General features: G+C 41.1%; 74 protein-coding genes and 1 pseudogene (1 of these 75 running past the window's edge). 66 read left to right on the top strand and 9 right to left on the bottom strand.

Going from position 1 to position 115,343, the window contains the following annotated elements; translation table 11 throughout:
* Positions 1-143 precede the first annotated feature (143 nt).
* Positions 144-1,115, bottom strand: a complete 972-nt coding sequence (locus BMW53_RS04295) for a type IX secretion system membrane protein PorP/SprF (protein ID WP_038560310.1) — start codon at positions 1,113-1,115, stop codon at positions 144-146.
* Between the two features lie 12 nt (positions 1,116-1,127).
* Complete coding sequence (locus BMW53_RS04300) at positions 1,128-1,634, bottom strand: hypothetical protein (protein ID WP_038560313.1); 507 nt, start codon at positions 1,632-1,634, stop codon at positions 1,128-1,130.
* 97 nt (positions 1,635-1,731) lie between these two features.
* Here BMW53_RS04300 and BMW53_RS04305 point away from each other — a divergent pair, with 97 nt between their 5' ends.
* Positions 1,732-3,096 (top strand): MATE family efflux transporter, encoded by a 1,365-nt coding sequence (locus BMW53_RS04305; RefSeq protein ID WP_038560316.1) that lies wholly within the window; start codon positions 1,732-1,734, stop codon positions 3,094-3,096.
* Between the two features lie 512 nt (positions 3,097-3,608).
* Entirely contained in the window at positions 3,609-4,055 is a 447-nt protein-coding gene (locus tag BMW53_RS04315) for an OsmC family protein (RefSeq protein WP_038560322.1), read from the top strand.
* Between the two features lie 48 nt (positions 4,056-4,103).
* Here the strand turns inward: BMW53_RS04315 and uvrA are convergent, their stop codons facing one another.
* A complete protein-coding gene (gene uvrA, locus BMW53_RS04320; protein WP_038560325.1) occupies positions 4,104-6,902 on the bottom strand; it encodes an excinuclease ABC subunit UvrA in 2,799 nt (932 codons plus the stop codon).
* Between the two features lie 161 nt (positions 6,903-7,063).
* Here uvrA and BMW53_RS04325 point away from each other — a divergent pair, with 161 nt between their 5' ends.
* Both BMW53_RS04325 and BMW53_RS04330 read left to right on the top strand, forming a co-directional pair.
* Complete coding sequence (locus tag BMW53_RS04325) at positions 7,064-7,657, top strand: RNA polymerase sigma factor (RefSeq protein WP_038560327.1); 594 nt, start codon at positions 7,064-7,066, stop codon at positions 7,655-7,657.
* A 54-nt stretch (positions 7,658-7,711) separates the two neighbouring features.
* Positions 7,712-7,900: a hypothetical protein gene (locus tag BMW53_RS04330; protein WP_139178020.1), complete on the top strand. Its 189-nt coding sequence runs from the start codon at positions 7,712-7,714 to the stop codon at positions 7,898-7,900.
* Between the two features lie 40 nt (positions 7,901-7,940).
* Here the strand turns inward: BMW53_RS04330 and nhaA are convergent, their stop codons facing one another.
* Positions 7,941-9,254, bottom strand: a complete 1,314-nt coding sequence (gene nhaA, locus BMW53_RS04335; RefSeq protein WP_038560333.1) for a Na+/H+ antiporter NhaA — start codon at positions 9,252-9,254, stop codon at positions 7,941-7,943.
* Positions 9,255-9,705: 451 nt separating this feature from the next.
* On the opposite strand from nhaA, the gene BMW53_RS04340 reads away from it, so the two are divergent.
* The 9 genes from BMW53_RS04340 (at position 9,706) to BMW53_RS04375 (ending at position 15,338) form a co-directional block, all read left to right on the top strand.
* Positions 9,706-10,554 carry an SPFH domain-containing protein gene (locus BMW53_RS04340; protein ID WP_038560336.1) on the top strand — a complete coding sequence of 283 codons (849 nt, stop codon included), beginning with the start codon at positions 9,706-9,708 and terminating at the stop codon, positions 10,552-10,554.
* Positions 10,555-10,559: 5 nt separating this feature from the next.
* Entirely contained in the window at positions 10,560-11,084 is a 525-nt protein-coding gene (locus BMW53_RS04345; protein ID WP_038560340.1) for a hypothetical protein, read from the top strand.
* A 1-nt stretch (position 11,085) separates the two neighbouring features.
* On the top strand, positions 11,086-11,259 hold the full coding sequence (locus tag BMW53_RS04350) for a type II toxin-antitoxin system antitoxin (protein ID WP_074780240.1): 174 nt from the start codon (positions 11,086-11,088) through the stop codon (positions 11,257-11,259).
* Positions 11,246-11,389: a hypothetical protein gene (locus BMW53_RS20890; protein WP_157470827.1), complete on the top strand. Its 144-nt coding sequence runs from the start codon at positions 11,246-11,248 to the stop codon at positions 11,387-11,389. The genes BMW53_RS04350 and BMW53_RS20890 overlap by 14 nt, the downstream gene beginning before the upstream one ends.
* A 210-nt stretch (positions 11,390-11,599) precedes the next feature.
* A complete protein-coding gene (locus BMW53_RS04355; protein WP_045030855.1) occupies positions 11,600-11,812 on the top strand; it encodes a zinc ribbon domain-containing protein in 213 nt (70 codons plus the stop codon).
* Positions 11,813-12,030: 218 nt separating this feature from the next.
* Positions 12,031-12,423 (top strand): L-rhamnose mutarotase, encoded by a 393-nt coding sequence (locus BMW53_RS04360; RefSeq protein WP_051567917.1) that lies wholly within the window; start codon positions 12,031-12,033, stop codon positions 12,421-12,423.
* A gap of 9 nt (positions 12,424-12,432) precedes the next feature.
* Positions 12,433-13,467, top strand: coding sequence for an aldo/keto reductase (locus BMW53_RS04365; RefSeq protein WP_038564990.1), 1,035 nt, complete (start codon positions 12,433-12,435; stop codon positions 13,465-13,467).
* 11 nt (positions 13,468-13,478) lie between these two features.
* On the top strand, positions 13,479-14,306 hold the full coding sequence (locus BMW53_RS04370) for an amidohydrolase family protein (protein ID WP_038560343.1): 828 nt from the start codon (positions 13,479-13,481) through the stop codon (positions 14,304-14,306).
* A 15-nt stretch (positions 14,307-14,321) separates the two neighbouring features.
* Positions 14,322-15,338, top strand: coding sequence for a zinc-binding alcohol dehydrogenase family protein (locus BMW53_RS04375; RefSeq protein ID WP_038560346.1), 1,017 nt, complete (start codon positions 14,322-14,324; stop codon positions 15,336-15,338).
* A 19-nt stretch (positions 15,339-15,357) separates the two neighbouring features.
* On the opposite strand, the gene BMW53_RS21465 is transcribed toward BMW53_RS04375, so the two are convergent.
* Positions 15,358-15,528 carry a helix-turn-helix domain-containing protein gene (locus BMW53_RS21465; RefSeq protein WP_394331162.1) on the bottom strand — a complete coding sequence of 57 codons (171 nt, stop codon included), beginning with the start codon at positions 15,526-15,528 and terminating at the stop codon, positions 15,358-15,360.
* A 152-nt stretch (positions 15,529-15,680) separates the two neighbouring features.
* On the opposite strand from BMW53_RS21465, the gene BMW53_RS21085 reads away from it, so the two are divergent.
* From BMW53_RS21085 to BMW53_RS04420, 9 genes are all read left to right on the top strand, one after another.
* The gene (locus tag BMW53_RS21085) at positions 15,681-15,869 is read left to right on the top strand and encodes a fatty acid desaturase (RefSeq protein ID WP_051567919.1); all 189 of its coding nucleotides are present in this window, start codon (positions 15,681-15,683) and stop codon (positions 15,867-15,869) included.
* 112 nt (positions 15,870-15,981) lie between these two features.
* On the top strand, positions 15,982-16,344 hold the full coding sequence (locus tag BMW53_RS21090) for a hypothetical protein (protein WP_051567920.1): 363 nt from the start codon (positions 15,982-15,984) through the stop codon (positions 16,342-16,344).
* Positions 16,345-16,404: 60 nt separating this feature from the next.
* Positions 16,405-16,653 (top strand): fatty acid desaturase, encoded by a 249-nt coding sequence (locus BMW53_RS21470; RefSeq protein WP_051567921.1) that lies wholly within the window; start codon positions 16,405-16,407, stop codon positions 16,651-16,653.
* A 143-nt stretch (positions 16,654-16,796) separates the two neighbouring features.
* The gene (locus BMW53_RS04400; RefSeq protein ID WP_217642884.1) at positions 16,797-17,336 is read left to right on the top strand and encodes a helix-turn-helix domain-containing protein; all 540 of its coding nucleotides are present in this window, start codon (positions 16,797-16,799) and stop codon (positions 17,334-17,336) included.
* Between the two features lie 58 nt (positions 17,337-17,394).
* Positions 17,395-17,802, top strand: a complete 408-nt coding sequence (locus BMW53_RS04405) for a hypothetical protein (RefSeq protein ID WP_074780246.1) — start codon at positions 17,395-17,397, stop codon at positions 17,800-17,802.
* Between the two features lie 250 nt (positions 17,803-18,052).
* Positions 18,053-18,403: a cupin domain-containing protein gene (locus tag BMW53_RS04410; RefSeq protein ID WP_038560357.1), complete on the top strand. Its 351-nt coding sequence runs from the start codon at positions 18,053-18,055 to the stop codon at positions 18,401-18,403.
* 21 nt (positions 18,404-18,424) lie between these two features.
* On the top strand, positions 18,425-18,550 hold the full coding sequence (locus BMW53_RS21360) for a hypothetical protein (RefSeq protein WP_262485628.1): 126 nt from the start codon (positions 18,425-18,427) through the stop codon (positions 18,548-18,550).
* 58 nt (positions 18,551-18,608) lie between these two features.
* Positions 18,609-18,797, top strand: a complete 189-nt coding sequence (locus tag BMW53_RS04415) for a hypothetical protein (RefSeq protein WP_038560360.1) — start codon at positions 18,609-18,611, stop codon at positions 18,795-18,797.
* Positions 18,798-21,044, top strand: a complete 2,247-nt coding sequence (locus tag BMW53_RS04420) for a glycosyltransferase family 4 protein (protein WP_038560363.1) — start codon at positions 18,798-18,800, stop codon at positions 21,042-21,044.
* A gap of 51 nt (positions 21,045-21,095) precedes the next feature.
* On the opposite strand, the gene BMW53_RS04425 is transcribed toward BMW53_RS04420, so the two are convergent.
* From BMW53_RS04425 to BMW53_RS04435, 3 genes are all read right to left on the bottom strand, one after another.
* Positions 21,096-21,287 carry a cold-shock protein gene (locus BMW53_RS04425; protein ID WP_038560366.1) on the bottom strand — a complete coding sequence of 64 codons (192 nt, stop codon included), beginning with the start codon at positions 21,285-21,287 and terminating at the stop codon, positions 21,096-21,098.
* A 70-nt stretch (positions 21,288-21,357) separates the two neighbouring features.
* Complete coding sequence (locus tag BMW53_RS04430; RefSeq protein ID WP_038560369.1) at positions 21,358-21,543, bottom strand: hypothetical protein; 186 nt, start codon at positions 21,541-21,543, stop codon at positions 21,358-21,360.
* Between the two features lie 331 nt (positions 21,544-21,874).
* On the bottom strand, positions 21,875-23,359 hold the full coding sequence (locus BMW53_RS04435; protein WP_038560373.1) for a glycoside hydrolase family 130 protein: 1,485 nt from the start codon (positions 23,357-23,359) through the stop codon (positions 21,875-21,877).
* Between the two features lie 948 nt (positions 23,360-24,307).
* On the opposite strand from BMW53_RS04435, the gene BMW53_RS04440 reads away from it, so the two are divergent.
* From BMW53_RS04440 to BMW53_RS04610, 33 genes and pseudogenes are all read left to right on the top strand, one after another.
* On the top strand, positions 24,308-27,433 hold the full coding sequence (locus BMW53_RS04440) for a SusC/RagA family TonB-linked outer membrane protein (RefSeq protein WP_217642885.1): 3,126 nt from the start codon (positions 24,308-24,310) through the stop codon (positions 27,431-27,433).
* A 13-nt stretch (positions 27,434-27,446) separates the two neighbouring features.
* Positions 27,447-29,381, top strand: a complete 1,935-nt coding sequence (locus tag BMW53_RS04445) for a RagB/SusD family nutrient uptake outer membrane protein (protein WP_038560376.1) — start codon at positions 27,447-27,449, stop codon at positions 29,379-29,381.
* A gap of 24 nt (positions 29,382-29,405) precedes the next feature.
* Positions 29,406-30,698, top strand: coding sequence for a DUF5013 domain-containing protein (locus BMW53_RS20895; protein WP_074780252.1), 1,293 nt, complete (start codon positions 29,406-29,408; stop codon positions 30,696-30,698).
* A gap of 286 nt (positions 30,699-30,984) precedes the next feature.
* On the top strand, positions 30,985-34,539 hold the full coding sequence (locus BMW53_RS04455; protein WP_051568179.1) for a glycosyl hydrolase family 28-related protein: 3,555 nt from the start codon (positions 30,985-30,987) through the stop codon (positions 34,537-34,539).
* A 15-nt stretch (positions 34,540-34,554) separates the two neighbouring features.
* A complete protein-coding gene (locus tag BMW53_RS04460) occupies positions 34,555-36,252 on the top strand; it encodes a family 43 glycosylhydrolase (protein WP_168136426.1) in 1,698 nt (565 codons plus the stop codon).
* A 90-nt stretch (positions 36,253-36,342) separates the two neighbouring features.
* Positions 36,343-37,287 (top strand): family 43 glycosylhydrolase, encoded by a 945-nt coding sequence (locus BMW53_RS04475; RefSeq protein ID WP_217642886.1) that lies wholly within the window; start codon positions 36,343-36,345, stop codon positions 37,285-37,287.
* Between the two features lie 227 nt (positions 37,288-37,514).
* Positions 37,515-38,840, top strand: a complete 1,326-nt coding sequence (locus BMW53_RS04480) for a hypothetical protein (protein ID WP_174416375.1) — start codon at positions 37,515-37,517, stop codon at positions 38,838-38,840.
* Between the two features lie 22 nt (positions 38,841-38,862).
* On the top strand, positions 38,863-40,581 hold the full coding sequence (locus tag BMW53_RS04485) for a family 43 glycosylhydrolase (RefSeq protein ID WP_038560379.1): 1,719 nt from the start codon (positions 38,863-38,865) through the stop codon (positions 40,579-40,581).
* A 93-nt stretch (positions 40,582-40,674) separates the two neighbouring features.
* On the top strand, positions 40,675-41,922 hold the full coding sequence (locus tag BMW53_RS04490; RefSeq protein WP_038560382.1) for a hypothetical protein: 1,248 nt from the start codon (positions 40,675-40,677) through the stop codon (positions 41,920-41,922).
* A 290-nt stretch (positions 41,923-42,212) separates the two neighbouring features.
* The gene (locus BMW53_RS04495) at positions 42,213-44,768 is read left to right on the top strand and encodes a tRNA wybutosine-synthesizing protein 4 beta-propeller domain-containing protein (RefSeq protein WP_168136427.1); all 2,556 of its coding nucleotides are present in this window, start codon (positions 42,213-42,215) and stop codon (positions 44,766-44,768) included.
* Between the two features lie 291 nt (positions 44,769-45,059).
* A complete protein-coding gene (locus BMW53_RS04500; protein WP_081804864.1) occupies positions 45,060-46,028 on the top strand; it encodes a family 43 glycosylhydrolase in 969 nt (322 codons plus the stop codon).
* Positions 46,029-46,086: 58 nt separating this feature from the next.
* The gene (locus tag BMW53_RS04505; protein WP_038565013.1) at positions 46,087-48,330 is read left to right on the top strand and encodes a GH92 family glycosyl hydrolase; all 2,244 of its coding nucleotides are present in this window, start codon (positions 46,087-46,089) and stop codon (positions 48,328-48,330) included.
* A gap of 26 nt (positions 48,331-48,356) precedes the next feature.
* Positions 48,357-49,475 (top strand): Gfo/Idh/MocA family protein, encoded by a 1,119-nt coding sequence (locus BMW53_RS04510; protein ID WP_038560388.1) that lies wholly within the window; start codon positions 48,357-48,359, stop codon positions 49,473-49,475.
* A 36-nt stretch (positions 49,476-49,511) separates the two neighbouring features.
* The gene (locus BMW53_RS04515; RefSeq protein ID WP_081804865.1) at positions 49,512-51,764 is read left to right on the top strand and encodes a glycoside hydrolase family 3 N-terminal domain-containing protein; all 2,253 of its coding nucleotides are present in this window, start codon (positions 49,512-49,514) and stop codon (positions 51,762-51,764) included.
* A 15-nt stretch (positions 51,765-51,779) separates the two neighbouring features.
* Positions 51,780-53,228 carry a GDSL-type esterase/lipase family protein gene (locus BMW53_RS04520; RefSeq protein ID WP_038560390.1) on the top strand — a complete coding sequence of 483 codons (1,449 nt, stop codon included), beginning with the start codon at positions 51,780-51,782 and terminating at the stop codon, positions 53,226-53,228.
* A gap of 24 nt (positions 53,229-53,252) precedes the next feature.
* A complete protein-coding gene (locus tag BMW53_RS04525; protein ID WP_038560405.1) occupies positions 53,253-54,515 on the top strand; it encodes a glycoside hydrolase family 99 protein in 1,263 nt (420 codons plus the stop codon).
* A 111-nt stretch (positions 54,516-54,626) separates the two neighbouring features.
* Positions 54,627-57,440, top strand: coding sequence for a glycosyl hydrolase family 28-related protein (locus tag BMW53_RS04530; protein ID WP_081804866.1), 2,814 nt, complete (start codon positions 54,627-54,629; stop codon positions 57,438-57,440).
* 170 nt (positions 57,441-57,610) lie between these two features.
* Complete coding sequence (locus BMW53_RS04535; RefSeq protein ID WP_038560411.1) at positions 57,611-60,202, top strand: glycoside hydrolase family 3 C-terminal domain-containing protein; 2,592 nt, start codon at positions 57,611-57,613, stop codon at positions 60,200-60,202.
* Between the two features lie 92 nt (positions 60,203-60,294).
* Positions 60,295-66,096, top strand: a complete 5,802-nt coding sequence (locus tag BMW53_RS04540; protein WP_051567924.1) for a glycosyl hydrolase family 95 catalytic domain-containing protein — start codon at positions 60,295-60,297, stop codon at positions 66,094-66,096.
* 7 nt (positions 66,097-66,103) lie between these two features.
* On the top strand, positions 66,104-69,370 hold the full coding sequence (locus BMW53_RS04545; RefSeq protein ID WP_081804867.1) for a glycoside hydrolase family 2 protein: 3,267 nt from the start codon (positions 66,104-66,106) through the stop codon (positions 69,368-69,370).
* A 59-nt stretch (positions 69,371-69,429) separates the two neighbouring features.
* Complete coding sequence (locus BMW53_RS04550) at positions 69,430-71,691, top strand: glycoside hydrolase family 3 C-terminal domain-containing protein (protein ID WP_081804868.1); 2,262 nt, start codon at positions 69,430-69,432, stop codon at positions 71,689-71,691.
* A gap of 166 nt (positions 71,692-71,857) precedes the next feature.
* Positions 71,858-74,749 carry a glycoside hydrolase family 3 C-terminal domain-containing protein gene (locus tag BMW53_RS04555; protein WP_081804959.1) on the top strand — a complete coding sequence of 964 codons (2,892 nt, stop codon included), beginning with the start codon at positions 71,858-71,860 and terminating at the stop codon, positions 74,747-74,749.
* Between the two features lie 23 nt (positions 74,750-74,772).
* A complete protein-coding gene (locus BMW53_RS04560) occupies positions 74,773-77,241 on the top strand; it encodes a glycoside hydrolase family 95 protein (RefSeq protein WP_051567926.1) in 2,469 nt (822 codons plus the stop codon).
* A 1-nt stretch (position 77,242) separates the two neighbouring features.
* Entirely contained in the window at positions 77,243-79,483 is a 2,241-nt protein-coding gene (locus tag BMW53_RS04565; protein ID WP_038565036.1) for a GH92 family glycosyl hydrolase, read from the top strand.
* 171 nt (positions 79,484-79,654) lie between these two features.
* A pseudogene (locus BMW53_RS04570) lies at positions 79,655-79,893 on the top strand (transposase); the annotation flags it as partial.
* A 522-nt stretch (positions 79,894-80,415) separates the two neighbouring features.
* Positions 80,416-82,845: a glycoside hydrolase family 2 TIM barrel-domain containing protein gene (locus tag BMW53_RS04575; protein ID WP_038560422.1), complete on the top strand. Its 2,430-nt coding sequence runs from the start codon at positions 80,416-80,418 to the stop codon at positions 82,843-82,845.
* Positions 82,846-82,868: 23 nt separating this feature from the next.
* Positions 82,869-84,071 carry a glycoside hydrolase family 88 protein gene (locus BMW53_RS04580; RefSeq protein ID WP_038560425.1) on the top strand — a complete coding sequence of 401 codons (1,203 nt, stop codon included), beginning with the start codon at positions 82,869-82,871 and terminating at the stop codon, positions 84,069-84,071.
* 27 nt (positions 84,072-84,098) lie between these two features.
* Positions 84,099-87,200 carry a SusC/RagA family TonB-linked outer membrane protein gene (locus BMW53_RS04585; RefSeq protein WP_038560429.1) on the top strand — a complete coding sequence of 1,034 codons (3,102 nt, stop codon included), beginning with the start codon at positions 84,099-84,101 and terminating at the stop codon, positions 87,198-87,200.
* A 12-nt stretch (positions 87,201-87,212) separates the two neighbouring features.
* Positions 87,213-88,865, top strand: a complete 1,653-nt coding sequence (locus tag BMW53_RS04590) for a RagB/SusD family nutrient uptake outer membrane protein (protein WP_038560432.1) — start codon at positions 87,213-87,215, stop codon at positions 88,863-88,865.
* 19 nt (positions 88,866-88,884) lie between these two features.
* Complete coding sequence (locus tag BMW53_RS04595) at positions 88,885-89,427, top strand: hypothetical protein (protein WP_038560435.1); 543 nt, start codon at positions 88,885-88,887, stop codon at positions 89,425-89,427.
* An 86-nt stretch (positions 89,428-89,513) separates the two neighbouring features.
* Positions 89,514-92,126, top strand: coding sequence for a glycoside hydrolase family 2 (locus tag BMW53_RS04600; protein ID WP_038560438.1), 2,613 nt, complete (start codon positions 89,514-89,516; stop codon positions 92,124-92,126).
* A gap of 63 nt (positions 92,127-92,189) precedes the next feature.
* Positions 92,190-93,956, top strand: coding sequence for a T9SS type A sorting domain-containing protein (locus BMW53_RS04605; protein WP_081804869.1), 1,767 nt, complete (start codon positions 92,190-92,192; stop codon positions 93,954-93,956).
* Between the two features lie 69 nt (positions 93,957-94,025).
* Positions 94,026-95,207 (top strand): alginate lyase family protein, encoded by a 1,182-nt coding sequence (locus tag BMW53_RS04610; RefSeq protein ID WP_081804870.1) that lies wholly within the window; start codon positions 94,026-94,028, stop codon positions 95,205-95,207.
* A 5-nt stretch (positions 95,208-95,212) separates the two neighbouring features.
* Here the strand turns inward: BMW53_RS04610 and BMW53_RS04615 are convergent, their stop codons facing one another.
* Entirely contained in the window at positions 95,213-99,235 is a 4,023-nt protein-coding gene (locus BMW53_RS04615) for a hybrid sensor histidine kinase/response regulator transcription factor (protein WP_038560445.1), read from the bottom strand.
* Between the two features lie 552 nt (positions 99,236-99,787).
* Between BMW53_RS04615 and BMW53_RS04625 the strand changes: the two genes are divergently transcribed.
* The 11 genes from BMW53_RS04625 to BMW53_RS04675 all read left to right on the top strand — a co-directional run.
* Positions 99,788-100,366, top strand: coding sequence for an RNA polymerase sigma-70 factor (locus tag BMW53_RS04625; protein ID WP_038560451.1), 579 nt, complete (start codon positions 99,788-99,790; stop codon positions 100,364-100,366).
* A gap of 89 nt (positions 100,367-100,455) precedes the next feature.
* The gene (locus tag BMW53_RS04630) at positions 100,456-101,448 is read left to right on the top strand and encodes a FecR family protein (RefSeq protein ID WP_038560454.1); all 993 of its coding nucleotides are present in this window, start codon (positions 100,456-100,458) and stop codon (positions 101,446-101,448) included.
* Positions 101,449-101,670: 222 nt separating this feature from the next.
* Positions 101,671-105,069, top strand: a complete 3,399-nt coding sequence (locus BMW53_RS04635; RefSeq protein WP_168136428.1) for a TonB-dependent receptor — start codon at positions 101,671-101,673, stop codon at positions 105,067-105,069.
* Between the two features lie 62 nt (positions 105,070-105,131).
* Positions 105,132-106,685: a RagB/SusD family nutrient uptake outer membrane protein gene (locus BMW53_RS04640; protein WP_038560457.1), complete on the top strand. Its 1,554-nt coding sequence runs from the start codon at positions 105,132-105,134 to the stop codon at positions 106,683-106,685.
* Between the two features lie 112 nt (positions 106,686-106,797).
* On the top strand, positions 106,798-107,748 hold the full coding sequence (locus BMW53_RS04645) for an ROK family protein (protein WP_038560460.1): 951 nt from the start codon (positions 106,798-106,800) through the stop codon (positions 107,746-107,748).
* A gap of 33 nt (positions 107,749-107,781) precedes the next feature.
* Positions 107,782-108,525: a 6-phosphogluconolactonase gene (locus BMW53_RS04650; protein WP_038560463.1), complete on the top strand. Its 744-nt coding sequence runs from the start codon at positions 107,782-107,784 to the stop codon at positions 108,523-108,525.
* Positions 108,526-108,561: 36 nt separating this feature from the next.
* Positions 108,562-109,875, top strand: a complete 1,314-nt coding sequence (locus BMW53_RS04655) for an MFS transporter (protein ID WP_038560466.1) — start codon at positions 108,562-108,564, stop codon at positions 109,873-109,875.
* 44 nt (positions 109,876-109,919) lie between these two features.
* Positions 109,920-111,296, top strand: a complete 1,377-nt coding sequence (locus BMW53_RS04660; protein WP_217642888.1) for a glycoside hydrolase family 18 protein — start codon at positions 109,920-109,922, stop codon at positions 111,294-111,296.
* Positions 111,297-111,434: 138 nt separating this feature from the next.
* Positions 111,435-112,373, top strand: a complete 939-nt coding sequence (locus BMW53_RS04665) for a ThuA domain-containing protein (protein WP_074780273.1) — start codon at positions 111,435-111,437, stop codon at positions 112,371-112,373.
* Between the two features lie 9 nt (positions 112,374-112,382).
* On the top strand, positions 112,383-114,842 hold the full coding sequence (locus tag BMW53_RS04670; protein ID WP_038560472.1) for a glycoside hydrolase family 9 protein: 2,460 nt from the start codon (positions 112,383-112,385) through the stop codon (positions 114,840-114,842).
* A gap of 26 nt (positions 114,843-114,868) precedes the next feature.
* A protein-coding gene (locus tag BMW53_RS04675; RefSeq protein ID WP_038560475.1) for a ThuA domain-containing protein crosses the window boundary here: on the top strand, positions 114,869-115,343 show its 5' portion. The gene runs 287 nt beyond the window's last position; 475 of the gene's 762 nt are visible here — the first part of the coding sequence; the start codon lies at positions 114,869-114,871; the stop codon falls past the right edge of the window.

Below are 115,343 nucleotides of genomic sequence, written 5' to 3' on the forward strand. Positions count from 1 at the left end.
AAATTGTATTTTTACCCATGTCTAACTTTTTGGTGTGGTAACTCAAAAGTAGACATACCGGGTGGTTCTTTAAAATGTACTGCCCGGTAAATTTTTACCGGACACTAATGATATTTTATGTGAAAGAGTTGCGATGTTGTGCTTTAGTTTTTTGCAGGCGCCCACGGATTATATTTTGAGTGACTAAATGGCGGAACAATAATAGTTAGCGATAACTCGCACATCCAGGCATTATAATCCGAAATGCCCGGTATGGCCATTCCTGCATTCAGGTTAAAGCGCACAAAATTATGCCGGTAACCAATTGTCCCTCCAAGGGTGGTAATGTGGTTGGTAAAGTTGTTATGAACGAAAACACCCCATGTTTTATCAGTGTATTCCGCCAATAAGCGCAAGCGGGCAATGGTAGCTTCTTCGTGGTAGAAAACAACCAATTCAGGCGACAATTCAAAAGGCCTGGAGTAAAGGTCGCGCACTCGGTTGTCCATCTTTTTCGAAATATACAGGGTATAGCCCAATATTGTTGTTGGTTCTATCAAACTAATCGCAACATTTCGGGTATGCACTACGGTTGACGTTACCCCAATTTGTAAGGCGTTGTTCGTCCAAAGAAATGCAAACTTTGGTTTAAAGATATAATAGCGAAAAAAAGATTCTCCCTGCTGAATAGGTGGAATATTCTCGTGGGGGATTGAATTGTTGAGCGATGCAACTGCCCAGTGTTTGGTTGCAGCAAGCACATCCGTTCCGGCACTCAAAAGTATTTTGCTGTTGTTTATTTTAATGGGGAAGCCCGAATAGTAAAAGCCAACCGATGTGGTGGTAATGTTTTGTTTGCTAAGCATTCCCTGGCTGAAATTCAGGGCCACGCCTCCTTTTAAACGGTTGGAGTACGCATCCCACGAAGCATAAAAGAGGTTGTAGGTTTGTTCCTTGTTTAGATAGGAATACTGGTTGCCGGTGTGATACGAACTGTTCTTGTTTAATCCGGCCAGCGCAGGATTTATTTCAATCGGGTTATTAGAAGGCAGAAGGTAGGTTTCGTTTTGCGCATGGCCTGTCCAGCCTGAAAATAACAGGATGCAAAAGACTAATATTTTGGGTGAAATGCGCAAGGTCGTTTAAGGTCAGGTGGATAATTTTAATAACTCTTCCAACATGTAGGCCCGCCGTTCGTCAGCAACTTTTAAGGCGCGGGCGATTTTTAATTTTATTGGTTTCATCACTTCTGCCGAAGGAAAATGTTCCATATTATCGATTACCGTAAAAGCCTCAAAAGCGGTTTCCCAGTTGTCGTTGATTACTAAATCGACAAACACTTCAATGTCATCCGAAAAATCGAGCCCGTTTTGCCAGCAACTGGTAGCAATATTTTTACGAATCGGTTTAAAATGTTCTTCTTGCAGGGCATTGATAAATACCGGAATGGTTTCTTTATCCTTTACGGTTCCCAGCAATTTCTGAATTTGCTTTTCAACTTCCGTTTCGCAGCCGGCCACCATTAATTCAAATAAAATGGGCAGATAATCTTTATTGCCACTTTCTTTTAGTTTGTTAAGTGCAGTCAGTACCTGGTCTTTATCGGCCGAAAAAAGCTGAGTTTTTATCGCCTGGTTAATTTTTGTCTTGTTCATATTAAATCCTTCAGAGCATGCAAATTTAAGGTATTAAATACGCCAAAACAAAGCAGTAGTGCAAATGTTTTGCATATTAGTTACCTTTGTCCCCCTCATGAAGAACATTGACGAATTACGCGAAGCCCATGTAGGGCGTTTGATGTTAAAATATTTTATCCCTGCATTTATTGGAGTTTTTGTAAATGCATTGTACAATATTGTTGATCGGATTTTTATCGGGCAGGGAGTTGGAGCCGAAGCATTATCAGGTATCTCGGTAATATTTCCCGTAATGCTTATAATGATGGGCTTTGGTATGCTCATTGGTATTGGTTCCGGGGTTTATGTTTCCATAAATCTGGGGAAAAAGAACATGGAAAGAGCCGAACAAACATTGGGAACCAGTTTTATTCTGATGATTGTGGCTTCGGTGTTGATTATGGTTGTTGTTTATTTGCTGAAAGAGCCAATTTTACGATCGTTCGGATCAACCGAAGAAACCTTTCAGTATGCTAACGATTACCTCGATATTATTCTTGGCGGAGTCGCTTTTATGACCATCGGTTTTTCCTTAAACAACATTATTCGCTCTGAAGGAAATGCACGGGTGGCGATGACTTCAATGTTGCTGAGTTCGTTAACCAATATTATTCTCGATCCCATTTTTATTTTTGGCCTGGATATGGGCGTAAAAGGTGCGGCCTATGCAACAGTAATATCGATGTTTGTTTTAATGGTGTGGGTGTTGTTCCATTTTATTAAAAGTAAACGGGCAGTTGTTCGGATGCGGGTAAAGTATTTAAAAATTAACTGGGGAATTACGCTGGAAATTCTGGCTATTGGTATGGCGCCTTTTTCGATGCAAATTGCCGGAAGTTTTGTACAGGGCTTGTTAAATAAAAAGCTGATTGATTTTGGGGGCGACCTGGCTGTTGGTGCAATGGGAATTATCAACTCGGTACTTACGCTGGTAATTATGGCTATTGTTGCACTGAATATGGCCTCGCAGCCTATTATTGGTTTTAATTACGGGGCAAAATCGGTTCAGCGAATAAAAGATACTTTAAAGGTTACCCTTATTGCAGCTACGCTTATTGCTATTGTTTCGTATGCCTTTATCGAGGCTTTTCCCGGTTATATAATTATGGTTTTTAATAACGATAGCGAAGTGTTGTATAGTATTGCAACCCGAGGATTACGCCTGGTTATTCTGGCCTTGCCGCTTGTTGGATTTCAGGTGGTGGCTTCCAACTTTTTTCAGGCAATTGGTAAAGCCGGCCTCTCGATGTTTGCCACCGTTTTTCGGCAGATAATCATGTTAATTCCGCTCATATACATATTACCGGGTTTCTTCGATATCGATGGAATCTGGATCAGTTATCCTGTTGCCGATACCATGTCGGCACTGGTAGTAGGATTTATATTGTACCGCGAGTGGAAACGTTTACCGTTAATTGTTCAGAACAGCGATGAAGAATAAAGCTAGATTAATCCTGTTGTTAAGCATTTTGGGGATTACTTTCTATTGCCTTTTTGTTCAGCCTGAGCTATTGGGTGTTCGTATTTCAAAATCACTGAATTTTCCTTTGGGGAGCTTAATTTCCTGGTTGGGTATCGTTGCCTATACTCTTCTTCTTCATTTGTTTATAAAACTTCCTACAAAATCGATATTATTAAAAGTTGATAAAGTACTCAGGTATTTTCATATAGGCATGGCACTGTTTTGGTTGCCCATGTCGTACTTTATTTCCGGTAATCTTGCCTTTGCTTTTCAGAACAAACCAATTGCCTTTATAATCTGGATTGGCTATACCTTAGTTATTCTTTTTTTTCCGTTAATTTTACTTGTACTCAAACTTTTCAATAGGGCTGAAAAGTAAATATCCAAGAATAATTTTTTGTGAAATTATGTGCCTAACGATGACATTAATCAATAGAATAGGTGTAAAATATAATTACATTTGTTCATAATAACTCAAAAAACTACTTATCATGGCAATTTCAACGATAAAGGTAAGCGGAGAAATGGGCCGCAGCTTTGCAACTAAAATTAATTGTTCGCATCCGTTTGTAATCGACCAGCCTAAAATGGCCGGTGGAAACGATGAAGGACCCAATCCGCTGGAAGTGTTTTTGTGCTCGTTACCGGCTTGTATTTGTGCAGTCGGACGAATAATTGCGCAGCAACAACGGATTAAACTCAACGGTATTAGCGTAACTGCCGAGGGAGATATTGATAAAGACTTCCTGCTTGGAAAAACAACCGAAGGCCGTGCCGGGTTTACCGAGATCAGAAGCTACGTAAAAATCGATGCGGATATGACTACCGAAGAAAAGCAAGGTTTTTTAAACGAAATCGCAGAGCGTTGTCCGATAGCTGATAATATTGCAAAAAGTTCAGTGATTAAACCGGTTGTAGTAGAAGACGCAACTGTTTAAATAGTGAGATTTTAATGGTAAAAAGCCGCCTGTTGAGGCGGCTTTTTTTTATAGTTTTTCTTTTAAAGCTTCTCCGGTAAACGAATTCTTCTCCTTGATCAAATCTTCGGGAGTACCTTCAAAAACAAGATTTCCACCTTTATCTCCACCTTCCGGACCAAGATCAATAATCCAGTCGGCGCATTTTATAACATCCATGTTGTGCTCGATAATCAGTATGGAGTGGCCACGCGAAATCAGCGCATTAAACGAATCAAGCAATTTGCGGATATCGTGAAAATGTAGCCCGGTTGTTGGCTCATCGAAAATAAACAGCGTTGGCGAATCTTTTTCCTTTGCCAGAAACGAGGCCAGTTTTACACGCTGGCTTTCTCCGCCCGATAAGGTACTTGAAGCCTGCCCCAGTTTTATGTAGCCCAAACCTACATCCTGCAACGGTTGCAGACGTTTGGTAATTTTCTTCTCGGTTGAACTTTTACCTTGTTTAAACAGCTCGATAGCTGCGTTTACCGTCAGGTTCAGAATGTCGTCAACATTCAGGTCTTTGTATTTTACATCTAAAATATCTTCCTTAAAACGTTTTCCGCCACAACTTTCGCAAAGCAGGTAAACATCGGCCAAAAACTGCATCTCCACTTTAATGGTTCCTTCGCCCTGGCATTCGTCGCAACGGCCCCCGTCAACATTAAACGAGAAGTGTGATGGTTTTAAACCCTGTATTTTTGCCGCCTGCTGCTCCGACAGTAATTTTCGTATTTCGTCGTAAGCTTTCAGGTAAGTTACCGGGTTGGAGCGCGATGATTTTCCAATCGGATTTTGATCGATGAATTCAATCGCATTAATCATTTTATAATCTCCCAGCACCGCATCATGATGGCCGGTTTTTTCACCATATCCGCCCAAAATTTTAGTAAGGGCAGGTGTGAGGATCTTTGAAATAAGCGATGACTTTCCTGATCCGCTGACTCCGGTAATTACCGTTAAAGTGTTAAGCGGAAACTTGACCGTTACATTTTTAAGGTTATTCTCGCGTGCGCCAACAACTTGAATAGCATTGGTCCATTTTCTGCGTCGTGTAGGAACCGGAATATTTTCAACGCCGGTAAGGTATTTTGTGGTAAGACTTTGCGGATTCTTAACCAGCTCGTTGTGTGTTCCCTGGAAAACAACTTCACCACCGTGTTGACCCGCCATAGGGCCAATATCGATTACCTCGTCAGCTGCACGAATTATTTCTTCGTCGTGCTCAACAACCAGTACTGTGTTTCCAATTTTTTGCAGGCGCCGTAGTACTTTAATCAGTTTTTCGGTATCGCGCGAATGCAGGCCGATACTTGGTTCATCCAGAATATACAGCGAACCCACCAGACTACTTCCGAGCGAGGTGGCCAGGTTAATCCGCTGCGATTCGCCGCCCGATAAGGTTGACGACAAGCGGTTAAGAGTAAGATAGCCTAAACCCACATCGTCTAAAAATTCCAGACGGTTATTTATCTCGATAAGGATACGTTTGGCCACTTGTTTTTCATGATCGCTCAAATCCATATTCAGGAAAAACTTCTTCAGTTCGGAAACAGGCATTAAAACCAGTTCCTGAAGCGATTTGCCGGCGACTTTAACATAGCCGGCTTCTTTTTTCAAACGGCTTCCTTTACACTCGGGGCATACTGTTTTTCCGCGGTAACGCGATAACATCACCCGGTATTGTATTTTGTAACTGCCTTCTTCAAGGTGTTTGAAGAACTGATTTAAGCCATCGAAATATTGATTCCCGGTCCAAATCAGGAACTTTTGTTCTTCGCTTAGCTCATAAAATGGCTTGTGAATCGGGAAATTAAATTTCTCAGCTGAATAGATCAATTCGTTTTTCCATTGGCTCATTTTTTCGCCTTTCCAGCAGGCAATGGCATCCTGGTATATCGATAGCGACTTATTCGGAATTACAAGGTCCTCGTCGATGCCAATTACCTTTCCGTAGCCTTCGCAAGTAGGGCAGGCGCCAACCGGATTATTAAAACTGAACATATGAACCGTTGGCTCTTCAAATTCAATTCCATCGGCTTCAAAGTGGTTCGAAAAGCTTTTTGATTCCGTTCCTTCTTTTTTATAAATTTTCACCAAACATTCGCCATGTCCTTCGTAAAATGCCGTTTGAACCGAATCGGCCAATCGGCTTTGTGTATCTTCGTCGTGTTTAACGGCGGCACGGTCGATAACCAGGTTGCAGCTTCCATCGCAAAAATCATCACTTTCCGCTTTTACCAGCTCGGCAATACGTTTTATTTCGTCGTTCGTCTCAATACGCGAAAATCCCTGTTGCATCAGCAGTTCCACTTCCTGCAGAATAGTCCGTCCATTTTTAGCTTTCAACGGTGCAACAATAATCAGGCGGGTTCCTTCGTCAAAACTGTTAATGTAATCCACCACATCGGTTACACTGTTGCGCGAAACGACCTGCCCCGATACCGGAGAAATGGTTTTTCCGATGCGCGCGTAAAGCAATTTCAGGTAATCGTAAATTTCGGTTGATGTACCTACTGTGGAGCGCGGATTTCGCGTGTTTACTTTTTGTTCGATGGCAATGGCCGGCGGAATTCCGTTTATAAAGTCAACTTCGGGTTTGTTTATTCGCCCCAAAAACTGACGCGCATACGACGACAAACTTTCTACATAGCGGCGTTGGCCTTCGGCAAAAAGCGTATCGAAAGCCAGCGATGACTTCCCGGAACCCGAAACCCCGGTTACCACAATAAATTTATTTCGGGGAATTTTTAAGCTTATATTTTTTAGATTATGAACCCTCGCGTTCTGAATCTCAATGTATTTAGCGTTTTTGCTATTTGACATATTATTTTTGTAAAATTCGATAAAATGTTAGAAAAACTTGCTATTGTCGGTAAAATGTTTCATTTTTGAACGATACAAAATTAGAATAATAGTTTTACTACACTAAAAATTGAACGCCTATAGATAAACTTTACTTTTTGTTTACACATAAATAGAAGGTAATGTTCAGACTCGACAAACTGAACGATAATGAACTCGTTCAACGATTTATTCAAGGCGATCATGAATCACTTGAGGTTTTAATAGTTCGACATAAAAGCAGGGTATATTCGTATATTCTGTTGATTGTCAAGAATCAGGATCTTGCAGAAGATATCTTTCAGGATACTTTTATCAAAGTCATACGCTCGCTAAAACGAGGTAAGTATGTCGAAAACGGTAAATTTGTTTCCTGGGTGCTTCGGATAGCGCATAATCTGATTATCGACCATTTCAGGAAGGAAAAACTGCAGGGGACGGTTTCCAACGACAGCTCGGATGTTGACATCTTCAACTCACAAAAGTTTTCGGAACAAACCATTGAGGACCAAATGGTTTATTCGCAAATTCTGCATGAAGTAAAGCACCTGGTAAAAGAGTTGCCCGAAGATCAGCAGCAGGTAATTTATATGCGGCACTATATGGGGCTTAGTTTTAAGGAAATAGCCGAACAAACCGAGGTAAGCATTAATACTGCCTTGGGGCGGATGCGTTATGCATTAATCAACCTGCGAAAACTGGTGGATGAAAAGAAATTGAACCTCTCTGCTTTTTAACTATTGTTAACACAATATAAGGTAGCTACCGGCGTTTTAACAGAAATGATAAAAATGCCTATGATAAATTATTCTACCTTATTTTTTTGTGTAAACAACATTCAGCGTAAAGCTGAAAAACAATCAGCAGAGATGGACTATGAGCCATCAGAACGGTCGGTGCAGAATATCCTCGATTTCGCCCGTTGCTACGAAACAGTAGAGACAGAAGAGGCAGGATATGTAGAAATGATTTTAAATTAGATCAGGAAAAAGTATTCGGTTGTGAAAAAAAATCCTTCGGCTAATTAGCCGAAGGATTTTTTTTGCCTGCTGAAAATCGCAGCAGCAAATAGCCTAATAATCCCGCCACAAATGATCCGATTAAAATTCCGATTTTAGCTGAATCGATAAGAGTATCATCGGTAAATGCCAGGTTATTAATAAATAACGACATGGTAAAACCGAGTCCACCCAAAAAGGATACGCCGGCCAAACTCTTGAAATTTACATTTTTAGGTAGTTCAGAAAGTTTGAATTTTATGGCCAGGAACGAAACTAAAAATATTCCCACAAATTTTCCAATTATCAGGCTTAGCCCAATGTTTGTTGCCAAAGTGGTGTTGGTATCGCCCGAAAAGCTAAAAACTACTCCGGCATTTGCAAAAGCAAATAATGGAAGTATTATAAAAGCTACCCATCCGTGCAAATGGTGTTCAAGAAATTGAAGTGGAGAAGCTGTTTTTTCGGTAAGCTCTTCCATTTCGTCAATAGCATCTAACTGCTTGTGGCTCAGAATGGTTTTGTCCTTATTGTCCTTTTGGCATTCTTCCAAGAATCCGTCAAGGATTTCTTTTCCTTTGTCGTAAAAAGTAGTGGTTTTAATATTTCGCTGAATTGGAATGGTAAGCGCCAGTAAAACTCCGGCAATTGTTGCATGAATACCCGATTTCAGGAACAGAACCCAAACTACAATACCGGCAATAAAGAAGAAATATTTGGAATAAAGTTTAAAACGTGATAGAATCGCAAGAAGGGCAACGATGGCTAACCCAATTAAAATGTTATACCAGATTAATTGCGAGCTATAAAAGAAGGCAATCACTAATACGGCGCCCAAATCGTCGATAATTGCAAAAGCCATTAAAAAAACTTTTAAGCCCACCGGAACGCGCTTGCCCAGCAAGGTTAAAATACCCAACGAAAATGCAATATCGGTAGCCATGGGAATTCCCCATCCTTCCATTCCTGGCTTTCCTTGATTTAAGGCTACAAAAAGCATTGCCGGGAAAACCATCCCTCCAATGGCCGCAACAATAGGCAGCGAAGCTTTTTTCAGATCGCTTAATTCTCCTATTAAAACTTCGCGTTTTATTTCCAAACCAATAAGAAAAAAGAAAATGGCCATTAAACCATCATTTATCCATTTTAATACGGGTTTTGAAAGCTCAAATCCGGGCAGGCTAATAGTTATATAATTTTTCCAGAAGCCCAAAAATGGTTCACTTAAGCCTGAGTTTGCAAGAATTAAAGCCGCAATAGAAGCCGAAAATAAAACGATACTGCTTGAGGTCTCAAGCCTAATAAAACGGTTTATAGGATCTTTTATGAAATTCATTCTTATAATTTTTTAGTGGAACGTAAAACCCATTTGTTTGTTTAGTGCCTATTGATAAATTTAACTATTAAATTTTAAGATGGCGGCAAAATAAGAAAAAGTCATGTTTCCATTGTTTTTTAGCCTGAACTATTCATAAATTATTAATAATCCAAACCGGGGGCAATTTCCCACCAACGTTATAGCTTGTCCGGCACCGAAAGGTATGTTGAATAGCTGTAATAACAGCTGAATTTTAATAACTGCCTGAAATGGGAATAATTCAAAAAATATTCGGGCTGTTGAGATTAATTTCCTGGCTTTACAAATAATGACATCATTTCATATTATGAGCAACATTAAACTTTTTCAATAATATGATTTAAAACACAAATATATGCTTGACAGTTAAAATTAATTGTAATACTTTAGTGATATCAAAATAATATCAAAATACTAAATAGTTAATATTATGGAAAAACAACATTCAGCTTTATCAGGCTACATGTTCCTGGTTCTGGAACTTATTTTACTGGGAGTTATTATTTTTGGTATTATGCGCGGAATGATCGTTCCGGCAATTCTGCTAATTCCGGTATTTATTCTTGTTGCCATTGGTTTTACCGTGGTCGATCCCAACCAAAGCTGCGTTATGGTTTTGTTTGGTGCGTACAAAGGCACGATTAAAACCAACGGATTTTATTGGGTGAATCCTTTTTATGTTCGCAAGAAGATTTCGCTTCGTGCCCGAAATTTCGACAGCGAACCGATTAAAGTGAACGATAAACTGGGTAACCCGATAATGATTGGTTTGGTACTGGTTTGGAAGGTAGAGGAAACCTACCGGGCCGCCTTTGGAGTAGATGAGTTTGAACATTTTGTTGTGGTACAAAGCGAGGCAGCCCTGCGAAAACTGGCTGGTATGTATCCGTACGATAACATCGAGGATGAAAATGCAAAAGTAACGCTGCGCGACGGTACCGAGGAAGTGAACGAAAGACTCGAAGCGGAAATTATTGAGCGCTTGGAAATCGCTGGTATTCATGTTATTGAGGCACGAATCAACCACATTGCCTATGCGCAGGAAATTGCCCAGGCCATGTTGAAGCGTCAGCAGGCTACCGCTATTGTGGCAGCCCGTTACAAAATTGTTGAAGGTGCGGTTAGCATGGTGGAAATGGCTCTTGACCAGCTTAGCGAAAAAAGTATTGTTGAGCTTGACGAAGATAAAAAAGCAACAATGGTAAGTAACTTAATGGTTGTATTGTGTGGCGATAAAGATGCAACGCCTGTGGTGAATACCGGATCACTTTATCAGTAAACACCATGAAAAAGCTTCTTTTTAAAGAAGAGCAGGAGTTTGACAAAAGATGGCTGTGGCTGTTGATGCTGGTTGCCGTTTTCGCTGTCGCTATTCCATTCTTCCGGGGAATTTATTTCCTGACGGCTGAAAATCCGCCCGGCGATAATCTGATGACTACGGGAGGACTGATAGTAACAGGAGTAACGGTTTTGGTATTGGTAGTTATTTTTGCCCTTATGTTTCGGGCAAAACTTAAAACAAAAATTACTGAGGATAAGCTATACATTTGCTTTCCTCCACTGGTTTGGAAATTGAAAGCGTTCGATCCGTCGGAAATTGAAAAGTATGAGATACGGCGATACCACCCCAATAGAGAATATGGAGGCCGCGGCATAAAACGTCGTTTACGAAAAGGCACTGCATGGACCGTTACGGGGCGAATCGGGTTGCAGCTGTATATGAAGAATGGAAAACGGTTCCTGATTGGAACACAAAAACAACAAGCCCTGGAGCATGCCATGCACAAATTGATGGAAAAGGAGGATTAGAATGGCGAAGAAAAAATCGTTTGTATTGCGCGTTAGCCCGGAAATGATGGAGGCTGTTGAAAAATGGGCTGCCGATGATTTCAGAAGTATAAACGGGCAAATTGAATGGATAATACATAAGGCTTTAAAGGATGCAAGACGACTAAAAAAAGGTTCAGACGATGGGACGGTATGATTATCTAAAAACGAAGAAAGAAATAAAGAAGACTAAACTGAAAATGGTACGCGAAATAGTAACCGTAATTCTTATTGCATTAATCATCAGTGGTTTTATTCTTCAGGTAGTTATACAGGTAAAGAAATAATATTTCGGAAAGTGATTAAAACAACGAAAAATGGGTAAATATGATTATTTGAAAAAAGAGAATAAGAAAAGGCGCAGGCCCCAATTAACCTCAACTCAAAAACGGTTTATAATGGTACTTGTTATTGCAATTGTACTTTTTTCGATTCAGTTAGTAATTTATTTGATAAGCTAGTACTGATAAGCTGAAAACAATAAAAAACCGAAAACAATGAAGAAACATTTCAGTTGTCCCAAATGCAGCAGTTGGGAGTACGAAGAAGACACGATCAGAACAACCGGTGGCGGTTTTACCCGATTTTTTGATATTCAAAACCGAAAGTTTATAGCCATTTCGTGTAAACGATGTGGTTATACTGAACTCTACAAAGCCGGTAGAGGAAGTACCGCCGGTAGTATTCTCGATTTCCTTACATCGTCGTAACAATACTTCTTTTGATTTGTGCGATTGTTTGAAATGAAAAAAACTGTAGGTAATATTGCCTGCAGTTTTTTTATTTTCGAGCTATCTTTGTTTCTATAGAATAAGTTATACTAAGTTAATTTTGGGATTTGTTTGATGATTCCCGTTCGGAAATGCCGATATATTGAGTTTTTACAATACGATAAATTATTCGAAATTTACGCTAAATCAAACGACTTATGAAGTACAAAAGATACTGCAAAACAATGATGCTGAAGGATGATCCGCAGCTGATTGAAGAATATAAAAAAGTGCACGCCAAAGGAAATACCTGGCCGAAAATTTCGCAGGGGATGAAAGAGGTGGGAATCATTGATATGGAGATCTACCGGCTCAATAACCGTTTATTTATGATTATGGATACCACTCCTGATTTCGACCACGACAAGGCGATGACAGAGCTGGCCGGAAAACCCCGGCAGGCCGAATGGGAAGCATTTGTGTCACGTTTTCAGGTGAGTGGTGAAAAAGCAACGGCTAATGATAAGTGGCAGTTAATGGAGCGGATTTATGAATTGGACCAAAAGAATGAATATGACGCCATTGACGGGCAGTTTAAAGAAATTGAATAAATGACTACAATGCGATTATTAGGAAACACGGAAATAAAATGTCCTCAAATTATTTACGGAACCAGTTATCTCGGAAATCTTTACCGTGAACTATCGGAAGATGAAAAGCTAAGCCTTATGCAGGAATGGTTTAAGGTGGCTGATGGGAAGGTAATGATCGACAGCGCCGGGAAATATGGTGCCGGATTGGCTTTGGAGGTTATCGGACAGGGGCTGGAAAAACTCGGTGTTGATCCCGCGCAAATTACTATAAGCAATAAATTGGGGTGGTATCGTGTGCCACAAACAAGTGCCGAGCCAACATTCGAGCCGGGAGCCTGGGCAAACCTGAAAGATGATGCTGTTCAAAAGATTAGTTACAACGGAATTTTGGAATGCTGGCAACAAGGATGTGAGTTGTTGGGCGGAAAATTCAAGCCCGAAATTGTTTCTGTTCACGACCCCGATGAATATTTAATGGCTGCAAGCAACGATAAAGACCGGGAAAAACGCAAGGACGATATTTTAGGCGCTTATAAAGCTTTATTCGAACTAAAAGAAAAAGGCGAAGTAAAAGCGGTTGGAATTGGCTCAAAAGATTGGCTGGTAATAAAAGAATTGTGCCAGGAGGTGAAATTCGACTGGGTAATGTTTGCCAATAAATTCACCGTTTATCATCATCCAAAGGCAATTGTTGATTTTATGATTCAACTGGAAAAGGATGGGGTAGGCATTATCAACTCGGCAATATTTAACGCAGGTTTTTTAACCGGAGGAGAGTATTTCGATTACCGGCTTGTTGACCCGAAAAATCCTGAAGACCAGCATTTGTTTGCCTGGCGCGAAAAGTTTTTTGCCATTTGCCGGAAACACAATATTGCTCCCGGTGATGCCTGTTTCAAGTTTGCACTTTCGGCACCTCAGGTAGCTGCAGTTGCCTTAAATCCGAGTAAACCGCAGCGCATGGCACACAACAAAGCGCTTTTAGATCAGGAATTTCCTGAAGCATTTTGGGCTGAGCTAAAAAATGAACAAATTATAGACACAGAATATCCTTATTTATAAAATCGAGGCATATGATTATCGATACACATCATCATTTGTGGAACTATAATCCGGTTGAATTTGACTGGATTGATGATGAAATGGCAGCCATCAGAAAGTCATTTTTACCTGCCGATTTGCAAGCTACTCTGGTTAACACCGGAGTTGAAGGTGTAGTAACCGTGCAGGCACGCCAATCGCTGGAAGAAACCGACTGGCTTTTAAAGTTGGCTTCCGAAAACGACTTTATGAAAGGAGTTGTGGGCTGGGTGCCGTTGGCTGATGAAAATATTCAACAAATTTTAGAAGGGTGTAAAAGTAATCCATGGCTAAAAGGCGTCCGGCACGTTGTTCAGGGAGAACCTGATCCTGAATTTATTTTAGGGAAGGATTTTAATAAGGGAATTTCGTTGCTAAAAAACTATAACCTGGTTTACGATATTCTGATTTTTGAACAGCAACTTACCAATACCATACGTTTTGTTGATCAGCACCCCGGGCAGCAGTTTGTGGTCGATCATATTGCCAAACCAAAAATCAAAATAAACGAGCTGGCTCCCTGGGCAAAAAATATAAAGGAGCTGGCGAAGCGCGAGAATGTTTCATGTAAAATAAGCGGGATGGTTACCGAAGCCGACTATAAATTATGGACAGAAGAACAACTCAACCCATATTTCGAAACCGTGCTTGAGGCTTTTGGGCCTTCGCGTTTGCTATTTGGTTCCGACTGGCCGGTGTGTTTGGTGGCAACGAACTATTCCAACTGGCTGGATATCGTTAAAAAAACGATTTCGAAGTTTACGAAAGAAGAACAGGATTTGATCTTGTATAAAAATGCACAAAGAATTTACAACATTTAATTTCAGTAAAAACAGATGAGAGCAATAGAAATAATAACTCCCGGAGAGGTAAAGATTGTAGAACGCGAAATACCGCAGATGGGCAAAGGAGATGTTCTTCTTAAAATTAAATATGTGGGATTTTGCGGCTCCGATTTAAGTACCTATCTCGGGAAAAATCCAATGGTACAGTATCCGCGTATTCCGGGGCACGAAATATCGGCGGTTATTGAAAAAACCGGAGATGAAGTGCCCGAAGGTTTTCAGAAAGGACAAAATGTTACGGTAGTTCCTTACACCAATTGCGGACAATGCACTTCGTGTAAACAAAAACGTTTTAATGCCTGCCGTTATAACGAAACACTGGGCGTTCAGCGCGATGGTGCAATGGCCGAATTTATTGCTGTGCCGTGGCAAAAAGTGTTAAAAGATGAGGCTTTAACGGAATTGCAGTTGGCATTGGTAGAGCCGCTAACCGTTGGATTTCATGCTATCGATAATGGAAAAGTGACGGATATTGATACCGTGCTTGTTTTTGGTTGCGGAATGATTGGAAGTGGAGCAATTGTACGTGCCAAATTGCGCGGAGCTACAGTTATTGCTGTTGATATTGACGATGTGAAACTTAAGATAGCCGGGCAACTGGGAGCCGATTTCATTATTAATTCGAAAGAAAACGATTTACACCAGGAGTTGCAGGAAATTACAAACGGAGAGGGGCCAAATGTAGTAATTGAAGCAGCCGGAAATCCGGTTACATACCGCGCAGCAATTGACGAAGTTGCTTTTGCAGGCCGCGTAGTTTGTATTGGTTATGCCGGTACCGAGGTAGCGTTTTCTACCAAACTTTGGGTGCAGAAAGAACTGGAAATTATGGGGTCGCGTAATGCAAATCCATCCGATTTTGAAGCCGTAATAAACTACCTGAAAAGCAGTCGGGTTGATGAAAGGATTTTGATTTCAAAAACAGTAAGCCCTGAAGAAGCGCCGGCGGCAATGAAAGAATGGGCTGAAGCTCCCGGGAAAATTATGAAGATACTGGTTCAGTTTTAAATGAATACCCTTAGTCCTTTTATTTGCAGCTGTTGTTTCGGTAATTGTTTGGCGACTGCCCTTTAATTTTTTTGAAAGTGCGGTTGAAGTGGGGGACATCGTTAAACCCAGCGGCGAAACAAATATCGGAAATCGGTATGTTTGTTTCGCGCAACATCATACACGAACAATCTACACGGTACTCGTTCAGGTCGGTAAAAAAAAGTTTTGCCTTTTTCGCGTTTGTAAAATGAACAAAACGACGAGCGGTTCATTCCAATGTATTGCGCTACTTCGTCCAACGAAATACTGCGTTGGTAATTCGTGATCATGGCCCTTTTATATCTGGTCCCTTTTATACTTATGATTTCGGGATTTGTATCGTCAATACCTCTGGTACTGATATGCTGGATTTTAATGGGACTGGGAATGTCGGGACTGGGAATGGTGACGATGCACGATGCCAATCATGGTTCTTTTTCCAAAAATCAAAAGGAGAACCGGTTTTTTGGCAATTCGTTATACCTGCTCGGTGGATTTCCGTCCAACTGACGCTATCAGCACAACACACTGCACCATGGTTTTACCAACATTGAAGGACATGACGAAGATATTGCACCTCCCGGAGTTTTTAAGATTTTCGCCTCACCGTCCCTTAAAAAAGATGCATCGTTATCAGCATATTTATGCCTGGTTCTTTTACTGCCTGATGACCATTTCGTGGATTATTGCAAAAGATTTTAAACGATTAAAAAAGTACAAAGAGATGGGCGCAAAATTAGGTGGAAAACGAAAATATAACCGATTGCTGGTTGATGTAATCATCTCAAAAGTTCTTTATTACGGAATATTTCTTATACTTCCATTATTTACAATTCCTGTTTCTTGGTACTGGATTGTTGGCGGATTTTTGCTGATGCATTTTACCAGCGGACTGGTGTTAAGTACTATTTTCCAGACTGCCCATGTTGTTCCTACTTCGGAATATCCTGTTCCCGATGAGGAAGGTGAACTTAGCAATAACTAGACGATACATCAGTTGTACACTACATGCGATTATTCACCTAAAAGCAGTATCTTTTCATGGTTGGTCGGGGGCCTGAATTACCCGGTGGAACATCATTTGTTTCCATACATCAGCCATGTATACTACAAAGATATTTCGAAAATTGTGCAGGCGAAAGCCAAAGAATACAACCTTCCGTATCACGTAAACAAAAGTTTTGCACAGGCGGTATGGCAACACATTAAAATGCTTAAGATGCTTGGGGAGTACAGTAGCTCAGTTAAACGAGCTGCCCAGCTTTCTAAAAGCCATAAAGTTGTGGCAGTTTAAACCAATAAACCCGATTAATATCAGTAAATTTAGAAGATGGAATATGGCAATATTAAAGGTTGATAACAAATTTTGGAATACAAGATTACATGGGCTACTACTACTGAAACAAAATAAATTAGTTGAAACTCTACATCAAAAATATGGTTTGCATACGCTGCCAGATGGTAGTTAAAGCCGAATTGGAAAAAATTGGGCTACCATATACTTATGTGAAAATAGGCGAAGCTGACATTATAGGAAATGTGGAGAGTGAACAGCTAAAGCAATTGGGCCTGGCATTAAAAAAATCAGGGCTGATTTTAATGGATGATAAAAAAAGCATCCTGGTAGAGAAAGTAAAAAGCGCAATTATCGAGTTAGTGCATTACACCGAGGAACAGATTAAAGTCAACCTTTCTGATTACCTGAGCGAAAAACTTAATTACGATTACACTTACCTTGCCAATCTTTTTTCGGAAGTTAAAGGCATTACCATCGAAAAATTTTATCTGACCCATAAGATTGAAAAGGTGAAAGAACTTATTGTTTATGATGAACTAAATCTTACTGAAATAGCTTATAAAATGCATTACAGCAGCGTAGCTCACCTGTCAAATCAATTCAAAAAATTTACAGGACTAACGCCTTCTCACTTTAAGAAATTAAAAAACAAAAGACGTGATACTCTGGAAGACGTTTGAATAATTTTCGATACAGGTAAAATTTTGTAACAAAGGAAATTAATTTGAAAGGGTGCTCATGAATAACAAAGAGAAATATTATTTGCAGGAAATTTTTGAAAAATTTATTCAGCCTCATTTTTCAATCACCGATTTCATCATTTTTTTTGAATGGGATCATATCTCCAGAAAATATTGTTTTGTAGTAACACCTATTCGAAACAAAAACAAATTCATTAATTTTTATTTACATAAACATGAAAAGATTGATGATTTTGAGATGATTGCTATTTACACCAGTGTTGGAGAATTCAATTCTCAGAATACACAAAAACTACTCTTTTTATTAGCTCATGACGATTTACAACGGTTTAACCGGTTTTATCAGGAGTTTATTGATGATTTGAATGAAAAGAGCGTTAAAGAATCTCCTATTGATTTTTATATTCCTTTTTTGTTGAACCTGAAAAAAAAGAATAAAATATAGCCATATTCCTGAGGTGATTCAGGTGCAGGTTTCTGAACTTTTGTGTCTGGAGTTGTTGTTCAGTAATAGAAATTCTGAAAAGCTGATTATCAGATCTTTATTTTTCCGTCTTCAAAATAATTGGGTACTTATCTTTTCATCTTTAAGAACCTGGAACGGGTGACTGGATGTAAAATAAATGTGTGAATGATGTAACTTAAAATATGAATAGTATAACAGCTTACTGTTTGCCTTAAGGTACCTTTAACACATGCAGGATACAGAGATCGGAAAATCGAAAAAACATATTTTAATTGAGCTTATTGATTACAGTTCTAATTCCGTTACAAGTAAAATCATTATTGGGAAAACAACGGGAAGTGTAAGTATTTTGGCATTTGATAGCAAAAAGATACTTCCTGAGACTGTTTCTGCATTTGACATGTTTGTCCAAATCATAGAGGGAGATGCCGAGATACTAATCGATAAACATTCCATCCTGTTAAATACTGGGGAAATAATTATTGTACCTGCTCATACCTCTTACATTATTAAAGCAAACAAAAAATTCAAAATGATTTCGACTGTAATTAAAAGCGGGTATGAAGAAAACACGCTATGATAATATTTCAAAAAAAACAATATGGTAAAAGCTAAAGAAGGAAAAGAGAGGAAAAACACTAAAAAGGTGGCCGTAAAAAGCCTGAAAGAAAAAAGAGCTGAAAAGGCTGCAAAAAAAGCAGGAAAAAGAGCTTCAGGAGTAGTTTAGTTACTCCGTTATAAGCACTTCCAGTCAGAGATGATGGAAATAGAAAAAATCGTTTGTAATGGAAAACAAATATAAAGAGGGCGAGATAGTATACGCCCAAATAGATCCGGGACTAAAGCTGGTAATCCGGCGTTATGTCGATCGAATTTATTATTGCAAAATTCAAGATGAGCCAAATCGAAAAGAGTTGGTGTATTTTGAACGGGAGATTCTGCCATTTATAAATAATACTGAAGTACATACATAAATGAAAATAGCATACATAGCCACTTATCCACCGCGGGAATGCGGAATTGGAACGTTTACCAATAATTTGTTCAAATCGATGTTGACCAACAAAGCTCCGGAAGAACAAAACCATGAAGGTTTTGTGGTTGCATTAAATGATAACGATCTCACCTATAAATATCCTGAAGAAGTAAAAGCCATCATCAGGCAAGACCATCAGGAAGATTATTTGGAAGCCGTAAAGTATATTAATCTGAGTGGTGCAGACGTTTGCATCCTCCAGCACGAATTTGGAATATTTGGCGGCCAAAATGGGGTTTATATTCTGCCCCTGCTTCATCGGCTGGAGATTCCTCTCATTGTAACGCTTCATACCATTCTCAAAGCACCTTCGTACAACGAAAAAGCGGTTTTGAAGGAAATCTGCAAAATGGCGCATAAAATTGTGGTAATGAGTCACAAAGCTGTTGATTTTCTGGTCGGTATTTACGAGGTGCCCAAAGAAAAAATTGCACTGATTGAACATGGTGTTCCCGACATTCATTTTAGTTCTGAAAAATCGAAAAAAGAGTTTAAACTTGAAAACAGGAAAGTACTGCTTACCTTCGGTTTTATTGGGCGCAGCAAGGGCGTCGAAACAGTAATTAACGCATTGCCGGAAGTGGTTAAAAAGCACCCGGAAATTATTTATATCGTTTTAGGGAAAACCCATCCGAATGTACTTCGGCATTCCGGAGAAGAATACCGGATTTTCCTGCTTCGCCAGGTGAAAAAACTTCAGCTTGAAAATCATGTAACATTCCTGAATGAATTTATTGATGAACGAGAACTGTTCAAGTATTTATATGCCTGCGACATTTACATCACTCCTTATTTGAATGAAGCCCAGATTACCAGTGGAACACTTTCGTATGCTGTGGGAGTAGGTGCAGCTGTTCTGTCAACACCATACTGGCATGCTGCTGAAATGTTGGCGAATGGAAAAGGTAGGTTATTCGATTTTAATGATTCGGATGGCCTTGCGGAAATGTTAACGGAACTTCTCGAAAATCCGAAAGAACTCAGTGAATTAAAAAATAAAGCCGGTGAATATGGGAAGAAAATTACCTGGCCAAAAACCGGCGAAAGGTATGTAGCACTTGCAGAAGAAGTAATGAAGGATGGGCATTCGGTTACTATTCAAAAAGAAACAGAACCCGATTTACTCATTCTTCCCCCATTCTCGCTCGCTCATATCAATCGCCTGACCGATGACACCGGTATTATTCAGCATGCCAAGTTTGGCATTCCCAATTTAAAAGAAGGTTATTGTCTGGATGATAACTCGCGCGCTTTATTGATGGTTTTAATGGCTTACAAACAAATGAAAAATATGCGGGCATTGGAATTATCGCCCATTTATTTAAGCTACATCCATTATATGCAAAACGCAAACGGGACTTTCCGAAATTTTTTAAGTTTTAACCGGAATTTCTTGGACGAAACCGGCTCAGAAGATTCATTTGGCAGAACAATCTGGGCGCTGGGATACTTACTGGGAAATGCTCCCAATGATGCGTACTACCAAACCGGCAAACTGGTATTTTTTAATGCATCAGCCAATTTTGAAAAATTGCAATCCATCCGTGGCATTGCCAATACAATGATCGGAATTAGTTATTACCTGAAAAGTAATCCGTCAGACGATTCCATGACCGAAAGATTGAGAAATCTCGCAAATGTGTTAATCAGGCATTATAAAGAAAACCAGACTGAAGATTGGAACTGGTTTGAAGCTTTACTGGCTTATGATAACGGCATTTTGCCCTTGTCGCTTTTACATGCTGCTCCGATACTGAATGATCCTAATATTACAGAAATAGCCATTGAATCGATGAACTTCCTGACCAGTCATACGCTTAAGGATAACTACTTGTCGATTATTGGAAATGAAAAGTGGTACAAAAAAGAAGGGGAACGTTCTGTTTTTGCCCAGCAGCCTATTGATGCAATGGCGATGGTATTAATGTACCATCAGGCATATTTTGTTACAAAAGACAAAGATTATCTCAATAAACTTTACACTTCGTTTTTATGGTTTTTGGGTGAAAATGATTTGCGAATGAGTTTGTATGATTTTGAAACGAAAGGTTGTTGCGATGGTTTTGAAAGTTATGGGGTAAACCGGAACCAAGGGGCAGAAAGTTCACTGGCTTATTTAATCTCGCATTTAACGGTTTTGCAGGCTTATGAAGAATTTCACCGTTCGGATTTAAAACTGGTATAAAAAAATCCCGCGTTACGCGGGACTAAATTTAAAATGCGAATATATTTTAAGCTATGATCGTTTAACATTAACGGCATTTAAACCTTTTTTCCCTTCTTCCAAATCAAAAGATACTTTATCATTTTCCTGGATATTTTCTTTCAATCCTGAAGAGTTTACATAGTATTCTTTTGATGAATCGTCATCTTTAATGAATCCAAATCCTTTTAGATTATTGTAAAATTTTACTGTTCCTTTGTTCATTGTTTTAATTATTATATGTATGCGTGTTTTGCATATTTTTTATCGTTTGACTTCCCCTACGTAACAAATTTTAGAGCGATTCAATTTCATTAACAAGCTCAAGTTTCGTTTTACCTACTTTCGTAGAAATAATTTCTAACATATTATCTCTCGATATATGTCCCCAATTTACATCTACCTCAGTTAATTCAGGATATTTATTTCTAAGCTTATCCTTTATTATTCGCCATCCATTCATATCAAATTTTGCATCCATCTTTTATAAATTCTTTTTCGATAATTTTTTAGAATAAAAAATTCGAAGCAGTATTATAATTGCGGCTATTGGGATAAGTAAATGAATAATTCGCGGAGGGGAATTAAAACCATAAACCATGACGCTCCATAAAATCAGAAGTAATGCTGCTATAATATATGTTAAATATTTCATGACATTAAAATTTTGAAATCCTTTTACAGATAATATTTACATAAATATACAGGAAACGGCTCTAAAAAGTATTACACAATTAAGAACAAGAGTTACATGATTCACACATTATGAGGGTATTTTGGGGATGATAACCAGGGAAATTTAACGGGCCTGTTTATTGCGCCTGGTTACTTTGTTTTTTTAATTCGTTCAGCAGTTCTTTTAGGTTTACAGTTGCATAGGTAGATGCATAATCTGACATTGCGTAAGGGATTATCAAATCGTCATTATGAATCATCGAACCGCAGGAGTATACCACATTCGGAACATATCCTTCCCTTTCATTCGCATTGGGCATTAAAAGTGGTGATTTTAATCTGCCAAGCTCTTTCTCCGGATTTTGAAGATCAAGTAACGAGGCTCCCAAAGCATACTCACGCATTGGCCCCACGCCATGGGTAATTACCAACCAGCCTTCGGGTGTTTCAACGGGTGAGCCGCAATTCCCAATTTGAACAAATTCCCACGGAAATTTAGGTTGTTGTAATAATGTGGCTTTACGCCAGATTGAAATATTATCTGAGAAAGCAATGTAATTGTTATAGCCGTCTAACCTGCAAAGCATGGCATATTTCCCGTTTACTTTACGTGGGAAAAGTGCCATTCCCTTGTTTTGTGCAATTTCGCCATGAAAAGGCATTATCCTAAAATGATAAAAATCTTTGGTTTCAAGCATTTTAGGTAGTACGGTAGCACCGTCGTAAGCCGTGTAAGTTGCATAATATACAGACGACCCATCGTCGTCAGTAAACCTAACAAAACGGGCATCTTCAATTCCATTTCTTTCATTAACCGACACCGGAAAGATGACACGCTCCGAAATATTGGTATCCAGTGAAAATTCAAGTTCATAATGCGACGAAGCGAGCCAGGTTATCTGGTTGTATAAAATATCTTTTTCCCCGGTAAGGTGCACTGATTTTCGGGCTTCCTTTATACAATCTCTTAGTTCGCCATAGGTAAATTTATCGTTTAACTTGTCCAAGATCAATCCCGAAGGAATTAAGGCATGGATGTCCTTCATTTCATTTAGTTTGGAACGAAATGATTTTTTATCATACACATGCCGTCGGATGTGTTCTGCTTCTTCCAACATCTTTCCAACAGGTTCGAGCCATAAATTGTTGTTTTTATCCATCACCCCTGTTCTGAAAACAATGGATGAAATATGTCCTTCGCCGGTAGCCCTGAAACTCAGAATGACTCTTTTTTCTTCCATTCCGGTTTCCGACTGGTCGGGATGTTCTACAATTGAAGGATTAAAAAACGCAGCTGCCTCGATGGAATATTCCATCGTAAAATAGGACCCAATAAGTATTTTTAGTGAAAGCTCAAGTGAATCAGGTTCAATTTCCAGCTGTTTTAAAAGATGAGCAACCCTGTTAAAATGCTTTTCAAAGATTTTAGAGATATTCCGATGCCGCAGTGAGTAGTCTCTAAGTACCGCACTTAGGGTTTCTGATGCCAGATTCCCGGACATCTCAAGTACCGAGCGGATAGTACTTATTGCTCTTTCGTCTCCGGTGTATAGAAACCTTGCGATTTTTCTGGAGGCATCGGGGTAAAATTTAGTGTCCTTTCTGTTTACTGTTACCTGCATCTATTTATTGTATTTGAACTTTTCTAAAGGTAATGGATATAATGAAACAACTACAGATATGATGAAAGTGAATTTGTCCCGTTTATAAAAAGGAGCTTATTTTTAAGATTGAGAATGGGGTAGTGGTGTTTTGTGAGGTAATTCAGAATGAATTAGCATTTTAATCAGATTGTTTCAACCGATACCAAAATAAAAAAGGAGCTAAACTTTCGTTTAACTCCTTAATTTTCAGTGGTCGGGATACCAGGATTCGAACCTGGTCCCATTAATGCCTTTATATCAGTGGATTACTGAGGTCGTATTTTTACGGGTCACCGTTTAGTTCACATTTAAAGAACTTTTCTTTTTTGAATCTAAAATAGCAAAATTAGAAGAGAAAATCAACGTGTTCTCGATTTAGGAATCTGTAATTTTTAATAATAATAATATTTATGAGAGTCCGTATATGTCTCCAAAATTTAATCTCAGCCTCTAAATATTTTTTCAGTTTGTCTTTAAACAGTATCAATGGAGTTATGTCATCGCATAGTAAATAATTCATTAAGTATTTAAACTTAATGAGTGGTAAATCTGGAAATAAAGTGCTTAAAACAACTTAATTCGAGTATTAATCGTGATGAAAATGAAATTGTTGACATGTGTTAAAAGTCACGTTGTTAGGTTGTTGAGTGGTTGAATGAAAATTAATTATACTAAAGTTAGTCCTATTAATCGAATATTAATTTAAATGTTAACATGCCACTTTTTACTTAGCGACATCAAAAAATAAATCGCCTATGGAATGAATAGAAAGTAAGAACTGAAAAATGATTTTAAAAAAATGAAATTGAGTCAAATCTATTAATTGTATTGAAGTAAACTATGAAAAAAACTTTAAAAAGAATCTGTCATTCGACTTGTGTTGGACCAGGTCGCTTTGCATTATTGCTAATTTTACTATTTGGAGTAATGACAGCCTCCGCAGAAAATTTAGCGGGCAAAGAATCGAACCTAGCTGATCAATCTACACAAGTTACCGGAACTGTTGTTGATGAATCTGACAACCCAATTCCTGGAGTAACGGTAGTGGTTAAAGGTACTACTATTGGTACAGTAACTAACGAAGTTGGTGTTTATACACTAACAAATGTCCCAACTGATGCAACCTTGTCGTTTTCTTTTGTAGGAATGAAAGCACAAGAGATTGCAGTTGGAAATCAATCGCAAATAAATGTAAAAATGCAGCTTGATGCCATTGGCCTCGAAGAGGTGGTTGCAGTGGGTTATAGCACGCAGAAAAAGGCGACACTTACCGGTGCCGTGTCTACCGTAAAGGGTGAAGACATGATCCGTACGAAAAACGAAAACGTTGTAAACATGCTTACCGGTAAATTATCGGGTGTTCGCGTTTCGCAAAAAAGTAGTGCACCAGGTGCTTACGATACACGAATTGATATTCGTGGTATGAGTGATGATGATTCAGGTCCTCTTTTTGTTGTTGATGGTATTCCTCGTGACCAGGGATATTTTTCACGAATGAGTGCAGAAGAGATCGAAAGTATATCGGTATTGAAAGACGGTACTGCAGCGATTTACGGTTTACGTGCTGCTAATGGTGTTATTCTTATTACCACAAAAAGTGGTACAGCACAGGGTGGTAAAGTTGATATTACTTTTAACACAAGTAGTTCAATGCAGCAGTTCTTATATGTGCCAGAGGGTGTCGGTGCCGTAGACTACATGACTTTGAGAAACGAACAGAACTGGCAGGATTTTGGTAAAAACTACCTGGTACGTCAGAATCCGATGTTTGCGGACGAAGCTTTCGAGCCATACCTTAACGGAACCAAACAGTCGTACAACTGGATGGATCAGGTATTCAGAAAAACGACTCCTCAGTATCAAAACAGTTTAAGTGTAAACGGTGGTAGCGAAAAACTGCGTTATTACTTTACTCTTGGATATTCAAAACAAGAAGGTTCGTACAAAAGTGGCGATTACGAATCAGAACGCTGGAACATGCGTACCAATATCGATGCACAGATAACAGAAAGATTAAAAGCAAGAGTTTCGTTGGGAGGAATTATGGTTAATACCACTCAACCTAATGGGACAGGTTGGACAACTTACAAACTTTCGTGGCTGGTTCGTCCGGATGCTGCTTTTTATGCTAATGACAATCCTGAATATCCTAACGGCGATACACAATATTTGAATGAAGGTGCAAACATGATCGTTCAAACTGATGCCGATTATGTTGGTTACAACTTAAACAGAGACCGTCGTTTCAACGGAACTTTATCGCTTGAATACGATATTCCCGGAGTAGAAGGTTTATCTGCAAAAGCATCATACGATTATGCTGCCAGTATACCGGACTATAAAAACTACAAACGTGCATATTCTTTGTACCGTTACAACCCGGACGATGATACCTATTCTCCAATTCAGCGAAACACTCCATCTGATGTTGCTAGAGGTGTAAATTTCAACTTCGACACCAACATGCAGTTGGGTTTATTCTATAATCATTCATTTGGTGAGCATAATTTTAATAACTTCCTTATTTACGAAGAAAGTTACAGTAGTTGGGATAGCTTTAGAGCTTATCGCGAGCTAATGGTTGAATCGGAGTACCTGTTTGCCGGAGAAGATAAAAACCAGAGCGCTACTGGTGGTGGTGTAGGCGACCGTGCCAATAAATCTTTAGTTGGTCAGTTGGATTACAACTATTCAGGAAAATATATGTTTGCATTCAAATTCCGTTACGATGGATCTTCTCGTTTCCCTGAGGGAAGTCGTTTTGGTTTCTTCCCAACGGTTTCGGCAGCATGGCGTTTAAGCGAAGAAAGTTTCATTCAAGACAATGTAGCTTTCCTTAGCAATTTGAAATTGAGAGCTTCATACGGTGAGATGGGAGACGACAGTTCTGCTGGCACTTATCCTCCTACAACTGGTTATAACCTTGATGGTAACGAAAAAGGATGGTTTTATGATGGTACGTTAACCGGTGGTGTTTCTGCTGCCAGTATTCCCAACCCGGATTTAACCTGGTATCGCATTAAATCATACAACTTAGGTTTTGATTTTGGAGTGTTGCAAAACAAATTAAGCGGTACATTCGATGTATTTAAAAGAGACCGTTCAGGCTTATTGGCAACCAGTGCTTCTGTTATTCCGGGTACAGTTGGTGCAAGCTTACCTCAGGAAAACCTGAACAGCGACCGTAACTTCGGTTATGAGATTACTTTGGATTATCAAAACAGCTACAGAGATCTTAACTATTATGTAAGAGGTCAAATCTCGGCTACAAAACATAAAAGAACTGAATGGCTTGAAACTCCTGCCAATAATTCATATGATAAGTGGAGAAACCGCAGCAGCGGCCGTTATAGCAATATCTGGTGGGGACAAGAATCAGGTGGTATGTTTACCAATATCGAAGATATCCGCAATTTCGAACTTCCAATGGGACAGAATTCTTTACCAGGAGACTGGTGGTTGGTTGACTGGAACGAGGACGGCGTTATTAACAACCTTGATGAACATCCAATCGCTTCTTATGGTTTGCCAGCTTTCAACTACGGTATTTCTTTGGGAGCTTCATGGAGAGGTTTCGATTTGGCACTGGATTTCCAGGGAGCGCACGAAGTTTATGTACAGTATGGCGAAGTGCTTGTAGAGGCCTTGCCTTTCGGTGGACAAAATACATTGACCTGGTTTATGGACAGATGGCATCCAGTTGATCCAAGTGCTGATTATTTCAGCCCGACAACAGAATGGGTACCTGGTTACTATCCGGTAACTGGTCATGATGGTCGCAGATCAGGAACAAATGGTGTTCAGGATGCATCTTATTTACGTTTAAAAACAGCCGAAATTGGATATACCCTGCCAGATCGTCTGGTATCGAAAGTTGGTATGAAAAATTTAAGAGTTTACGTGAGCGGATATAACCTGTTGACTTTTACCGGTCTGGAAAATGTAGATCCAGAGCGTCCGGGTGCATCTGGTGGTGCTTCTACCAATTATATCGACTTCTATAATTATCCTGTAAACAGAACATTTACAATTGGTGCTAGCGTTAAATTCTAAAAAAATTACAATTATGAAAAAGAAACTTTTAATATATATCGCTCTGTTAGGAGTTGTTCTGTTCTCATGCCAGGAATTGAGCCTGGAGCCTAAAGGAATGTTAGGGGAGCCGGAACTTTTTGGTAACGAGTACGGTGTAAAGAAATACTTTGCAGGTTTATACAACTATCTGCCCATTGAAGATTTCCTTTACTACGGAACAAACTCGAATAATGCTTACCGCCCAGACAACTACTGGGAACAAGGTAAAAACAGCCTGGGTAATATGAGTGGCGAGTTTTTTAATTCGTGGGTAGGTGTTGATAACGATGGTTTTGCCTACTGGCCATACGACCGTATTCGTGATGTAAACACTTTTATCGAAAATTTCCCGACGTATCAGGAAAAATATACTGATATTGATTACAACAAATTAATGGGTGAAGCACATTTCTTACGTGCGTTCTTCTATTTTGGTTTGGCAAAACGTTATGGTGGTGTACCTCTTGTGAGAGAGGTTCAGAACCCGCTTGCTGATGCTGATTCATTAAAAGTATCTCGTGCAACAGAATACGAGACCTGGAAATTTATCTACAGCGATCTTTCATTTGCTATTGATAACATGACAGAAAGCACTGAATCTGGTCGTGCCAATAAGTATGCTGCAGCTGCATTACTTTCGCGTGCTATGCTTTATGCAGGTTCAAATGCGAAATATTCTCAGTACCTGGGTTTCGAGAACGAAGCGGCAACACAGGCAGGTTTGGCAGGAATGGATCCTTCAGTAGCTAACGAATTTTTCCAATATTGCGTTGATGCTGGAAAAGTACTGGAAGAAGGTCCTTATTCATTGTATACTGCCGGTTACCCAGATAAGGCAACCAACTTTGCGAAACTGTTTTTAGATCCTAATTCATCTGAAAGTATTTTGATTAAAGATTACGATCAAACTGTTCCTGGCAATACGCGTTTGCGTCATAGTTACGATGCATTAATGTCGCCACAACCAGATATGTCTTCGTTTGTTGGTGCAGAAAGTTATCCACCACTGGATTTTATGGAACTGTATGAAATGCCGGCATATACTAATCCTGACGGAACTCCGGTTCGTTTTGACAGCCGTAGCGATATTAGCAACGGAATGGAACCACGTATGAGAGGTACAATGTATTTCGACGGTGATGAGTTACGCGGAAAAACTTTTGGAATGCAAAAAGGTATCTACAGAACATTCGACGGACTTGCAGAAGATATTCAGAGAGGTAGTAATGCTGCACCAATCAACAGCGATGGTAACCGTATTTTAGGTGGACGTGGCTGGACTACAGAAATCGATGGCGTTACTTACAATATTACCGGACCTCATGGACATTTTGATGATCAAGGTGGAGAGAACAACGGTTGGGGTGCTGCTTTCGTTCGCAAATATGTGAATCCGGATATGGCTACTAGTGATGTTCGTGAATACCGCAGTGGTCAGCATTGGGTAGTATTCCGTTTAGGAGAAGTGTACCTGAACACTGCCGAGGCGCTTTACGAATTGGGTAAAAGAACTGAAGCGTTCGATTATATTGAAATGATTCGCGAGCGTGCAGGTTGCCAGGAAGTACGTCCCGTAATTGATATGACAATGACAAACATTGGTAGCATCAATGAAGCTAATTATCCATATCAAATTGAAAAATCATTGCAATTCATTCGCGATGAACGTGAACGCGAGCTTTATGGCGAAAATCACTGGTGGTGGGATCTACGTCGGTGGAGAACTGCAGACCAGGTTTTGAACCAGTTTCGTCACAGAGTTCTAAGTTGTTATTTTGTAGCAGACGAAGGAAAATACATTTATCTGGATGAAGACAACCGTTGGAACAGAGAATGGACCGCTTCAAAGCAATGTTACTACGAACCAATTCCGTGGGGAGAAATTGGTAAGAACGAAAATCTGCTTCCTCAGAATCCACTTTACTAATTATAAACAATTGACACTAATATTATGAAAAAAATATTATATATAATTTTAGGAGTAATAATGGTTTCGGTTACTTCTTGTTTGGACATCGACAACTGGGATGAACCGGATGTAAGAGTCCATGGAAATATAATAGATTCGTACACCGGCGAGAATTTACTTTCATCGCAAGGCGAATGGGGAATCCGTATTTGGGAAAGAACCTGGACTGAATCTGTTCCTAACAACCAGAATTTAACTGTAAAACAGGATGGTTCGTATAACAACAGCAAATTGTTTGCCGGAACATACGATATGCTTCCTTATGGTGGTCCTTTCTGGCCTGTTGATACAACAAAAGCTATTGTTTTTGATGGAAATACAGAACAAGATTTTACAGTAACTCCATACTTACGTTTAACCGATTTCGAAGTTTCTTTGAACGGTTTAAAACTGATGTTGAAATGTAAGCTTAATGCGCCAGTTCGCGAAGGTTTACCAAACCTTGTTGAAATTAAACCTTTCTTAAGTCTTACTACTTTTTGCGGTGCAACAAATAACATCAACATTGGCGAGTATAACAATATGCGTAAGCAGATCAATAAATCTTGGGAAGAAGAAGTTGGTGATGCTGAAACAAGTGATGTATACCGTATTGGCCCAATGCCTGTAAAAGCTGGTTATACCTATTATGTTCGTTTGGGTGCTAACGTAAACGATGCTAACCGCAAATACAACTACACCGAGATTGTAAAAGTTGAAGTACCAGCTGATGCAGTAAATGATCCGAACGAAGTTCCTGCCAACTTCTTCAGCAATGCTCAGTGGCCATTTAGTCGTTCAGAGTGGGATGGCAACCGTTGGGGTAATTTATCTGGCGGATGGATCACCAACGAAGCAATGCGTACCCGTAGCGGTATGGGCGGATACGACGGTGGCTGGGAAGGCCCTGATAATGATAAGCAAAGTTTAGGTTTCGAACGTTGGGGTGAAGGTGAAACTCCAATTGAAAACGGTAAACTTTACCAAACGTTTGAACTTCCTGCAGGCGAATACAGATTTACAATGAGTTTGGCCGGAGAAAATCCAATTATCAGTAACAGTGGTGACGATCCAAGATATATTGTGGCCGCTCTTGGTGAAACCCTTCCTGATATAGAGGATCTTTCTTCAGCATTGGCTTCTACAAATTTCGCGGGTCTTGGAAACGATGGAAATGCAAGTGTTGAATTTTCAGTGGCCGAAAAGACTACGGTATCAGCCGGTTTTGTAGTTAATTTTACAGGTACTGAGCAAAACGTGAGACCTTCGTGGCTTAAATTGGAAAAAATAGACTAAAGGTAGTTTATAAAATGGTTGTTCTTCACTAAGGTGTTGAGCAGCCATTTTTCTAAAATTGTCATAGTTAGTTTTATACTCATACAAGTAAGGCATGTTTACCGTGCGGTTTCATGCTTTACTGTTTTTACGAATAAGCATTCTAAACTAATTTGCATCTTCTCAAAAGTAGCTTCACCTACTAACTTAAAAAGTACAAAGAAATTCCCGGGCATTTGACTTAATAACAGAAAGGGATTAAAGCTAATTCTTCATGAAGGTATGCTGTAACTTACAAATCAAAAACATGAACCAAATATCAGTCAATAAACCATTATTAATAACAACAATATTGTTATTACTCTTCTCTTCAGCCTTAACTGCGCAAAACTGGAGATTGGTTGATTCTAAATATCCTACCATCGACAATGTTGTTATTGCCTATTCTGTTGCCGATTTTGGTATCACCGGTGATGGTGTTACCGATGTTACCGTACAATTTCAAACCCTGCTAAACGAGTTGGGAGCTTTAGGAGGAGGAACTTTATTTGTTCCTGAAGGGAAATATGTAATTGAGGGAAACCTGCTTTTACCAAAGGGGATTACACTGCGAGGAGAATGGAAGAAACCCGAGAAAGGAGCACCTGTTGAAGGCACAATTTTAATGGCCTATGCCGGGAGAGGAGATGAAAATGCTACTCCGTTTATTACCATGGAACCATCATCAGCAGTGATGGATCTTGCCATATGGTACCCCGAACAAAGCCCGTCAGCTATTACTCCATATCCACCTTCAATTGAATTTGGAAAACCCAATTATTTTGGAAATGAAAACTGCAATGCAAAAAATATTACACTGGTCAACTCGTATGCCGGCGTCGTTTTTTCACGAAAAAATGGCGGTACATGCCCTACCATTAATGGCATTTACGGAACTCCTTTGTCAAGAGGTGTAGAAATTGATAATATTGTTGATGTTGGCCGCATCGAGTGGATCGACTTTTCGCCCGATTACTGGGCTGGATCCGGCTTACCTAATTCCCCATCGGTGGATGGAAGCCACAAAGCATGGATTTATGAAAACGGGACAGGTGTTGTTATGCGAAGAAACGACTGGTCGTACACCTGTTTTGTAAATGTAGAGGGCTACAATAAAGGATTTCATGCTGTGGAGTCTGTTACCAGTCCGGGAGCACAACCAAACGGGCATAATTATTCAATGACATTTACCAACTGTAAAACCGGTGTTGATATAAGCAGTGCCAACTCGGTTGGTTTAATGTTTACCGGCATTAAAACTGTGGATTGCGAAACTGGTATTGGTGTTGCGCAAACGGCATCGGGCGTTGTTCAGTTACACTCTTGTTCACTTGATGCAACTAAAAATGCCATTTCAATACACGAATCGTCAAGTACTCGTTTAATGGTGTTACAATCAGAAATAAACAGTGGTGCAGTTGATATTAAAGGAGGTACTTTTACGATTACCGACTGCGATTTAAATAACCCTGCACCTCAAATCAACCTAACGAAAAATACACGTGCCATTATAACAGGAAACCGCTTTGCACAGGAAGTGCAGATTGAAGAAAGTTCAATATTTAAAAGTATAATCGATCACACTCCGGTAAATATGAAACAACTACCGGAAATAATGGAGGTAAAACCCGAAACACACAAACCATCGCGACTTGAATTATATGTGGCTACCGAAGCTCCTTTTGATGCTGTTGCCGACGGAGTAACGGACAACACAGTAGCTATTCAGGCGGCTCTGGACCAGGCAGCTACTGATGGTGGTGGTATCGTTTTTCTTCCACCTGGTAAATATAAAGTTTTAGGAAATCTCGTAATTCCTTCTAATGTTGAACTCAAGGGTTCTGTAGATGTGAGCACTACACCAACCGGTCCGGGAAGTATACTGGAAGTTTATGCCGATCGGAATAATCCTGAAGGAGAGCCATTTCTAAAGCTCTCTGAAAACAGTGGTATTCGGGGAATCGTTTTCAATTACCCTGAACAGTTACTTTCTGATTTACCAAGTGTAGGAAAATATCCGTATTGTGTGCAGGCTACCGGAAGCGACACCTACATGATTAACATTGGTATGCGTGCAGTAAGCAAGGGAGTCGACCTTTTTACTTACCCATGCCACAATCATTATATCGATTATATCGCCGGTCATGCTTTTGATATCGGAATCCGTGTTGGCGGAGGTACTACGGATGGCCGCATTTATAATACCCAGTTTAATGTGATTGCTTATGGTGCCGGCGACGAATCTAAATACGGAAGCTGGCCAAACTCGGCCGGCGACAGTGGCCCTGCTTACGATTATGGCTTTGCCAATTTCACTTTTATGGTTTTAGGCGATTGCCAGAACCAGTTGTTGTACAACGATTTTCATTATGGCTCGCATAACGGAATGATATTAAGCGACATTGATGGAACCGGGCCGTCGGGATTGAGTATTGGAAGTGGTATTGATGGTGCCAGAAACGCACTAATTATTAATGCGGTGGGCAATAACGGATTTGATTTTGTAAACACACAAATCGTTTCCATTGGTGATCAGGATACAAAATATATAGAGACAGGGACAGGATACACCTCGGGAGTAGCATTATTTAATGCCGACTTCTGGGGTAATCCTTCAAACGGAATTCGACTGAATGGTGGAGAACTTACACTTCAGCAGGCAAATATTAACCAGCCCGGTCAACAACGTATGGCGCTAATTTCCGGCGGAACTTTAAATATTGAAGCCTCAAGTGTATTTCCGAATAATTCGCTACTGGCTTACGGTACCGAATCACAATTTTCCATTCATTCATCGGTGGTTGATCCGACCGGGATTGATACCACACAATGTGTTGTTTGGGAAAACAACCTGTATAATACACCGGCAATTTCGCTTGAATCGGCGCTTAGCAGAACTTCATGGACGGTTTCGGCATCAAATAACTCAGGTGTTGCTACACGTGCCATTGATGGTACTGCCTCAACACGCTGGGATACCAACGGATCGCAAACTCCGGGACAGTGGTTTACAATCAATTTCGGGAAACCGGAAAAAATTGAGCAAATTATTATGGATGTTGCTGCAAGCCCGGCAGACTCTCCGCAGAAATATGAATTTTATGTGTCAGATAACGGAACCGATTGGTACGGACCGGGTGCTGCAGGAGCCGGTGCTGATGTGATGACCATTGTGAGTTTTCCTTCTTCAACCGTGCAGTATGTAAGAATCAAACAAACCGGATCGAAAGGAAACTGGTGGTCGATTCACGAGGTTTACGCTTTTGGCGATGAAGATGCGATTAGTGTTAGCGGCATTGGTTTTAACAAACAACAGATTGGCTTGGCTATTGACAGTGTTTACGAAGCTCAGCCTGTTTTCTCTCCTGAAAGTGCCGCCAATAAAACGGTATTCTGGAAATCAAGTAATTCAAATATTGCAACTGTGGATACCACTGGTAATATAACCGGAATTTCGACGGGTACAGCCACAGTAACTGCGGTTAGTATGGACGGGATAAAAAAGGCAAGTCTTACTGTAGTTGTTAGTATTGATGGGGTGACTTCGATTGGCGAGATTACAAATGCTGATAGTAACGCTATAAAATTGTTTCCTAATCCGGTTTCGGAAAAGGTTACTTTAAGCTACCATACAAATAATACGGAAGAAGTTTTTGTAGAGCTATTTAGCCTAAACGGAATGGCTGTAAAATCAACATCATTTCACTCGCATCCGGGTGAAAACTTGTCATCTTTATCATTGGCCGAACTTACTCCGGGAGTATATTTTGTGCGGTTTCGAACAGGTGAAGGTAGACGGCTTAGAAAGCTTATAGTGCAATAGCAAGATTGTTAAAAAATGAAGCGAGTTAATAAAAATATAAGACCCGGTTGGACCAAGTTGAAACTTATGGTGATTCTGCTCGGCTGTGCTGTGGCAGCGAAAGCACAGAATCCATTTGTTGAGAGTATTTACACTGCCGATCCTTCAGCACATGTATGGTCAGACGGTCGGTTATACGTTTATCCCTCGCATGATATTGCGCCTCCACAAGGATGCGATTTGATGGATCAGTACCATGTTTTTTCAACCGATGATATGGTAAACTGGACAGATCATGGAGAAATTCTTCGGGCAGACGACGTTGACTGGGGAAGGGCAGAAGGTGGTTTTATGTGGGCACCCGATTGTGCTTTCAAGGACGGAACTTACTACTTTTATTTTCCGCATCCTTCAGGCAGTGGCGATCAATGGAACTCAACCTGGAAAATTGGCGTGGCCACAAGTTCTGAACCGGCAGCGAATTTCGAAGTTCAGGGCTATATCGAAGGCTTAAAATCGATGATCGATCCTTGTGTATTTGTCGATGACGACGGGCAGGCCTATTTATATTATGGCGGCGGAAACCTTTGCGAAGCCGGAAAGCTAAAAGACAATATGATGGAAATTGACGGGCAGATGCAGCAAATGCAGGGCCTCGTTGATTTTCATGAAGCAACTTGGGTGCACAAGTACAACGGGATGTATTATCTCTCGTATTCCGATAATAATAACGATGGAGGAAACCAACTGCGTTACGCGGTAAGTGATAGCCCGCTTGGTCCGTGGACCTACAGAGGCGTTTATATGAAGCCAACAGGCAGCCCGACTAACCATGGCTCGATAGTAGAATATAAAGGCCAGTGGTATGCTTTTTATCACAACAGCATTTTGTCGGGGCATCCATGGTTGCGATCCATTTGTGTCGATTCGCTTTTTTATAATCAAGACGGCACCATACAGGAGGTTACGCAAACGCGTGAACACGGAACCCCATATTTAGAACCAGCACATTCGATTCCTGGAACCATCGAAATGGAAGACTACGACCAGGGAGGCCAGGGGAAAGCATACAGTGACTCAGATACATCAAATAACGGAAATGACTATCGCGAAAATGAAGGTGTGGATGTGGAGATGAACAGTCCGGGAAACTACAATATTGGCTGGACCACTGGTGGCGAGTGGATAGAATACACGGTTGAGGTTACTGAATCAGCACTTTACAGTTTTGAGTTGCGAGCGGCTTCTCCCGATGGTAATGGAAAGTTTCATTTAAAAATTGATGAAGTAAATGTTTCCGGTTCTGTAGTTATTCCTTCAACAGGGGGCTGGCAAAACTATCAGTCATTTACCGTACCGGATATTCCGTTGAAAGAAGGAACGCATATTATTCAGTTTTTTGAAGAAACCGGAGGTTTCAATCTCGATAAAATGATTGTGACCAAAAGTGGCGTACTTTCTTCCGGGAAGAATATTGTAAACAGCGAAACGGATATTATGCTGTTCCCAAACCCTGCAAAAGGTTCGGTGTCGTTAAGGTTTCAGGGAATTTCTACTCAGGATCTTCATCTTGAAATTCGCAACATAAACGGTCAGCTGGTAAAGAGCTTTGAAAAACAGAACAGTAGCGAGGGAATTCAGTTGGACATCAGCGGAATCTCTGCCGGTACTTATTTTTTGGTTCTGAGATCGGATAGAAAACAGCTTTCAAAAAAACTTATGGTGTACGAATAACATTTGGAAAAAGTAATTCAAACAAAATAATTTAATCGGTATAAAATGATTGTAAGAAAATTAAAATTGCTAATTGCAAAAAGAAACATCTTGAGAAGTTTAATGCTGGGAACGCTACTTGTTGTTGGCATTTCGGCACAAGCGCAAAAAAATCCGTTTGTAACGCACATGTACACTGCCGATCCGTCGGCACACGTTTGGGAAGACGGACGTTTGTATGTTTATCCTTCGCACGATGTAGCTCCTCCACGCGGGTGTGATTTAATGGATCGTTACCATGTTTTTTCAACAGATGATATGGTAAACTGGGTAGATCATGGTGAGATATTAAGCTCTGAAGATGTGGATTGGGGACGCCCTGAAGGTGGTTTTATGTGGGCTCCTGATTGTGCTTATAAAGATGGAACTTACTATTACTATTTCCCTCACCCAAGCGGATCGGAATGGAATAATACCTGGAAAATAGGTGTGGCTACCAGTAAATACCCGGCAAAAGACTTTAAAGTTCAGGGATACATTAAAGGATTGAAATCGATGATTGACCCTTGTGTTTTCATTGATGATGATGGTGAGGTATATTTCTACTACGGTGGTGGCGGAAAATGTGAAGGTGGAAAACTGAAAGACAATATGATGGAAATTGACGGGGAAATGAAACCGATGGAAGGTTTGGAAGATTTTCATGAAGCTACCTGGGTACATAAGTACAATGGAGTTTACTATTTGTCTTATTCGGATAATCACGACGAAGGAAACGACACAGAAGGAGTAAAAGGCGATAACAGAATGCGTTATGCCACAAGTGATAATCCTCTGGGACCATGGAAATACCAGGGCATATACATGCAACCAACCGACTCCTACACCAATCACGGTTCAATTGTAGAATTTAAAGGACAGTGGTATACATTTTACCACAACAGTTCATTATCTGCTAAAAATGGTGAATTCAACGATTGGTTACGTTCTATCTGCGTAGATAAATTGTACTACAATGAGGATGGAACTATTAAAATGGTAAATCAAACCAACTAATTCGCATAGTTTTTTAATATCGGCAGTCTCCGTTTATCGGAGGCTTCGCCGGTATTTATGAACGACCTTTTTAACCTGAACGATAAACCTAAAACTTAATCTGAAATGCGCATAAATTAATATTCAGAATCAACTTGTTTGGTATTTATGCGAATTCCATCTTTTTATTAGGTCGATTGAAAAGCGATTATTTATTCAATTAGAAAAGTTAATTAAAAATCAGATAGATGGAAAAGATGAAATTAATCGTTAAATTATTGATTGTGTTACTAATTACAGTACGGCCTGTATTTAGTTTCGCAGCCACAGCCGATTTGCTTGCAGGTACGGCAAAAGTAAATATTACATCATCCTCTGAAATGCCTTTGCACGATTCGTTGTATGCAAGGGTGTTACTGCTTAAAACATCCGAACAGGAATTGGCCTTTATTGCTGTTGACCAGGGAATTTTTACGAGTGATAAACTCGTGCAGAAATGTAAAGAAAAACTGGGGATTTCACAGGTACTTATTTCTTCCTCGCATACGCATTCCAGTGGTGGTAGCGATAAAGAGTATATCGATTCACAAATTATAAAGGCGCTACAAGAAGCTGAAAAATCGATGTTTCCGGCCAGGATCTCGGCTGGAAGCAGAACATTCCCTCAACTGGGATTTAATCGCTTAATTGTTCGTGAAGATGGACATTCTCGCGAATCCTGGTTTTCCGATGAACATTATACTTCGGAAAATCCCGAACGTATACCTTTTGGCCCCGTTGATCCGGATGTTGGCGTTATAAAGGTGGAAGATTTAAATGGAACGCCACGGGCAATCTTAATGAATTATGCTATGCATTCGGATATTGTTTGCAGTAACTACGAAATATCTGCAGATTATCCGGGAGTAGCCTGTCGCAAGGTGGAAGAAGCTTTTGGCGACGATATGACCTGTCTTTTTGTTCAGGGAGCCGGTGGCGACATTGAATCGCTGATTATAAGCTCTCGCCGCAAGGGCCCGGATGATACCTTTAAATCGGATTACCGGACAATCGAGCGGGTTGGTGAATTACTGGCATGGGAAACAATTAAGCTTGCAAAAAGTATTGAAGCAGAAGCAGATATAAAACCATCCATCAGCCTGATGACCGATTCGCTTCATTTTAACGGGCGTTTTAAACACGATGCCGACTATGATATTCATATTTCCACTATTTTAATAAACAATAACATTGTGATTGCAACTTGCCCGGGCGAACCATTTATTCGGCTTCAACTCGATTTAAAACGGAAAATCAGGGAAGCCGGAGGAACACCATTTTTATTTGGCTATACCTGGTCTGAAGGAACCTGGCCAAACTATATTCCCGATATTTTATCGGCTGCCCGAGGCGGTTACGGTGCCGATCAAAGCTGGCCGGAACCCATTGCGGTTGGTGCCGGTGAGACGATTATGAACAAACATTTCGAGAATTACCTTCGGATTAATGGATTAATGCGAACCGATTACGGACCTGTTGGTTTTAAGGGAGGCTCGCAATGGAAAACTATAGAGATACCTTCACAGGAGAACTAATAACATCGTAAAAACTAGTGAAATGGTTAAGAATTCAGTATTTCTCATTTTTCTGATAATTGCATTTGTGGCTTGTAAACAAGAGCCTGAGTCGAAAATTATACAAGATATTAAAACGATATGCAATCCGCTGGATTTGAGTTACCGTTTTCAGTTGGACGAACCTTCGCGCAGGGAAGCGGCCGATCCAACAGTGGTATTGTTTCAGGACGAGTATTACCTGTTTGCTTCAAAATCGGGCGGATACTGGTATTCGTCAGATCTGGCAGACTGGACTTTTGTAAAAACCGATGAAATTCCAACCGAACAATATGCGCCAACAGCCCTGGTCATTAACGATACGATGTATTTTATGGCATCATCGAATTCTATTTTTAAAGCTACAGACTTAAAAGGAGGTAAATGGAAATTAGCGGCAGAACTTCCATTTGGTGTAACCGACCCGGCTCTTTTTCTCGACGATGACCAGCGGCTCTATTTTTATTGGGGATGTTCGGATAAAGAACCTATTTACGGCGTAGAACTGGATTATCGAAACAACTTTCAGCCTGTTGGCGATAGAGTTGAACTGATGCATGCCGATACCAAAAATCATGGATGGGAAGTTCCGGGAGATTATAACAATTTGCTTGACAATGCGCCATGGATTGAAGGTGCCTGGATGAATAAACACAATGGCAAATATTACCTGCAATATGCCGGGCCCGGTACACAGTTTAAAAGCTACTCTGATGGCGTATATACTTCGGATCATCCGCTGGGTCCGTTTACGCTGGCCGTAAATAATCCTTTTGCCTGTCATCCCGAAGGTTTTGCTACAGGTGCAGGGCACGGAAGTACTTTCGAAGACAAGTATGGAAATTTCTGGCACATTGGTACAGTTACCATTTCGCAAAAACACATGTTCGAGCGCCGCCTTGCACTTTATCCGGCTTTTTTTGATGAGCAGGGAGAATTGTATTCAGACACCCGGTTTGGCGATTATCCGATGACCGTTCTTTCTGAAAAAGTGAAAAGCAAAGATGAAATTTTCCCGGGTTGGATGTTGCTTTCGTACAACAAACCAGTTTCTGTGCTAACAGAAGTTGATAGTTGTCCGAAGGAAAATATTACCGATGAGGACATTAGAACCTACTGGTCTGCGCAAAGCGGATCAAACCAATGGGCGGTAATTGATCTGGAAACAGAAAGCGATGTGTATGCTGTTCAAATTAATTTTGCCGAGCACAACACCAATGTTTACGACCGGCAACCACATTTTCGTTACCGTTATTCTGTTGATGTTTCGTCGGATAACAAAAACTGGCAAACGATTATCGATCGTTCTGATAACGAAACCGATAACTCGCATCCTTATATTCAGCTAAAATCAAAAGTAAGCTGCCGGTATATGCGGATAACCAACTACGAAATACCAGCGGGTAATTTTGCGCTTTCAGGGTTTCGGGTTTTCGGTTTGGGGAACGGTGATAAACCTGCCTCAGTTTCTAACTTAAAGGTTGAGCGGCCTTCGGAAAACAGGCGTGTGGTCAATTTGAGTTGGGAAAAAACACCAGGTGCGGTTGGTTATCAAATTAGATATGGTGTAACAGAAAATAAGCTATATCAAAGCTATAAAGTATATAACGACACCGCTGTTACCATTAATAGCCTGAACGCAAACCGAATTTACTTTTTTGCGATAGAGGCTTTTAATGAAAATGGTGTAACTGAAACTTCATCAATTATAAAAGTTGACTAATTGATTCAAAAAAAACTATAACCAATGAAACGAGTCCCGAATTATCGGGACGAGTTCCATCTTATACCTTAGAAAACGAAAAATTTAAATAAGATGAAAAACCGAAATCTATTGTTACTGATAATTTTTGCTACTGTTTTATTGAGTTGTGGCAGCCAGACTGAACGAGAAGAATTATATTATTTTGATGGGAACGGGATATCTGAAGAAGTTTTAAGCAATTATCTTGATCGCTCGGTAACAATGGCATTTTATCTTGTACCCGAAAAGCCTGAAGGACGAAGACAATATCCTTATCATGAAGATGATGTGAGGATGATTAAAAATATTGGTGCGAAATTTATCGGACGTTCCATTTACCGGTGGGGAGGCGAAAGCCGCTTAAACGAACCTGACTTTTGGAAAACCGCACAAGCTTTAATCGATACCCTCCATAATTTCGATCCCGAGATCATATTTCAGGGCTGTTTATTCGAAATTGTAACGCAGGATGTTAATAGCGTTAAAATTCCGGACTGGGTATTCGAGGGATTTGATTTGCCGGTTGAAGAACGAAATTTTTCGTACGACAAAATGTTGAATAAAAGAGGTGTTATGGTTGATCACTGGCGCAAAGGCAGTAGTGTGCCGGATATAAGCAGGAAGGAAACACAACTATGGTTTTATTACCTGGCCGGTGCCTATATAAATTTGGGATGCGAAGCTTTTCATTTAGGACAGGTTGAGTTAATTGGTATGAACGATCAGAAACGAGTAGCCTGGCAGAGCCTGTTAATGAAGATACGAGCATACGCAAAAGGGCATGCCCGGCGAAACTGGGTGATTCTTGACGCACATGTACCCAAAGGAGATATGATTAAAGATGGAGTTAGTCTGATCGATTTTAATTCATTTCCGCTGCGTATTAAAGAAATTCCGGAAAAACCATACGAATGCAAACTGGAAGAGAACTACCTTGATGCGCTGTATAATAAAAGTAAAGGTTGTATTTCTCCCAGCGGCTGGTCATGCGATAGCCTGCCATATCTTGTTGAGTTTGATAATTACGGAAGAAATGGAGAACCAAATGTCGCTGATACGACTTCGCACTTCGTTTGGGGATGGGACGAAATTTCGTGGTTTGCTCAGCAAGATGAACCAAGCAGAAATGCCTGGCTGGAATATGCATACAACTGGATAAAAGACATCGACCCGAACGGCCACTTACAAATGCCGGTTAGCAGAATGTTATCTTGTCCAAACGAAACAGCAGGAAGCTACAGGGCCAATACAAAAAGTGAAGCCTGTCCGATTGGCTATTCACAGGAAGAAACAATAAAACGAATTTGGAACGGTAATTAAGTTTCAGGAATTCCGTTTTCTGCAAACTTTCATATCCGGGCTAAACTCTTTTTTGTTTTATATGTTAAATTAAAGGGGTGTATTAAAGCCAAAATGACCACAAGATTGCATCTGCCCGGTAGAATGTTTGTTTTGTTAGAAAACCAAGAGGAATATTGTATTATCTGGGTACAAACGTTTTAACGATTTGTACGTAGGATACAAGCCTCGGTTGATGTTTCAAAACTATTTATATAACTCGGAAAATTTGATCCATTTTAATACATTTGGGTCTCTTAAAGATGATAGATGTGAAATTATTAGTTTGTGTAAATGTTATTTTTCTTTTGTTAGCAACGAAAATATTTGCGCAAAATGAACTAAACTCAGGATTGTATTTTGCATCATCTGAGGTAGTGCAAGACCAGCGAACTTCCTTAAATCTTACGCCTGAAGAAGCTATAAAACTAGCCGATGGTTTTAAGCTGGATTTTGATATTCAGTTAAGGTTGGGTGACGGTTATTATGGTTATGTTTTCCGAATCTTCGCGAACTCAACTGAAAATTTCGATTTTATTGTAAATTATGCATCAGAAAACGAGAATCTTTCCCTGGTTTTCAAAGAAAAAATCTTGTGTTCTTTTCGTTGGGAGGATGTTCCTGATTTCGACTATAACAAATGGTTTCATGTTACTTTTCAGCTTAATTCGGAACAACAGGATGTTGAAATTGGCATAAATGGAATTTCCAAAAAGGCATCGATCGATTTTGATGAAGAAGACCGTTTTGATATTCTATTTGGAATATCAAAAGCTACGCCTTTTCAAAGTACCGATGTATGCCCGATGACTATAAAAAACATTCAGTTATACGATCGAAACGAAAAGATGGTCAGGAACTGGTTGTTATCAAAACATATCTTCAATGAAACCTACGATGAAATAGAAGGGGCTGTTGCGGTGGTCGATAATCCGAAATGGCTGATTGATGCACATTTATCGTGGGAAGAAGTTAACCATCTGAAGTTAAATGCATTTTACGGTGCAGTTAGCAACGAAAATACTGAGGAACTGTTTTTTGTTGATCAAGATTATATTCTTCGTTACAATCTGAATACAAGCGAGATAGATAGCATTCTTTACAAAGCAGGCAGCCCATACCGACAACTGAACGAGAAACATGTTGTTTACAATGCTTACACCAACGAAATATGGTCGTACAATCTGGATCAACCTGGAGTAAGCAAATTTAGTTTTTCAAGCCAGGAATGGTCGGATGATCCGGTACAGATGGCCGAATCTAACTTTGGGCATCATAATAAAATTATTTCGCCTGTAGATAGTTCGCTGGTGGCTATTTTGGGATATGGGTTATACCGTTACAACAGTACGGTTTTTAATTATGATCCTGTAAATAACTCATGGGAAAAGTTTGACAGAAGTAACCAGATTGAACCGCGTTACCTGGCTGCTACAGGATTACTTAATGATGATACTTTGTTGGTATTTGGTGGATATGGAAGTAAAACCGGACGGCAGGAATTAACTCCTGGGGCGTATAACGATTTGTATTCGCTCGATCTTCATACTTTACAGTTCAGTAAAATGATGGACTATGAAGTTCCTGAAATTCCTTTTGTACCTGCAGAATCCCTGATTATAGACGATGACTCTACCAGCTTTTACACCCTGGTTTTCGATAATTCAAAATACAGTTCGACAATAAAACTGGCAAAATTTGGTATTTATGAGTCGACTCAATTTATCTACCCTGATTCCATTGTGTTTGATTTTCAGGATACCGATTCGTGGTCGTACCTTTATTTGAATAAAAAATTACGAAAGTTATTTGCAGTTACTACAAATAAGTCGGATGTTAAAATCTATTCGATGGCTTATCCGCCGCTTGTACCAGATGATGTGTTTCAGAAAGTGAAAGCAAAAAGGCAAAAGTCGGCTGGAAAAAATGGTAGTCCAATGCTTTTGCTTGCATTGGCACTGAGTGTTATGATAATAGTTTTGGCATATTTTTACGATAAACGAAAACGTAAAGTTGTTGTAAATGATGAGGGGAATTCAGAACCCGTTTCCTACGAAAAACAAATGTACCGGAAGCCAGAAAAGGTTAAAAAATCATCAGTTCTGTTTTTGGGAGGATTTCAAATTTATAGTGAATCAGGGGTAGACATTACCTCCGATTTTTCGCCAATGCTAAAACAGTTGTTTTTAATAATTTTCCTGAATACGATTCACCGGGGAAAAGGAATCTCTTCTAAAAAACTGGATGAAACCTTGTGGTTTGATAAAACAGAAAAAAGTGCCCGAAACAATCGAAATGTAAATATAAGCAAACTTCGAAATGCAATTGAAGAGGTTGGAGGTTTAGAAATTGTTTATGAGAACTCGTACTGGAAACTGAAAATGTCGTCGAATATTTACTGCGACTATTTGCATGTTTTGCGCATTACAACCAAATCAGATGACGAGCACCTTGACTTGAAGGATATTGCAACCCTTTACGGATTGCTGGATAAGGGCGAATTGCTACCAAACCTTGAGATTGACTGGATTGACTCGTATAAAGCACAATATACCAATTCTGTAGTTGATTTTCTGGTGAAACTCTTGTCCCGGAAAGAACTCCAGGATGATAAAAAAACGTTGTTACATATCGCCGACAATATTTTCTCGCTCGATTCATTGAATGAGGATGCATTGATTGTAAAATGTAAGATTCTTCACAAAGATGGAAAAGGAAGTGTTGCTCTTAATGCTTACAATTCTTTCTGCAAAGAATATCAAAATCTACTCAACTCTCAATACCCTGCCTCATTCAAGGATGTACTGACCGGTGATACCGATTCATGAGTTATTCGTATCCCAAATTTAATCATCGATAGTTCAGATAACCTCTGGCCTTTTTTTATTTGGTCGATAATCTGCTACCCGAAAGTGTCGAATTTTATCTTTTGGGTATTTTCTCAAATCACTTCTGTATGCGAAATTCAAAAGGATAATTCCGATTAATTCCATCTTTTTTCCTGATGTATTAAAATTAATTGAGCTGTTTGCCAAAAATTAATGCATTTGTTAATCCCCGCATCCTTTATTTGAGCATTAATTATTTAAAACCAACTATTCATTAAATATTAGATCTGTATGAAGACCAATAAGATTGATCAATCAAAGTTATATGTATCACTTTATTTCTTTGGCCTTGTTATTTCTTTAACGATGTTCTCCATCTTGTTAAACTCCAAAAGTGCATTTGCACAAAAAAATCCGTTTATCACGCATATGTACACCGCCGATCCGTCGGCCCATGTATGGGACGATGGGCGTTTGTATGTTTATGCCTCGCATGATGTGGATCCTCCACGCGGTTGCGATTTGATGGATAAGTACCACGTTTTTTCTACCGATGATATGGTGAACTGGAAAGACCATGGCGAAATTTTACGTTCGGAAAACGTTGAATGGGGCCGCCCCGAAGGTGGATTTATGTGGGCTCCCGACTGTGCTTATAAAGATGGTGTTTACTATTTCTACTATCCGCACCCAAGCGGAACCGACTGGAACAACACCTGGAAAGTAGGTGTGGCCTCCAGTAAAAAACCTGCTAAAAAGTTTAAAGATCAGGGATTCATGGAAGGAGTAGGTGGTTTTGCAATGATCGACCCTTGCGTTTTTATCGACGACGACGGACAGGCATATTTCTATTACGGCGGTGGAAGTAAATGCGAAGGAGCCAAACTAAAAGACAATATGATGGAGCTTGACGGCGAACTTCAGCCAATGGAAGGGCTGGAAGATTTTCATGAAGCTACCTGGGTGTTTAAAAGAAACGGAATTTACTACCTGACGTATGCCGACAACAACCGGGGCAATAACCAGCTTCGTTATGCGATGAGCAACAATCCGCTGGGGCCATGGGAATACAAAGGCATTTACCTCGAACCAACCGGTTGCGACACCAGTCATGGCTCAGTAGTAGAATACAAAAGCCAGTGGTACGCTTTTTACCACAATAAATCGATTTCAGGGCAGGGCAACCTTCGCTCTATTTGTGTAGATAAGTTGTATTTCAACGAAGACGGAACAATTCAAACCGTAATTCAAACCAAGTAGTAAAAACGCTGCCTGTAAAACAGGTAAAACATACCACATGAAATACAAACAGAAGAGAATGAAGATTATTTATACCGTTGTTGCCGCTTTGTTTCTGGCAACCGCAAACATGAGCTGTACTTCCAGTCAGCCAACCACGCAGGAAACAAAAGAGCCTGTTGATTATGTCGACCCGTTTATCGGATCAGGCGGACACGGGCACGTTTTTGTCGGGGCCAATGTACCGTTCGGCGCAGTCCAGGTAGGTCCCAATAATATTTACAAAGGCTGGGACTGGTGTTCGGGCTATCATTATTCCGACAGCCTTTTGATCGGTTTTTCCCAGCTACACTTAAGCGGAACAGGAATTGGCGATTTGGCCGACATATTGATTATGCCTTATACCGGCGAAGTTCGCCTGGACAAAGGCCGCCAGGAATATCCGCACGGAGGCTATTTGTCAACCTTCAGCCACGATAACGAAACCGCAAAGCCGGGCTACTATTCAGTAACAATGGACAATGGCGTAAAAGTAGAGTTGGCAGCAACCGAAAGAGTAGGATTTCATCGCTATTATTTTCCAGAAGATGAACAGGCGCGTATTATTATCGATTTAAAAGAAGGGATTAACGACCGCTCAACCGAAACATCGCTCGAACAACTTGACGACTATACCTTGGTGGGCACCCGTTTTTCTTCGGGATGGGCAAGAGAACAGCAGGTTTATTTTGCAGTGAAAAGCTCAGTTCCGCTTTCAAACCTTGAGATTTTTGATAACGACAAACCGCTTGAAGGAAAATCGGCAAAGGCAGCTGCAATCAAAGGATTAATCAGTTTTGATGAGGCACCTGAAAAAGTAGAATGGAAAGTGGGGATCTCACCCGTAAGCACAGCGAATGCCTTAGCCAATATTGAAGCAGAAATTCCGGGATGGGATTTTGATAAAGTAGTGGAATCGGCCAGGGAAAAATGGAACAACGAGCTGAAGAAAATCACGGTTGAAACAGCTAACCAGTCGGATAAACATATTTTCTACACTGCAGCTTATCATGCTTACATGCACCCTTCGTTGTTTAACGACCATAACGGCGATTACCAGGGAGCAGACAACCAGGTTTATACAAATGCCGGTTTTACCAACTATACAATATTTTCGACCTGGGATACTTACCGTGCAGCACATCCTTTGTACACAATAACACAACCCGAAAGAATGAATGATTTTGTAAATACGATGCTGGCCATTTACGATCAGCAGGGGTATTTACCCATCTGGCACCTCAACGGTTACGAAACCGGAACGATGGTTGGTATCAGTAGCATCCAGGTTATTGCTGAAGCCTATCTGAAAGGTTACAGGGGTTTTGATGTCGATAAAGCCTGGGAAGCCGTAAAAAATACGGCCATGTCTGATTTGAGGGGGCTGAACTACCTGCGTGAGTTTAAACCGATTCCTGCAGATGACAAAAGTGTTGGGCGTGCAGTGGCACAAGCGCTGGAACTGTCCATTTCAGACGGGAGCATAGCAAAAATGGCAAAGGCAATGGGTAAAACCGAAGACTACGAATATTTTACCAAACGTGCTGAAAACTACAAGCTGTTTTATGAAGAGGCAGTTGGTTTTTTCCATGGAATAAACAAAGATGGCAGCTGGAGCAGGCCTTTTGATCCGCTGATTTCAAAACACAACCAGGCCAGGGATTATGCCGAAGGAAATGCATGGCAGTATTTGTGGCTGGTACCGCAAGACGTTCAGGGACTGGTTGATTTACTGGGAGGAGAGGAGCGGTTTAACGCCCGCCTCGACAGCTTTTTTACCCTTGAAGTAGAAGACGAATCAGAGGTGCTGGTTGATCTTACCGGCCTAATCGGTCAGTATGCACACGGAAACGAGCCGAGCCACCACATCTCTTATTTATACAGCTACACCGGGCAACAGTGGAAGACCGCTGAAAAAGTGCGGTACATCATGGATGAGTTTTACCACGATGATCCGGACGGGGTGATTGGCAACGAAGACTGCGGGCAAATGTCGGCCTGGTATGTTTTCTCTTCGCTAGGTTTTTACCCGGTTTTTCCTGCTTCGTGCGAATATGTATTTGGCAGCCCGTTGTTTGATAAAGCTGAAATTCATTTGGAAGGGGGAAAAAGCTTTGTTGTTGAGGCCGAAAATAATAGCGAAAAAAATATTTACATCCAATCGGTTGAGTTAAATGGTGAACCTTATCGTATTAATTATATCCGTCATGAGGATATTTTGAATGGAGGAACACTCAAATTTGTGATGGGGCCGGTTCCTAATAAGGATTTCGGGAAAATGTAAATGTTTAATTAACTAATTATTTAACGATGAAAAAAAGTATTCTTTTAGTTTTAATTACCGTTTTTCTAAGTACAACTGTTTGTGTAGCAAACGTTGCAGAAAAACCGGTTCGCCTTGCAGTTGCAGGAATGTCTCACGGACACATTTCGTTTATTCTTGGCCGCCCCGATAAAGGTGATTTTGAGTTGGTTGGTGTTTGCGAAGCCGATCAGGAACTTACCGGGATTTTGAAAAAACGCTATAACCTTGATTCTGATATTATTTATTCCGATCTGGAAAAAATGTTGGACGAAGTGAAGCCCGAGGCAGTTGTGGCTTTCGGCTCAATTTACGATCACTTGGCAGTTGTAAAAGCCTGTGCCCCGCGCGGGATTGATGTAATGGTTGAAAAGCCGCTTGCAGTGAGCATGGATCATGCGAAACAGATGGCTGCACTGGCAAAAAAATATAACATTCACCTGTTAACCGATTACGAAACTTCGTGGTATCCAACTACCGCAAAATCCTTTCAATTGGTAAAAGATGAAAAAAATGTGGGCACTGTACGTAAAGTGGTAATTCACGACGGGCACAAGGGACCAAAAGAAATTGGTTGCGACAAGTATTTTCTTGACTGGTTAACCGACCCTGTATTAAATGGCGGTGGGGCTATTGTCGATTTTGGTTGTTACGGCGCCAACTTAATGACTGCTTTAACCAATGGTGAAACTCCGCTTTCGGTAACTGCGGTAACACGCCAGTTGAAACCCGATATTTATACAAAAGTTGACGACGATGCAACAATTGTGGTTTCCTACCCTGAATCGAATTGTATTATTCAGGCTTCGTGGAACTGGCCGTTTAGCCGGAAAGACATGGAGATATATGGCACCGACGGCTATGTTTTTGCCGATAATAAAAACGATATGCGTATTCGTACCCGAAATACAGGAGACGAAATTGCACTTAAAGTAACAGCAAATGATGTGGCTGTTTACGAAGATCCTTTTGCCTATTTCTACGATGTGATTACCGGAAAAATAACCCAGCCTCCTTACGGACTTTATTCGCTTGAAAACAACATGATGGTTGTACAAATTCTTGATGCTGCGCGCCAATCGGCAAAAACAGGGAAAACCATCAAAATAAAACCAACGAAAGAATAAAAAATCAATTATAAACCACAAAGCCATTAAACCAATATGACTAAAATTAGGAATGTATTTTACATCGTGCTAATAGCTTTATTTGCGTGCACGAACAACAAATCAGCGACTGAAGGGTATAAAAACGCATCGTTATCGGTGGATGAAAGAGCCGATGATTTGTTAAGCAGAATGACAGTGGATGAAAAAATCGCCCAGATTGATATGTACTGGGGGAAAGAAGTTGCTGTTCTGGAAGGTCACGATGCGAAAGAATATTCCGAAGAGAAAATTTCAACGATGATTGATTCAGTTGGAGCAGGTTCTATCCACGACTTATATCCGCTGGATGTTGAAATAGCCAATCAAATTCAGCAATACATGATGGAGAAAACCCGTTTGGGAATCCCCGTCATGTTTATTGAAGAAGGTCTTCATGGTTACTGTGGAAAGGGAAGTACAACTTTTCCCATTCCACTGCAACTGGCCAGCGCTTTCGATACCACACTGGTTCGTAAAGTTGGAGAGGTTATCGGTACCGAAGCCCGAGCCCATGGTGTTCATATGATATTGGCTCCGGTAATCGGGCTGGCCCGCGATCCGCGTTGGGGGCGTGTTGAAGAAACCTACGGTGAAGATCCATACCTGACAGCCTTAAACGGAACCGCTATTGTTAAGGGAATGCAGGGGAAAGGACTCGACCAGCCCAATACGGTAATTGCTGAACCAAAACATTTTGCTGTACATAGTGTACCTGAGGCTGGAAGCAATATTGCAACAGTTTTTGTTGGTGAACGGGAAGCCCGTTCAACTTTCTTGTATCCTTTCGAAAAAGCGGTTAAAGAGGGAAAAGCAAAAGGAATTATGGCGGCTTATCACGAGCTCGACGGCGTTCCATGTGTTTTTAACGATTGGTTAATGAAAGATGTATTGCGCGATGAGTGGGACTTCAACGGGTTTGTGTTGTCGGATCTTGGAGCCATTCGAATGACGGTAAATAGTCATAAAGCTGCAAAAGATACTGCCGATGCTTTAGCGCAAACATTAAAAGCCGGACTGAACATGCAATTTTACGATTTTGCTCACGAGAGTCTTATTAATGGAGTGAAGGAATCTTTACAAAATGGCTCGTTAACAGAGCAGGAGTTGGATGCGGCAGTTCACGATATTCTTCGTGTGAAATTTATGTTGGGTTTATTCGAAAATCCATACATCGATCCGAATCTTCAGAATACAGTTTTTCATACCGAAGAAAGCCAGCAACTGGCTTTGGAAGCAGCTCAGAAAAGTATTGTTTTGCTGAAAAATGAAGATTCTGTTCTTCCCTTAAAAAATAAAAATGCACGTATTGCGGTAATTGGCGAACTGGCTGAAAGCACCTATCCTGGAGGATATACCAATCCTGATAAAGAAGGAATCTCTATTCTTGAAGGTTTAAAACAACGTGTTGGTGATGGACAAAGTGTTCAGTTTGCACAAGGTTACGATCTCGAAAAAGATGATCCACGTTTGAAGCAACAAGCCGTTAATCTGGCCAAAAGATCGGATGTTGCGGTTGTTGTTGTGGGTGAAAATGTAAAAGTAGTTGGCGAAGGAAAAGACCGCTCGGCCATTGATTTGGATGCCAACCAGGTTGAATTGATTAAAGCAATTTATGCAAGCGGAAAACCTGTTGTTGCTGTTCTGTTTAACGGTCGGCCATTAACAGTTAACTGGATTGCCGAAAATATTCCGGCGGTGGTAGAGTCGTGGTTCTCGGGAGAAAAAGGTGGCCTTGCCATTGCCGATGTGCTTTTGGGGAACGTAAATCCATCGGGAAAACTTTCAATTACTTTCCCTCGGTCTGTAGGGCAAATTCCATATTACTACAATCATAAACCATCGTCGAAACACAACTACGTAGATGTTTCTAACAGGCCTTTGTATGCTTTCGGACATGGTATCAGTTATACTGAATTTGAATACAGTGATCTTAAAATTCAGCCTGAAACAATTACACCGGAAGGAGAGGCAATAGTTGAAATTACCATAAAAAATACCGGAGATATTGCCGGCGACGAAGTGGTGCAATTGTATATCCGCGACGAAATTGGAACAGTAACTACACCGGTAAAAGCCTTAAAAGGTTTCGAACGCATTTCACTAACAGCATGCGAAAGCAAAACGGTTCGTTTCAAGGTTGATCACGAAGCACTTTCGTTGTGGAACCGCAATATGAAACGTGTTGTTGAACCCGGAGATTTTACTATTATGGTGGGAAGCGCATCTGATGACATCCGATTAAAAACTGTTCTTTCTGTTGAAGAGTAATCAAATTGGATGATCATGATAAAAAAAAGAATTAGGTTCTGTTATTGTATTTTGTTGACCGTTATGCTGTTGGCGGCTATGGAGACTGAGGCGGTTGTAAAAATTACCTGCATTGGAGCGAGCATTACCGAAGGTGCATTTATTGAAGATAAAACTCATTTTTCGTTTCCCGGACAGCTACAGACTTTTCTGGGCGATGCTTACGAGGTAAGTAATTATGGCGTTGGAGGTACTACTATGATAAAAAAAGGCAACTCGCCTTATTGGAACACCAAACAGTACCAGCAGGCTTTAGACAGCGATCCTGATATTGTTTTTATCGATCTGGGAGGGAATGATGCCAAACTAATCAACCGGCCATACTTAAACGAAATTAATACCGATTGTCAGGAAATGATTGAGGCATTTCAGCAGTTGCCATCGCATCCGCGGGTGATTGTCATGTTGCCGATTGTTTCCTTTGTGAAGGATACAACCGGCATCTGGGATCCTGCAATTTCGAGTCAGGTAATTCCAGGGTTACGACAAGCAGCTCTGGAAAAAGATGTGGAAGTACTGGATATGCATCCTTTGCTGATTAATCACGAAGAATTGATGCCGGATAAAATTCACCCGAATAAAGAAGGATCGGCAATTATGGCCAAACGTTTGTTCGAAGCCGTTGTTCAGTCTCGCGATGAGAAATTTGATATCCTCCCAAAGCTTCCGGAAACAAAAACGTTAAGTTCTTTTGCAGGTTATCAATGTGCCGATTTTACGTTAAGCGGAAGGCAGTGTAAAGTGGTTCAACCCAAATGGTCGGCAAAAGGGCATCCGTGGATTTGGCGCACCCGTTTTTGGGGGCACGAACCACAAACCGATATTGCCCTGCTCGAACGTGGCTTTCACTTGGTATATATCGACGCTGCCGAATTGTTTGGAAATGACGAATGTATTCAGCTTTACAACGATTTTTACAAGCTGCTGAAAAAAGCCGGTCTGTCTAAAAAATGCCTGATGGAAGGTATGAGCCGTGGTGGAGTTTATGTGCTAAACTGGGCGGCTGAAAATCCGAAAAAAGTAAGTGGCGTCTACATTGATAATCCTTTGCTGGATATGAAAAGCTGGCCTTGCGGTTTAGGAAACAGAGAACCAGGCCCTGTTGAATTTGAAGCATTTAAAAACGACTATAACATCACTACCGAAGAACAGTTGCAGGCTTTTAACAACAGTCCGATCAACAAAGTTGATGAGATTGTTAAAGGAGGTTATCCGATTCTGATTTTATGTGCAGATGAAGATAAAGCTGCTTTGCCAGAAGAAAACACGCTTCCTTTCGAAAAGAAAGTAAAAGCTGCCGGAGGTAAAGTTACTGTAATTCATAAGCCCGGTTTTGGGCATCATCCGCACAGTTTCCCAAATCCCGAACCCATTGTGCGCTTTCTGCTCGAAGCCTCGGAGTATAATTTTCTTACTGACAACTAAATATTCAATTCAACGAAAATAGATATGAAAAAGAACACGTTTATTATAACACTCTGTTTACTGCTTGCCTTTAACTGGGCATTTGCAAATAAACATGCTTCCGAGACAAAATACAAAAGTTATAAAGGCTTGATTATGGCAGGTTACCAGGGATGGTTTCGTTTGCCAAAAGATAAGGTAATGTATCCTGATGAAAAAAGAGTACACCTGGATATGTGGCCCGATGTTAGTGAATATGAAAAGACCTATCCAACCGGCTTGAAACTGGCAGATGGAAGTACGGCACGGTTTTTTAATTCGGCCGACAAAAGTACTGTTGACACTCATTTTAACTGGATGCAGGAATATGGTTTAGACGGCGTTTTTATGCAACGTTTTTTTAGTGCTGCGCGGCCAAATGCGCGTCATGGCCATGCAACTGATGTGTTGAACCATGCATTTGAAGCTGCTTCGAAATACGATCGGGCGATTGCAATAATGTACGATTTGTCAGGTTTAAGAAAATCGGGAGAAGACTGTTCCACACTGATTGAAGATTGGAAATACCTGGTAGATTCATTAAAGGTAACCAACCAAAAGGGGGCGAAAACCTATCTGCACCACAATGGCAAACCATTGGTTGCCATTTGGGGAGTTGGTTTTCCTGATCGTCCGTATAACATCCGCAATATTGGATTAGAACGCTTTATCGATTTTCTGAAAAACGATCCTGAATATGGTGGCTGCAGCATTATGATGGGCGTGCCAACCTTTTGGCGCGATTTAAATGCTGATTGTATTCACGATCCTTATTTGCATGAATTAATTAAGCAGGTTGACATTGTGCTACCCTGGATGGTACAGCGATTTACGCCTTTGCTGCACAACGATATGGATCGTCTCCGGGATCTCATTCTGGATGATATAAGTTGGTGTAAAGCCAATAATATCGATTATGTGCCTTGTGTTTGCCCTGGATTCAGCTGGCATAACTTAAGTGTTCACGAGTTTCCTGACGATATTAAACCATCCGGATCAATTCCTCGTCAGGGAGGTCGGTTTTACTGGCAGCAAATGTCAACTGCTATTCGTTCAGGTGCAGAAATGATTTATGTAGCCATGTTTGACGAAGTGAATGAAGGGACAGCCATTTTTAAAGTATCCGATAATCCACCGGTAAGTAATCATTTACAGTTTGTTGGGCTGGATGGAAAACCTTCTGATCACTATTTGTGGTTGACGGGCGAAGCTGCCAAAATGCTTCGAAAAGAAAAGCCATTGGTTTTTACGCAGCCTGAAAGAGAATAGAGGAAATCAGAAACGACAAGTAACAAGCATAAATGGATTCAGAATATTACGGTAAACGGTATTCTCAGATGCAACGGAAAACAATCAACAATTAAGAATATTCTTTTTACAATGAAACAGATTATATTGGTTGGCATAGTGTTGTTGTTATCGCTTGGAGTAAAAGCCCAGGCGACTAACAGCTCAGGATTAATTGAAAAAAGTATAAAAACAGATTACCCAACAAAAGACTGGGTTATTTCTGATTTTGTAGTAACCGACCCAAAGTTTGGTGCTAAAGCCGAGCCGGGCTTTGATAACCGGGCTGCTTTTCAGGCTGCAATTGATGCGGCTTACGAAAATGGCGGTGGAGTTGTATATATTCCGGCCGGTAATTACGAGTTTCGCAGTACAGCAACGGCTTCCCGTACCGTTCGGGTACGTCAGGGAGCCGAGGAGGCTATGAAAGAATTTGACTACCAATATGTTTTAAATCTGCCGCCAAGTGTGCAGCTTCGTGGCGACTGGGCAGATCCGGAGTTATACGACGGGAAAGTATTGGGAACTATTCTTGAGGTACGCGTTGGGAAAGACGCACCTAACTACAATGCAGCTGTTGAAAGCTGGTGGAACGACTCGCAGGCAGGAAATGCACTTCGCACAACATATACCAGCATTGCCGACCGGTTTATTGATATGAAAGCAGGAACGGGCGTAACAAACCTGTCAATTTGGTATCCCGAGCAGGACATTAACGATGTAAAACCTTATCCGTGGACTTTGTTTCAGGCAAACGGCGACTGTGCTACAATTGAAAATGTAACCTTGGTAAATACTTACAATGGTTTCTATTCTGCACCAAGTGAATTGCATTATCTTTTAAACTGTTACATGACTGCTTTGAATACCGGAGTGGAAGTTCATGTGTGTACCGATATCGGTCGTATCGAGAATGTAAAAATTGATCCAAAATACTGGGCTAATTCGGGGCTTCCCGGTTCTCCGTCGTTGGAGAAAACAACCGGTTACACCCGTGCAAACGGCACTGGATTTAACATGCACCGTTCCGATTGGGAATATGTGTCATATCTTTATGTTTCGGGTTATAAAACCGGCATGTGGGTTGGTCGTGAACCGGGATATTCCGATACGCCAAATGCACAGTTTTACGAAATTCATATTAAAGATTGTGAAACCGGGTTGTATGTTCAGGCTGTAAATCCTTACGGATTGCTGATATCCAATTCTACCTTCGGAGCAGAAAAGGACGGTAAGGCGGTTTATTTCTATGATGATTTTGAGACATCGGTTCAGTTTAATGGAGTCGATTTTACAGGTCCTGTTGTAAGCGATGGCCGCGACGGAGTTGTTTCGTTTGAAAGCTGCACGTTTAGCGATTACAACGACTATGCACTTCGGATAAACAATGGCAATACGCTACTTACTCAATGCGATTTTACCAAACCTGCAGGGCATGTGTTTTTAGGAACTGATGTGAATACACTAAAATCGGTAAACTCAGGCTACCAGCGAAAACTGGAGGTTAAAAATAATAGTAAATCAGCCAAAGTTGAGATTTTGAAAGGCGACGAGTATTCATTTGATCCGATTCCTAAAAATATTACCACTGATATTCAGGTACATCCGAGACCGGCTTCAAACAATGTGTTGAAAGTTGATTTACCAAAAGCAACAGGTTTTAACAACGATCAGCCAACAGTTGATGTGTCGGAAGAACTGCAAACAGCGCTCAACAAAGTGAAAGCTGCCGGTGGTGGTACAGTGTATTTACCGGGGGGAAGATATTTGGTAGATCACCCGATAAAGGTTCCATCAGACGTTGAATTGCGCGGAACCTGGGATGTTCAGCACCACACCCAAAGTAGCGGCGCGGCTATTTTTACAAATTATACAGGTGGCACTAACGGAGAGGAAGGAGCTTCCCTTATTCAACTCGAGAAAGGCGCAGGAATTCGTGGACTTACGGTTGCGCAACTGAATATTGCAACCGATGGTTTTAGTGCGCAAAATCCCAGAACCACACCGTTCATGATACAGGGACAAGGTACTAATGTGTACATTGTAAATATTACCGCAATTGGCGATAAGGGAATTGATCTCGCCTCTTACAATACCAGCGGACACTATGTTGATTATTTCGGTGGTGTATTGGCACGGGCAGGTATCTGGGTTGGCGGAGGTGCCCGGGGAGGATTTATCCGGAATATGCAGCTCAACCCGCACTACGGCTCAAGACTTCCACAAAGTGGGCAGGGATACCCAAAAATTTCCCTGACACGTTTTATTCAATCAAACTGCAGTGCGCTTAAGTTTGCCGATATCAAAAACCAAACGATTTTTAACAATTTTGTTTACGGATCATTCTATGGAATTCACTTTCTGAAAGACGAAATTACCGGAACAGATCCGGGTGAAATGACGGTTATCGGCCACGGTTCTGATGGTTGCTCGTTTTCGCTGTTTGTAGAAGATGCCGACGAAAACACAAAGTTAATCGCTATTAACTCGGAATTGGTTTGTACCCGAACAGCAGAAAAGGTGCGGTCGTATGTTTTGATGGGCGATGAAGTTAATACTGAAAAAGTTCATCCTGCCGCGGAGCTGGTTCTATACAACAGTGCATTTTGGGGAAGTCCGGTAATCGGTGCTATCATTAACAGTGGTACCGTTCGTTTTCAGCAGGCAAACTTCCAGCGGTCCGGTGCTCCGGGTATCGACAACAGGGGGGGAGATGCGCATGTGTACACTTCCTATTTTGCAAACCCAATGCAGGGCGAAGCTACCGGCGACAATGTGTATACAAAGTTACATGCAACCGGTGTTGCAATCGAGTTAACCAATAATTATTACATCTCAGGATTCAGGGAAGACAATGCGCAACCGGGTAAGATTTATGGAGCTGATATAATAACCAATAAAAAGTGATCATTTAACAGTATCTTTTCTTTCTTAATAAAATGATGAAGAAACGAAATATATGTTTGCCGAAAATACTTTAGTAATTCATGTTGCGCAACCGGGATTACTTTAAACCGTCCCGTAATAGAATTTCAGAATCAGTGTATAAAGGAAAGTTTCAATAGAAATAAGATAAAATGAAAATCAAACAGACATTATTTTTAGGACTTATATTGCTTTGTTCTCTTGGAACCTTAGCTCAGTATCGATTTAAAAATCCCGATTTGCCAATCGGCGTACGTGTCGATGATTTAGTGAGTCAGCTCACTCTTGAAGAAAAAATCGGACAAATGGTGAATAACGCTCCGGCAATTGAACGACTGGGTATTCCGGCGTACAATTGGTGGAACGAATGCTTGCATGGAGTTGCACGAAGTCCATACCGGGTTACTTCTTTTCCACAGGCAATTGCGATGGCAGCTACCTGGGATATTCATTCGGTAAAGAAAATGGCAGATTATGCTTCGGATGAAGGACGTGCTATTTTTCATGACTCGGCCCGAAAGAGAAATCCCGGAATTTTCAAAGGCCTGACATACTGGAGTCCTAATATTAATATTTTCAGAGACCCCAGATGGGGAAGAGGACAGGAAACCTATGGCGAAGATCCTTTTCTTACCGGGGCAATTGGTGCTGCTTTTGTTAAGGGAATACAGGGCGACGATCCGAATTACCTGAAGGCATCGGCCTGTGCCAAACATTATGCCGTTCACAATGGACCTGAGTGGAACCGCCATACGTACAATGCCGAGGTTAGTGACTTTGATTTATGGGATACCTACCTCGTGGCTTTTCGGGAACTGGTTGTAAATGCGAAAGTTACAGGTGTAATGTGCGCCTACAATGCGTTTTACGGCGAACCCTGTTGCGGTAACGATTTACTTATGACGGATATACTGAGAAAAGATTGGGGATTTGATGGTTACGTTACCTCTGACTGCGGCGCCATTGAAGATTTTTTCAGAACGCATAAAACACACGACGACGCAGCCGATGCAGCTGCCAATGCCGTTTTAAGCGGAACCGACTGCGAATGTTCTCACAATCCGGCATACCTCGAACTGTTTGATGCTATTGATGCAGGTGATATTGCAGAAAAAGATATTGATATTTCGTTAAAACGACTTTTTAAAATCAGGTTCCGTTTGGGAATGTTCGATCCCGACGAAAGAGTGCCTTATGCCAATATCCCGCTATCAGTGCTGGAAAGCGATGAGCACAAAGAACATGCATTAAAAATGGCTCAGGAATCGATCGTTTTACTTAAAAATGAAGATGATTTGTTACCGCTCAACAAAGGTAAAATTAAAAAGATAGCTGTTGTTGGCCCGAATGCTGACAGCGAAGATGTTTTACTGGCCAATTATTACGGATACCCATCGGAAGTTACCACCTTTTTAGAGGGAGTGAAAGATAAGGCCGGAAAGGATATCGAAGTTGTTTATGAGAAAGGATGTAACCTGGTTGATAATCTGGTGTTTACTTCTGAATATAATAGCAAACTATTTACTTCTGAAGGGCAATATGGATTTAAAGCTGAGTATTTCCAGAATTTGAACTGGGAAGGAGAGCCTGCATTAACGCGCCTGGAGAAGAGACCTGATTACAAATGGGGAGATGGACAAGAAGTTGGAGATAACGTTATTGCCAGTCGAATGACCGCGCGCTGGTCAACTGTATTTATGCCGGAACAAACAGATGAATATTGTTTTAATGTGCCTGCCGACGATATGGCCGAATTGTACATCGATGGTGTAAAACAAAATAAAGTGAGCGAATTATACCCTTATTACATTTTGCAGGCCGAGAAAGGGAAAACATATGAGATCATCATTCGTTACCGACAGTTTGCCGACAATGCCGAAATATTTTTCGATTTGGGCACTCTGAAAAAAACAACTCCTGAAGATGTTGTATCAGTTGTAAAAGATGCTGACGTTATTTTGTTTGCCGGCGGAATTTCATCAAGAATCGAAGGGGAAGAAATGCCGGTTGAAATTGAAGGATTTAAAAAGGGCGACCGTACTTCCATTGCTCTTCCTGCTGTTCAGCTGGATTTGCTAAAAGAACTTCAGGCTACCGGAAAACCGGTTGTATTTGTTTTGATGATAGGTAGTGCCATCGGGTTGGAATGGGAATCAAACAACATTCCGGCAATTGTGAATGCCTGGTATGGCGGGCAGGCTGCCGGTACCGCAATAGCTGATGTAATTTTTGGAGATTATAATCCGGCAGGACGTCTTCCGGTTACTTTCTACAAAAATGTGGATGACCTGGGCGATTTTGAAGATTATAGCATGGCCAACCGAACATACCGCTATTTCTTGGGAACACCGGTTTATCCTTTCGGATATGGTTTAAGTTATACCAGTTTTAAATATTCTGATCTGCGGATTCAAACGGCAAATAAGGAGAACGACGCTACAGCAACGGTAGAAGTTACCGTTAAAAATACGGGTAAAGTTGCTGGAGACGAGGTGGTTCAATTGTATGTGCGTGACCAAACAAGCGGTATAATAACCCCCATAAAAGCGTTGAAGGGTTTTGAGCGCATTTCGCTGGATAAAGGAGAAATTAAAACGGTTAAATTCAATTTGGATAAACAGACCATAACAACGTGGCACCACGATTCGGATCAGGCTGCAGAACACAATAATTTTATGATTATGGTTGGAGGTTCATCCGATGACATTAAGCTAACTGGAAAGTTAAGTTTTGCAGGGAAATAGTAATAAGATTGTTGATGGATTATCACGAAATAGAAGTAAAAAAAAATCAGAAAAAGACTTAGGAAAAGTAACTAAACGTTGAGTTGGAAATTATGAAATTGATTTTAGGATATATAATCTTGTTGGTGTTTATTGTAGGGTGTGGAACGAAAAATCAGGATGGAAGCGATATGTCGCGGAAGGGTTTTTCGAAAAGTTATCCTGCTTCGTATACTGACTGGGCCAACGGTTTTTTGGCCGGAAATGGTAAAATGGGTGTTATCGTATTCGGTAACCCGTTGGAAGAAACAATTATTTATAACGATCGCGATTTCTTTATGGCTGCCACACACGAGCGCAGCTTTAATAAAGTGAGTAGAGAAGACCTCGACAAAATCAGGGAATATTGTGTTCAGGAGAAATGGAAAGAAGCCAACGATCTGGCGAATGAAGTTCATGGCTGGAAGAATGGTGGCGAAGGAGATAAACATCCTGGTTTTAAAATGACGATTGACATTCCTGGGGATGGAGATGTTCAGGATTATATGCGCACTTGTGATTTTCGAACAGGTGAGATCACTGTAACCTGGAGAGATAACCGTGGAACATGGGAGCGCAAAACATTTGTGTCGCGCAAAGACGACGTTGTAGTTCAGTACCTTACTGCACCAGACAACGGAACAATAAGCTGTGAAATTAAATTAGACGATGATCCGGGAATGAATTTTCCCGGTGATATGAAATTCACAAGTACAGCAACAACCGACGGTTTAAATATTCGTGCGGTTTATCCTAATCCCGACAAAACGAACAATGCAGGTTACGAGGGAGTTACCCGTGTAGAGACTGACGGTGGAACAAAAACTGTAGTTGGAAATGTCCTTAAAATTGAAGGTGCAAAGTCAGTTACCATGTTAACCCGCTCGAAACGATACTTCAGCGACTGCACAGAAAATTGGGACCAAGAGCTTATTCAGTCTGATCTGAAGGAACTTCCAATAGATTATAATCAACTGTTGAAAGGTCAGATTGAAACACATCAGGCCATTTACGATCGGGTGAAAATCGATTTCAATGCCAGCGAAGCAGAACGGAAACTTCCAAATGAAAAATTATTACAGATGCAGCGTGAATCGCAAAAGCCGGTACTGGCACTTTGGGAACGAATTTTCGATTCAGGCCGTTATTTATACCTGTCGTCAAGTAGTGATTATGCTGCGCCCGACTTATTGGGTATTTGGACCGGAGACTGTAATGTTGGCTGGAGTGGTTACTACCACCTCGATGCCAACCTGAATCTTCAGATTGCCGCAGGTAATATTGGTAATATGCCGGAAGCAATGGAAGGATATTTCACACTAATGGAACGTTTAAGCGAAGGTTTCCGTGTAAATGCCGACAAACTATTAGGATGTCGTGGTCTGCTGGGTGGAGGAAATACCGCCGGGCTGAATGGTTTAATATCAGCGCTCAATTATTATTATCCTTATCAATATGTTACCGGAGAGATGGGTTGGCTTTTGTATCCGTTTTCGGAGCATTACCTGATTACCGGCGATGTTGAGTTTTTGCGTGAACGCCTGTACCCGATGTTGAGGGAAATGGCTGATTTCTACGAAGATTTTCTTGTTGAAACAGATAAAAACGGTAAATACATTTTTGCAGGTTCTATTTCTCCGGAGACCAGACCCGCGGGAGTCGAGCTATCACTTGTAAATAACTCATCTTTTGATATTGCCGGAGCCAAGTTTTGTTTGAAAACATTAATTGATGCGAGTAATATTCTTGAGATTAATCAGGGAAAAGACGGTGTTGAAAAATGGCAGGGCATGTTAGATAAAATGCCTCCGTATTTGATAAACGAAGAAGGTGCTTTTAAAGAATGGGCCTGGCCGGGTCTTGGAGAAACATACGGGCACCGCCACTCAAGTCTTTTACTGGCAGCTTGGCCAATGTACGAGATTACTCCGGAAGCCACACCTGAACTTTACAAAGCTGCCCGGTTTGCATTGTCGAAAAAAGATGAGCACAGATTTGAAGATGCAGGGCATGGATTATTGCAGGCTGCACTACATGCCTGTAAATTAAAATACGGTGAATCAGTTGGTGATAAACTGATGCGTTTAACCAGTGAAGATTTCTACTTTAATTCGTTAAGTTCAGCGCACTATGTAAATAATCGCGTGTTCTGTACCGATGTTTGTAATTCTGTTCCGGCAGTTATGATTGAGATGTTGGTAGGTTCAAGTGCCGATATGCTAGAGTTGTTGCCGGCATTGCCTTCCTATCTTGCAAAAGGTGAAATTTCAGGAATAAAAGCACTTAACAGGGTTACTGTTGAAAATATGAAATGGGATCTTGAAAAGGGTACTGTAGAATGTATTCTGAAATCAGATATCGATCAAACAGTTACTTTAATCGAACGTCAGGGAATTAACAACTTGGATACCAAAGCGAAAGTTCAGGAATCCAAAATTGGCAACATTGCCCGCGAAATCACGCTTAAAGCAGGAACAAGCACTCCGCTTAAACTTAGCGTAGGTAAAGCAGGCTTGAAAAACGTGGCACTTCATCGTGCGGTTTACCAATCAAGTGCTTTGAATTATGATAATACCGGACATTTGGTAACTGATGGAATCATTTCATCAAGTAAAAAAGAAGGAAATACCTGGGCTAAGTATGGCGATTCTCCTTCTGGTGAAGAGGTTAAATGTGCTTTCGATAATGATCCAAAAACAAAATTCCTGAGTTTTCATTCAGAAGGTTGGGTGCAATATCGATTTAGTGAGGACAGAGCTTATGCCGTTAATAAATATATCATTACATCCGGTAACGACGATCCTCTGCGCGATCCGCAGGATTGGACTTTCGAAGCTTCAAACGATGGAAAGAATTGGACCGTTCTTGATACCCGCAGTGGGATAAAGTTTAACGAACGTCTGGAAAATCAGAAATTCAAAATAGATAATACTAAAAAATTCAAGTTTTATCGTTTTGATGTTTCTAAAAATAATGGCTCAGACAAGTTGCAGTTTTCCGAAGTTGGTTTGTACACTAACGATTTTAACTGTATCGAAACTATTGGTTTTGCAAGTGTTTGGAAAGCTGATGCATCTCAACCACAATGGTTAAAAATCGACTTGGGCGTTTCCTGTAAAATCAGTAATGTGAGGTTATTCTGGGATGCCGGATATGCAAAAGATTACAAGATTGAGGTTTCTGAAAACGGAGAAGACTGGAAAGAAGTATTCTCGACGACTATCGGAAACGGACGATTTGATGATATTAATTTCCCTGAAGTTTCAGCACATTATGTGCGTATGTATGCAACCCGATGCAGTACGGGAGAGGGCTACTCACTTACCGAATTTGAGGTATATGGTGAAGGTGGTGCTGCTGTAACTGCTAAACCACAACCGGCTATTCAGGAAGATGGAAAATTGTTTTTAACCGGTGGCAACTGGAAACTCCAACGTGCACCTGAGGTTAAAGAAACCGGTGAGGAAATATCAAAATCTGGATACGACAGCGACTCATGGCAAATTGCTACCGTTCCGGGAACTGCCTTGGTGAGCTATTTGAATAACGGGGCTATTCCTGATCCTAATTTTGGCGATCAGCAGCTCCAGATTTCTGATGCCTATTTTACAGTCGATTACTGGTATCGCAATACATTTACCATTCCTTCATCATACCGCGGAAAACGTGTCTGGTTGAACTTTAATGGCATCAACTGGAAAGCTGATGTGTATGTAAATGGCAACAACGTTGGAAAAATTGAAGGCGCTTTTATCAAAGGGATGTTTGATATTAGTAAGTATGTGAAAGCTGGCGAAGAATGTAATCTTGCCGTATTTATTCATAAAAATGATACTCCCGGAAATGTGACGGTTCAAACCCTGCAAAGCGCAGGAGGAAACGGAGGTGTTCTTGGTGCTGATAACCCGACTATTCACGCAAGTATTGGTTGGGACTGGGTGCCAACTATCCGTGGCCGTAACGTTGGTATTCAGGACGATGTTTTCCTTTCGGCATCTGGCGATGTAACCATTCAATACCCGTTTATCAAAACAACACTTCCGTTGCCTGATACGACATCGGCAACATTGGATATTGAAGTTGAACTGAAAAACAATTCAGACCAAAAAGTAGCTGGTGTTTTAAAAGGATCAATGGACTCGGGTGATATTACCTTCAGCAAAGAGGTTGAAGTTGAAGGCAACAAAGTATCAGTTTTAAAATTCACAAAAGATGAGTTTGCACAATTGGTATTGAAGAATCCAAAACTTTGGTGGCCGAATGGTTATGGTCAGCAAAATATGCACAAAATGACCTTCTCCTTCGAGGTGGATGGAAAAGAATCAGACGTACTGGTTACTCCTTTCGGTATCCGCCAGGTTACCACCACCACCGACGATATGCTTTCAATTTATGTGAATGGCCGCCGTATAACCATGAAAGGTGGAAACTGGGGCTTAAGCGAATCGATGATGCGCCTTGATGCACAAGGTTATGATGACCGTGTGCGCATGCACAAAGAAGAGAACTTTACGATGATCCGCAACTGGGTGGGAATGACAGGTGATGAAGCATTTTACGATGCCTGCGACAAATATGGTGTAATGATCTGGGACGACTTCTGGTTGGCCAACCCGGGTGATGGGCCAAATCCTGATGATCCTGATATGTTTATGGAAAATGCGCTGTACAAAGTGAAACATTTTCGCAATCACCCGGCCATTGCCTTGTACTGTGGCCGTAACGAAGGAAACCCACCGGCAACCTTATTTGATAAATTAGTTGAGTTAACTGCAACTTACGATGATACCCGTCCTTATATTCCACACTCGGCTGATAAACTGGTTAGTGGTTGGGGACCTTACAGTGTTCAACATCCTCGTTGGTACATGGGGCGTCATAACCGCAAGCTTCACTCAGAAATGGGTATGCCAAACGTTCCGACTTTTGAAAGTATCAAAGCGATGTTGCCGGAAGAAAACCTGTGGCCCATTAACGAAATGTGGGGTATCCACGATTACTGTAACAGTGTTCAGGGCTGTAACCGCTTCACTGATGCTGTGAATAATAACTATGGTGAGGCAACAGGAATCGAAGATTTCTGTCGTAAAGCGCAAATGGTGAACATGGAAAACCACAAGGCGATGTTCGAGGCAATTGCCAATGTCCGCAGTAATGGCTTGCTCATGTGGATGAGCCAGTCGGCATGGCCGTCAATGGTGTGGCAAACATACGACTACTACCTGGAGCAAAATGCCGGTTTCTTCGGATGTAAAAAAGCTTGTGAACCGCTGCATATATTGTGGGACAACTCTACCAACGATATCAAGGTTACCAACAATAGCAATAAGAGTTATAAAAATCTGACAGCTGAGGCAAAGATTTACAACCTCGACGGGACAGAGAAATCTTCAAAATCGGTAACCATTGATTCCAATATTGATGATGTAACTGAATGTTTTAAGCTGGAAATTCCATCCGATATCTCGGCGACCTATTTTGTTAAGTTAAAATTGATGGACGGCGATAAAGTGCTTTCAGATAACTTCTATTGGTTTGGTAAGAAATACCAGGATCACACAGCACTTTCAGAAATGAACGATGTGACATTGAAAGGTGAAGCATCGGTTGAAACAAAAGGAGACAGCCAGTTTATGACTGTTGAGTTTAGTAACCCAGGTAAAGATGTTGCCTTGACTGTTCGTGCCAAGTTATTGACAAGCCCATCGGACGAGCGCGTATTGCCTGCATTTTACAGCGACAATTACTTCTCGTTATTACCGGGCGAGTCAAAAACCATAACCATTGAATACCGCACAGAATGTCTGCTTGGTGGTAAGCCAAAGTTGATGGTTGAAGGATGGAACATTGTTCCTGCGGAGGTTGAAATAAAGTAAGCGCATTATGATGATTAGAAAAAATGTATTTGGCCTTTTAATCACGATCATTTGCTTGACTATGAGTGCAAATGTCAGGGGACAGTATAACTACAACCATGTTTTTAACCCGATGAAAGGGTTTGTCGATGTAACGGAAAAACCTTTGCGCGATGAGCTTATTTTAAATGGGAAATGGCAGTTTATGCCTGTGTTTGAAAAGGATATCGAAAAGTTTATTAAGCCGGATAATTTTAACTGGGAGAATGTTCCGTTAAAGGTTCCATCGCCCTGGAATGTAAACTCCTTTGCGGAGCGCGATGGTGGCGATTTTCTTGCTTACCCTTCATACCCTCAAAAGTGGGAAGAAGCTCAAATGGGTTGGATGAAAAAGGATTTTGAGCTTCCTGAAGCCTGGGCTGATAAATTGGTAAAGCTTCATTTTGAGGCGATCGCAGGTTTTGCGAAGATTTATGTAAATGGCGAGTTGGCCGGTGAGAACCTTGATATCTTTTTCCCGACAGAGTTGGATATCACCAGCTTGCTTAAACCAGGGAAAAATGAAATACTGGTTGGTGTAGCAAAAGCCAGTCTGACCGATGATCAGGGGAAATATGGTCGGCGTAATTATGTGGCAGGTTCATTTTGGGGACAACATATCGCGGGTATCTGGCAGGATGTTTCGTTGATTGCTGTTCCCGAACTTCATATCGCCAATGTTTTTGTACAACCTGATGTTTCCAACGATCTGTTGAATTTTGAGGTAACTATTCAGAACAACTCAGATAAAGAACAAAACATTCAACTGGATGCATCTGTCAAAGAATGGTTTAAAGAGAAAACCGAAGATATAAATCTTGCTCCGGTACAAAACGGAATATTGAAAGACGAAGTTCTTCAAATTGCAAGTAATGATAAAGTTAAAATAGCAGCCAGAGAATCAGTAATTGTCAAGATTTCAGCCAAAGTAGAAGGCAAATTGAATTACTGGACACCGGAAACACCTAACCTTTATGGTTCAGTTATTTCACTTAAAACCGGTAAAAAGAAAATAGCAGACACAAAATACACACGCTTTGGCTGGCGCCAGTTTACTATTGATGGAACCCACTTTTTGCTAAATGGAGAACGCATTGTTTTAAAAGGCGATTCCTGGCATTTTATGGGAATCCCGCAAATGACTCGCCGATATGCCTGGGCCTGGTTTCAAATGCTAAAAGATGCCAACGCCAATGCAGTTCGTTTACATGCGCAGCCTTATCCGTCGTTTTACCTCGAAGTGGCAGATGAAATGGGAATTTGCGTGTTAGACGAAACCGGTATATGGTCAAGTGACGGCGGGCCTAAAATGGATTCGGATGCTTATTGGGAGTATTGCAAAGAGCATGTGAAAAGTCTGGTAATACGCGACCGTAATCATGCTTCCGTATTTGGCTGGAGTGTTTGTAACGAGACGCTTCCCGTTGCGATTCATGTTTTCCACGCACCTGAAAGCATTGTACAGCGCCAGGTTGACGAGATCAATAATTGGGTAGCTATCGTTAAGGAAAATGATCCAACCCGCGACTGGATTTCTGGAGATGGTGAAGATATGCGCCCGACTGATTTACCAACAGTTATCGGGCATTACGGCGATGAAAACTCGATGAAAAACTGGTCGTCTCAAGGCAAACCATGGGGAGTTGGAGAAACCGGAATGGGTTACTACGGAACACCAAAACAAATCTCGGCAGTAAACGGAAACCGCGCTTATGAATCACAATTAGGACGTATGGAAGGTTTAGCGACAGAAGCCTACGATTTAATAGGAAAACAACTGGGCTACGATGCATCTTACGCCAGTGTTTTCAATATTATCTGGTATGGTTTAAAACCACTTCCGTTTGGTTTAAAAGATACATCAAGGCCTTCAGTTCCTGAGGATGGTATATTCTTCCCCGAGTTTCAGGAAGGGATTCCCGGAATGCAACCTGAAGGTTTGGGGCCGTATACAAGCACCGTTAACCCGGGGTATGATCCAGCTTTGCCTTTGTATGAACCGTGGCCAATGTTTACCGCCATTCAGGCAATTAATGCGGAACCACAACAACCATTCAAAATTGAAGAAAAGAACACGCTGGGAGATATGCAGGCCTCATCTGAAAAAATAGAACAGGTTGGAATCATTAGTGAAGAAAATAGTGACTTAAAAGAATACCTGGTCAATATGGGAGTTCCTTTTGTTGATTTGAATGCATCACAAGAAGCAACTTGTGGCCTTTTAATCATCGATGGGCGAACAGCTGTGTTGGGTACAGAAGACCAGCAAATCATAAAAAGCGCAATTGAGTCAGGAGCAAAAATATTGGTTTGGGGAGTTGCCGCAAAGAATCTTTCGGGTTTGAATGAAGTGTTGCCTTACTCAATCAAACTTACCGATCGTGAAACAACTTCGTTCATATTAAAATCAGCTGATCCGATGTTGGCAGAACTGGGAAATAAAGACTTTTATTTTACCGAGCTTACTCGCAGGCCTGTTATGACAGCCGGATTAAGCGGCGAATTCGTGAAAAACGGAACCGTTCTGGTTGAAGCCTGTAATACTGACTGGAGAAGATGGAATTCTCGTCCTGAATACCTCAAAACCGCGGCAGTTTATCGCAGCGAAGAGGAAGCCAAACCGGAAGGTGCGGCTATCGTAAAAGCTACGTCTGATAACACTGATTTTTATGTAAGTAGTATTGATTTGTTACAACTCAAATCGGAGGGAGAGGGGCTGTTCAAAAGTCTTTTAACCAACCTCGGAGTGCAGTTGGAAGAAGTACCTGTAAATAGTTTGCATGCTTTGTCGGCCGGCGGTGAACTGGAGCGGGCATTAGTTCTTGGTCTGGAAGCAGGCTATGAGAAAATGACGAACGATCAGTTTACTGATCAGCTAGAAAAGAACGGTGCATCTGAAATGGTGCAGACCAGCGCAGAAGGTTTCCTTGAATTTGGCAGGAAAGAAGAAGCTGCAATCAGTTTCTGGGTTTATAGTCCCCGTTCGATGGTTGACCTGTTAGTGGAGCCGGATATGCCGAAACTGGATTTGAGGGTAGAAGGCAATCAGGAAGCAAGCATTTTTGTAAACGGAAAATCTTTTGCTGCTGCCTCAGGTACTCAGAGGCTTGAGAACCTTCCGCTTGAAAAAGGTTGGAACCATCTTTTCGTAAAACTAAAAAGACAGGAAGGCAAAAGAGACTGGCGGACAAAAATAAAGCTTGAATCGAATAAGGAAGAGTTTTTAAGGGAGATGAATTCTTCTGTAGGACAATAAACCTTTGCAAAAATTGAATTAAAAGAACTAAAGTGTTTAATCGTAAATATCCTTGAAATATGAGATATCTAATAAAAAGTTTTTTTCTGAGTTTGTTTATTGCTGTTTTGATCAGTTTAGGACAATCATCGGTTGCCAATGACTTAAAGAAAGGAAAACTAAAGGACAAAGATCATATTGTCATTACCGGAGAATGTGCGGACAATAGCCAGTTCGATTATCCTTTTCAAAACCCTGATCTTTCGTTTGAAGAACGGGTAAATGATTTAGTTGGCAGATTAACGCTTGAGGAGAAAATTGGTCAGATGATGCACAATGCTCCGGCGATAGACCGCTTGGGAATTTCAAGGTATAATTGGTGGAACGAATGTTTGCATGGAGTAGGCAGATCCGGAATTAACGTAACTGTTTTTCCTCAGGCAATTGGAATGGCGGCTACTTTTGATGATGAGGCGCTTCTTAAAATGGCTGCAATAACGTCGGATGAGGCACGTGCTATTCACCATGAATCGAACAGGACAGGACAGGAGGGGCAACAATATCGCGGACTTACATTTTGGACTCCCAATATTAATATTTTTCGTGACCCAAGATGGGGGCGTGGACAAGAAACTTATGGTGAAGATCCATACCTGACAACACAAATGGGAAAAGCCATGGTACGCGGATTGCAAGGAGATGACCCTAACTATTTAAAGGTTTCTGCCTGTGCAAAGCATTTTGCCGTACATAGTGGTCCGGAACCTGGGAGGAATAAATTTGATGTTGCTGTTAATACTTGCGAACTATGGGATACTTACCTGCCAGCATTTGAAGCTTTGGTTACTGAAGCAAATGTGTCGTCTGTGATGTGTGCTTACAACCGATACGACGGACAACCATGTTGCGGAAACGATTTATTAATGATGGATATTCTACGTAATCAATGGGAGTTTGATGGTTACGTCACGTCGGATTGTGGTGCAATAAATGATTTTTTTGCCAATCACAAAACACATCCAAATCCGGCAAGTGCCGCTGCCGATGCAGTACTTCATGGGACTGATTTGGAGTGTGGAGGTGTTTACCGGAATCTTGCAGAGGCGGTTAAAAACAAGCAGATTACTGAAGATGAAATTGATGTATCGGTGAAGCGTTTGTTTATGACAAGGATGAAATTGGGAATGTTTGATCCTGAAGGTATTGCTCCTTATTCTGATATTCCGATGAGCGTTGTTGAGTCGAAAGGCAACAAAGAACATGCTTTGAAAATGGCGAGAGAGTCGATGGTGCTACTTCGTAACAATAAAAAATTTCTTCCCCTTTCACCCAAAATTAAAAAAGTGCTTGTAATGGGGCCAAATGCAAATAACGAGGAAATTTTACTTGGAAATTACAACGGAGTTCCATCTGAAACCATAACTCCTTTCGAGGCTATTAAAGCAAAGAATCAGATTGAAGTTTCTTATGTACAGGGAACATCTTATGTAAATGAAGATAAAGATATGGAAGCTGAGGCTTTGGCATCCATCAAAAATGCCGATTTGGTAATTTTTGTTGGAGGGATTTCTCCAAGGCTTGAAGGAGAAGAAGGAGACGCGGGCAAAGATGGTTTGGATGGATTTATTGGCGGCGATCGTACAAACATTGCATTGCCTGCAATTCAAACCGAAATGATGAAAAAAGTGAAAGCTGCCGGGAAACCACTGGTTTTTGTCTGTATGTCGGGAAGTGCCATTGGTTTTGAATGGGAAGCACAAAATGCCGACGCAATTATTCAGGCCTGGTACGGGGGACAGTCAGCGGGAACTGCTGTTGCTGATGTGATTTTTGGCGATTATAATCCTGCCGGACGTTTGCCACTTACTTTCTACCGCAATTTAAACGATTTGCCTCCAATCGAAGATTATTCGATGACAAACAGTACCTATCGCTACTACAACGGCGAAGTACTTTATCCTTTTGGTTTTGGATTGAGCTATACTGATTTTGACTACAAATGGGGAAGCAAACCAAAATCAATTTATACTGAAAACGAGACGATTTCTTTTTCTGTAAAAATTAGGAACGCTGGTAAGCTGGACGGAGATGAAGTGGTTCAGGCTTACATAAAATATCCTGAAGAAATAGGATTGCCAAAAGAGGAGTTACGGGAATTCAAAAGATTGAACCTTCGTGTTGGTGACGAGAAGGAAGTAACAATGACTATTTCTGTGAACGATCTGAAAAAATGGAATGAAGTTCATAACGAAAAAGAGTTGATAAAGGGGGAGTATTCTTTATTTATTGGAGGAAATTCAGCCGACAGCCAACTTAGTTTCGATTTTAAGGTAGCGAATTAACATGAATACAGTAACGAATTATTCTTAAAATATCGGTATTGGTTTTATGGAACCACAAGTGAATGAAATCGGCAAAACAATATCCCGATAAAATTCAAAAGAAGAATGTTTTAAATAAAAAAACGCTTTAAAGCGACAAACCTAAATAAAGATGACTTTAAAAAAAATGAAAATTAGTTTAGCTCAGGAAATTAAGGAAAAATCAAACTATAAAGCTGGCTTTGTTATTTTGTTTCTGTTTTTATTTGTGTTGTCGGGAACAATTTCTGCACAAAGTTTCACTGCTGCAACAGCTTCAACAAATCAGCCTGAAGCCGGAAAGGCATTTGACGCAAATAAGAAAACAGGATGGGAACTAAGTAACGAGGACCTGACAAAAGACCAGTACATTATGTTTGTGCTGGCATCGCCCGGCGATGTAAAAGAGGTGCATTTGCAGGCAGATGGTTTTAGCGCTGAGAATCTGAAAAAAATGATGGATTTGTATATCACTTACGATCCAATGAATCTTGGTGAACCTCTCGATTTTGATATTAAAGGCAAGGGGAATTTTGTGTTGTCTTTTGCCCCAAAATACGGAGCACATTTGCGTTTGCAATTCAAGCGGGGCATTGCAACTTCCACCGTATCTCTAAATGAAGTGGGAGTATCTTATGCTGAGGCTGAAACAAAGGCGGTTGAAGGAGATCGTCCCTGGATGGATGCTGATTTGCCGGTTAAAGCACGTGTTGATCTGCTACTGGCCGCTATGACACCGGCTGACAAAATGGAACTTTTAAGAGAAGGGTGGGGTATTCCCGGAATTCCTCATTTGGGGATCCCTTTTTTAAATAAAGTGGAAGCTATTCATGGCTATTCATACGGAAGCGGTGCAACTATTTTTCCACAGGCAATTGGTTTGGGAGCGAGCTGGGACAAAAAACTGGCAGAAGAAGTTGCCGGCGTAATCGGAGACGAGACAAAAGCCGCACATACCTTACAGGCCTGGTCGCCGGTTTTAGATGTTGCACAGGATGCCCGATGGGGACGCTGCGAAGAAACATATGGCGAGGATCCGGTTCTGGTTTCACAGATTGGAGGCGCGTGGATCAAAGGATATCAATCAAAAGGATTACTGGTTACCCCCAAACATTTTGCGGCTCATGGTGCCCCGCTCGGAGGTCGTGACTCGCATGATATTGGTCTTTCAGAACGAGAAATGAGGGAAATTCACCTGGTACCTTTTCGTCATGTTTTCAGAACATACAATTGCCAGTCGGTAATGGAGTCTTATTCCGATTACCTGGGAGTTCCGGTTGCCAAAAGCAAGGAATTACTGCACAGGATTTTACGTGAAGAATGGGGCTTTGAAGGTTATATTGTTAGTGACTGCGGAGCCATTGGTAATATGACCAGCCGCAAGCATTATGTTGCGAAAGATGAAGTGGAGGCGGCAAATCTTGCATTGGCTGCAGGTATTGCAACTAACTGCGGCGATATTTACAATAACAAATCAGTGATTGAAGCGGCCCAAAACGGAGAATTGGATATGGAGGCTCTTGATGCAGTTTGTAGCAGCATGCTGGAGACAATTTTCAGAAACGGGCTTTTTGAGGATAATCCTTCAAAGCCTTTAGACTGGAATACAATTTACCCGGGCTGGAACAGTCCTGAGCACAAGGAAATGGCTCATCTGGCAGCTTTGAAATCAATTGTTTTGTTGGAAAACAAAAACGAAATTCTCCCGTTTTCAAACGATTTAAAGTCGATTGCAGTAATAGGCCCCGGAGCAGATGATCTTCAACCCGGAGATTACACCGCCAAACTACAGGAGGGACAATTGAAATCAGTATTAACAGGCCTGAAGCAAAGAGCCGGAGATAACATAGAAATCAATTTTGCCAAGGGATGTGAATTTATTTCAGATAAGGAAGAAGATTTTAATGAAGCTTTGGAAGCTGCCAAAAGTTCGGATATTGCCGTTCTTGTTTTGGGTGATTGCTCAACAAGTGAATCGACACAGGGCATAAAAAAGACATCGGGAGAAGCAAATGACTATGCAAGTCTGATTTTGCCTGGAAACCAGCAAAAGCTGCTTGAAGCTGTTTGTGAAACAGGAAAACCGGTTATTCTGGTTCTTCAGGTTGGCCGCCCTTATAACCTCTCTTATGCAAAAGAACATTGTGCCGCAATTTTAGTAAACTGGCTACCCGGACAAGAAGGTGGCCCTGCAACAGCCGATGTTTTGTTTGGCGATTATAATCCTGCCGGCCGTTTGCCAATGACTTTCCCGAGAGATGTGGCGCAGTTGCCCTTGTACTACAATTTCAAAACTTCCGGGCGTGGTTACAATTATGTTGACATGCCATTTTATCCTTTATATTCTTTTGGCTATGGCTTGAGCTACACAAACTTTAATTATTCGAACCTGAAAGTAAACGAAAATGCTGATGGCACAGTTGACATCGCAGCTACGGTTACAAATGTAGGTGAACGCGATGGGGAAGAAGTGGTTCAGTTGTATGTAACCGATATGTATGCCAGTGTGAAAACGCGTGTGATGGAGTTAAAAGACTTTGACCGTATTCAGCTGGCGGCAGGAGAATCCCGTGAAATACAATTTAAATTGACACCCTACCAGTTGTCGTTGTTAGATGAGAACATGGACAGGGTAGTTGAAAGCGGACAGTTCAAAATTCTGCTTGGAGGGAAAAGTCCTGAATATGTTGCTGCCGACCGGATTAAGGATAGTGTAGGTTTTGAAACTTCAGCAGATGGCGTTTCAACAATGCTAAACTACACCCATTCTTTTAAAGCAGACTTTGATTTGAGTTTTGCCCAGATCGATCAGGCTACAGTGGAAGGTAAAACACTGGTAAATATCAATGTGAAAAATGATGGAACCATTACAGATGTCGGCAAAGTGAAAATATTTGTAGACGGAGTTCAACAGGAAGAAATTCATCATTATGAGTTGACTCCTGGTGAAGAAAAAATAATTCAATTTAAATTAGAAGGGCGTAATATGAAAAATTTGGTGGCTGTTGCCAAATACAAAAGCATCGCGCAAACTTTGTAATTAAAAACTAATCAAATACAAGAATGAAAAATAATCTGATTATCATTTCACTTTTGCTCGTAAGCTGGGCAGTTGGGGCTCAAAACGTAAATTCGCCTGCCAGTCAGCGTGAAGGCAGAATCACAGCAAGATGGGCTGACCGGGCAGAAGTTAAAAACGGTGCATCAAAGCCCGACGGTCAATATGTTTTATGGTATCAGCAACCTGCTAAAATATGGGAGGAAGCTATGCCGCTTGGTAACGGAACACTGGGAGCAATGGTTTTTGGTGGTGTTGCCGACGAGCGAATTCAGTTAAACGAAAGTTCGTTGTGGGACGGTTATCCGCTGGATCCAAACGATCCTTCATCAACTGAGTATCTTCCTGAAGTACAACGCTTGCTTTTTGAAGGTAAGAATAACGAAGCTGTGAAATTGGCAGAGCAACACATGATGGGACGTCCCCGCGGAGTGAAGCCTTTTCAGTCGTTGGGCGAGCTTTGGTTTGACACGCCAATTCTGAACGTTTCGAATTATGTCAGGAGTCTGGATTTGGCAACTGCGGTAACAACCACCAGTTTTTCTGCTGACGGAGCAGATTATAGCAGAGAAGTTTTTATTTCGCCGGTTGACAAAGTGATGGTTGTTCATTTTACAACAAAGGGCAAAGACGGAATTAGTTTCAATCTTACTTTAACGCGACAAAAAGATGCGGTTTGCGAACCCGTTTCAGGAGATTCAAATTCAATAGTAATGAAAGGTCAAATCGATACTAAAGATGAGACCGGCAAACAGCGAGGCCTGAGTTTTGCTGCCCAGGTAAAAGCCATTACAAAGGGCGGAAAAGTAGAGCTTGAAAATGATGTGTTGAAAGTATCGGGTGCAAAAGAAATAACATTGCTGGTAAGCGGTGCCACAAACTATCCGGGTTTGGATAAAATGTTGGAAGGTGCCGATCCTTCGATTGACCCGGCTGCTATCTGTGCCGAAACAATTGCAAAAGCTGAATCGAAAAGCTACAAAAAATTAAAAGCAGACCATATTGCAGAACACCAGCGTTTATTTAACCGTGTTGGTTTGACTTTAGGTAAAACAGAAGCTTCAACATTGGCACTTCCAACGGACAAGCGCTTGGAATTGGCCAGAGAAAAAGGAACTCCCGACAACGGTTTGGTAGAAACTTTCTTTCAGTTTGGACGTTATTTGCTTATTTCAAGTTCGCGTCCGGGAACGATGCCTGCAAACCTGCAGGGAATCTGGGCATGGCAAATGAACCCGCCGTGGAATGCCGACTACCACACTAACATCAATTTTCAGATGAACTACTGGCCGGCAGAAATCACCAACCTTTCAGAATTGCACATGCCAATGTTCGATTTAATGGATGCATTGGTAGAACCGGGTGCCAAATCCGCAAGAGTGCTTTACGGAGCTGATGGCTGGGTGGTGCACCACCTTACCGATGCTTGGGGATTTACAGCGCCTGCTGATGGGCCGCAGGGAATTTGGCCAATGGGAGCTGCGTGGCTTGCCCAACACCCCTGGGAACATTACGCGTTCACAGGCGATGAAGCATTCCTGAAAGAGAGGGCTTATCCTTTAATGAAAGGTGCTGCTGAGTTTATTTTTGATTTTCTGATAGAAGCGCCGGAAGGCACAGCTTGTCCGGGAAAACTGGTAACCAACCCTTCGTATTCACCCGAAAATGCTTTCTTTTTACCTGACGGAAGTACAACGGTTTTTACCTACGGTGCCACAATGGACCTGGAAATCATCCATGATTTGCTGACACACTGTATTAAAGCCTGTGATATTTTGGGTGTAGATGCCGCTTTCAAGCAAGAGCGTGAAGAAACGCTGGCGAATTTGGCCCCAATCCGAATAAGCGAGAAAACCGGTAGAATTATGGAGTGGGCAGAAGACTATAAAGAAGTAGAACCACATCACCGTCATACTTCACATTTATTTGGCCTGCACCCCGGAAACCAGATCACAACTTTGGGAACGCCGGAACTGGCTGAAGCAGCGCGTAAAACGTTGATAGCCCGTGGCGACGATGGAACAGGCTGGGGATTGGCCTGGAAAATAAATATGTGGAACCGCCTGCAGGATAGCGATCATGCCTATAAACTGCTTTCTGTATTGCTGGCATCGAAAACATTGCCAAACCTGTTCGACAATCACCCACCTTTCCAGATTGACGGAAACTTTGGTGCAACAGCAGCTATTGCTGAAATGTTGTTACAAAGCCAGTCGCAAAATGAAGACGGCAGTTATAATCTTCAATTGTTGCCATCATTGCCAACGCCGTTAAAAGACGGATCGGTAAAAGGACTAAAAGCAAGAGGGGGATTTGTTGTTGATCTGAATTGGAAAGACGGCAAAGTAACCCACGTTAGTATTCTTTCTGAAAATGGCAATCCTCTGCATGTTTCCGATGGAACAAATAAGTATGATGCTGAAACAGCTCAAAACGAAATAATAAAACTGGATGAATCACTTAACAAAAAATAAAATGAAACAATTAGTAAAAATAGCGCTGTTTGTGTTAGCAATAGCGTTTTTAGCTTCCTGTACAACAAGTACAGCAGAATCCGGTTCTGTGGCAAAAGAACCGGTCGAATATGTCAATCCGTATATGGGAAACATCAGCCATTTGCTGGTGCCAACTTTTCCAACAATTCATTTACCAAACAGCTTATTGCGTGTATATCCCGAGCGTCGTGATTATACTGAAATTGAATTGAATGGTTTACCTTTGATTGTAACCAGCCACCGCGGAAGTTCTGCTTTTAATTTAAGTCCTTTTCAGGGCGAAGAGCGCGAGTTGAGGCCGGTCATCCAATTTCGTTATGACCAGGAAGAACTGACTCCTTATTCCTATTCAGTTTACCTCGATGAACAAAATATCCAGGTTGATTATGGTCTATCGCATCAATCGGCAGTCTACGAAATTCAGTTTGAGAAAGATGCTCCCGCCTATTTAATTCTGAATTCCAAAAACGGAGGGATGAACTGGGATGGGAAAGCCATAAGCGGTTACCAGTTGATAGAAAATAATACGAAAGTTTATTTGTATATGGTGCCGGCAGAGTTGCCACAGCAGGTTTCCAGCTTAAACCGATCGGGACTTTCAGAAGCAACCAGTGCCGAAGGACGAAATGCCAGTCTGGTACTAAAATATCCGGCGGGAACAAAAACACTTGCCTTACATTATGGAATTTCCTTTATCGACGAGCAGCAGGCCAAAGCCAACATGGAGCGTGAAGTAGCAGGGAAAACTGTTGCAGCACTTCAGGAAGCCGGGCGTGCAGCCTGGAACGACGCTTTAGGGAAAATAGCGGTAAAAGGCGGAACCAACGATGAACAAACGGTTTTTTACACCTCGCTTTACCGTTGTTACGAACGTCCGGTTTGTATATCTGAAGGTGGCCGTTATTACAGTGCTTTCGACGGAACAGTGCACGAAGACAACGGCCGTCCGTTTTATACCGACGACTGGATCTGGGATTCTTACCGTGCACACCATCCGTTAAGAGTTTTGATCGATTCGAAAAAAGAAGAAGATATCCTGAATTCATTTGTATTGATGTCGGAACAAATGGATAATTTCTGGTGGCCAACTTTCCCTGAAATCACAGGCGACAGCCGCCGTATGAACTCGAACCACGGTGTGGCATCGGTAATTGATGCTTACCGCAAAGGCCTGCGTAACTTCGATCTTGAAAAAGCATACGAAGCCTGTAAAGGTGCGATTACCGAAAAAACTTTGGCACCCTGGTCGGGAATGCCAGCCGGTAAAATGGACCAGTTTTATAAAGACCATGGTTACATTCCTGCCTTGTACGAAGGCGAAAAAGAAACCATTCCGGAAGTACATTCTTTCGAACGTCGTCAGCCGGTAGCTGTAACTTTAGGTACATCGTACGACGAGTGGTGTTTGTCGCAAATTGCTGAGGAGCTTGGAAAAGACGAAGATGCCGAATACTTTAAAAAAGCATCTTTCAACTACCGTAACATTTTCAACGAAGAAACTAAATTCTTTCATCCAAAAGATAAGGACGGGAAATTCATTGAACCATTTGATTATAAATTTTCAGGAGGCATGGGGGCCCGTGGTTACTATGGCGAGAACAATGCCTGGGTTTACCGTTGGGATGTTCAGCACAATATTCCCGATCTGATTAATTTGATGGGAGGAAATGAGGAGTTTGTGAAAAATCTGGATGCGATGTTCACCGAACCTTTGGGACGTGGAAAGTATGCATTTTATGCTCAGTTGCCTGATCACACTGGTAATGTAGGGCAGTTTTCAATGGCCAACGAACCTTCGTTGCATATTCCGTATTTATATAATATGGCTGGTCAGCCATGGAAAACACAGAAGCGCCTACGTAAATTGTTGCACGAATGGTTCCGTAACGATTTGATGGGCGTTCCCGGCGATGAAGACGGAGGTGGCATGTCGGCTTTCGTTGTATTTTCTTCCATGGGCTTTTACCCTGTAACACCGGGTGAACCCGTTTACACCATTGGAAGCCCGATGTTTGAACACGTTTCCATTACTCTTGAAAACGGAAAGACATTTGAAGTTGAAGCAACAAATGCTTCAGATGTAAATAAATACATACAGTCGGCAAGCTTGAACGGCGAAGCACTGGATACGCCATGGATTTCGCACGAAGATATTCAGAACGGAGGTAAACTGGTTTTCGAAATGGGCCCAAAGGCAAACAAAATGTGGGGGCTTGAATAGATTCGTTTTTCTATAGATTTGAGTTTTAATGTTAAGCCTGTGAGTTGTTTAATTCGCAGGCTTTTTTTATTTACATCAATTAACAACGGAATTATTGAGTTAAATCTACTATCCTTGAAATGTAGCACTTCCAAAACTTTCATGATAAGATCTTCGGACAACTGGTATAGTAAAAACATGAAAATCTCGCTAATGCTGATTCCGGATAAGTACTGCTTCGTAAAAGAGCATTGGTAGAAACGGTAAACGATGAATTGAAAAATATTTGCTCAATTGAGCATTCCCGCCACAGATCTTTCGAAAACTTCATCACAAACCTGATTTCAGGATTAATTGCCAATAGCTTTTTCCCTAAAAAGCCTGCAATAAAATATGAGGTGATCAAAACCGATCAAATTGCTCTATTTTAAAATCGAATTCAGGTTAATCGAAAGTCAATTAAATAGTAATGTATTTGTTTGTGAAATTTCGTTCCCCAAAATTGACGAAAAATCATCTTATTCCGGTCTTGGGTGGTCACTTTGGCCGTTTTTCTCATTCCGGCCTTCCCTTTACGATTAATTACAGGAGTCGCTTTTTCAATGATAAATTGCCGTGTTTGTTCTGCTTTATTGATAACGCAGTAAGAATAGATTAAGCGGTCTAAAATAAAAAGATGTTGAGGTGTTAAATTGGTGGGGTTTAACTAAAAATTAACAGACCAATAAGAGGTAAAATCTAAAACGGGAGAAAACAGTTGCCTTTTTGATAGGGGCATACTTTAAAAACTAATGGCAAGAAATACAGGAAAATAGACTGTGAATAATGTTTCAAGTTGCAACATTATTTATAGAGCTGCCCCAAAATTTAAAAATATCGGCACATTAGTTTTAGTCCGTCTTTTTCTTGCACATTAGTTTTGCTCAGCAACCAATAAAACAACAGAAGCTTTGATGAGAAACTTATTACTTACAATTAGCATTTTTATATGCAGTGGCTTGCAGGCCCAAAATATTTCTACTTACACTCAACGCTTAAACGAAAACTGGCAGTTTGTGCGCGAAGATTTAGGCGGTATATGGGAAGCAGTGAGGCCTGTAAAAGAAGGCCAGCCTGAGGCACTTCCGCTCTGGGAAGATATAGAATTACCACATTGTTTTAATGCCAGCGATGCTGTTGATCCGGACGTAAATTACTATGAAGGACCAGGTTGGTATCGGACAAAACTTCATATCGAAAATCCTTACGAAAATGGCAGGACACTGCTTTTATTTGAAGGGGGCGGACAAAAAACTGACGTTTATATCGGGACAGAAAAAGCAGGATCACACGTTGGCGGATACGACGAGTGGACCGTTGATATAACCGAACAACTCGGTAGTTTTCCAAGTGATTTTAATAATGTACCCCTAAGTATTCGCTGCGATAATTCACGTGATTTAGAAATGATCCCTTCTGATCTTTCTGATTTTAATGTTTATGGTGGTTTGTATCGCTATGTGAATCTTATTTATGTACCCGAAACTTATATCTCACAGGTGCATATTCAAGCTGTTATTGGTGATGATGAAAAAACAGGCCAAATAAAAATCGATGGCTTGTTAGCCGGAGACCGTTCAAATAAAACGCAGCTAAAGCTTCAGCTATTTAATCAGCAAAATGAGTTGGTTGAAGAAGAACTGATCAATACTGCAAACGAAACGTTCGAAAGAGAGCTGACCATTAAAAATCCGAAAGTTTGGTCTACAGACGACCCTTATTTATACAATATATCTATCGAGCTAACGGTAAACGGACAGCGTCAGAAATATACTGATCGTTTTGCTTTTCGTTCGTTTCGTTTTGAAGAAAAAGGACCATTCTATTTAAATGGCGAACGCTTGTTATTACGCGGAACGCATAGGCACGAAGATCATGCGGGAGTTGCTGCGGCAATGACTGAGGATATGATTCGCAAAGAAATGCAGATGATTAAAGATATGGGAGCCAACTTTATTCGGTTAGGACATTATCAGCAATCGCGCATTGTTCTTAATCTTTGCGACAGTTTAGGAATTCTTGTATGGGAAGAAATTCCTTGGTGCAGAGGAGGTTTGGGTGGCGCAATTTACCAGGAGCAAGCCAAAAGAATGCTGACCAATATGATTACCCAGCATTTTAATCATCCATCGGTAATAATGTGGGGGCTTGGTAACGAAAACGACTGGCCCGGAGATTATCCTGAATTCGATAAAAATGCCATTCGTGCTTTTATGTCGGAGTTAAACGATCTGGCACATCGTTTAGATAGTAGCCGAAAAACCAGCATCAGGCGTTGCGATTTTTGCAAAGATATTGTTGATGTTTACTCACCTTCGATTTGGGCCGGTTGGTACCGGGGAAAATACACCGAGTATAAAGATGTTTCGCTGGAGGAAATGAAAAGAGTGGACCGCTTTTTTCATGCTGAATGGGGAGCAAGCAGTCACGCAGGACGACACAGTGAGGATCCGGACATGGGGCTTGAGCATGTTAGAACGGGAGGTGGAGCAGACGAACGCTCGGGCGATGCAGCATTGGTAGGTGGACAGGCTCGTGTTTCGCGCGATGGCGACTGGACTGAAACCTACGCTTGTAATTTATTCGACTGGACTTTAAAAGAACAGGAAACGATGCCGTGGTTAACAGGTGCTGCTTTTTGGGCTTTTAAAGATTTTTCAACTCCAATTCGCCCCGAAAATCCAGTTCCTTATGTCAATCAGAAAGGAGTGGTAACACGCGACCTAACTCCAAAAGAAAGTTATTACGTTTTTCAATCTTACTGGAGCAAAAAGCCAATGGTCCACATTTATGGCCATACATGGCCTGTGCGCTGGGGTAAAGCCGGAGAATCGCGACTGGTAAAAGTATACTCTAATTGCGAAGAGGTGGAGTTGTTTCTAAACGGCAAAAGTCAGGGGATAAAAAAGCGTGATGCACAGAATTTCCCTGCAGCCGGGCTGTATTGGAACGTAGAATTCGAATCAGGAAAAAATCACCTTAAGGCAGTTGCCATTTCAACGAAAGAAAAATACGAGGATGAGTTTGAACTCGACTATCAAACCCAAACATGGTTGCCGGCTACACAACTGAAAATTGAAGAAATAGAAATCGATAAGCAGTATAGCTGGATAAAAGTTTCGGCTCTAGACCAAAACAAGGTGTTATGCCTTGATGCGCGAAACAAAGTGAGTTTTTCGGTTGCCGGCGATGTACAGCTAATCGACAATTTAGGAACTCCCAATGGTTCGCGGGTGGTTCAGCTTGCCAATGGAGTGGCAAAAATAAAAATCGAAAAAGAAGGAGAAAGATATAGTGTTGCAGTTCAGTCGCAGGGCTTAAAAACCGCACTACTGACTCAATAAATTTAAAACGAATAAAATTAATAATGAACAGTAGAGTACTATTCGCATTTTGTCTGGGGGCAATTATTTTAAGTAGTTGTTTAACGAAATCAACAAAGGAAAAGGCATACCAACCAGACTTATGGAGCGAACTTCAAGATCAGGAGTACATTCTGGTAAATAATGTAGATGAATTCCTGAAACATTCAACAGAAAGAGGAGAGATGGCCCCGCGTTCGCTAACACCGGAAGGCGATTTGGACATGGTGCCGTCGTCGAATTGGTGCAGTGGTTTTTTTGCCGGTTGCATGTGGCTGATGTACGAGCAAAGTAACGATCCTAAATGGAAAGAAAAGGCGGAAGAGTATACCGCTTTATTAGCCGATCAGCAATACAATGGTAATACCCACGATATGGGTTTTAAAATATTCAATAGCTACGGACAAGGCTATCGCTTAACACATAATCCGGAATACAGGGATGTTTTGGTACAGTCGGCCCAAACGCTGATTACACGCTTTAATCCAACAATAGGTTGTATCCGCTCGTGGGATCATAACCAGGATAAATGGCAGTTTCCAGTAATTATTGACAACATGATGAACCTGGAACTTTTGTTTTGGGCAACGCACGAAACCGGAGATTCGGTCTTTTATAATATAGCCGTATCGCACGCATTAACTACGCTTGAAAATCATTTCAGAGACGACTACAGTTGCTACCATGTTGTTGATTACGATTCAGAAACAGGAAAAGCAGTCGCCCATGCTACACACCAGGGTTTTAGTGATGCTTCTGCCTGGTCGCGGGGTCAGGCCTGGGCATTGTATGGGTATACAATGGTTTACCGCGAAACAGAAAATCCCGTTTTTCTGGAGCAAGCCAAACATATTGCGTCGTATATCCTTTCGCATCCGAATTTGCCCGAAGATTTAATTCCTTACTGGGATTTTGATGCTCCGCAAATTCCGAATGAACCACGCGATGTATCAGCCGCGGCAATAATTGCTTCCGCCTTGCTCGAACTGAAAAACTATGTTCCTGAGGAAAAAAATTACTACGAGGAAAAGGCATTACTCATTCTGAGCAACCTTACCGAAAAATACCGATCACCCAAAGGCCGTAATTACGGTTTTTTACTCACTCACTCAACCGGCTCGAAACCGCATGATTCAGAAGTAAACGTGCCGATTGTTTATGCCGATTATTATTACCTGGAATCATTAATTCGAAATGTATACCAATAAAAATTCATCTAATTAAATTTTGAGATTATGAAGAAGATTTTTAGACTTTTCATCTTTATGAATTGCTTAATGATGTTTCTGAGTCCTTCGTTGCAGGCTCAAAACAACAAATTAAGCGGCACAGTTTCCGACTCGGATGGGCTTCCCGTTCCGGGGGTTACTGTTATGATCAAGGGCACTACAAACGGCTCGATTACCGACGTTGACGGAAAGTACACGTTGGATGTCGCAGCAGACGACCAGACCCTTGTTTTTTCGTTTGTCGGTATGACAACAAAAGAAGTACCAGTTGAAGGCAAAACCATTATTGATGTTACCATGGAGCAAGCTGTGATAGGTTTGGAAGAAGTGGTTGCTGTAGGTTATGGCGTTCAGAAAAAGGTTAATCTTACGGGGGCTGTCAGCTCCATCGACGGAGAATCGATTGTACGCAAAGCTTCATCCGATGTATTAACTGCCATGCAGGGAGAGCTTCCAGGGGTAGCTGTTTTAAGAAGCAGCGGACAACCCGGAGCTGAAACTTCCGGCATTCGTATCCGTGGTTTTTCATCGGTAAACTCTACATCGGCGTTAGTATTGATTGATGGTGTTGAAGGAGATCTTACGCTTGTTAATCCTAACGATATTGAATCGATTTCGATTTTGAAAGATGCTGCTGCCGCTGCCATTTATGGTGCCAGGGCTGCTGCAGGTGTAATGTTAATTACCACAAAATCGGGAAGCAAAGACGGCGAAGTAAAAGTAAATTACAACGGTTACTATGGTATTAATGTGCCTGGTATTATGCCCGAGCGTGTTACTGCCTGGGAAGAACAGGATATGATTAATGATTCTCGTATTGCTTCCAAAGGTTCACCGGAATGGAACGAGGAACAGTCGTCGTGGGTAGCCAATTCAAATTTTAATTATCGTCCAAACATCTCGAAAGGACGTTGGGATTATTTTTCGGCCACAAACTGGGTTGACGAAGGAACAAAGGATTATACAACGCAACAAAGTCACTCTGTTTCTATCAGCGGTGGGAATAGGCAGACAAACTATCTGTTATCGGGTGGTTACTATACTAAAAATGGTTTGTTAAAGTATGGCCCGGATGGTTACGACCGTTACAACCTCAGGTTTAAATTAAATTCGGAAATTAATGAATATGTTTCAGTAGATGCACAGATTAATTATACCGGAGCTTTTACTGAAACCAATCCTTATGGCGTTAGATCTATTTTAGAGCGTTTGTATCGCATCAGGGCACGTCAGCCTATCTATGTTCCTGAAGAGGATATTAACGATACTCCGTATAACGGCGATTTACAGGTAAATCCAATTGATCTGATGATGAACGGTGGTATCACCAAAAACCGTTACGAATCGTACATGGGAAAAGGAAGTGTGACCATTCAGAATATTGTAAAAGGGCTGAAATTAAAAGTAAGTGCTTCGCGCCAAAACGGTTATTATAGTTCGCAGCAAAATCGTCGCCATTTGATTTGGTATAACATGACCGGAACCGGTATTCGCTTCCAGGCAAACAATCCGAACTCGTTGAGAAAAACGAAAAATTCAAGTTTTCACGATAATATTGAAACACTTTTAACCTACGAGTTTAGTACTGGCAAGCACAATTTCAATGTGCTGGCAGGTACTACTTACGAAAATTACCGTAAAGACGAAATTTCGGGATTGGCTAAGAATCTGAATTCAAACGATTTCTTTTCTTTTAATTATTACGATGCTTCAGAGCCCACAAATACCGATCTGTCAGATAAAATTGAAACCTGGGCGATGAACTCGTATTTTGGCCGTTTTAACTACAACTACGATAATCGCTATATTTTTGAAGCCAACGTACGTTACGATGGTAGTTCGCGTTTGGCACCGGGAAACCGTTGGGAAATATTCCCTTCGTTTTCGGCAGCCTGGAGGGTAACCGAAGAAGACTGGTTTGACTTTGAACCTATTTCAAATTTAAAACTAAGAGGATCGTGGGGGCAGTTAGGTAACGGAGCTGTTCTTAGCCTTTACGACTATATCGCAACCATTTCAAGCGGTACTCAAATTACTGATGCTTACTATTATCAGAACGAGCTCGCTTCTAAATCAAAAAGCTGGGAAACCATCGAAACGTCTAACATTGGTCTTGATCTTGGTTTCTACAACAACCGCCTGTCATTTACCGGCGATTATTACTGGAAATTCAATAAAAATATGTTGGCGCCGTACCAGTTGCCAAGTTTAATTGGTATTAATGTTCCGTATTCGAATGTTGGTGAATTAAAAACCTGGGGTTGGGAGTTTGAAGTAAAATGGCAAGACCAGATCAATGAGTTATCGTATCAGGTGGCACTCAATGTTTCTGATAGCCAAAACGAATTGGTAAAATACGAAGGAAAAAATATTGTAACACCGGGCACTGTTGGATTAATTGAAGGTTATCCGCTAAACACTATTTGGGGATACAAAACTGATGGTTACTGGACAAGCCGCGATGAATACCTGGCTTATAAAGAGGCTAATCCCGGCTACAAAAGTTTTAACGACTCAAAAGTTGCAGGGGGCGATGTAAAATATGTGGCCCAGGGAGCTCCAGACCACGAAATTAGTGCCGGCGATGGTACACCTGAAAGTCCGGGCGACCTGGTTAACTTAGGTACATCAAACGGCCGTTATTTATTTGGTCTTAACCTGTCGGCTCAGTACAAAGGTTTCGATTTCTCTGCGTTCTTCCAGGGTGTAGGAAAAAGAACCTTCCTGGTAGCAACTTCAACGATTGCTCCTTTATTCCAGACTTCTACCATGCCATGGTCAATTCACCGCGACTACTGGACTGAAGATAACCAGGATGCTTACTGGCCGCGTATGTACGATGCCAGAGGCAACGACTTTAACTACAAACCTTCTGACAAGTGGGTGCAAAACGGCGCCTATATCCGACTGAAAAATATTCAGGTAGGATACACGCTGCCAATTAATAAAAATATTATCGAAAAAGCCCGGGTATATGTTTCCGGAACCGATGTTTGGGAACACTCAAAAGTATTGTCGGTATTCGACCCCGAGGTTGGAAACAATGCCAGTGCAAGTTATTATCCGTTCTTCCGCACCTGGTCGCTGGGTCTTAACGTAACATTTTAAATCTTGAAAATCATGAGAAGAATATATTCATTACTACTAATAATTATGTTGTTCATGGTAAGCTGTGATTTAGACAGGTTACCTGAAACAACATTTTCGGACAGTGCTTTCTGGAAAACAGAAACTGATTTAAGAGGAGCTAATACCCGCTTGTATAATCAATTAGGAGGTTATTCGCACGATACTCGTTCTGATGAATTAGTAAGGGTTTCACAAGACGGCATTTCAAGTGGAAACTGGACAGTACCTTCTACATCCGGTTCGTGGAGCAATCCGTATAAAGCAATTTTTACTGCAAATAACATCATTGGTAAAGCGGTAAACGCCGAATTAAGCGAAGCAATAATTAATCGTTGGCTTGCTGAAGCTTATTTCTTCAGAGCTTATTTTTATTTCGATTTAGTAAAGAAATATGGTGATGTGCCGTTAATTCTAAAAGCGATTGACGATACCAACGATGAACTGCTTTACTCGGCCCGTACTCCACGCGAAGAGGTGATTCAACAATGCTATGATGATCTGGATTTTGCAGCCGACTGGTTACCGGAAATTGATGAGCTTACCGGTGCCGACTGGGGCCGCGTTTCACGTTCGGCAGCTCAGGCGCTTAAAGTAAGAGTTGGTTTGTACGAAGGTACATTCTCTAAATACCACAATCTGGGAAGCAACTATCAAAGTCATCTGCAGGAGGCAGTTAGCGCAGCTGAAGCTATCATTACCGAGGATAAGCATTCTTTATATCCTGATTTTCAGAATCTTTTCCTGTTTGATGGAGAAGGCAGACAAAACAAAGAGAACATTTTTGTTAAAGTATATGGGCCAAACGGCGAAGGTACGGTAACACACAATAACAGTCGCCAAATGGAAAATACAGTTTCGGTTACACGCCAAATGGTTGATATGTTTTTGTACAGCGATGGATTGCCAATGGGCAAAACAACGATGAGAGTATCGCCTGAAACCAGTTTCGATGATGTATTTGAAAACCGCGACCCACGTCTTTCGATGACAGTTTATAAACTAGGTGAAGAAGCTTACAAAGGACCATACGTTCCTTTTGAAAATCAACATGGCTATGGTTACTCGCTAAAAAAAGGCTTCCTGGTTTCGGAATGGGAAACCAACAGCCGTGAAACCATTGATAAAATGTTGATTCGCTATGCCGAAGTATTGATTTCGTATGCTGAAGCACTTTACGAACTAAACGGTTCAATTAGCGATGCCCAGTTAGATTTAACCGTAAATGCATTGCGCGAGCGTGTTGGTTTTGATGCTCGTTTAACCAATGCATTTGTAACAGGCAATAACTTATCGATGCTTGATGAGATTCGGCGTGAACGTGGTATCGAACTGCTTGATGAAGGTTTCCGCTACAACGATATTATTCGCTGGAAAATAGCTGAAGACGTGTTACCAAAAGCAATAATTGGTGCTAAATATGTTGAAAGCGAAACATCAAAAGCAAGAGTCGACATTGACAACCGCTTAACCGATGCAAATGGTATGTTAGACGGAGAGCAGGCATACGACCAGGTTGATATGTATGTTATTGAAAAAGCGGGAGATCGTAATTTCGATCCCCAAAGAGACTATTTATACCCGGTGCCATTAAACGAAATCTCATTATCGGGTGGTGCTGTTATTCAAAATCCTGAATGGGAATAAACTTTAAAAACGATTGATAATGAAAAATATAATATTACTACTTATAGCATTTGTTTCAATTTCAAGCTTATTCGTTAGCTGTGATGAAGATGAATGGAGCAATGGCGATCCGGCCTACGATCATGTCTACTATGTTGGATTTGAGGATTGGGCCGACTATAAAAACTCGGTTAAGTTCAATGTAAATCAAGGTGATACTGTTGGAATACCGGTGCAGTTTTTTAGTGAAAATGCATTAACGGTAGATGTGGTAACTTACTACTATATTGCCGGAGATTTACAGTTAGGTGTTGATTTCGAGGTGGTTGATGCCAGTGGAAGTGCATTGATACCTGATAGTAACGGTGCTTTTTCTTTAATTTGGCCCGAGGCAACAAAAGGAGTTCAGCGGGTATATGTAAAGGCTCTTTCAACGGGGGCAACAGGATCATTCCTGGTGCAAACCTTTGATCCTGCCGATGCAGAAGGTATTTCCTATACTAATACTGTAAATAATGTTACCAACGACTACGAGGTAAGAGCGTTTACTCAAAACTATAAGGTCACGGTTAATATAAAGTAATTTACGTGAGCGATTTTTTAAATAAAGGGAAGTAGTGTGTACTTCCCTTTATTTTTTATGATTGAATACGAATTTGAACTGTAATTATGAAATCAAAATTTTTCTTAATATGTCTGATTCTTGTGTTGGGAAAAAGTTATGGACAGCGCATTATCAGGACTGAAAACAGCGGTTGGACATTCACTTCAAGCCTGAACGCTGAAGAGCGCAAAGTTGTTAACCTGCCACATACCTGGAATGCTGAAGATGCCATTACCAAAGGCGGGGATTATTACCGGGGTGTGGCGACCTACCAAAAAAATATTTTTGTAGGAGAGGAGTGGAAAGACAAACGTTTGTATTTAAAGTTTGAAGGGGTTAACCAGGTTGCCAGTCTTTTTCTGAATGACAAATTGGTGGGCAAACATATCGGAGGTTACACCGGCTTTGTTTTTGATATTTCCGATTTTGTAACAATTGGCAGTAATAACCATATTCGTTTAGAGTGTGACAACAGTTATAATGCCGATGTGCCGCCACTTTCTGCTGATTTCACTTTTTACGGTGGTGCTTATCGCGATGTATACCTCGTTGTAACTAATCCTGTACATTTTTCATTGGAAGATGGGGCAGGTCTTTTAATTCGTACACCAGAGCTTAGTGAAAATAATGCAAAAGTACATCTGACAAGCAATGTGAAGAATTATCTTCCGAAACAGGCGAATGTAATGGCAGATTTGACAATATTCTCTCCTGATAATAAGATCGCTTATTCAGGAAGTAAAAGCCTTAACCTGGCCGGAACAGATGTAAACAAGGTTGATTTCGAGTTTAACGTGGACAATCCTGACCTGTGGAGCCCCGAGTCGCCAAATTTATACCGTGCCGAACTTAAATTAATTGATATGGGGACACAGGACACACTGGATGCTGTGTCTGAAGATTTTGGTTGCCGATGGTTTTCTGTCGACCCGGAAAAAGGATTTTTTCTCAATGGTAAGGCTTACCGCTTAATGGGAGTAAGCAGGCATCAGGATTATGCAGGTTTGGGAAATGCTTTACCCAATAAAATTCATGAAACGGATTTGAAAATGATAAAGGATATGGGGAGCAATTTTATTCGCCTGGCGCATTATCCGCAAGATCCGGCTGTTTATGAATGGTGCGATAAGCTCGGAATAATTGTTTGGAGCGAGATCCCAATTGTTAATCAAATTACCGAGAGTCCTTCGTTTTTTGAAAACTGTCTGCAAATGCAAAAGGAGAACGTTTTACAAAATATCAATCATCCATCGGTGATGATGTGGGGATATATGAACGAAGTATTTCTGCGCTTACCTTTTAACAGGCAAACAACGCAACAGGAAAAAGATAAATATGTTGAGGCAGCTGTAGAACTTGCCAGGCAGTTAAACCAGGAAACAAAAGATTTGGATCCATCACGCCTGACTGTTATGGCGTTACACCAGAGCCAATTATACAACACGAGCGGAATTGCCGATATACCTGATATTATTGGATGGAACCTGTATATGGGCTGGTATGGCGGTAAGATGGAACAACTGGGTGAGTTTTTGGATAAAGAACATCGTGAGCATCCGAAACGACCGGTATTAATTTCGGAGTATGGTCCCGGTGCTGATATTCGCATTCAAACAGATAATCCTTATGCCTGGGATTACAGCGAGGCCTACCAGATTGACATGCACGCGAGTTATGTAGATCAGGTTTTTGAAAGACCCTATGTAGTAGGAATGGCTGCCTGGAATTTTGCAGACTTTGGCTCTGCTTCCCGGGTCGACGCAATTCCGGCAATTAACCAGAAGGGCCTTTTAACATTCGATAGAATACCCAAAGACATCTATTACTATTACCAGAGCAGATTGCTTCAGAAACCGTTTGTTTACTTATCCGGCGAGCACCGTCAAACTTATTATTGCAAAGAGGACAGTACGGGGATGGGTACCGTAAACCTTTACTTGTTTTCAAACTGCGAAAACGTACATCTTGTTATTGACGGAAAGGACGAATTTACAACCGTGCCGGAAAATGGCGTTTCACGATTAAAATTGCAATTGGATGAGGGCACACATACAGTTACTGCAAGTGCTGATGGTGAAAGTTTTAGCCGCCAATTGGATGTGAAATTTCGTTCGAACTTACTGAACGGCATCGACATAGAGCCACTGGCCGTGAATGTAGGGTCGCTTTGCGATTTTACCTCCGACATTACCAACGAAACCTGGATTGCAGACCAACCATATACGGCCGGTGGCTGGGGGTATGTCGATGGAGAGGTGTATCAAAAATCTAGAGGCAGGGTACAGGGAACCGATCAGGATATTAAAGGTACAAGCGAAGATCCGCTTTATCAGACGATGCGGGAAGGACTGACAAACTATAGGTTTGATGTAAAGCCCGGCGTATATCGAATAAGCTTATTGATGACTGATCCTAATGGTGCTTCGGGTGAAAGATTAGTGTATGATTTGGGACAAAACCAGAACATGAGCAAATCTTCTCAACGCCGATTTAATATTCTTGTTAATGGTAAACCGGTATCTAATAAGTTAGATCTGGCGGGAACGTATGGATACAATTACGGAGTAAACCTAGATTTTGTAGTTGAAACCCGCGATGGAATAAACATTCAATTTGAATCAATTGAAGGAAAACCGGTTCTGTCTGCAATCAGGATTAAAAAAGAAAGTGGACAATAGGAATAATATTTAACTACAAACCAAGCAATATAGAACTAGTTCAAAACCAATAGATGTAATATTATGAAGAAAACTCTAACTCTCATTATAGCAATATTTTCCTGTTCGTTTTTTGTCAATGGTCAGGCTCCTGCTGCTTTCAATCACCCCGGGGTGTTAAGTAGCCAATCGGAGCTCGATAGCCTGAATGCAAAAGTAGCTTTGAACAGTGCTTCTCCAATTGTGGCCGGTTATAAAATACTGGCAAACGAAAACCTTGGAGATTTAAGCTATTCTCCAACTCCATATGCTGATGTTTATGTAATTGGTTCGGGCAGTTGTCCCGAAGAAAAAGCATTTCGCCAGGATGCTCATGCACTTTATATTCATGCCCTTAAATGGGTGGCAACCGGAAGCGAAGAGCACAGGGATAAAGCCATTGAAATTGCTGATGTTTGGGCAGAAACATTTGAACGTATCATTCCTGAACAGAATAAGCCCAACCAGTCAACTCTTGAAGCATCGTGGGCATTGCCTATTTGGGTTGCCGGGGCCGAAATCCTGAAATATTATAATGACGGAGTGTCCGGTTGGTCGTCGACAAATTTTGATGGTTTTGTTCGCGAAGTTTTGATTTATGTAAACGGCAACATTTATCAAACAGCAAACTGGTTAATCTCGAAAGATCTTTCGTTAATGGCGGCAGGTGTTTTTTTAAACGACAAAGATATTTACAACCAGGGATATAACCATGTTACAGGTCAGATCGACGCTATTACTGTTAACGGGGAAATACCGGAACTAATGCGTGACTTTGTACACTCGCAGTACGTGTTGATTGGTTTGGCTCAATGTGCTGAAATTGCCTGGCAGCAAAACAACAGTAGCCTGTTTACCCGGTCGAATGCGAGATTAAAAACCGGAGCCGAAGCTTATGTGCAAAGCGTGATGGGGATAATTCAACCCAACTATTTTTCAAGTTCCGATTGGGCAAGAAAAAGTGCACCCTACGAAATTCTTCTGAACAGATATACTAAACTTGGAATGGATGTGCCAAACGTTCAGAGTTACGTGCAAAGCTATAACCGCCCTGAAAATGGCAGCGAAGATCATTTTGTTGGCTGGTTGTCGGCAACACATGCCATAGAAATATCAGGAGAAAGCTCCAACAATGTTCCCGGAAATGTTGCCTATCAAAAAGAAGTTCTTGCCAGCAGCGAACCTCAACTCGAAAATCCGGCAACATCGGTAAACGATAATAATGTTTATTCGCGTTGGTCGGCAAGCGGTTTTCCGCAATCGATCGAAATTGATTTGGGCTCAGCTCAACTAATCAATAAAACCGAAGTTATGTGCTACAATAACCGTGCGTACCAATTCGTAATCGAGACTAGAATTGCCAGTACCGATAGTTGGGAACTTGCTGTTGACCGTTCGGGAAATACAACACCCGGAGCAGTAGACTCGCCCATTACCGACGAATTTGAGCCTTTGGAAGCCAGATATGTTCGCCTTACCGTTTCTGGTGCAGACAACTATACCGGAGATTGGGTCAGTATCTCCGAACTAAGGATTTTTGGCCCTGACGATACTACGACAGGTACTCGCGAATCGGATCTGGTGTCGAATTTATACCCGAACCCTGTTAAGGGCCTCTTAAATATCAGTGCTCAATTGCCAATTCGTTCCATTAGTATTTATAACCTGTCGGGGCAGATAATGGCCGCACAAACCGATATCAACTCGCGAACAGCACAATTCGATCTTTCGTCGTTCTCTGCGGGTACTTACATCTACCGCCTGAATGATAATAAAGGCAAACAAAAATCAGGATTATTGATTAAGGAATAGGAGACAGCAATATTGAAAGAAACTGAGTATCGAAGTTATTCATTAGTTTTAAAATTCTAAAAACCAACTATGAAACAAATACATCTAATAGTTTTTCTTTTCGTGGCAAGCCTTATTGCCGCTTGTTCAAACGAAAGGCCGATAATAGAACAACGGGTGATCAATAATATTGAAAAAGAAACGATCCATTTGGCGGATTCTTTTCTTCTTGCAGAACCGGTAACGGTTACCTCATTTGCCAGCGAACGCAGTGCAGGAGGCATTCATGATTTTTATTCTGAAGGTGATTACTGGTGGCCCGATCCCGAAAATCCGGAGGGTCCTTATATTCGTAAAGACGGTCAAAGCAATCCGGGTAATTTTTCGGAACACCGAAAAGCGATGATTCGGATGAGTGAAGAAGTTTCAACATTAACTTCGGCCTGGATGCTTACTTCAGAAAAGAAATACGCTGATAAAGCATTGGAGCATTTAAAGGCCTGGTTTGTTGATACAACTACCCTGATGAACCCGAATATGTTATACGCACAGGCAATTTGGGGGCGTTATACCGGTCGTGGAATTGGACTTATTGACGCCTATCATTTGGTTGAAGTAGCACAGTCGGCCTATGTCTTAATTGAGAAAAAAGGTATTAGTGCCGATGACGGAGAAAAAATAAAAGCCTGGTTTGCTGCTTTTCTCGACTGGATGACAACTCATCCGTACGGAATTGCTGAGATGAATGCCAAAAATAACCATGGAACTTGCTGGGCGGTTACAGCCGGAATGTTTGCGAAACTTGTTGACAACAAGGAGCAGCTCCTTTTTTGCAGAGACCGGTTTAAAAATGTACTGCTTCCTAATCAGATGGCTGCCGACGGAAGTTTCCCGCTCGAACTCGAACGTACAAAACCTTACGGTTACTCCCTGTTTAATATGGATGCAATGGCCAATCTCGCCGAAATACTCTCGGTTCCTAACGATGATTTATGGCAGTTTACTACCAGTGATGGCCGTTCGCTACAAAAGGGAATGGAGTTTTTATTTCCTTACATTAGCGATAAAAACAGCTGGCCGTTTGCAAAAGATATTTACATCTGGGATGAATGGCCGGTTCGCCAATCGTGCCTGCTTTTTACCGGAATTGCTTACCAGCAAGAAGAGTATATAGACACTTTTTTGAAATTACCGGCTTATTCTACAAACGACGAAGTAATCAGGAATTTGCCGGTTAGGCATCCGGTTATTTGGCTTGCAAATCAACGGTAGGAACGCTAATTTTTAAGATCATTCATATATGCCGAAGGTGTTTTTCCAAATTGCTTTTTGAAACTTTGCGTAAAGTATGAATGTGAGTTAAACCCAACTGCATATCCTATTTCATCAATATTATAACTGCCATCCTTCATTAGTTGGATGGCTTTTTTTAGTCGCACATAGCGGATAAACTCCGTACTCGATTGGTTGGTAAGAGCGGTAATTTTGCGGTGTAGCGAACTTCGGCTGATATTCAATTCCGCAGCCAGCATTTCAACACTAAATGCCGGATCCTGCATCCGTTTTTCGATGATGCGGATTGCTTTGTTTACCAGGTTTTTATCTGCCGGCATCAGCGTGGTATTGTCTTCCCATTCCTGCTGCGATTTCACAAATGTTTCCTGTAATTTTTTGCGCGAATCCAAAAGGTTTTTCACCTGAGCTTTTAAAAGTTTTTCATCGAAAGGCTTGGTAATATAAGCATCGGCACCGGTTTGCAAACCGCTGATATGCTTATCGGTTTCTGACAGGGCAGTAAGTAAAATTACCGGAATATGGCTGGTTTGGATGTCTTCTTTTAGTTTCGAGCAGAACTCAAAACCATCCTGCACAGGCATCATCACATCGGAAATTACTAGGTCGGGCGAAAACTCGGAAGCAATTTTAAATCCCTGACTCCCATTGGAAGCAACCAGTGTCCTGTATTCTTTCTGAAATATATTTCGAATGAATTTTTGCATCTCCAAATGATCTTCTACAATCAAAATGGTATGACTTGGTGTTTTTGTTTCTTCGATAACTTCCGGTTGGGTATTGGTCTCATTCATGTTTTTTACTGTCACAAAATTGTCTTGTTTTACCGGCGTTTTAAGCGGCAATATCAGGCTAAAACGTGTTCCTTTGCCCGGAGCTGATTCAACATATATTGCGCCTCCATGCATAGCAGCATATTCCTTGCATAAATGCAATCCTATTCCGGTGCCCTGTGGCATTGACCTTGCTCCCTGGTGGAAACGGTTAAAAATTAGCGGAATCTCATCCTGGCTCATCCCAGGGCCATTGTCTTCCACCCTTATTTCAATTCCTCCCTCATCAAAACGTTTAACGGTTGAATAGCCTGTTTTAATAAGTTTATTTACGTTATTGTGCTGATGCAGGCTTACCGAAATTCGCCCGCCATCGGTAGTATATTTAAAAGCGTTCGAAAGAAAATTAAAAATAATCTTCTCGTATTTTTCTTCATCAAGTTGATGAAATAATTCCGAAACAGGTGTCTGAAAACTAAAATCGATTTGTTTGTCTTTTGCATAAACCTTAAAAAAATCGCAGATGTTTGATGTTAATTTGATAAGGTCGACATTGTCAGGATTAAAGGTTGATTTTCCGAGTTCTATTTTTCTAAAATCGATAATCTGGTTAATCAATTGATTTAAGCGCTCGGCATTCCTTTTTATCATGTTCAGGTGATCATCGGTATCCGAATCAAAACGGTTTTGATTCAACAGATGGTCCAGTGGCGATAAAATCAAGGTGAGTGGAGTTTTAAATTCATGCGAGATATTGGTAAACAATTTCATTTTTGCCTGGTGTAATTCTTCCTCCTTCTCGTTTTTAACACGTTCAATAAGCAGATCGTTTTTAAGCTTCTGCCGGGTTGCTATTTCTCTCAATATAAAAAACGCAGCACTTACCAGGGCCAAAAAATAAACCAGAAATGCCCATCCGGTTAACCAGAAAGGCGGACGAATATTAATTCCCAATTTCGTAATTTTCGAACTCCACACACCATCATTATTGGATGCACTAAGTTCGAGTGTGTAGTTGCCCGGAGGAATTTTTGTAAAAGTCGCTTTTCCCTCGGTACCTGCATTTATCCACTGATCGTTATAATTTACCAGCCTGTATTTAAAATGATTTCGTTTAGGAAGTATATAGTTGGTTGCGATAAACTCAAACGATAATGAATTATCATTATACGGCAAGGTGATTTCTGAAAGTGTGGTTATATTATCAAATTTTGTTTTTTCATAATCTTCAATCGGTTTATTATTGATCAACATCTCAGAAATCTGCGCTTCTGGCTCAAACAAGTTGAGTCCGATATTGGCCGGATCAATCAAATTGTATCCATTTGCACCTCCGAAAAAGAACAGTCCGTTTGAGGATTTAAACGAGGCTCCCGGGTTAAACTGGTTTCCTTGCAAGCCATCGTCTTCATTAAAAATCCGAATTTTACTGGTGCTAGGATCGTAGCATGAAATCCCACTTTCGGTGGAGAACCACATTAAATTCTGCTCGTCTTCCAGAATGCCATATACATTGTATCCCGAAAGTCCTTCTTTTGTTGACACGTTAAACATTTTTCCGGTGCTTGGTTCATAACAATCGACACCTCCACCACCTGTTCCAATCCAGATTTTTCCATTGTGGTCTTCTGCTAACGAAAAAACTTCATTGTTGCTTAAACTATCACCCTTTTCGGTTTGTAAAAATCGCTGAAATTTAGTACTTCCTTTCGGCAGATAATTAAGGCCGTAGTTTGTTCCTACCCAAATTCCACCGTAACTGTCAATCAATAGACAACGGGCGGTATTTGATGTGAGGGAGCCGGAATTGTTATGGCGAACCGTGATCTGCTTTTGTTCGAAATCATAAAAAAGCAGTCCGTGGCTAAAACTTGCTAACCATAATCCATCATCGGTTGGACAAATGTCGTAAACATGAACACGCTGGCTGTTAAGAATATTTAGCGACTCAAATTTTTGTGTTTGTTGATTAAAACGCAATAAGCCTTTGGAAAAGGTTCCTATCCACAATCGATTCTGATGATCAACTGCCAGGCATTTTATATTAGAAGTACCCACCATTTCTTCCGGCAATTGGAAGTGTGCCATTTTCAGGCTTTTGGGATCAAGCGAACTGAGTCCGCCATTTTCACTGCCAATCCAAATATTTCCGTGTTTATCTTCGGCAAACGAACTTACCACATCGGGCACTTCCGTTGAAAGAGGGGCCACATGCTTAATATGTAAGAAATGATTTTCGTTTTTGTTATAGTAACATAGCCCTCCGGACCACGTTCCAATCCAAACACCATGTTGCGTATCGTTAAATAAGGCATAAATACTATTTGACGGTAGTTTGTTATATTCATTTTTCCGGATAACCTGGTTGCCCTTGTTCGAAATCAGCACAATACCATTATAAGTTGCCAGCCAAATTTGTCCCTGATCGTCTTTTAAAATTTGCCTGACACGGTTGTGCGGGATATAGTTGTTATCGGTTTGGTTTTGGTCGAAATGATCAATGATGGTGCCATTTCCGTTGATATGATCAGCACCTCCCCAATCGTACCCAACCCACAGTGTATTATTGTCGGTACACAAGGTAAGTACGGCTTCTGTGCGGTGCCTGCACAAAAGTTTAAGCGTGTCGTATGGAGCTTCACTTTTATAGATATATCCGTGCCCGGTACCTATATACAGGTTGTTCTGGTCGTCGAAAGTTATGGCTGTCAGGTTATCATTATTCTTAAAAGTAAAAGGAAGTATATGGATTTCATTATTATTCTGATTATCGAAAACTCCAATATGCGCATAAAACAGTGCGAATAGCTGCCCTTGCTTATTTTCGATCAATTTTCGTATGGTAGAGATTGATTTTGTTTCGGGAGAAACGGTATAATTAATTTCGGAAAACTGGTGCGTTTTATAATTGAAAAGCAATGTTTGTTCACGCGCTACTACCCATAATTTTCCATCCGAAGATGTGAGAATATCCTGTATATCATCATCGCTCAGACTATTATTGGTCTCCATTATGTGCTTTTTGATGTCTTTGCTGTCGTATCTGAACAGGCCATGCTCCGTTCCAAACCAAATACATCCTATGGAATCCTGAGTAATTGTGCGAATAGCGCCGTAAGTAAAGCCTCCGTTAGGTGATACCTGCCGAAATAAAATAGGGTTATTCTGGCTAATTCCGTAAAACGGAACCAGAACAAAAATAATAAAAATTGACAGCAGATTTTGTTTCAACATGATATTTTCCCAAGAAAGGTTGACAGCCAAAAATAGAAAAATTTTATCATTTCCGGTTCTGTGGTGTAATACACCTTTTTATGCTTCTTCTTACCTTCTAATTTTAATATATGAACTTCTGGCGAGTATTGAAATTAGTGTTATTTTTATCTGTAACCGAATACGCTAGTCCTTTGCTAAAATGCAAAAAGATACAACTTGATAGAGATTTTGGAGAAAATCCTTTTAATTTTGAACAACTAGCTTGGGAAGCAGAGGATGTGTTGAATTTAATACCATTTGTCTGTCATTTAATAAATGAGTTACTTGTTACAAAAAGGTTTATCTGTATTGATTCCAAGTTATTGCTGAAACTAATTAAATGGATAAGATGTTATTATCTGTATTTTTATGCCGGAGAATTTATCACATCTTTATGCATTATGGAAAGTCGATAGTTGATTGAAATAATTAAATATCAAGTGACAAAGTATCTCATTAGTATAGACACTCCATCTGGCATAGTGAGTTGTTGGGAAATAGTTATTTAGGATTTGGATTTTAACAGGGAGTATGTCGAAACATATTTTATCATTAGTAGAGGGGAACAAGGAGTATTTCAGGAATATTTTTAACGAATATTTCCAGCCATTATGCCATTTAAGTATACATTACCTCAATGATGAGGAGGAAGCGAAAGAAATCGTTCAGGATGCATTTTTGAAGCTTTGGGAAAAAAGAGAAGAATTGAATCCCGATTCCAATCTTAAGAATTTTTTGTTCACTCTTGTGAAGAATAATTGTCTCAACATCATAAAACGACGACAGGTAGTGCTAAAACATCACGAGAAAATAAAATGGATGGAAATGCATTACCAATACGAAAGCCTTTTTCGAATTGACGACAACTATCTAAATTTTGAAGAACTAAAGGACAAAATTGAACAGGCAATTGAAAAACTGCCCAAAAACTGCCGACTTGTTTTTGAAATGAGCCGTTTCGAGGAACTTAAAAACCGAGAAATTGCAGAACAATTAGGCATCTCGCAAAAAACCGTTGAAGCACACCTGACCAAAGCTTTAAAAATTCTGCGAAAGGAACTCAAGGATTACCTTCCGGTAATTGTCCTATTCTCCAATTTTCTGAATTAAACGTCAGATTTAATCATTAAAATTCATTTTTTAATTTTTTTTATAAGGGTATATCAATACCTGGTTGTTAATTATTAAACACCTTGGAAATGAAGGAAGAATTATTGTTGCATATTTTAACCGGAGAGGCAAGCCCAGATGAAAAAAAGCAATTTTACAGTCATCTTGCCGAAAGCAAAGAGAATGAAGAGTTGTATTTTCAGGTAAAAAGCCTTTGGTTAAGAACTTCGATGAAACATACCCGGATAGATACAAATTCGGAATTCAACAGGTTGTGGGAGAAAATAACCGAACAGAAAAGAACGAGGATAATATCTCTGATAAGCAAGTTCGCACGTTATGCAGCTATTCTTGTTTTTGTTTTAACACTTGGCGGTGTAATCGGATATTTTATAAATAACAACAATCCCGGGGTAAGCTATTCTGGTGTACAAAAATACACAGCAATGCGTGGAAGCGTTAGTGTTGTAGAACTGGACGACGGGACAAAGATCTGGCTGAATTCAGAGTCGGAATTATCCTATTATCAGGATGCGGAGAAAATGCAACGTTGTGCCGATTTAAAAGGTGAAGCCTTTTTCGAGATCGCACATAACGAAGAAATGCCTTTTGTGGTAAATGTTGGAAATATTATCGTTCGCGATTTGGGTACCGTTTTTAATATAAAAGCTTACGCCGAAGATAACATTGTTGAAACCTCTCTTGTTGAAGGGAAAGCCGAAATTTTAAGTTCGGGGAGCAAGCAGTTACTTGAATTGAATCCCGGAGAAAGTGCTCTGTATTTTACCAATGAGAATAGAATTGAAGTACGGTCAATCGAAAATAATGTGCTTTCGGCATGGCGCGATGGTAAATTTGTAATCCGCAACGAACGCCTTGAAGATATTTGTAAGGAACTGGGACGCTGGTATGGAGTTGAATTTCAATTTGAAAACAAGGAGCTGTTGGATTACCGGTTTACCGGAAACATAAAAAAATCGACTACAGTACAACATGTGTTGAAGGTGCTAAAAACAAGTTCCGGATTTAATTACCGCATAATAGAAAACATCGAAAAACCCGATTTAATAATAGTTTATTAGTTAGGAGAGAAAAGGAGACAGGTATTAATTAAAACAGATTTGCCTATGAAATAAACCTAAGAAAATAACATTAAAAAAACCGGGACAAATAAATCTCCCGGCTCCGTTTTTGAAATCTTTATGGTTCAGATAATTGGCCTTATCTGAACCTCGTTATAACAAAATCAAATCAAAAGTATGAAGAAAAAACGATTTTTCCCATTCGTAAATGTGTCTGGGATAATGAAATTATTATTAGTGATGAAACTAACCGGCTTATTCTTATTGATTTCAGTACTATCTATTGCAGGTAATAGCTACGCGCAGAATATGCAATTTGATCTAAATGTAAAGGATGCATCTATTGTCCAGGTTTTAGAGAAAATTGAAGAAGTAACTGAATTCGGTTTTCTGTTTAAAACTGACCAACTGGATACCGAAACTCGTTATTCGTTAAACCTGAAAAGCGTTAAGATAGATAAAGTTATGGATGAAGTTCTGGATAAAGAGCTCTATTCATATAAAATTATGGACAAAATCATTGTTGTCTCGAAACAGGAATCCAACAACAATATCGATCAAAACCAAAAAGAATTTCGAGGTAAGGTAACAGATTCTAACGGAGCACCGCTTCCTGGTGTTACTGTTTTAATTAAAGGGACCACAACCGGAACAACTACGAATATGGATGGTGAGTTTGTTCTGAAAAACGGAGCAGATGAAGGAGTTGTGCTTCAATTCTCGTTTATTGGAATGAAAACACAGGAAATCGTTCCTGGCGATAAAACAGAGCTTACTGTTGTGATGGAAGAGGATGCTATTGGCCTCGAAGAAGTTGTTGCGATTGGATATGGTGTTCAGAAAAAAAGTGTGGTAACGGCAGCAATAAGCCGCATAACCACTGACGAGCTTAATATTGAAAAGCCAACAAACGTACAAAACGCGATGAAGGGAAAAATTTCCGGTGTACAGATCACATCCAATTCTGGGCAACCGGGAAGTAATTCGAAAATATACATACGCGGAGTTGGAACGGTTAACGATGCAAGTCCGTTGTATGTAATTGACGGTATGCCATCTTCAAACGGGATCAATTATCTGAATCCGTCTGATATTGCATCAATCGAGATACTGAAAGATGCCGCATCTGCTGCAATTTACGGAGCACGTGGTGCTAACGGGGTAGTTCTTGTGACCACTAAAAGCGGAAAAACAAATCAGAAAGCTGTTTTCAGCTACGAATACTCTTATGGATTCCAGAATCCTGAAAAAGAGACCAATTTGCTTGGCAGCAGCGACTATCAAATGCTCATGAATGAAATGGGTAAAAATTCAGGACGGGGAGATGACTTTTATTTTCCAACGGCATCTGATGTAAATACTAAGTGGCAGGATGTTTTAACATACGATAATGCACCAATACAGAACCATAAAATGTCGCTTTCGGGCGGAACAGAAAAGAGCACCTATTATGCCTCTTTCAGTATTTTGGACCAGAGCGGTATTTTTGCAAAAGGATATTCTGATTTCGAACGTTACAATGCACGTTTGAATGTTAGCAACGTGTTGGTGGATACCGAAGAGCGCCACTGGCTAAACAAAATTGTTTTCGGTGCGAAAACTAGTTATACTTATTCAAAAACCAAGGGTAGTAGCATTGGAAACAGTGAAGCAGGTGGTATTATAGCATCGATGAATATGTTGCCACCAACCGAACCGGTTTATCAAACCAATCCGGCTCAAATCGAAATGTATAAAACGATTTATCCCAACTATCTGAGTTCGCCCGACGGGCAGGTGTACAACATAATCAACATGCGGGAAATAGTGAATCCTCTTGCTGCTTTACAAGCACGCAACAATTCACTTAACGAACCACAGATTTTTAATGCCAATTTAGATCTTACATTTACATTACTACCCGACCTTATTTATAAAACCACTGCAGATTTCGAATGGTCGACTGGAGCAAGCAGGGGATATACGCCGAAATACGACCTGAATACAGATCAGAAGAACGTTGATGCATATGTATGGAATTCGCTAAGCCGGGGTAAAGTTTGGCAATGGGAGAATACGCTGAACTATACGAAGAGTATTGGTAAAAACAACTTTGTTCTGCTTGCCGGTACATCAATTCAATCAGGTTTCTGGCAATGGATGAACGGTACCCGTTATGATCCGATTGACTTGAGCCTTGATAAAGCTTTCCTTGATATTTCGGGAGCCTCGGCAGGTGATTCGCGCGATCGTGTAAGTGGAAGTGCCTCAGATAGTAAGATGCAATCGTTTTTCGGAAGGTTGAGTTATAACTACGATGAAAAATATATGCTGGAAACCACAGTCCGTCGCGATGGTTCGTCGAACTTTGGTCCGAATCATAAATACGGTACATTTCCATCGGTTTCTGCCGGATGGGTTATTTCAAGAGAGGATTTTATGCAGAATACTTCTTCATGGCTCAACTTTGCAAAACTTCGTTTAAGCTGGGGACAGAATGGTAACGATCGTATCGGTGCATTCGGATATACCACGACTATCGTAACAGGAAACTATCGTGCTGTTATTGACAATGTTATTATGCAGGGGGCAAAACCAAGCGGATATTCCAATCCTGACCTAAAATGGGAAACATCGGAACAAACAGATTTAGGGATTGACCTCAGGTTTCTTAACAGTTCACTGAGTATAACAGCAGACTATTTCAACAAAAAGACGAAAGACATGCTTTTTGATCTTCCTTTACCTGATTATGCTGGTTATGCATCAATAAAAACGAATACAGGAACGGTAAGTAATAAAGGTATTGAAATGGATGCATCGTACAGGTTTAATATTGGTAAAGCCAATTTCGGAGTTGCAGCAAATGCATCGTATGTTAAAAATGAAGTTATCGATCAGGGCGATTCGAACGTTCCTGTATCGATAGATGGTATTGGCGGTGGTCTTGGCGGTTCAGTAACATGGCGTGCCAACGGCTATCCATACGGATTTTACTATGGATATGAATCGGATGGTATATACCAGAATCAGGCAGAAGTTGATGCCGCGATTCAGGAAAACGCTGTTGTTGGAGGCATACGCTGGAAAGACACTGATGATAATGGGCATATCGATGGTGGAGACCGTACGATGATTGGAAAACCCAATCCGGACTGGACTTACGGATTCTCAATAAACGGAGATTATGCAAATTTTGATTTCAGTGTATTATTCCAGGGAGTACAAGGAAACGAAATATACAAACTATACCGACGGGGTAATGTTACACAAGCCAATTTCGACGAAGCATGGCTGGGGCGTTGGCATGGTGAAGGAACTTCCAATAAATACCCTATTCTGTATGAAGGTAATATTACTCCAACCGGTGGTGATACCGGAGCAAATACTGTTTCCGACCTTTATGTGGAAGATGGTTCGTACTTGCGCCTAAAAGTATTACAGATTGGTTATACCTTACCTGTATCGCTTACTAAAAAAGCGCTCATTAGCAATTTGCGTTTCTATGTTCAGGGCGAAAATCTCTTAACTTTTACCAACTACACCGGACTTGATCCTGAAGTTGGTACACGTAACGGATTCGACGGGGGTACATATCCTCAGGCCCGAACGTTAACTCTCGGCGTAAATATTTCATTTTAATTAATACGATTCAATAGAATGTGAATTACATACTGTTTAATAGAAAAACAAAATCTGGAAGTATGAAAAAGATAATAATAATGTGCCTTGTTTTAACAGGACTTACATCTTGTGATGAATTCCTGGAGATCAATCCGCGGACACAAGTTTCTACCGAAGAATTTTACAAAACCGAAGACGGTGTCATGAAAGGTTTGTATGCTGTGATGAAGGAGGTTCAAAACCGCCTTATGGAGGTACACGGTTACTCAACATTACTGTCTGATGAAGCTGAAACCGGTGGTGGAGTTGGTGAAGGCGTATATAAATTCAAGTGGGATAACTTTACCTACACCCCAACAACATGTTTCAGTAATGAATGGTACACTGGTACCGGTTGGTGGAACGAATGGGACATGGGGCTTTATGTAGGTGTTGTTGCGGCTAACGTACTTATCGATGAAATGAGTCGGAGTGGACTTAGCGAAGATTTTATACGTCCGATTGATGCAGAAACACGTTTTTACAGGGCGCTTTTCTATGCTTATCTATATATGGGCTATAAGGAAATTCCACTGTTAACGGGGCAAATAACTTCGGTAAACGATCTGTATTCTTTCGGGAATGCACCGAGAGAAGAGGTGTACGAATTTATTATGAGCGACCTGTCAAACGACATTATCCAGTATCTGCCGGAAAGAGTAGCTACACAAAAGGGCCGTATTTGCCGTGATGCAGCAAAAGTATTACGAACTAAAATCATCCTTTTTCAAAGAGACGAAACAAAATATGCTCAGGCTTTGGAAGATATGAGTGGTATTGCATCTAACCCTTTTTACGCACTTGATACCGATTATAAACATCTTTGGCATAAAGACGGCGAATGGGGAAGTGAAAGTATCTTCGAAATTGGAATGGCCGGTGAAAACTCAGGAATGAACAATAAAGTTGCTACGGTAGGAGGACGCGATATTGTCGATCCACGGAGCGCTGAAGAAGGAGGACTTATGTCGGGCTACGGTCAGCTAACAATGACATGGAAAATTTACGACATGTTCGCATCCGGAGACTCAAGGCGTGATGGTACGGTAATCGTATACGCTGATGAGGCCGCTGATGCATTTGCTCAAACAGGGCAAAACACGTTTTCAGTAAGTTCCAATCAGGAGGGAGTAGATCTTGAGAGAGGCCTTCTCGGAAACTATAAATATCATCCGCGCAAGGAGGCCTATACCACTGGTGGAGATCAGGTAGGCAGCCAGAATATGTCATTTCGTTTTTACCGTTTCTCTGATGTTTTGCTGCTTGGTGCCGAACTAAAAGTACGCATCAATGGAAATGCCGATCAGGAAGCACAGGGCTGGTTTGATATGGTGCGCGACCGCGCCTTCAAAGACCAGGATCACCGGATTGAGCTTAATCAGGGTAAAGAAACCAACTTAGATATTATTTTTCAGGAAAGGTATTACGAATTTGCCTTTGAAATGCAGCGTTGGTTTGATATTCTGCGTTTCGATAAAGGAGATGAAGTTCTGGGCAGTAAGGGCTGGACTGAAAAACATCGTTATTTCCCGATTGATCAGAATGAAATTGATCAGTCGAAAGGTGTATTAACACAGGATCCTGCATGGCTATAGAAAAGCAGGATTAAGATATAAAGCGTGTAGTGTCAAGGTGTGCACTGCACGCTTTATTTTATAATCCCGAATTTCTTCTATAAGCACAGTTTGTGCGCTAAAACAGAGTTAAATGAAAAAAACGAAAACCTATCTCGCTCTCGATTTTGGGGGCACCAAACTTTTGATCGGAGAATTAGACGATTCCGGTAGTGTTCTGAATTACAAAAGATACGATACCGGTTATGTCGATCAGGTACAGGCATTACAAATTATTCAGGATTCAATCGACGATTACATTTCAAGCATTGGCTGGTCTACCGGAAAAGCACCCGTTGCAATGGGAATGGGTTTAATTGGCCGGATCGACAATGCCAACGGAATCTGGTTTCAGATGGACCCGAAAAGAAGCCAGCGAACTGAACTGGCGAAAATATTATCCGAAAAATACGATCTGCCATGTTATATCGACAACGATGTAAAAACTGCATCAAAAGGCGAGAAATGGGTAGGAAAAGGAGCCGGGGTTGACAATTTTATTTACCTGAATGTAGGTACCGGAATTGCAGCGTCGGTTGTTGTTAACGGCCAGATAGTTCGCGGTGGCAACAATAATTCTGGCGAAGTGGGACACACCAGTGTAGGAGTAAACACGGGTATTAAATGTGGGTGTGGCCGAACCGACTGTGTGGAGTTGATTACTGCCGGAATTGGTTTTGACCGGCAAGCGCGAATGAACAAAGATCAATTCTCTTCCGCGCTCACAATTTCGGAAGAAAAGCCGGTTGACGTTAGCGAAGTGTACACCCTTGCCAAAAACGGTGACAAGCTTTGTATTCACTTGGTAGAACAGGCTTCAACAGCGTTGGCTAATCTGATTATGAACCTGGTTCGGGTAAGCGATCCCGAATTGGTGGTGCTCGGCGGAGGTATTGTTTCCGACAACTACTTTTTTCAGAAAGTACAGGATAAATTAAATCCAACCACCATTCGTTTTGTAACACAAGGCATTGTGTTAACAGGTCTCGATCCGCGTTTTGCCGGTTTAATCGGTGCCGGAGCAGTTGCAAAAAACAGTTTCTAGTAAAAACATATATTTTAATAAAACAGATACAAAATGACACTTAAAGTTACAGTAGCAAAAAATGAGTACGATTTCGACAGAATGGCAGCATGGAGAATTATTACAGAAATGCTTGCAAATCCGTCGGCAGTAATTGGCTTGTCTACAGGGCAAACTACAGGAAACATGCACAAGATTGTTAGTGAAATTTTTAACATGCATCCTTTTGATGTTTCAAAAATTACACTTTTCAATGTTGACGAGTTGACCAACCTTGCGCGCGAATACAAGGGAAGTTGTTATACCATGATCAAAGATCAGATTGCAGGGCCACTTGGAATCGATGAAAGTAACTTTATTATGCCACCAACTCTTTCTGATGATTTTGAAAACGAATGCCGCATTTTTCAGTCGGAATTGGAGCGCCGCGGAGGAATTGATCTTCAAATGCTTGGTTTGGGAATGAACGGCCACATTGGAATTAACCAGCCGGGAACACCTTTTGAAAGCGAAACCTGGGTTTCTCCTATGGATCCTGATTTTGAAAAAAGAGTGCGCGAAGAAACCAATACACCACCTGAACATGAATTGGGTGGACTTACATTGGGAATCAAAAATATTATGCATTCGCGGAAAATTGTTTTGGTAGCCAAAGGCGAAAGAAAAGCTGAGATTGTGGCAGAAATGCTTGAAGGACCGGTCACACTTGATATTCCGGCTTCAGTACTGCAACTACACGCCAACTGTGAATTTTTGCTTGATGCGGATGCTGCAAAACTCCTGAAAAAAGTGATTTAATAATACGTTTCTTAAACCAATATAAACTTAACCATTGTGAGTACACAAGAAAAACAAACCAGTTATGTTGCACCATTTATTTCATTGGTGTTTTTGTTTTTTGTTGTAGGTTTTTTAACCACAGCAAACGGCCAGTTTCAGGCTCCCCTAAAGGAGGCTTTTCTGAAAGGTGCCGGTAACCTGAAAAACACCTTTACTACCTTAATCACTTTTGCCTGGTTTTTGGCTTATCCGCTTACAGGCGGAGTTGGATCGAACTGGATTAGCAAGGTAGGCTATAAGAATACGCTGTTACGGGCGCTTGTATTAATGGTGGTGGGGTTAGGAATATTCCTGCTGTCGTCGCTTTTTACTATAAACTTTCCTGACGCAAATGTTCAGGTATTTTCGGCAAGTATACCTTTCGGATACTTTATTTTCTTATTCGGCTCGTTTGTAGTGGGGGCTTCGGCAACCATTCTTCAGGTAGTTATCAATCCATACCTGAGTGCTTGTTATGTAAAAGGAACTCAGTCGGTTCAGCGTTTGGCAATTGGCGGATCTTCCAATTCAATAGGAACAACAATTGCCCCGTTTTTTGTTGCGGGCATTGTATTTGGCGGCTTATCTATGGAAGAGGTAACGGTAAGTCAGCTTTCCGTGCCTTTCCTGGCCTTAATGGGGGTAATGTTGCTGGTTGTGTTGGTATTGTCGCGGCTTTCGATGCCCGATATTCCGAGTACAAAAACTGAATCGGGAGAAAAACTGGAAAGAAGTGTTTGGTCGTTCAGTCATCTGAAACTGGGAGTAATCACCATCTTTTTTTATGTAGGAGTTGAAGTGTGTATCGGAAACAACATAAATCTTTATGTAATCGAACTACAGGAGGCGAATGGAGGTATTTCCTTTTTCGGGCACGAAGCACTAAAATTGTTTGGGATTAACTTTAATATTCCGGCACTGGCGGCAACATTGTACTGGTTTAGTATTTTAATTGGCCGCCTGGTGGGAAGTTCGTTGAGTAAGGTTACTCCACGTGTTCAGCTTACCACGGTTTCGGCACTGGCGATTGTTATGGTATCAATGGCAATCGTTTTTAATAACCTTTGGATGTTGGTAGCAGTGGGTTTGTTCCATTCTATTATGTGGGGAGCTGTTTTTACACTTGCTATTCAGGATTTAGGTAAATACACTTCAAAAGCTTCGGGAGTATTTATGATTGGAGTAGTAGGAGGTGCAATTCTTCCGCTTGTGCAGGGAGGTTTTGCTGATTCGTTACACAGCTGGCGTTGGACCTGGCTGCTTGTGCTGGCCGGTGAATTCTTTATCCTGTATTATGCCCTGCTGGGGTCGCGTGTACGAGAAAAGTAAGAATTCTAAAACAATATAAATTACCAACTAAAACAACTTAAAAAATGATGAAAAAACTATTTGCTGTTATGTTGCTGTTCGGTACTTCTGTACTTGCGTGGGGGCAATACCAGACAAGCCTTCCCCGAACGTGGGATGACTATCCTCCCGCTGCACAGAAGCCCGGATTCGGTGTACATAAATCTGAATTGGTGCAAATGGACGATAGTCCGGCACTCGAAAAAGTACTGCTTTTTAGTTCACATAACGGGCATTACCCTTATTTCGACTTATTCAAAAACTACTATGTTGTAGTGGATAATTATTCGAAAGAAATAAAATACATATCCGATATTACGGTTTCTACCGAGAGAGACCTTCAGCTTGAAGACCGGGATAATGACGGTAAATTCGAGTTGTACCGTAGGTACTTTAAAGACGGAGTGTTTAAGGTTGACGAAGAAGGAAATCATTTAGATGTGACCTGGTGTTACGATTCCATCGAATTTGGTAAAAAGGTAGTGGTGGCCTACCTTACCTCGTGGAGCAGTGTTATGCCCGATCCTAAATTGGTAACGCATATCAATTACGCTTTTGGGCATGTAACAAACAGTTTCAATGGTGTGCGCATCGACAATGAAGAACGTTTGCATTCAATCACTGATTTGAAGAAGGAAAATCCATCGTTGAAAATTGCGCTTTCCATTGGTGGATGGGGCAGTGGTCGTTTTAGCGAAATGGCAGCCGACGAAAGCAACCGAAAACAATTTGCCACTGATTGTCGCAGAGTGGTTGACGAATTTAACCTCGACGGGATCGATATCGACTGGGAATACCCGGGTAGTGATATGGCTAATATTTCGTCGTCGCCTGATGATACAAAGAACTTTACTTTGTTAATGAGCGACATTCGAGAGGCAATTGGTCGTAAGAAACTGCTTACTCTCGCTTCGGCAGCAAATGCCGAACACATCGATTTCAGGGTAATTGATCCTTACATCGATTTCGTAAATATTATGGGCTACGATATGGGAATGCCACCTAAACATCATGCGGCGCTTTTTCGTTCGGAACATGCCGGAGGGATCACTTCGGAGGAGTCGGTAAACAAGCATATAGCGGCAGGCGTGCCAATTCATAAACTGGTACTCGGAGTGCCACTTTACGGCAAAGGCGACAGAAAAGCCATTGGCGATACAAACTACAAAAGCCTTGAAAGGCAGAAAAAGTACGAAGTAAGGTGGGATGATGTTGCAAAGGTTCCATATGTGGTGAATTCGAAGGGTGAAATGATTTATACCTACGAAAATCCGAAATCTCTGACACTAAAATGTGAATACATTTTAAGTCGCGATTTGCTGGGTGCCATGTATTGGGCTTACGACGACGATGATGAGGAAGCTACTTTAATAAAAACAGTTTACAACACCATAAGAAAATAAAATATGAAACGAACATGAACATATTTAATCATAACTACACAAACAAGAATGATTAAAAAAGTTTATGTGAGAGCGGAGCGATTCCATCCGTTCTCAAATTTTAAAGTAGATTTTGAAAAACTTGAAAATTTTAAACGGATGAAACGATATTTGATATTGATAATTAGTTTTCTGATGGTGAGCGGTTTGTTTTTCGAAACCTCAGCAAAGGAAAAAGAAAAAAAGAAAATCAAGGCGATGATCGTTACCGGTCAAGACGGCGCTCACTGGTGGCAGGGAGGCAGCGATGCCATTAAAATGATCCTTGAAAACAGCGGCCTTTTTATGGTCGATATTAAAACTACTCCCGACTGGGACGGGGATATGAAAACCTACAATCCCGATTTTAGCGCTTACGATCTGGTGGTGATTAATTACGGTGGAAATACATGGGCAGAAGAAGCCCGGAAAAGTTTCGAAAATTACGTGGCTAACGGTGGCGGAGTAGTGGTTATTCATTCGTCGATTGTTCCGATGGACGACTGGGCAGAATACAATAAAATGATTGGGCTTGGTGCCTGGAACGGACGAAATGAAAAAGACGGACCATATGTTTACTGGAAAAACGACAGGGTTGTTTACGATTATTCACCCGGTGAAGCCGGTCATCATGCCTTACAACGTCCTTTTACGCTGGAAACCCGAAATCCTGAACATCCGATTATGAAAGGGTTGCCACCGATTTGGGAGCATTTTAAAGACGAATTATACGGCAAAGCCCGAGGACCGGCTTTAAACTTGGAAGTGCTTGCTACCACGTACGATGCTGTGGAGTTGGATGGATCGGGCAGAGATGAGCCCATATTATGGACGGTAAAATACGGACAAGGCCGTGTGTTTGTAAATTTGATGGGTCATGCCGGAAACGATCCCGAGCTGCGGTATTCAATGGAATGCACCGGTTTTCAGGTTACTTTGTTAAGAGGTGCCGAATGGGTAGCAACAGGGAAAGTAACGCAGGAAGTTCCAAAAGATTTTCCGAGTGAAGGTGTGATCACTTTACGTAAAGATTTTAAGGCTCCGTTTAACGCAAAATAAACAGGTAAAATGAGGCAAATTTTCTTAATAGTAGTATTACTCACTTTTTGCAATGTAGTTTTCGGACAAACGAAAATCAGCATCGATACTAAACTTGAAAAGGAAATTATCCAATCGGGGATTCTTCACAGTCCGCTGCCGGTCGATGAAACCAATTCATACGAAGGAATCGGTCTCACAAAACAAGTGTTGGAAAAGCAGGCGCTTACCGTTGCCGAAGATTTTTCGAATTGGAGCCATTCTGGTTACGGGAAAATTTCTTCTTCGAAAAAGCAGTCTGTTTCCGGCAAAAATTCTCTTCGGATGGAGTTTTCAACATCTACCGGGAAAAGGGCGCGTGGCTCTGATTCAGACCCTGATTATGCAGTTTATGGGCATTGTTCGGCAAAATTGAATGTTGGTGGCCAAAACTGGGAAAATTACAATCGAATTGTTTTTCATATATATCCCGATTGCGAAGGTGCCCGCGTGGTAAATATTGATTTGAATATTGAAAATCATTCAGATAAAATAAAGGAAGGATACAACCGCCAGTCGGGTGGGCATTTGGTACAACTGCATAACCGCGAGTGGAACACCTGTTTCCTCGATATTGACGAATACCAGCGCGACAATATTGCGCAGATTGGTTTTAGTGTAAGCCTGAAAGGAAAAGACAATACCGTAGGCGATTCGGTGATTTATTATATCGATAAGATTGAATTGCAGCTGATCGATGATCCTGAAATTGTTAGTGGATGGCAACCGGGCGAAAACCGGGTGGTTTATTCTACCTCGGGTTATTTAGCCAACGGACCAAAAACGGCTATCTTGAATATGGACGAAAGCCTGCATAAAAACAGCTTTACGTTGATTGACGCAAATAACAATCAACAGGTTTATTCAGGAAAAGTCATCAACAAAAAAACAACAACCGGCGAATTCAATATTGTTGATTTTTCTGATTTTACAACATCCGGAATTTATCAACTTAAAGTTGGCGAAGTGACTACTCCCGAATTCAGAATTGATAAAAATGTTTGGGAACCTTCGCTTTGGCGGACCATGAATTTTGTGTTTGGCCAACGTTGTGGTTATGCTGTTCCCGGAATTCATGGCGAATGCCACGTTGATTTATTTTCGGAACACAACGGGCAACGTATTTCGTATGCCGGGGGATGGCATGATGCGGGTGATTTGTCGCAGCAAACCCTGCAAACCGGCGATGTGGCTTTTAACTTTTTTGAAGCTTACAATCAGTATAAATCAAAGAATCCGGTGTTGGCTGCCCGTTTGCTTGAAGAGGCGCGTTGGGGGCTCGATTTTATTCTAAAAAACCGCTATGGTGATGGTTACCGTGCAAGCAGTATGGGGCTGGTAATATGGCAAGACGGTATTGTTGACTCTTTCGACGACATTACTTCGGTGCGTGTGCAGAACCTTCCTTTCGATAACTTCCTGTATTCGGCTTACGAAGCTTACGCTGCAATGAGCATCCCCGATGATCCGGCAATGAAAGAACATCTGGAAACAGTGGCAAAAGAAGACTTTGCATTTGCGATGGAGCAAGATGCCGAGATTGGTTTGGGCGGATTTATTTCGATGTTCGAGCACAGTTACAATACTTCTAAAAGCCAGTATATGGCCACGGCGTCGTGGGCGGCAAGTATGTTGTATAAATTGACCGGCGATGATTTTTATGCCCAAAAAGCAACTGAGTATATAAAATATACGATCGAATGTCAGCAAACAGACCCAATTGGAGAGCCCGGAATAAAAGGCTTCTTTTACCGCGATACCACAAAAAAGGTAATTGTGCATTACAATCACCAGTCGCGCGAACAGGTTTACATGCAGGCCATGGCTTTGTTATGCGAAACACAGCCCGATCATCCTGAATACAAAAATTGGGCGAGATCGATTGAGTTATATGGCGGCTATTTGAAAAGTTTAATGCCATACACCGCGCCATACGGAATGTTGGCCAGCGGTGTTTATGGGGTAAACGAAAATCAGGACGATGACAGTTTTGATCATCTTCACCTGTTTCAACCTGCTGATGCCCGCGAGATGTACACCGTTCAGCTTAAAAATGGTGTTCAGCTCGACGAAGGGCACTACCTGAAACGTTTCCCGGTTTGGTTTAGTATTTTTAACGGGAATGCTGCAGTTCATTTATCGATGGGAAAAGCAGCGGTTATTTGTGCTAAGTTTTTGAATGATGAGGAACTGAAACAAATTGGACTGGAACAATTGTACTGGACGGTAGGAAAAAATCCGTTCGGTCAATCGCTGATTTATGGCGAAGGCCGGAATTACCCGCAAAAGGATAATTTTTCATCTGGTATAATAGTGGGCGAAATTCCTGTTGGAATACGCACGCTGGGGAATGATGACACGCCTTACTGGCCTCAAACAAATACATCGTGTTACAAAGAAGTGTGGGTAACATCGGCTGGGAAATGGATCTCACTGGCCAGCGAATTTTAAGAAGTTAAACGAATAAATCTAATAAAATGAAAAAATTACAATCGATCATTTTTCTATTACTGGTGCTGAATATCAGTTGTTTTGCGGTCTCGCCTAAAAAAGCGGTAAATGTTTTGGTGCTTACCGAACGAGGTGGCTGGCACGAAGAATTTGTTGTTGCAGCCCTTGAATGGCTCGATGAATTTGGGGCTGAGAATAATTTTAAGTTTACGGAATTGAACCATGCCAAAGATATTGATGCGGCAATGCTGAAGAAATACGATGTTTTTCTGCAACTGAATTATCCTCCGTATACATGGAGCAAAGAAGGAGAAGATGCATTTATTGAATGTATTGAAAAAGGTAAAATAGGTTGGGTTGGTTTCCATCATGCTTCATTGCTTGGTGAGTTCGATGGATACCCGATGTGGAACTGGTTTTCTGATTTTATGGGTGGCATACGTTTTAAAGGTTATATTGCCGAAACGGCTTCAGGTACTGTAAACGTTGAAGACAAAACGC

It is taken from the genome of Draconibacterium orientale (assembly GCF_900111425.1).
GTDB lineage: Bacteria > Bacteroidota > Bacteroidia > Bacteroidales > Prolixibacteraceae > Draconibacterium > Draconibacterium orientale.

What these genes read in the sequence shown, in the direction of transcription:
- BMW53_RS04555 (WP_081804959.1), top strand. Translation starts at nt 71,858, where the DNA reads ATGAAAATTAGTTTAGCTCAGGAAATTAAGGAAAAATCAAACTATAAA.
- BMW53_RS04545 (WP_081804867.1), top strand. Translation starts at nt 66,104, where the DNA reads ATGATGATTAGAAAAAATGTATTTGGCCTTTTAATCACGATCATTTGC.
- BMW53_RS04515 (WP_081804865.1), top strand. Translation starts at nt 49,512, where the DNA reads ATGACTAAAATTAGGAATGTATTTTACATCGTGCTAATAGCTTTATTT.
- BMW53_RS04540 (WP_051567924.1), top strand. Translation starts at nt 60,295, where the DNA reads ATGAAATTGATTTTAGGATATATAATCTTGTTGGTGTTTATTGTAGGG.
- BMW53_RS04635 (WP_168136428.1), top strand. Translation starts at nt 101,671, where the DNA reads ATGAAATTATTATTAGTGATGAAACTAACCGGCTTATTCTTATTGATT.
- BMW53_RS21090 (WP_051567920.1), top strand. Translation starts at nt 15,982, where the DNA reads ATGCATCGTTATCAGCATATTTATGCCTGGTTCTTTTACTGCCTGATG.
- BMW53_RS21360 (WP_262485628.1), top strand. Translation starts at nt 18,425, where the DNA reads ATGGTAAAAGCTAAAGAAGGAAAAGAGAGGAAAAACACTAAAAAGGTG.
- BMW53_RS04420 (WP_038560363.1), top strand. Translation starts at nt 18,798, where the DNA reads ATGAAAATAGCATACATAGCCACTTATCCACCGCGGGAATGCGGAATT.
- BMW53_RS04425 (WP_038560366.1), bottom strand. Translation starts at nt 21,287, where the DNA reads ATGAACAAAGGAACAGTAAAATTTTACAATAATCTAAAAGGATTTGGA.
- BMW53_RS04490 (WP_038560382.1), top strand. Translation starts at nt 40,675, where the DNA reads ATGAAAAACCGAAATCTATTGTTACTGATAATTTTTGCTACTGTTTTA.
- BMW53_RS04585 (WP_038560429.1), top strand. Translation starts at nt 84,099, where the DNA reads ATGAAGAAGATTTTTAGACTTTTCATCTTTATGAATTGCTTAATGATG.
- nhaA (WP_038560333.1), bottom strand. Translation starts at nt 9,254, where the DNA reads ATGAATTTCATAAAAGATCCTATAAACCGTTTTATTAGGCTTGAGACC.
- BMW53_RS04520 (WP_038560390.1), top strand. Translation starts at nt 51,780, where the DNA reads ATGATAAAAAAAAGAATTAGGTTCTGTTATTGTATTTTGTTGACCGTT.
- BMW53_RS04325 (WP_038560327.1), top strand. Translation starts at nt 7,064, where the DNA reads ATGTTCAGACTCGACAAACTGAACGATAATGAACTCGTTCAACGATTT.
- uvrA (WP_038560325.1), bottom strand. Translation starts at nt 6,902, where the DNA reads ATGTCAAATAGCAAAAACGCTAAATACATTGAGATTCAGAACGCGAGG.
- BMW53_RS04625 (WP_038560451.1), top strand. Translation starts at nt 99,788, where the DNA reads ATGTCGAAACATATTTTATCATTAGTAGAGGGGAACAAGGAGTATTTC.
- BMW53_RS04435 (WP_038560373.1), bottom strand. Translation starts at nt 23,359, where the DNA reads ATGCAGGTAACAGTAAACAGAAAGGACACTAAATTTTACCCCGATGCC.
- BMW53_RS04375 (WP_038560346.1), top strand. Translation starts at nt 14,322, where the DNA reads ATGAGAGCAATAGAAATAATAACTCCCGGAGAGGTAAAGATTGTAGAA.
- BMW53_RS04650 (WP_038560463.1), top strand. Translation starts at nt 107,782, where the DNA reads ATGACACTTAAAGTTACAGTAGCAAAAAATGAGTACGATTTCGACAGA.
- BMW53_RS04460 (WP_168136426.1), top strand. Translation starts at nt 34,555, where the DNA reads ATGAAGCGAGTTAATAAAAATATAAGACCCGGTTGGACCAAGTTGAAA.
- BMW53_RS04550 (WP_081804868.1), top strand. Translation starts at nt 69,430, where the DNA reads ATGAGATATCTAATAAAAAGTTTTTTTCTGAGTTTGTTTATTGCTGTT.
- BMW53_RS04575 (WP_038560422.1), top strand. Translation starts at nt 80,416, where the DNA reads ATGAGAAACTTATTACTTACAATTAGCATTTTTATATGCAGTGGCTTG.
- BMW53_RS04640 (WP_038560457.1), top strand. Translation starts at nt 105,132, where the DNA reads ATGAAAAAGATAATAATAATGTGCCTTGTTTTAACAGGACTTACATCT.
- BMW53_RS20890 (WP_157470827.1), top strand. Translation starts at nt 11,246, where the DNA reads ATGGGACGGTATGATTATCTAAAAACGAAGAAAGAAATAAAGAAGACT.
- BMW53_RS04670 (WP_038560472.1), top strand. Translation starts at nt 112,383, where the DNA reads ATGAGGCAAATTTTCTTAATAGTAGTATTACTCACTTTTTGCAATGTA.
- BMW53_RS04580 (WP_038560425.1), top strand. Translation starts at nt 82,869, where the DNA reads ATGAACAGTAGAGTACTATTCGCATTTTGTCTGGGGGCAATTATTTTA.
- BMW53_RS04560 (WP_051567926.1), top strand. Translation starts at nt 74,773, where the DNA reads ATGAAAAATAATCTGATTATCATTTCACTTTTGCTCGTAAGCTGGGCA.
- BMW53_RS04440 (WP_217642885.1), top strand. Translation starts at nt 24,308, where the DNA reads ATGACAGCCTCCGCAGAAAATTTAGCGGGCAAAGAATCGAACCTAGCT.
- BMW53_RS04350 (WP_074780240.1), top strand. Translation starts at nt 11,086, where the DNA reads ATGGCGAAGAAAAAATCGTTTGTATTGCGCGTTAGCCCGGAAATGATG.
- BMW53_RS04360 (WP_051567917.1), top strand. Translation starts at nt 12,031, where the DNA reads ATGAAGTACAAAAGATACTGCAAAACAATGATGCTGAAGGATGATCCG.
- BMW53_RS04340 (WP_038560336.1), top strand. Translation starts at nt 9,706, where the DNA reads ATGGAAAAACAACATTCAGCTTTATCAGGCTACATGTTCCTGGTTCTG.
- BMW53_RS04370 (WP_038560343.1), top strand. Translation starts at nt 13,479, where the DNA reads ATGATTATCGATACACATCATCATTTGTGGAACTATAATCCGGTTGAA.
- BMW53_RS04330 (WP_139178020.1), top strand. Translation starts at nt 7,712, where the DNA reads ATGCCTATGATAAATTATTCTACCTTATTTTTTTGTGTAAACAACATT.
- BMW53_RS21085 (WP_051567919.1), top strand. Translation starts at nt 15,681, where the DNA reads ATGATTTCGGGATTTGTATCGTCAATACCTCTGGTACTGATATGCTGG.
- BMW53_RS04500 (WP_081804864.1), top strand. Translation starts at nt 45,060, where the DNA reads ATGAAGACCAATAAGATTGATCAATCAAAGTTATATGTATCACTTTAT.
- BMW53_RS04485 (WP_038560379.1), top strand. Translation starts at nt 38,863, where the DNA reads ATGGTTAAGAATTCAGTATTTCTCATTTTTCTGATAATTGCATTTGTG.
- BMW53_RS04610 (WP_081804870.1), top strand. Translation starts at nt 94,026, where the DNA reads ATGAAACAAATACATCTAATAGTTTTTCTTTTCGTGGCAAGCCTTATT.
- BMW53_RS04665 (WP_074780273.1), top strand. Translation starts at nt 111,435, where the DNA reads ATGAAACGATATTTGATATTGATAATTAGTTTTCTGATGGTGAGCGGT.
- BMW53_RS04300 (WP_038560313.1), bottom strand. Translation starts at nt 1,634, where the DNA reads ATGAACAAGACAAAAATTAACCAGGCGATAAAAACTCAGCTTTTTTCG.
- BMW53_RS04525 (WP_038560405.1), top strand. Translation starts at nt 53,253, where the DNA reads ATGAAAAAGAACACGTTTATTATAACACTCTGTTTACTGCTTGCCTTT.
- BMW53_RS04615 (WP_038560445.1), bottom strand. Translation starts at nt 99,235, where the DNA reads ATGTTGAAACAAAATCTGCTGTCAATTTTTATTATTTTTGTTCTGGTT.
- BMW53_RS04510 (WP_038560388.1), top strand. Translation starts at nt 48,357, where the DNA reads ATGAAAAAAAGTATTCTTTTAGTTTTAATTACCGTTTTTCTAAGTACA.
- BMW53_RS04630 (WP_038560454.1), top strand. Translation starts at nt 100,456, where the DNA reads ATGAAGGAAGAATTATTGTTGCATATTTTAACCGGAGAGGCAAGCCCA.
- BMW53_RS04365 (WP_038564990.1), top strand. Translation starts at nt 12,433, where the DNA reads ATGCGATTATTAGGAAACACGGAAATAAAATGTCCTCAAATTATTTAC.
- BMW53_RS04535 (WP_038560411.1), top strand. Translation starts at nt 57,611, where the DNA reads ATGAAAATCAAACAGACATTATTTTTAGGACTTATATTGCTTTGTTCT.
- BMW53_RS04455 (WP_051568179.1), top strand. Translation starts at nt 30,985, where the DNA reads ATGAACCAAATATCAGTCAATAAACCATTATTAATAACAACAATATTG.
- BMW53_RS04430 (WP_038560369.1), bottom strand. Translation starts at nt 21,543, where the DNA reads ATGGATGCAAAATTTGATATGAATGGATGGCGAATAATAAAGGATAAG.
- BMW53_RS04530 (WP_081804866.1), top strand. Translation starts at nt 54,627, where the DNA reads ATGAAACAGATTATATTGGTTGGCATAGTGTTGTTGTTATCGCTTGGA.
- BMW53_RS04410 (WP_038560357.1), top strand. Translation starts at nt 18,053, where the DNA reads ATGCAGGATACAGAGATCGGAAAATCGAAAAAACATATTTTAATTGAG.
- BMW53_RS04595 (WP_038560435.1), top strand. Translation starts at nt 88,885, where the DNA reads ATGAAAAATATAATATTACTACTTATAGCATTTGTTTCAATTTCAAGC.
- BMW53_RS04605 (WP_081804869.1), top strand. Translation starts at nt 92,190, where the DNA reads ATGAAGAAAACTCTAACTCTCATTATAGCAATATTTTCCTGTTCGTTT.
- BMW53_RS04660 (WP_217642888.1), top strand. Translation starts at nt 109,920, where the DNA reads ATGATGAAAAAACTATTTGCTGTTATGTTGCTGTTCGGTACTTCTGTA.
- BMW53_RS04315 (WP_038560322.1), top strand. Translation starts at nt 3,609, where the DNA reads ATGGCAATTTCAACGATAAAGGTAAGCGGAGAAATGGGCCGCAGCTTT.
- BMW53_RS20895 (WP_074780252.1), top strand. Translation starts at nt 29,406, where the DNA reads ATGAAAAAAATATTATATATAATTTTAGGAGTAATAATGGTTTCGGTT.
- BMW53_RS04400 (WP_217642884.1), top strand. Translation starts at nt 16,797, where the DNA reads ATGGTTTGCATACGCTGCCAGATGGTAGTTAAAGCCGAATTGGAAAAA.
- BMW53_RS04590 (WP_038560432.1), top strand. Translation starts at nt 87,213, where the DNA reads ATGAGAAGAATATATTCATTACTACTAATAATTATGTTGTTCATGGTA.
- BMW53_RS04345 (WP_038560340.1), top strand. Translation starts at nt 10,560, where the DNA reads ATGAAAAAGCTTCTTTTTAAAGAAGAGCAGGAGTTTGACAAAAGATGG.
- BMW53_RS04405 (WP_074780246.1), top strand. Translation starts at nt 17,395, where the DNA reads ATGAATAACAAAGAGAAATATTATTTGCAGGAAATTTTTGAAAAATTT.
- BMW53_RS04645 (WP_038560460.1), top strand. Translation starts at nt 106,798, where the DNA reads ATGAAAAAAACGAAAACCTATCTCGCTCTCGATTTTGGGGGCACCAAA.
- BMW53_RS04415 (WP_038560360.1), top strand. Translation starts at nt 18,609, where the DNA reads ATGGAAAACAAATATAAAGAGGGCGAGATAGTATACGCCCAAATAGAT.
- BMW53_RS04565 (WP_038565036.1), top strand. Translation starts at nt 77,243, where the DNA reads ATGAAACAATTAGTAAAAATAGCGCTGTTTGTGTTAGCAATAGCGTTT.
- BMW53_RS04600 (WP_038560438.1), top strand. Translation starts at nt 89,514, where the DNA reads ATGAAATCAAAATTTTTCTTAATATGTCTGATTCTTGTGTTGGGAAAA.
- BMW53_RS04505 (WP_038565013.1), top strand. Translation starts at nt 46,087, where the DNA reads ATGAAGATTATTTATACCGTTGTTGCCGCTTTGTTTCTGGCAACCGCA.
- BMW53_RS04355 (WP_045030855.1), top strand. Translation starts at nt 11,600, where the DNA reads ATGAAGAAACATTTCAGTTGTCCCAAATGCAGCAGTTGGGAGTACGAA.
- BMW53_RS04305 (WP_038560316.1), top strand. Translation starts at nt 1,732, where the DNA reads ATGAAGAACATTGACGAATTACGCGAAGCCCATGTAGGGCGTTTGATG.
- BMW53_RS04480 (WP_174416375.1), top strand. Translation starts at nt 37,515, where the DNA reads ATGGAAAAGATGAAATTAATCGTTAAATTATTGATTGTGTTACTAATT.
- BMW53_RS04445 (WP_038560376.1), top strand. Translation starts at nt 27,447, where the DNA reads ATGAAAAAGAAACTTTTAATATATATCGCTCTGTTAGGAGTTGTTCTG.